The 96257-nt window shown below is 60.8% G+C and carries 86 protein-coding genes, 3 tRNA genes and 1 riboswitch; of the genes, 57 read left to right on the top strand and 32 right to left on the bottom strand.

The features are described 5' to 3' along the window. The 4 genes from ACVW0R_RS04770 to ACVW0R_RS04755 form a co-directional block, all read right to left on the bottom strand. Positions 1-143: transposase (locus ACVW0R_RS04770; protein WP_457501733.1), on the bottom strand; the 143-nt coding region annotated here is incomplete at its 3' end. Positions 144-476: 333 nt separating this feature from the next. Next, positions 477-590, bottom strand: a complete 114-nt coding sequence (locus tag ACVW0R_RS04765) for a photosystem I reaction center subunit VIII (RefSeq protein ID WP_011428960.1) — start codon at positions 588-590, stop codon at positions 477-479. A gap of 49 nt (positions 591-639) precedes the next feature. Next, a complete protein-coding gene (locus tag ACVW0R_RS04760; RefSeq protein ID WP_099812636.1) occupies positions 640-1110 on the bottom strand; it encodes a photosystem I reaction center protein subunit XI in 471 nt (156 codons plus the stop codon). Between the two features lie 369 nt (positions 1111-1479). Continuing rightward, positions 1480-2133 (bottom strand): TMEM165/GDT1 family protein, encoded by a 654-nt coding sequence (locus tag ACVW0R_RS04755; protein WP_099812637.1) that lies wholly within the window; start codon positions 2131-2133, stop codon positions 1480-1482. A 108-nt stretch (positions 2134-2241) separates the two neighbouring features. Here ACVW0R_RS04755 and ACVW0R_RS04750 point away from each other — a divergent pair. After that, positions 2242-2314, top strand: a tRNA-Ile gene (locus ACVW0R_RS04750). A gap of 196 nt (positions 2315-2510) precedes the next feature. Here ACVW0R_RS04750 and ACVW0R_RS04745 read toward each other — a convergent pair. Both ACVW0R_RS04745 and ACVW0R_RS04740 read right to left on the bottom strand, forming a co-directional pair. After that, positions 2511-3785, bottom strand: coding sequence for a D-alanyl-D-alanine carboxypeptidase (locus ACVW0R_RS04745; RefSeq protein ID WP_457501732.1), 1275 nt, complete (start codon positions 3783-3785; stop codon positions 2511-2513). A gap of 46 nt (positions 3786-3831) precedes the next feature. Then, complete coding sequence (locus tag ACVW0R_RS04740) at positions 3832-4212, bottom strand: hypothetical protein (RefSeq protein WP_011428956.1); 381 nt, start codon at positions 4210-4212, stop codon at positions 3832-3834. A gap of 326 nt (positions 4213-4538) precedes the next feature. Between ACVW0R_RS04740 and ACVW0R_RS04735 the strand changes: the two genes are divergently transcribed. Together ACVW0R_RS04735 and ACVW0R_RS04730 are read left to right on the top strand one after the other, a co-directional pair. Next, on the top strand, positions 4539-4985 hold the full coding sequence (locus tag ACVW0R_RS04735; protein WP_011428955.1) for a Fur family transcriptional regulator: 447 nt from the start codon (positions 4539-4541) through the stop codon (positions 4983-4985). A 180-nt stretch (positions 4986-5165) separates the two neighbouring features. Beyond that, positions 5166-7547, top strand: a complete 2382-nt coding sequence (locus ACVW0R_RS04730) for a M48 family metalloprotease (RefSeq protein WP_457501731.1) — start codon at positions 5166-5168, stop codon at positions 7545-7547. A gap of 7 nt (positions 7548-7554) precedes the next feature. On the opposite strand, the gene ACVW0R_RS04725 is transcribed toward ACVW0R_RS04730, so the two are convergent. Next, entirely contained in the window at positions 7555-8007 is a 453-nt protein-coding gene (locus tag ACVW0R_RS04725) for a phosphomannose isomerase type II C-terminal cupin domain (RefSeq protein WP_457501730.1), read from the bottom strand. A gap of 125 nt (positions 8008-8132) precedes the next feature. On the opposite strand from ACVW0R_RS04725, the gene ACVW0R_RS04720 reads away from it, so the two are divergent. The 7 genes from ACVW0R_RS04720 to folK all read left to right on the top strand — a co-directional run bounded on the left by ACVW0R_RS04720 (position 8133) and on the right by folK (position 14994). Continuing rightward, positions 8133-8498: a 2Fe-2S iron-sulfur cluster-binding protein gene (locus tag ACVW0R_RS04720; protein ID WP_011428952.1), complete on the top strand. Its 366-nt coding sequence runs from the start codon at positions 8133-8135 to the stop codon at positions 8496-8498. Next, the gene (locus ACVW0R_RS04715) at positions 8491-9789 is read left to right on the top strand and encodes an O-antigen ligase family protein (protein ID WP_071813484.1); all 1299 of its coding nucleotides are present in this window, start codon (positions 8491-8493) and stop codon (positions 9787-9789) included. The genes ACVW0R_RS04720 and ACVW0R_RS04715 overlap by 8 nt, the downstream gene beginning before the upstream one ends. A 187-nt stretch (positions 9790-9976) precedes the next feature. Further along, the gene (gene rlmD / locus ACVW0R_RS04710; protein WP_457501729.1) at positions 9977-11371 is read left to right on the top strand and encodes a 23S rRNA (uracil(1939)-C(5))-methyltransferase RlmD; all 1395 of its coding nucleotides are present in this window, start codon (positions 9977-9979) and stop codon (positions 11369-11371) included. A 153-nt stretch (positions 11372-11524) separates the two neighbouring features. After that, positions 11525-12616: a redox-regulated ATPase YchF gene (ychF, locus tag ACVW0R_RS04705; RefSeq protein WP_099812641.1), complete on the top strand. Its 1092-nt coding sequence runs from the start codon at positions 11525-11527 to the stop codon at positions 12614-12616. Positions 12617-13253: 637 nt separating this feature from the next. Then, positions 13254-14123, top strand: coding sequence for a dihydropteroate synthase (gene folP / locus ACVW0R_RS04700; protein WP_457501728.1), 870 nt, complete (start codon positions 13254-13256; stop codon positions 14121-14123). After that, positions 14110-14481, top strand: coding sequence for a dihydroneopterin aldolase (gene folB / locus ACVW0R_RS04695; RefSeq protein WP_457501727.1), 372 nt, complete (start codon positions 14110-14112; stop codon positions 14479-14481). The genes folP and folB overlap by 14 nt, the downstream gene beginning before the upstream one ends. A 6-nt stretch (positions 14482-14487) precedes the next feature. Beyond that, entirely contained in the window at positions 14488-14994 is a 507-nt protein-coding gene (gene folK, locus ACVW0R_RS04690; RefSeq protein ID WP_011428945.1) for a 2-amino-4-hydroxy-6-hydroxymethyldihydropteridine diphosphokinase, read from the top strand. On the opposite strand, the gene gap is transcribed toward folK, so the two are convergent. Further along, complete coding sequence (gap, locus tag ACVW0R_RS04685) at positions 14980-16011, bottom strand: type I glyceraldehyde-3-phosphate dehydrogenase (RefSeq protein ID WP_099884412.1); 1032 nt, start codon at positions 16009-16011, stop codon at positions 14980-14982. The genes folK and gap overlap by 15 nt on opposite strands. A 188-nt stretch (positions 16012-16199) precedes the next feature. Between gap and surE the strand changes: the two genes are divergently transcribed. Then, on the top strand, positions 16200-16931 hold the full coding sequence (gene surE / locus ACVW0R_RS04680; protein ID WP_011428943.1) for a 5'/3'-nucleotidase SurE: 732 nt from the start codon (positions 16200-16202) through the stop codon (positions 16929-16931). Here surE and ACVW0R_RS04675 read toward each other — a convergent pair. After that, on the bottom strand, positions 16914-17534 hold the full coding sequence (locus tag ACVW0R_RS04675; protein ID WP_011428942.1) for a DUF3318 domain-containing protein: 621 nt from the start codon (positions 17532-17534) through the stop codon (positions 16914-16916). The genes surE and ACVW0R_RS04675 overlap by 18 nt on opposite strands. 201 nt (positions 17535-17735) lie before the next feature. Between ACVW0R_RS04675 and ACVW0R_RS04670 the strand changes: the two genes are divergently transcribed. The 7 genes from ACVW0R_RS04670 (at position 17736) to ACVW0R_RS04640 (ending at position 23442) form a co-directional block, all read left to right on the top strand. Continuing rightward, positions 17736-18500 carry a GvpL/GvpF family gas vesicle protein gene (locus ACVW0R_RS04670; protein WP_099812645.1) on the top strand — a complete coding sequence of 255 codons (765 nt, stop codon included), beginning with the start codon at positions 17736-17738 and terminating at the stop codon, positions 18498-18500. 160 nt (positions 18501-18660) lie between these two features. Next, on the top strand, positions 18661-19188 hold the full coding sequence (locus tag ACVW0R_RS04665; protein WP_011428940.1) for a hypothetical protein: 528 nt from the start codon (positions 18661-18663) through the stop codon (positions 19186-19188). 50 nt (positions 19189-19238) lie between these two features. Further along, positions 19239-19703 carry a GUN4 domain-containing protein gene (locus ACVW0R_RS04660; protein WP_011428939.1) on the top strand — a complete coding sequence of 155 codons (465 nt, stop codon included), beginning with the start codon at positions 19239-19241 and terminating at the stop codon, positions 19701-19703. Between the two features lie 49 nt (positions 19704-19752). Beyond that, positions 19753-20493, top strand: a complete 741-nt coding sequence (locus ACVW0R_RS04655) for a DUF1995 family protein (RefSeq protein WP_011428938.1) — start codon at positions 19753-19755, stop codon at positions 20491-20493. Continuing rightward, positions 20457-21224 (top strand): hypothetical protein, encoded by a 768-nt coding sequence (locus tag ACVW0R_RS04650; protein ID WP_041438007.1) that lies wholly within the window; start codon positions 20457-20459, stop codon positions 21222-21224. Before ACVW0R_RS04655 ends, ACVW0R_RS04650 begins: the two co-directional genes overlap by 37 nt. A gap of 202 nt (positions 21225-21426) precedes the next feature. Continuing rightward, a riboswitch (TPP riboswitch) is annotated at positions 21427-21527 on the top strand. A 5-nt stretch (positions 21528-21532) separates the two neighbouring features. Next, complete coding sequence (gene thiC / locus ACVW0R_RS04645; RefSeq protein WP_011428936.1) at positions 21533-22900, top strand: phosphomethylpyrimidine synthase ThiC; 1368 nt, start codon at positions 21533-21535, stop codon at positions 22898-22900. 149 nt (positions 22901-23049) lie between these two features. Continuing rightward, the gene (locus tag ACVW0R_RS04640) at positions 23050-23442 is read left to right on the top strand and encodes a VOC family protein (RefSeq protein ID WP_011428935.1); all 393 of its coding nucleotides are present in this window, start codon (positions 23050-23052) and stop codon (positions 23440-23442) included. A gap of 58 nt (positions 23443-23500) precedes the next feature. Here the strand turns inward: ACVW0R_RS04640 and ACVW0R_RS04635 are convergent, their stop codons facing one another. Next, a complete protein-coding gene (locus ACVW0R_RS04635) occupies positions 23501-24904 on the bottom strand; it encodes a phosphoglucomutase/phosphomannomutase family protein (RefSeq protein WP_099812648.1) in 1404 nt (467 codons plus the stop codon). A gap of 451 nt (positions 24905-25355) precedes the next feature. Here ACVW0R_RS04635 and ACVW0R_RS04630 point away from each other — a divergent pair, with 451 nt between their 5' ends. Next, positions 25356-27905 (top strand): DNA gyrase/topoisomerase IV subunit A, encoded by a 2550-nt coding sequence (locus ACVW0R_RS04630; RefSeq protein ID WP_011428933.1) that lies wholly within the window; start codon positions 25356-25358, stop codon positions 27903-27905. Between the two features lie 37 nt (positions 27906-27942). On the opposite strand, the gene ACVW0R_RS04625 is transcribed toward ACVW0R_RS04630, so the two are convergent. Next, entirely contained in the window at positions 27943-28428 is a 486-nt protein-coding gene (locus ACVW0R_RS04625) for a hypothetical protein (protein WP_240527883.1), read from the bottom strand. Between the two features lie 390 nt (positions 28429-28818). Between ACVW0R_RS04625 and ACVW0R_RS04620 the strand changes: the two genes are divergently transcribed. The 3 genes from ACVW0R_RS04620 (at position 28819) to ACVW0R_RS04610 (ending at position 32631) form a co-directional block, all read left to right on the top strand. Beyond that, on the top strand, positions 28819-29694 hold the full coding sequence (locus ACVW0R_RS04620; RefSeq protein ID WP_011428930.1) for an SDR family NAD(P)-dependent oxidoreductase: 876 nt from the start codon (positions 28819-28821) through the stop codon (positions 29692-29694). Between the two features lie 125 nt (positions 29695-29819). Further along, positions 29820-31706: an ATP-dependent zinc metalloprotease FtsH gene (ftsH, locus tag ACVW0R_RS04615; RefSeq protein ID WP_011428929.1), complete on the top strand. Its 1887-nt coding sequence runs from the start codon at positions 29820-29822 to the stop codon at positions 31704-31706. 103 nt (positions 31707-31809) lie between these two features. Beyond that, entirely contained in the window at positions 31810-32631 is an 822-nt protein-coding gene (locus tag ACVW0R_RS04610; RefSeq protein ID WP_099812651.1) for a class I SAM-dependent methyltransferase, read from the top strand. Here the strand turns inward: ACVW0R_RS04610 and ACVW0R_RS04605 are convergent. Together ACVW0R_RS04605 and dnaA are read right to left on the bottom strand one after the other, a co-directional pair. After that, positions 32628-33293: a hypothetical protein gene (locus ACVW0R_RS04605; RefSeq protein WP_457501726.1), complete on the bottom strand. Its 666-nt coding sequence runs from the start codon at positions 33291-33293 to the stop codon at positions 32628-32630. The genes ACVW0R_RS04610 and ACVW0R_RS04605 overlap by 4 nt on opposite strands. A gap of 194 nt (positions 33294-33487) precedes the next feature. Further along, entirely contained in the window at positions 33488-34891 is a 1404-nt protein-coding gene (gene dnaA / locus ACVW0R_RS04600; protein ID WP_011428926.1) for a chromosomal replication initiator protein DnaA, read from the bottom strand. A gap of 241 nt (positions 34892-35132) precedes the next feature. On the opposite strand from dnaA, the gene rpmH reads away from it, so the two are divergent. From rpmH to miaB, 8 genes are all read left to right on the top strand, one after another. Continuing rightward, positions 35133-35273: a 50S ribosomal protein L34 gene (rpmH, locus tag ACVW0R_RS04595; RefSeq protein WP_011431673.1), complete on the top strand. Its 141-nt coding sequence runs from the start codon at positions 35133-35135 to the stop codon at positions 35271-35273. Between the two features lie 90 nt (positions 35274-35363). Continuing rightward, on the top strand, positions 35364-35744 hold the full coding sequence (gene rnpA, locus ACVW0R_RS04590; protein ID WP_011431672.1) for a ribonuclease P protein component: 381 nt from the start codon (positions 35364-35366) through the stop codon (positions 35742-35744). A 75-nt stretch (positions 35745-35819) separates the two neighbouring features. Next, positions 35820-39362, top strand: coding sequence for a chromosome segregation protein SMC (gene smc / locus ACVW0R_RS04585; protein WP_457501725.1), 3543 nt, complete (start codon positions 35820-35822; stop codon positions 39360-39362). 106 nt (positions 39363-39468) lie between these two features. Next, positions 39469-40686, top strand: coding sequence for an SH3 domain-containing protein (locus tag ACVW0R_RS04580; RefSeq protein ID WP_457501724.1), 1218 nt, complete (start codon positions 39469-39471; stop codon positions 40684-40686). Positions 40687-40773: 87 nt separating this feature from the next. Then, the gene (locus ACVW0R_RS04575; RefSeq protein WP_457501723.1) at positions 40774-41361 is read left to right on the top strand and encodes a Uma2 family endonuclease; all 588 of its coding nucleotides are present in this window, start codon (positions 40774-40776) and stop codon (positions 41359-41361) included. Positions 41362-41540: 179 nt separating this feature from the next. After that, the gene (locus ACVW0R_RS04570) at positions 41541-43061 is read left to right on the top strand and encodes a S41 family peptidase (protein ID WP_457501722.1); all 1521 of its coding nucleotides are present in this window, start codon (positions 41541-41543) and stop codon (positions 43059-43061) included. Positions 43062-43218: 157 nt separating this feature from the next. Further along, a complete protein-coding gene (locus ACVW0R_RS04565) occupies positions 43219-44568 on the top strand; it encodes an adenylosuccinate synthase (protein ID WP_011431667.1) in 1350 nt (449 codons plus the stop codon). A 182-nt stretch (positions 44569-44750) separates the two neighbouring features. After that, the gene (gene miaB / locus ACVW0R_RS04560) at positions 44751-46112 is read left to right on the top strand and encodes a tRNA (N6-isopentenyl adenosine(37)-C2)-methylthiotransferase MiaB (RefSeq protein ID WP_011431666.1); all 1362 of its coding nucleotides are present in this window, start codon (positions 44751-44753) and stop codon (positions 46110-46112) included. Here miaB and ACVW0R_RS04555 read toward each other — a convergent pair. Together ACVW0R_RS04555 and ACVW0R_RS04550 are read right to left on the bottom strand one after the other, a co-directional pair. After that, positions 46112-46183 (bottom strand) — tRNA-Thr (locus ACVW0R_RS04555). The genes miaB and ACVW0R_RS04555 overlap by 1 nt on opposite strands. A 4-nt stretch (positions 46184-46187) precedes the next feature. Further along, a tRNA-Tyr gene (locus ACVW0R_RS04550) sits at positions 46188-46273 on the bottom strand. A 218-nt stretch (positions 46274-46491) separates the two neighbouring features. On the opposite strand from ACVW0R_RS04550, the gene lysA reads away from it, so the two are divergent. The 3 genes from lysA (at position 46492) to ACVW0R_RS04535 (ending at position 49779) form a co-directional block, all read left to right on the top strand. Next, positions 46492-47868 (top strand): diaminopimelate decarboxylase, encoded by a 1377-nt coding sequence (gene lysA, locus ACVW0R_RS04545; RefSeq protein WP_457501721.1) that lies wholly within the window; start codon positions 46492-46494, stop codon positions 47866-47868. A gap of 235 nt (positions 47869-48103) precedes the next feature. Next, positions 48104-49027, top strand: a complete 924-nt coding sequence (gene cdaA / locus ACVW0R_RS04540; protein ID WP_011431664.1) for a diadenylate cyclase CdaA — start codon at positions 48104-48106, stop codon at positions 49025-49027. 5 nt (positions 49028-49032) lie between these two features. Beyond that, complete coding sequence (locus tag ACVW0R_RS04535; RefSeq protein ID WP_011431663.1) at positions 49033-49779, top strand: isoprenyl transferase; 747 nt, start codon at positions 49033-49035, stop codon at positions 49777-49779. Between the two features lie 159 nt (positions 49780-49938). Here the strand turns inward: ACVW0R_RS04535 and ACVW0R_RS04530 are convergent, their stop codons facing one another. The 6 genes from ACVW0R_RS04530 to ACVW0R_RS04505 all read right to left on the bottom strand — a co-directional run bounded on the left by ACVW0R_RS04530 (position 49939) and on the right by ACVW0R_RS04505 (position 55334). Further along, positions 49939-50538, bottom strand: coding sequence for a CPP1-like family protein (locus tag ACVW0R_RS04530; RefSeq protein WP_099813293.1), 600 nt, complete (start codon positions 50536-50538; stop codon positions 49939-49941). Between the two features lie 33 nt (positions 50539-50571). Then, a complete protein-coding gene (locus ACVW0R_RS04525; RefSeq protein ID WP_011431661.1) occupies positions 50572-51798 on the bottom strand; it encodes a cysteine desulfurase family protein in 1227 nt (408 codons plus the stop codon). 349 nt (positions 51799-52147) lie between these two features. Further along, entirely contained in the window at positions 52148-53467 is a 1320-nt protein-coding gene (rodA, locus tag ACVW0R_RS04520; protein ID WP_414346054.1) for a rod shape-determining protein RodA, read from the bottom strand. 100 nt (positions 53468-53567) lie between these two features. After that, positions 53568-53750, bottom strand: a complete 183-nt coding sequence (locus tag ACVW0R_RS04515; protein WP_457501720.1) for a hypothetical protein — start codon at positions 53748-53750, stop codon at positions 53568-53570. A 400-nt stretch (positions 53751-54150) separates the two neighbouring features. After that, complete coding sequence (locus ACVW0R_RS04510) at positions 54151-54987, bottom strand: hypothetical protein (protein ID WP_457501719.1); 837 nt, start codon at positions 54985-54987, stop codon at positions 54151-54153. Between the two features lie 14 nt (positions 54988-55001). Then, the gene (locus tag ACVW0R_RS04505; RefSeq protein WP_240531036.1) at positions 55002-55334 is read right to left on the bottom strand and encodes an NINE protein; all 333 of its coding nucleotides are present in this window, start codon (positions 55332-55334) and stop codon (positions 55002-55004) included. A gap of 120 nt (positions 55335-55454) precedes the next feature. Here ACVW0R_RS04505 and ACVW0R_RS04500 point away from each other — a divergent pair, with 120 nt between their 5' ends. The 3 genes from ACVW0R_RS04500 to ACVW0R_RS04490 all read left to right on the top strand — a co-directional run bounded on the left by ACVW0R_RS04500 (position 55455) and on the right by ACVW0R_RS04490 (position 60715). Beyond that, positions 55455-56453, top strand: coding sequence for a ribose-phosphate pyrophosphokinase (locus ACVW0R_RS04500; RefSeq protein ID WP_099884625.1), 999 nt, complete (start codon positions 55455-55457; stop codon positions 56451-56453). 195 nt (positions 56454-56648) lie between these two features. After that, the gene (locus ACVW0R_RS04495; RefSeq protein ID WP_240527771.1) at positions 56649-59681 is read left to right on the top strand and encodes a PAS domain S-box protein; all 3033 of its coding nucleotides are present in this window, start codon (positions 56649-56651) and stop codon (positions 59679-59681) included. 11 nt (positions 59682-59692) lie between these two features. After that, positions 59693-60715 (top strand): response regulator, encoded by a 1023-nt coding sequence (locus ACVW0R_RS04490; RefSeq protein WP_011431655.1) that lies wholly within the window; start codon positions 59693-59695, stop codon positions 60713-60715. Here ACVW0R_RS04490 and ACVW0R_RS04485 read toward each other — a convergent pair whose 3' ends face one another. Next, the gene (locus ACVW0R_RS04485) at positions 60716-61819 is read right to left on the bottom strand and encodes a septal ring lytic transglycosylase RlpA family protein (protein WP_099812662.1); all 1104 of its coding nucleotides are present in this window, start codon (positions 61817-61819) and stop codon (positions 60716-60718) included. 145 nt (positions 61820-61964) lie between these two features. Between ACVW0R_RS04485 and purM the strand changes: the two genes are divergently transcribed. The 5 genes from purM (at position 61965) to ACVW0R_RS04460 (ending at position 68047) form a co-directional block, all read left to right on the top strand. After that, complete coding sequence (gene purM / locus ACVW0R_RS04480; protein WP_011431653.1) at positions 61965-63020, top strand: phosphoribosylformylglycinamidine cyclo-ligase; 1056 nt, start codon at positions 61965-61967, stop codon at positions 63018-63020. Between the two features lie 202 nt (positions 63021-63222). Next, complete coding sequence (locus ACVW0R_RS04475) at positions 63223-64233, top strand: ABC transporter ATP-binding protein (protein WP_099812663.1); 1011 nt, start codon at positions 63223-63225, stop codon at positions 64231-64233. After that, entirely contained in the window at positions 64230-65015 is a 786-nt protein-coding gene (locus ACVW0R_RS04470) for an ABC transporter permease (RefSeq protein WP_011431651.1), read from the top strand. The genes ACVW0R_RS04475 and ACVW0R_RS04470 overlap by 4 nt, the downstream gene beginning before the upstream one ends. A 24-nt stretch (positions 65016-65039) precedes the next feature. Continuing rightward, positions 65040-66608 (top strand): GldG family protein, encoded by a 1569-nt coding sequence (locus ACVW0R_RS04465; protein WP_011431650.1) that lies wholly within the window; start codon positions 65040-65042, stop codon positions 66606-66608. Positions 66609-66625: 17 nt separating this feature from the next. Next, a complete protein-coding gene (locus ACVW0R_RS04460) occupies positions 66626-68047 on the top strand; it encodes a DUF4340 domain-containing protein (RefSeq protein WP_457501718.1) in 1422 nt (473 codons plus the stop codon). Between the two features lie 20 nt (positions 68048-68067). Here ACVW0R_RS04460 and ACVW0R_RS04455 read toward each other — a convergent pair whose 3' ends face one another. The 4 genes from ACVW0R_RS04455 to rpsF form a co-directional block, all read right to left on the bottom strand. Then, entirely contained in the window at positions 68068-68601 is a 534-nt protein-coding gene (locus ACVW0R_RS04455; RefSeq protein WP_041438695.1) for a universal stress protein, read from the bottom strand. Positions 68602-68813: 212 nt separating this feature from the next. After that, positions 68814-69443, bottom strand: a complete 630-nt coding sequence (locus tag ACVW0R_RS04450; RefSeq protein WP_457501717.1) for a M14 family zinc carboxypeptidase — start codon at positions 69441-69443, stop codon at positions 68814-68816. Positions 69444-69469: 26 nt separating this feature from the next. After that, complete coding sequence (locus ACVW0R_RS04445) at positions 69470-69868, bottom strand: single-stranded DNA-binding protein (protein WP_099812668.1); 399 nt, start codon at positions 69866-69868, stop codon at positions 69470-69472. 87 nt (positions 69869-69955) lie between these two features. Continuing rightward, entirely contained in the window at positions 69956-70246 is a 291-nt protein-coding gene (gene rpsF / locus ACVW0R_RS04440; RefSeq protein ID WP_011431645.1) for a 30S ribosomal protein S6, read from the bottom strand. A 231-nt stretch (positions 70247-70477) separates the two neighbouring features. Here rpsF and ACVW0R_RS04435 point away from each other — a divergent pair, with 231 nt between their 5' ends. The 11 genes from ACVW0R_RS04435 (at position 70478) to ACVW0R_RS04385 (ending at position 80498) form a co-directional block, all read left to right on the top strand. After that, a complete protein-coding gene (locus tag ACVW0R_RS04435; protein ID WP_011431644.1) occupies positions 70478-70723 on the top strand; it encodes an acyl carrier protein in 246 nt (81 codons plus the stop codon). 97 nt (positions 70724-70820) lie between these two features. After that, on the top strand, positions 70821-72086 hold the full coding sequence (fabF, locus tag ACVW0R_RS04430) for a beta-ketoacyl-ACP synthase II (protein WP_457501716.1): 1266 nt from the start codon (positions 70821-70823) through the stop codon (positions 72084-72086). 12 nt (positions 72087-72098) lie between these two features. Continuing rightward, positions 72099-72368 (top strand): hypothetical protein, encoded by a 270-nt coding sequence (locus tag ACVW0R_RS04425; RefSeq protein ID WP_011431642.1) that lies wholly within the window; start codon positions 72099-72101, stop codon positions 72366-72368. A 92-nt stretch (positions 72369-72460) separates the two neighbouring features. Further along, positions 72461-74968 carry a heavy metal translocating P-type ATPase gene (locus ACVW0R_RS04420; RefSeq protein WP_457501715.1) on the top strand — a complete coding sequence of 836 codons (2508 nt, stop codon included), beginning with the start codon at positions 72461-72463 and terminating at the stop codon, positions 74966-74968. Between the two features lie 287 nt (positions 74969-75255). Beyond that, positions 75256-76089, top strand: a complete 834-nt coding sequence (locus ACVW0R_RS04415; RefSeq protein WP_099812672.1) for a DUF4388 domain-containing protein — start codon at positions 75256-75258, stop codon at positions 76087-76089. A 334-nt stretch (positions 76090-76423) separates the two neighbouring features. Then, complete coding sequence (locus tag ACVW0R_RS04410) at positions 76424-77305, top strand: DUF4388 domain-containing protein (protein ID WP_011431638.1); 882 nt, start codon at positions 76424-76426, stop codon at positions 77303-77305. Positions 77306-77429: 124 nt separating this feature from the next. Next, positions 77430-77798, top strand: coding sequence for a roadblock/LC7 domain-containing protein (locus ACVW0R_RS04405; RefSeq protein ID WP_011431637.1), 369 nt, complete (start codon positions 77430-77432; stop codon positions 77796-77798). Between the two features lie 53 nt (positions 77799-77851). Next, positions 77852-78406 carry a protoglobin domain-containing protein gene (locus ACVW0R_RS04400; RefSeq protein WP_011431636.1) on the top strand — a complete coding sequence of 185 codons (555 nt, stop codon included), beginning with the start codon at positions 77852-77854 and terminating at the stop codon, positions 78404-78406. A gap of 56 nt (positions 78407-78462) precedes the next feature. After that, on the top strand, positions 78463-79002 hold the full coding sequence (locus ACVW0R_RS04395) for a GTP-binding protein (RefSeq protein WP_011431635.1): 540 nt from the start codon (positions 78463-78465) through the stop codon (positions 79000-79002). Positions 79003-79114: 112 nt separating this feature from the next. Next, complete coding sequence (locus tag ACVW0R_RS04390; RefSeq protein WP_011431634.1) at positions 79115-79567, top strand: hypothetical protein; 453 nt, start codon at positions 79115-79117, stop codon at positions 79565-79567. 7 nt (positions 79568-79574) lie between these two features. Then, complete coding sequence (locus ACVW0R_RS04385) at positions 79575-80498, top strand: fructosamine kinase family protein (RefSeq protein WP_457501714.1); 924 nt, start codon at positions 79575-79577, stop codon at positions 80496-80498. 42 nt (positions 80499-80540) lie between these two features. Here the strand turns inward: ACVW0R_RS04385 and glyS are convergent, their stop codons facing one another. Continuing rightward, positions 80541-82733, bottom strand: a complete 2193-nt coding sequence (gene glyS / locus ACVW0R_RS04380; RefSeq protein ID WP_457501713.1) for a glycine--tRNA ligase subunit beta — start codon at positions 82731-82733, stop codon at positions 80541-80543. Positions 82734-83215: 482 nt separating this feature from the next. Next, positions 83216-85294 (bottom strand): cation:proton antiporter domain-containing protein, encoded by a 2079-nt coding sequence (locus tag ACVW0R_RS04375; protein ID WP_457501712.1) that lies wholly within the window; start codon positions 85292-85294, stop codon positions 83216-83218. A gap of 261 nt (positions 85295-85555) precedes the next feature. On the opposite strand from ACVW0R_RS04375, the gene ACVW0R_RS04370 reads away from it, so the two are divergent. After that, positions 85556-87148 (top strand): serine/threonine protein kinase, encoded by a 1593-nt coding sequence (locus tag ACVW0R_RS04370; RefSeq protein WP_457501711.1) that lies wholly within the window; start codon positions 85556-85558, stop codon positions 87146-87148. A 99-nt stretch (positions 87149-87247) separates the two neighbouring features. Here ACVW0R_RS04370 and ACVW0R_RS04365 read toward each other — a convergent pair whose 3' ends face one another. From ACVW0R_RS04365 to ACVW0R_RS04355, 3 genes are all read right to left on the bottom strand, one after another. Further along, positions 87248-87847 (bottom strand): superoxide dismutase, encoded by a 600-nt coding sequence (locus ACVW0R_RS04365; RefSeq protein WP_011431628.1) that lies wholly within the window; start codon positions 87845-87847, stop codon positions 87248-87250. 263 nt (positions 87848-88110) lie between these two features. Then, the gene (locus ACVW0R_RS04360) at positions 88111-88491 is read right to left on the bottom strand and encodes a hypothetical protein (protein WP_099812675.1); all 381 of its coding nucleotides are present in this window, start codon (positions 88489-88491) and stop codon (positions 88111-88113) included. Then, the gene (locus tag ACVW0R_RS04355; protein WP_457501710.1) at positions 88488-90470 is read right to left on the bottom strand and encodes a transglycosylase domain-containing protein; all 1983 of its coding nucleotides are present in this window, start codon (positions 90468-90470) and stop codon (positions 88488-88490) included. Before ACVW0R_RS04355 ends, ACVW0R_RS04360 begins: the two co-directional genes overlap by 4 nt. A gap of 842 nt (positions 90471-91312) precedes the next feature. On the opposite strand from ACVW0R_RS04355, the gene csaB reads away from it, so the two are divergent. From csaB to ACVW0R_RS04335, 4 genes are all read left to right on the top strand, one after another. Continuing rightward, positions 91313-92410 carry a polysaccharide pyruvyl transferase CsaB gene (gene csaB / locus ACVW0R_RS04350; protein ID WP_099812677.1) on the top strand — a complete coding sequence of 366 codons (1098 nt, stop codon included), beginning with the start codon at positions 91313-91315 and terminating at the stop codon, positions 92408-92410. Positions 92411-92561: 151 nt separating this feature from the next. Beyond that, positions 92562-93146 (top strand): CPBP family glutamic-type intramembrane protease, encoded by a 585-nt coding sequence (locus ACVW0R_RS04345; RefSeq protein ID WP_457501709.1) that lies wholly within the window; start codon positions 92562-92564, stop codon positions 93144-93146. A gap of 146 nt (positions 93147-93292) precedes the next feature. Then, positions 93293-94162, top strand: a complete 870-nt coding sequence (locus tag ACVW0R_RS04340; RefSeq protein ID WP_457501708.1) for an alpha/beta hydrolase — start codon at positions 93293-93295, stop codon at positions 94160-94162. Between the two features lie 154 nt (positions 94163-94316). Further along, positions 94317-95399: a mechanosensitive ion channel family protein gene (locus ACVW0R_RS04335; RefSeq protein WP_457501707.1), complete on the top strand. Its 1083-nt coding sequence runs from the start codon at positions 94317-94319 to the stop codon at positions 95397-95399. 49 nt (positions 95400-95448) lie between these two features. On the opposite strand, the gene ACVW0R_RS04330 is transcribed toward ACVW0R_RS04335, so the two are convergent. Then, on the bottom strand, positions 95449-96168 hold the full coding sequence (locus ACVW0R_RS04330; RefSeq protein WP_457501706.1) for a hypothetical protein: 720 nt from the start codon (positions 96166-96168) through the stop codon (positions 95449-95451). Positions 96169-96257: the final 89 nt, after the last annotated feature.

Below are 96257 nucleotides of genomic sequence, written 5' to 3'. Positions count from 1 at the left end.
TGAGTTTGTTGGTACTGACGCACCCAGCGGTGTACTGTTCTTTTGGTCACCATGAAGCGTTTAGCTACCTGGCGGATGGAGGTGTTACCTGCCTGATAGGCTGCTACAACTCTTTGCCGCAAATCCAAAGAATGAGTTGGCATTCCTTTCTCTCCTTCCTCTTGAATACCTGTACCCTATTTTAAATTAAAAGGCTGTAAGGCTGGCCATCGACTTCTTCTTCTCGTTAAAAGTTGAAAGGGGGTTGCGCAAGCTGCCCTTTTCCTTGTTGGTATGGGATCAGCTCGCCGGATCCTGCTCCACTCTAAAGTCCTTTGGAAGTTCCCCTTTCCCAAAAGCAAGAAGACCCAACCTTGGTCGGGTACTGCCCCAGGCAAGACGGCAGCGCGTCCAGAAACAGCCGCTGTGCCAAAAAGGGAGGGATCCCTTGTCTAGCTAGGGATCCCTCTTCCGAAACCCACTGAGATGAGAACCAGTTAGTCGCGCTCAATGTACAAAAAGAGCACAGCCATGGTTACTGCCGGCAGCAGCCAACCGACAATGGGGACGAAAATCCAAGGAAGATAAGCAGCAGCGTAAGAACCGGTCATGATCTTGCTCCTCTCCAGTGCCTTGACAAGTTTGACAACTCAATTAACCTTAATTCACCAACCCTCGAAAGATGGCGTCGATCCCGGCAAAGTTCTCCAACAAGAAGTAGGCAGCAAACACGCCACCCATACCTCCCAAGAAAAATCCTGCTGTCAGATCCCCCCAGCCACGGGCCGTAGATAGAGGATTGGCGCCCGGCGTTTCCGGCTTGTTTCCAAAGGTAACGCTGCCATAGGCGGACATACAGGCGGTTCCCAGCAGCACAATCGCCATCGCCGTGACCAGCCCGCCCAAATTGGCTGCCTCAGGATAGTCGCGCAGCGGGCCCACCACGATTTCTGGCCCCACCAAAAAATAGCCATGCGCCAACCCAATCTCCAGCCCTCGCAACAGCGGCGATAGGCCAGGCCGGTTAATGGGGAGGTTGTTGATAAACAGACGGGTGAGAGGAGAGTCACTGATGGGCGTTGAAAGATGGCCCTCGCAGGGATCGTCGTTAAAGGTGCGAATGTAATCCATGTCCGAAGATCCTGGCTGGAATTTTGGGATTCATTCTACGGGGCCTCAGTTCTCCTCTCAGCAGCCGCTATCCGGATCGTTAAAAAAGTTCATGCTTGCTTAACAGAGATACAGACCCTCGCGCTTTGGTTCAACGACGCCGTGCCACCCCAGAAGATAGAATGCAACTGCGAGCCGCGCTACACAAAAGGATAGCTTGGTAGCCCCGTACTTTAGTACGCGGCGGAAAAGCCCTTGAGCAACTTTAGTTGCTTCTTTGTTATAGTTAGTACAGAGCTTCTCCAGGAAAACAACCTACTGCGGTGCAAAACCCGCGCGGCAATAACTAACCTGGAGGAACTTAAGTCCGAAGTAAGCAGAACTTTGAGGTTATGCCTCAAAGGACTGTCTAGGGGCGTCTTGACAGCGCCTTCGCGAGTCCATTTTGGGCTGCGTAAGAATCCCCTGGGTGGGAGTGTCAATTTTCCCTGGCAGGCCATCCTCGGTTCCTCCAGAGGGCTCACGCTTCCCTTGCCATTCTCGCCAGAGAACATAGCTCCCGATTGCCAGGAAGCCGAGGCCAGCCAACCATTCTAGCCAGGCTGCCGGGATCACCTGCCCCAGGGATCCCCCTAAGGCTACGCTGAGCAAACTGGCGGTCACCAGGGCGCTGGCAGAGCCGAAAAAGATCGCCCAGGGAGACTTGGACTGGGCGCTTATGAGCAAGGTGGCCAACTGAGTCTTATCGCCCATCTCCGCCACAAACACGGTTAAAAAGGTAACAAGCCAGAGCTGTAGCGGGGATCCCTCTGGCGGGTTGTTGACGGCGGAAGGCGCTTCAGGGGGGGACGGCACCGTCTGCGCTTCCAGGGCAGGAGACAGAGCCAGGTTCTGGCCGGTGGGTTGCCAGTCCACAGAGGCGGCTTCGTTCCAGGGGAGATAGTGCTGCCCAACGGCCCAAAAAACCAAACCGAGAACCAAGGATAAGGCAGTCAGCCCCAAGCCTAAAGCCAGTTGCCTCTGCCAGGAACGCGCTGATGCCATGGTCTCTGCTGTCCGCTAACCACCGACATGCAGCTTATCCTGTAGCGGGGCTCTTTTTCACCGGTTCTGGAAAGAACAAGGGCGCTAGAGTAAAAAGTAGAAGAAGAAGGGGCGTTGGCCGAGCGGTTTAGGCAGCAAACTCATAATTTGCCTTACACAGGTTCGATTCCTGTACGCCCCATCGCCGCAACCCTCTCCGGAGAAGGGCTGTAAACTACCCGACTCCGACTGCCCCCTCAATCCCCCCTATATCCCCCCGTACACGGGGGGACTGGGGGGCGCGGCTCCTGCGGCTTCTGGCTGAATTGAAACCGGCTTGCGAGGGTTTGCCATCCCCAGGCGCTTTGCTGCTGAGGCGACCCCTCCCAGGCAAACCGTCAAAGGCGAGGGCTCGACTCCCTGCGGGATCTCGTATCTAAGGGACGAGGCAGCCAGCGCTCGGGCAAGGCGGCGGGGGATCCCCAGCGGGACTGGAGCCGGCTGAGAAACTCTCCCTGCCAGGTGCGCAAGTCGGCCAAGTTGGCCCCGCCGTTCATGACGGCAAACCAGATATCGCCCCGCTCAGTTGGCAACACGCCCGCCAAGGTGCTGAGGCCGCTCAGGGTGCCCGACTTGGCGATCAAGATCCCCGGCAGAAGCCGCCGCTCCAGCACGCCCACATCCTGGCCGACGACGGCAAAGGCATCCGCCAGCGACAAGCCGCGCTCTTCCAGCAACGCCTGGGTTGCCCGCAACATGGCTACATTGGCCCGCGGGGAGATGCGGTTTTCCACCCCCAATCCCGAGCCGTTGATCAGGTGCAGCTCTTCTGCCGGGATCCCTGCTGCAGCGCGGGCTATTTGGGCAACCTGGGCCGCTCCTCCCACCGCCTCTGCCAGCATCTCGGCCATGGCATTGTTGCTGTAGAGGTTCATCAGCTTGAGCAGGTGAATGAGGGGAGGCGACTCATGCCTGAGCAAGACCTGGGCCTCCGAAGGGATCTGCTGGGCAACTCGCACCGACCCCAAAATCTCCACCTGCGGCCTGGGGGTGCCGGGGGGCAAGGTCTGGAATTGCGCCTGGGCTTCCGGGGGCCAGAGGCGGGCATCCAGCCCCTGGCGCAGCAGGGATCCCGAACGGGCCCCATCCCGGGAAAAGTTCATGTAGAAGCGGCCCACCACCACCAGATCCCCGCGCACCTGGCGGATCCCCTGGGCGTTGAGGGCGTTCCCCACCGCGAAGGCTTCCTCCCAGACAAAGAAGGGATCCTCCCCCCCCAGCACCCAGAGATCGCCCTGCAAAACTCCGTCCGTTCCCAGCGAACCGGTTGCCAAGTAGGTGGTCACAAAGCGGTGGTGCGGGCCAAACTGCTGCAGAGCAGCCAGGGTGGTGGCCACCTTGGTCAGGGAGGCCGCCGGCAAAGCCTTGGATCCCTGATGTTGCCCCAAAACCTCGTCGCCCCTCTGCAGCCAAACCCCCTGGGCCGTGGAAGCAAAGCCGCGGCCGCTCAACTGGGCCAGGTAGGTCTCCACCTGAGGTTGCAGGGATCCCTGCGCCGTCACCTGAGCTGAGCTCAGCAGAAGGAACGCCGCCGAGAGCGTCCCCCCCCAGATCGCAACCAGCCGCCAGCCCGGCCGCTGTCGTTGGCAATAGCGTTGCGGAGCACTTTTCACCCAAAATGCCCTCTAAAAACGCCAACCCACCCCCAGAGCGGAGCCCTCAGCTTGGCAACTCCCAGCCGCTTTCTTCTAGCGGCTCCACGTCGATGGTGCCGGGGGGCGTTTGCCGATAAAAATGGCCATCGGCAACAAACAGCGGCTCGCCACAACTGGGGCAAAAGAAGCGGCTGCCCTCGATGGCCTGAGACTCGGACCCACACACCGGGCAGCGATCCGTGGCGATCCAGCGGCGCGCCCACCAGCGAAAGGCCAGCAGCACCAGCACCGGCAGAGAGAGCAAGAACAGCAACAGAGCCACCAACCCGGCGACCAGCCACCCCAGCCCGACACGGGTCAGCAAAGCTGCCAAGGCCAGGGATCCCAGCCAGAAGCCCCAGCCGGTTAGAGAAATGGAATAGGTTTTGGGCTGCTCAAACCGCATCTTTGTTTTCCCTTCCCGTATTGACTACGCTTAGCAACGCCGCCGGGATGCCGCGGGCCTTTTCCCGAGTTATGTTAGCCCAGACTCACTCGAACTATAAGGCCACCTGGGCATACCCTGTAGGCTAGCTCATTTCCAATAGACGCGGGATCCGGTTTCCCGCACCCCTTCTTCTGCCGGCCCAGGCGCTGCCGTTGCTTCTCAAGAAGGCAACAGGATCCCTTTGGCAGCCGAAAGTCAGTGGCGCTATCTTAAATGAGGCTATTATCAATTACAGAACTTATTGACTGTTACGGCGACGTTGCCCAACAGCGGAGGGGGGCATCATGGTCTACACGGAAGAAGCCTTCAAAGCGGAGCTAAATGCCAAAGGCTGGCGAGCCACTCGGCAGCGGGAAATCATCCTCCAGACCTTTCAAAACTTGCCTGAGGGGACTCACCTGAGCGCCGAGGAGCTGCACAAAAAGCTGCGGGAAGAAGGCCACAACATCAGCCTTTCCACCATCTATCGCACCGTCAAGCTGATGGCGCGCATGGGCATTTTGCGCGAGCTGGAACTGACCGAAGGCCACAAGCATTACGAGATCAACCAGCCGGCCCCCCACCACCACCACCATTTGGTGTGCATCAAGACCAACAAGGTCATTGAGTTCAAAAACAACGCCATCCTGAATATCAGCCAGAAGGTGGCTGAAAAGTACGGCTTTAAAGTGCTGGATTGCCAGCTCACCATCATCGGCATCAGCCCGGAGGGACAGCGCTCGATCTTGTAGCCAAACAATTTCTGCAGCTCAGCTCCTGGATAAATGCTTGCCCTGGGCGTTCTGTACTGGGTTTGGGGGGAGATGGGGATCCCTTGGTAGAGAAAATGCCAGAATAGCCGCTGTAAAGTCGAAAGCCATTGGCAATTGAAGCAATAGCTCAGCTTACCCTACCCCCTCCGGGAGACGGCCATGAACGAGCAGGAATTGGCGCAGTGGCTAGAGCAAGCTCTGGCAGACCTGCGTCTGAGAGTTCAGGTGAAGGCCCAGCCCCTCCAAAGCAGTCCTGGGGATTACGCTTTGGTGATCATGATCAACCACCCTGCTCACGTTGCTCTCGACCATGAGAGGCTGACGGCCTGGTTCCAGAAGGCAATTCCCAGCCGCTATCCCCAAGTCAAGCGCTTGGCTCTCTACAGCCGCCCCATCGGCCAACAGCAGGCCAACTGGAAAACTCAGGTGAGGCTGGCTCCGGAAGCGGCGACGGGCAGGGGTGATCCCGCCGACAGTCCAGATCTCAGCCGCTATTGCTTTGTCCAAGACCGCCAGTTGCTCACCGCTGACCTGCCTCAACCCTCCAGCGTGGTGCGCCAGGCGGTCTTGGGTTTTCATAACCTCACCGCTGGGCAAAAGGAAGAAGTGCTGCCCCTGTTGCCCACCTTGTTCCGCAACCCCGGTGCTGTCTCGACGGCAATGCTGTCGGTGGATGCGGCCCTGTGGCTAGAGCCCTTGAAAAGCCTCAATCCCCACGAGCTGCGCCTGTTGAGCGTTTGGCTGAGCCGCTATTGCTTCAACCCCAGCCGCGCCTTGGCCGACTTGGATCCCGCCACCTCCAATCTCAGAACCGGTCAGACCCGACGCCGGTACCGCGCTCCTCAGACAGGGGTCTCGCTGGTTTTGGCCAGCTTTGCTGGCAACCTCACTCTGGCCGCCGGCGTGACCCTGAGCCTGTTGTTCGGCATGGTGTTTGTGTTGGCCCTGGCCGTTTTCGGCACCTTGGAAGGGGGGTTCTCTTTTGGCTCTTTTCTTTCCGCCGTTCTGCTCACCCTGGCCTTCAACGCCCTCATTTTCTTTTTGTCTCCCTGGTTGATGGACTGGATCCAGCACAGCCTCTACAGCACCCAGTGGGTGAGCTTGGCGGAAATTGGGCGTCGCAGCCCAGAGAGCGCGGAGGTGATCGCCCGCGTCTGTCGCCAGTACAAGCTGAAGCAGCCGAAGCTGGGCTTGATCCGCGACCAAAACCCTACTGCTTTTACCTATGGCAGCCTGCCGGATACGGCCCGCATCGTCGTCAGCGAAGGGTTGTTCACCTACTTGGAAGATGAGGAGGTGGCCACGGTCTATGCCCACGAGCTGGGGCATGTGATCCACTGGGATTTTGCTGTCATGACCCTGGCTTCCACGTTGGTGCAGATTCTCTACCTCCTCTACGTCTACCTGCGCGACACGCGCCGAGACCGCAGAGGGGGCAAAAACATAGGTTCCTTGGCTCTGGTCGCCTACTTTTTCTACGTGGCCGGCTCCTACTTGGTGCTGTACCTGTCGCGGGTGCGGGAGTACTTTGCCGATCACTTTGCCGCCGAAATCACCGGCAACCCCAATGCCCTCTCGCGGGCTCTGGTGAAAATAGCCTTTGGCATTGTGCAAGAAGGGGAGCGGCAACAGGATGAGGAAACCCGACAGCGCAGCGCTCGCCTGCTGGAAGGCACACGGGCCTTGGGGATCTACGATGCCAAGGCGGCGGTGATGGCGGGGACAGCCTACCGGGTGGCCGCGGATCCCAGCCAGGTGGGCAGGGTGTTTTTGTGGGATCTGTTTAACCCTTGGGCCGGGTGGATGGAGCTGAACTCCACCCATCCCCTCACCGGCAAGCGGGTGCGGGCGCTGGGCACCTATGCCGAACAACTGGATCTGCCGGTGGAGTTCGACATGGCCAGCGTGGTGGCCCAGGGCAAGCAGCTCAACCGCCAGCAGCTCTACGGCAATTTTCTTCTGGACGTGGTTTTGTTAAACGCCGAGTGGCTGGGGGCGATCTTGGGGATGGTGCTTGGGATCCCAGCTCTACAGGCAGGATCTTACGGCATGTTTGCCGGCCTGGTCCTGGCGGGAGCCAGCTTGGGCCTGCTGCTGAAGATGCCAGTGATGTACCCCAGCTTGGAGAACCCGCCGGCGTTGACGGTGTTGAAGGCGCTGAGCAACCCCTACACCAGCCCCTTGCGCGGCTTGCCGATGCAGCTAGAGGGGCGGGTGATCGGGCGGGGGGATGCGGGCTATCGCTTCGGCTCCGATCTCAAGTTCCAGGATGAGACGGGGATGATTTTCTTGCGCTATGTTTCTCGGTTTGGGCCGCTGGGCAACTTCCTGTTTGGGGCCAGCCGGGCAGGCAGGCTGGTGGGTCAAGAAGGGACGGTGGTGGGATGGTTCCGGCGGGGGATAGCTCCCTACTTGGATCTGTCCCGCTTCCAGAGCCGCTATGGCGAAGTGGTGACCAGCCATCCGGCCTTTGGACAGGCGGTGCAGGTGGCGCTGGGCTTGATGGCCGCCTTGCTGCTGATGACCGTTTTCCCCTTCTAGGACGGGCTCAGGATGAGGTCGACTGCCCGCTGTCGGCGCGGGCGTAGTCGTCGCTGAAGCGGATAATGTCGTCTTCGCCCAGGTACTGGCCGTTTTGCACTTCGATGATCACCAGGGGGATGACGCCGGGGTTTTCCAGGCGGTGCTTGGTGCAGGGGGGCACGTAGGTGGACTGGTTGGTGGTGATCAGCCGCTCTTCATCGCCGCAGGTCACTTTGGCGGTGCCGGCCACGACGATCCAGTGTTCGCTGCGGTGGTAGTGCATCTGCAGGCTGAGGCGATGCTTGGGCAGCACCACAATCCGCTTGATTTTGTAGCCAGGGCCCTCGTCCAGCACCGTAAAGCTGCCCCAGGGACGAGTTTCAGTATTGCTCTCGATGAGCTTGTGAAAAACTTCAGCCGAGAAGGTAGCTGGCAGTTTTTCCACTGAGGGCATGGGGGAATTGGGAGTTTCTAGCATAGGCTGCTCTCCTGGGGGCCCTGCCTTCAGCTTATCCTATGGAGCTGGGCAGTAGCCCAACTCCACTCAAATCTTGTGGGATCATGGAGAAGTCTCCTCATCGGGGGAAAAGGCCCTTCTTCTCCATGCATTCCTACCCGGTTCACATCCACGACCGCCAGAAAGACGCCCACTACTTCATCCAGGTGCCTGCCGACCAATACATCCTGGAGGCTGCCGAAGCCCAAGGGATCCAGCTTCCCTTTGCCTGTCGCAACGGCGCCTGCACCACCTGTGCGGTGCGGATCCGGCAGGGATCCCTCTACCAGCCGGAGGCAATGGGGATCTCGCGGGAGCTGAAGGAGCAGGGCTACGGGCTGCTGTGCGTGGGCTATGCCCGCTCCGAGCTGTGGGTGGAAACGCAAGATGAAGATGAGGTGTACGAGCTGCAGTTTGGCCGCTACTTTGGCCAGGGGCGGGTACGAGCGGGGATCCCCCTCGACGATGAGTAATTTTTCTGCCTCAGTTGCCTCTAAAGACCTGCCGCCGTCCCCCCGGCCTTGGCAGCTCCAGGGCTGGCTGTTGGGCTCGGCGGCGCTGATCCCGGTCAACCTGGCCCCTAGTCTGTTGCTGGCGGTGGTGGGGACGGTGCAAAGCTATGGCCGCTACTGGCAGCAAATCCGGCGGGATCCCGGCTTTTGGCTGGCGGGCCTGCTGAGCCTGGCGGTGGTGGTGACAGCGCTGCTGGGGGAGGACTGGCGGCTGAGCTTGCCGGGGATGTTCAACTACTGGCCTTTTCTCCTGATGCTGCCGGCCTTTGCTGCAGCGCTGAGGGATCCCCTCAGCCGCCGCTGCCTGGCGCAGGTGTTGGTGCTGGGCAGTGGCCTGATGCTGCTCTTGGGCTGGGGAGAAGTGCTGTGGGGGTGGCAGGGGCATCTCTTCTTGGGGCCGCTCTGGATTACGGGCGTGGCCGGTGGGGAGCGCCCGGCGGCAGCCTTCACCTCCCCCAATCTCCTGGCCATTTATCTTGTGATCCATCTGGGCTTGGCGGCGGGGCTGTGGGGGGCAACTCAATCTCACCCCACCAGAGCAGGGCTGGCGGCGCTGCTGGGGTTAGGATCCCTGCTGTTGCTGCTGACAGCCTCCCGCAACGGCTGGGGGGCAGGGGGGCTGGCGCTACTGATTGGGCTGGCCCTGCGGCGCTGCTGGTGGGGGCTCGCCTTCCTGGCCGGCTTGGGATTAGCCGGCTTGGCCGCTGCTTTGGACTGGCCCGGCTGGCGGGCGGTTGTCCCTTCCTTGATCTGGAGCCGGTTGGCAGACACCTTTGACCCCCAGGCCCCCTATTTCAGCTCGACGGCCAACCGCCTCGATGCCTGGCGCTTTGCCCTGCAGATGGTGTGGGAGCGGCCCCTGACCGGCTGGGGCTGGCAGAGCTTTCCTGCCCTCTACAATGCCCAGGATCCGCCAGAGCTGCTGGGCCACTGCCACAACTTGTACCTCCATCTGGCGGCAGAAGGCGGGATCCCTCTGCTGCTGGGCTACTTGGCCCTTTGGGGTTGGATCTTGGCGCGGGGCTGGCGAGCCTGGCGTTGCTCCCAAGACGAGATCCTCTTGGGAGTTTTACTGGCCTTGACGGCGTTTTTTGCTGCGGGGCTTTTGGATGTGGTGATCTTGGATGGCCGCCTTCACCTGTTGATCACCTTGCTCTTGGGCGCAGCTTGGGGGGCCAGCCTCGAGCTCCGCTGCAGCCAGGCAAAGAGGGTTCCGGCGGATCCCCAGGCACCCCGGTCAATGCCACAATAGAGTTCCTCCCTTGGGTTTTCTGGGATTACTCTGTTTCGGTTGCCGGATTTTCTTACGTATCGAGTTTAGCTTTGGATGGTCTCACCCGATTTCGATTGACCAAAACTTTGGCGGCGCAGGCCCCGCCCTGAGGACTCTGTCCCGCTTGCGCGAATAGGGCTGGGGAGAACGTCAACCACCTTTTTCCATGGAGCAGCCAATCCCTTCTCTGGCCCCTGATCCCATCAAGCCGGGGGATCTCCTATCCCTGGAGATCACCGACCTAACCCCTGAGGGCGATGGCATTGCCCATACGCTTGGCCACGGGCGGGGTCGGGTGGTGTTTGTCGCCCAAGCGGTGCCAGGGGATCGCGTGGTGGCTCAGATAACTGAGATCAAGCGCAACTATCTGGTCGGGCGAATTCGCTCCCTCATAGCTCCCTCGCCGCAGCGGGTGCGGCCAGCCTGCATTGTGGCGGACAAGTGCGGTGGCTGTCAGTGGCAGCACGTCAGCTACGCTCAGCAATTGGTTACCAAGCAGCAGATCCTCAGGGATGCGCTGGAACGAATTGGCGGTCTTACTCTGCCGGAGCCTGTCCCGATTTTGGGATCCCCGCAGCCGCTGCGCTACCGCAATAAGGTCACCTACCCCATTGCCAAAGCAGAGGGCCAGCCGCTGCGCATGGGCTACTACCGACGGGGCAGCCACCGCTTGGTAAACCTCAACCAGTGCCCTGTCCAGGACGAGCGACTGGATGTGTTCTTACGGGAAATTAAGCGGGATCTGCAGGAGGCCGGCTGGAGCGTCTACGACGAAAGCCGCCACCAGGGCCATCTGCGTCACTTGGGCTTGCGCATTGGTCGCCGCACCCGCGAGGTGCTCCTCACCTTGGTCAGTTGCAGCCGCGACCTGCCCCACCTAGAAAGGTGGGCCAAGCGCTGGATGCAGCGCTACCCCGACCTGGTGGGGGTTTGTCTCAACCTCAACCCGGCCCGCACCAACGTCATCTTTGGCCCGCAAACGGAGGTGATTGCCGGACGGGGATCCCTGCGGGAAGAACTGGCCGGTCTTTCCTTTTGGATTGATAGCACCTCCTTCTTCCAGGTCAACACAGAGCAGGCGGAGGCCTTTTTTACCTGGATAGTGGATCAGCTCCAGCTGCGCGGCGAGGAGATCGTCCTGGACGCCTACTGCGGCATCGGCACCCTAACCCTGCTCTTGGCCCGGCGGGCCAAACGGGCGATAGGGGTGGAAGTCCTGCCGGCGGCGGTGACCCAGGCCCGCTACAATGCCCAGTTCAACGGCATCCCCTCGGCCCAATTTTTCCAGGGCGCAGTGGAAACGGTTTTGCCAACTCTGCCTCCTGCCGATATTGTGGTGTTGGATCCGCCGCGGCGCGGCTGCGAGCGGCAGGTACTCGAGATCCTAAAGCAGCGACAACCCCAGCGCCTTGTCTACATTAGCTGTCACCCTGCCACCTTGGCGCGCGACCTGCAAATTCTCATGGCCGAGGGATCCTACCGCCTAACCCAATGGCGAGCGGCCGACTTCTTTCCCCAAACAGGCCATGTAGAGGGGGTGGCCTTTTTGGAGCGGGTCTGAGGGCAACTCCAAAAACCTTGCCCAGCTTGCCGCAGAGCCGCCCTCTTGGTAAACGCAGCAGCCAGAGGCGACAAATGCTAACGTCAAAATAGTGACCTTAAAGTTTCGCAACGGATCCCTTTCCATTACCCTAGTTTTTCTTCCGCGATCTCGATGCTCAGAGCTGGAATTGTTGGCCTGCCCAATGTGGGCAAATCGACCCTATTTAACGCCCTCTGCGAAAATGCCAAGGCCGAGGCGGCCAACTTCCCTTTTTGCACCATTGAGCCCAACATAGGACGGGTGGCAGTGCCGGATGAACGCCTGCAGGTGCTGGCCAAGATCAGCGGCTCGGCGGCAATCGTCCCCGCCCAGATTGAGTTTGTTGACATTGCTGGCCTGGTGGCCGGCGCCAGCAAAGGCGAGGGGCTGGGCAACCAATTTCTCTCCCACATCCGCCAGGTGGACGCCATCGTACATGTGGTGCGCTGCTTCAAAGATGAGAACATCGTGCATGTGGCCGGCTCCGTGGATCCGGTGCGAGACATGGGCGTGATTAACCTGGAGCTGGCCCTGGCGGATCTGGCCCAGATCGAGCGGCGCTTAGAACGGGTGCGCAAACAGGCCAAGTCCGACAAAACGGCTCAAGTAGAGCTGCAGGCCCTGGAGAAGCTGCAGGCCGCTTTGGACGAGGGCAAGCCGGCCCGCCTGGTGCCCCTCAGCCCAGAAGAGGAGGCCTCCATCAAAGGGCTAGGGCTGCTCACCCGCAAGAAGGTGATCTATGCCGCCAACGTAGCGGAAACGGAGCTGGCCACTGGCAACGCGTGGGTGGAGCAGGTGCGGCAAGTGGCCCAGGCAGAAGGGGCGCGTGTGGTGGTGGTCTCAGCCCAGGTGGAGGCGGAATTGGTGGAGCTGCCGCCTGCAGAGCGACAGGCTTATCTAGACTCGCTGGGGGTGAAAGAAGGGGGGCTGAAATCTTTGATCCGCGCCACCTACGAGCTGCTGGGCCTGCGCACCTACTTTACTTCCGGCCCCAAAGAAACCCGCGCCTGGACAATCCCTGCCGGTGCCACTGCTCCTCAGGCAGCGGGGGTTATTCACTCGGATTTTGAGCGGGGCTTTATCCGGGCGGAAACGATAGCATATGAGGACCTAGTGGCAGCGGGATCCCTGAGTGCCGCCCGAGAGAAGGGCCTAGTGCGCAGCGAGGGCAAAGACTACGTGGTTCAGGAAGGAGATGTGATGCTCTTCCGTTTCCATGTCTAGGACTCCCTAGCCTATTCAGCCAAGCCGTGGTTTCTCAGCAGTGCCTCTAGGCAAAACGACTTATCTAGCCAGGGATCCCTGCTTCCAAGGGGTCTGCTTGACGCAACCGTTTTCCTGAGAAAACTGTTGACGCTGTAACGAAACATCACAATAATTGGACTAGATAAACAAGTACTTTAAGGGATGTATTGATGGATCTGCTGCAATACGGGCCGATGGCCTGGGTTTACCTAGCAATTTTTGCCTCCATCATCTGGTGCATCTGGGGTCGTTCGGAAGACGACATCATGTTTTAGCTCAAGCGGGAGGGGTTCCTCTGCGAGCTAAGGCTACTCCTTGGCCTTAGGCTGGCAGGGGATCCCTCCTAGGTATGGCTTTTTGCCGACCTCAGGTGACGTTTCCCCTCACTCACTCAACCAACTGAGGGTCATACCAAGGCAGATACACAACCGCGGCCCGCGCCACGCAGCCACTCCTCCCCTTCACGGGAGACACCTAGCAATACCCCAAAACAAACGGAGCGAGGGATCTGTATAGATTACTGCCCCCTGCGCTTCCCTACTTCTAGAATTCAGCTAGGCACGCGCTGGTCCTATCTGGGGCGGCTGCTCTGACAGCGAATTAGCTTGCAGGAGTTATGGGCGTTACCAGCTTGCTCTCTCGCCGTCCCCTGCCTGGGGCAGAACAAACACCGGAGGGGTACTGCCTTTCCTGGCGGGGTGTGGCGGTGATGGGGGTACTCAATGTAACCCCCGACAGCTTTAGCGACGGCGGCCAGTGGGGATCCGTGGAAGCTGCCGTGCAGGCAGCCAGAGCCATGGCAGCGGCGGGGGCCTTGATTGTGGATATCGGCGGCGAGTCCACCCGTCCGGGGGCAGAGCCGGTACCGGTGGAGGTGGAATGCGACCGGGTTTTGCCCGTGATTCGGGCTCTAGAGGGATCCGGCATTCTCATCAGCGTCGATACACGGCGAACAGAGGTGGCTGCTGCTGCTCTGGCAGCGGGGGCACACATCATCAACGATGTCACCGGGCTGCGGGATCCACAGATGATGCAGGTGTGTGCCGAGAAGGGGGTGCCAGCGGTCATCATGCACATGCGGGGAGAGCCGCGCACCATGCAGCAGCTCACCGACTACGACGACCTTGAGGGAGAAGTTTTTGGTTTTCTCAAGGACCAAGCGGAGCGGGCTCTGGCAGCCGGTGTGCCCAGTGTCATTTTGGATCCTGGCCTGGGCTTTGCCAAAACCGCCGAGCAGAACATTGCCCTCCTCAGAGCCCTGCCGCGGCTAGTGGCCTATGGCTACCCCGTTTTGGTGGGAGCCTCGCGCAAAAGTTTTGTCGGCCAGCTTGCCGGCATTGCTGTGCCCAAAGAGCGGGATAGCGCCAGCGTAGCCGTGCACCTCTTTGCCGCCAGCCGGGGCGCTACCCTGGTGCGGGCGCACAACGTCCCTGCTCATGTCTCCGCTCTAGCGGCTTGGGAAGGGCTGCACTGTGGGCCAAACTAGGCTGGTGCTGCGGGGTCTTAGCTTCCATGCCCACCACGGCTATCGTCCTGAGGAGGCCGTGTTGGGAGGGCGCTTTGTGGTGGATGTGGAGCTGCAGCTTGCCTTGGTTCCCCAAGAGGATGACTTGGCCCACACCGTGGACTACGCCCAGGTGTACGAGGCGGTGCGGGAAGAGGTGACCCAGCAGCGCTACCGGTTGATTGAGACGTTGGCAGACCGGATTGCCGAGCGGCTGTGGCAGAGCTATCCCCAGGTGGAAGCCCTGACGGTGCGGGTGCACAAGCCACAGGCCCCCCTGCCCGGTTTGTTCGACGATGTCTACGTGGAGATTGTCCGCCACCGTTCTCCCAATAGCTAACCCTCGATGCAGCCCGACCTAGCCTACATTGCCCTGGGCAGCAACCTAGGGGATCCGCTGCAGCAATTGCGCTCGGCTGGGCAGAAGTTGCTCAGGTTGGGCCAGGTGGTGGCTCGCTCCAGCCTCTACCGCAGCCCCGCCCAAGGGGGGCCACCCGGCCAGCCCGACTACCTCAATGCTGTGGTGGCGTTGGATCCCTTTCCCCCTTACCAATCGCCCCTGGAGTTGCTGAGGGCGCTGCTGGCCATCGAGCAGGAGGCAGGGCGAGTGCGGCGCATCCGCTGGGAGGCCAGGACCCTGGACTTGGATCTGCTGGCAATGGGCAACCGGATCCTGAAGAGCCCTGAGCTAACCCTGCCCCACCCTCGCATGATGGAGCGCCCTTTTGTCCTGGCCCCGCTGTGCGAGATTGCTCCCCATTGGCGCCACCCCGAAACCGGCATAGCCGCAGCTGAGGCGCTGGCTGCCCTGGATAGCTCCTGGCTGGAGCGCACTGACCTAGGCTGGGATTGAGCTCTTTAGCGCAGCCGCCATTTTCGCCGCCAGATCCACCAGCCGCGAGGCATAGCCGTACTCGTTGTCGTACCAGGAGAGCACCTTCACCGTGCGATCCCCCAGCGTCATCGTCGACTCCAGATCCACAATCGAAGAATGGGGATCGCCGATGATATCGGCCGAGACAATGTGCGGCGGGGCAATGGCCAGGATACCGCGCATCGGCCCTTCTGCTGCCTCCACAAAGGCTTGGTTGACCGCCTCTTTGGTGATAGGCTGCTCGGTGCGCACGACAAAGTCCACAATCGAGCCGGTTAGGGTGGGCACCCGCAGCGCCAGGCCGTCCATCTTCCCTTTCAGGGCAGGCAAAACCTCGGCAACTGCCGTGGCTGCCCCAGTGGTGGAAGGCACAATCGACACCGCCGCCGAGCGGCCCCGGCGATAGTCCTTGGGATCCGGGCGATCCACAATGGCCTGGGTGGCGGTGTAAGCGTGGCAGGTGGTGAGAAAGCCCGTCTCGATGCCGAAGCGATCCAGCAAGACCTTGGCCAGCGGCGCCAGACAGTTGGTGGTACAGGAGGCGTTGGAGACGATATGGTGCCGCTCTGGGTCGTACTGGTCGTCGTTAACCCCCATCACCACCGTCAGGTCGGCGCCTTTGGCAGGGGCGGAGATGATCACTTTCTTGGCGCCGGCTTCTAGGTGTTTGGCCGCCCCCTCCCGCTTGGTAAACAGGCCGGTGGACTCTATCACCAGGTCAACCCCGAGGTCTTTCCAGGGCAGTTGCGCCGGATCCCGTTCTGCCAGAACCCGGATCTTGTGGCTGCCGACTTGCAGGTGGCCATCCACAACGCTCACCGTCTGGGGCAGGCGCCCGTAGGCGGAGTCAAATTGCAGCAAGTAGGCCAAGTTCTCCGGCTCGGTGAGATCATTAACCGCCACCACCTCCAGCCCTCGCCCCGGCTGGGAGAGCAGCGCCCGCAAAAACGACCGGCCAATGCGGCCAAATCCGTTGATGGCTACCCGTGTGGTCATGGCAATCCTCCGGTATCAGTTCATGGTCATGGGTCGAGGGCTGCGGCGCAGGAGACGCCAACCCCTTAGGGATAGGTTAGAAGAAGAACGGGATCCGCCTTGCCTTTGCACTTCAGATCTCCAGATTTGGATCCCAACGGAGATTTGCGATTTAGGCTAACCCAGGAATTGCCGGTAGAGGAATTCAGATGAAGGTATTGCTGACCAACGATGATGGCATCGAGGCGGCGGGGCTGGCACACCTCAGACTGGCCCTCAGCGCTCTCGTTGCCGAGGAAAACTGCTGGATTGTGGCCCCCCACCAGCCGATTTCCGGCTGTAGCCACCAGGTAACGACGGGGCGGCCCTTTCGCGCCTGGGCCCGCGGCGAGCGCACCTTTGCCGTCGAGGGATCCCCTGCCGACTGTGTGCGGGTGGCCCTGTTTAAGCTCGCCCCTGCCGTGGATTGGGTGCTTTCTGGCATCAACGAGGGAGGGAATCTGGGATCGGATGTGTACTTGTCCGGCACGGTGGCGGCGGTGCGGGAGGCGGCGCTGCGTGGGATCGGAGGGATCGCCATTTCCCAGTATCGGGCAGGGAGCCAACCCATCGATTGGGAGCAGGCCCAGCGGTGGACGCGGGAGATCCTGGCCGAGCTGATGGAACAACCCCTGCCAGCCGGCTCCTTCTGGAATGTCAACTTGCCCCACCTGCCACCGGGATCCCCTTTGCCGGAGCGAGTTTACTGCCCCCTCTGCACGCAGCCGCTGCCACTCGATTACGCCGTAGAAGCAGAGGGGGAAGGCTTGGCATCGCTGTGGTTTCGCTACCAGGGGCGCTACGCAGAGCGAGCCCGCGATCCCCAGACCGATACCGATATCTGCTTCTCCGGTCGGATCGCCATCACCCAGGTGCACCTGTGCTCAGGAGCTCCCAGGTGAGGGGGTGAGGTTGCGGGCGATGGTTCTCAGCCGCTGCAGCCGCAGTGCCGTCAGGATATCGGTGGGATCCAGCTTGAGAACCTGCTCCAGGGCATCTGCTAGGTGTTGGGCTGCCTCTTGGCGGGTGTAGCCGCGGAACTGGGCGCGGCGCAAGGCAAACTCGTCGGCATCGAAATGGGCGCTCTCCCGATTCAGGTTTTGCCAGATCTGCCGCACCGAGAGCGCCGTGATGCCCCCCGCCAACAGGGCAGAAAACGGGTGCTGCAAAGAGAGCTCTGCCACGGTGGTGATGCCACCAAGCAAGGCCAGCGACTGGTAAAACCCCGGCTGTAGCCAGTTGCGGTTGTCGAACCAGCCCACCTCCCGCAAAAACAGCAGATCCCGCTGCGGCTGCGGGATCCCTTGCCAGCGGCGAAAATCGATGGCAATGATGCCCTGCGGCTGCCAAGGGGCCTTGCGGCGGGAGAACAACAGGGCCTCACCTCCCGAGTGGGGGACAACGCGGATCAAGGCCCGGAGAGAAGCGGGAAGCAGATCCCGCAAGCGTTCGATCTCTTCTTTTTGAAAGGTTTCCAAGGGTTTGAAGTCTGAGCGGCTGGTCATAGTTTTACCTGTAGAGGCACGGAGAGAGAGGATCCCACCTACCCCCCGGCAGCCTTGCGGCCCTGAACACCCCAGACCTGAAAAACCCTGCCAGGATTAGTCTACCGCATCTTCAGGTCGCCAGTAGCAGCCCCCCAGGGCAAAAAGCGCCAGCAAGTTTGCTTAGACTGAGAGGAAAAGTCTACGCCTCGATCCGAGCCAATGCCAGTTTTACCGGAACCCAGCGAACAGAGCGCCGGCAGCCCCCTTTACACCTATGCCTTCTTGCCGATGCCAGACGCGCCGCTTTGGCATTTCATTCAACAAACTCAAGGGATCCGCGGGCCGCTGCAGGTGTTTTCTCCCACAGGAGGCCGAATTGCCGCTGCTGTGGAGCCGATGCCGGATCCTGCGTCGCTGCAGGCTTCGGATGAGGTGCTGCTGCGTTCTGCCCTGCGCCACGACCAGGTGATCTGCCGGCTGTTTGCCCAGATGCCGCTGCTGCCCCTGCGCTTTGGCACCTGCTTTCTCTCAGCCGAAAAGCTGGGATCCCACCTATTGGCCCAGCAGGCGGAGTACGAACAGGCCCTCGCGGCCATCGGGGGAAGAGCCGAGTACTGCCTGAAAGGAAAACTGTCGCCCCAGCCCCCCCCGGATCCCCAACCCGCTCCCAGCGGCACAGCCTATCTGTTGGCCCGCAAACAAGCCTATCTCCAGCAACGACAGGCCCAAGAGCGGCAAGAACAGGAGCTGGCGGCCCTGCAGCAGCTTTGGCCTTCTACCTGGCCAGTGCAAAGAGGGGATCCGCAGCCGGGAGAAGTCCTGCGGCTTTACTTCTTGCTCACCCCTGCCGAACGGGAAACGGCAGCCCAGCTCGCCCAAACCTGGGTAGCAGCACACCCCCACTGGCAATTGGACTGGAGCGAGTCCCTGCCCCCCTATCACTTTGTGGGTGCCCTGCGGGATCCCTCCAGATGTACTCAGTAGTGCCCTAGCAAAAGGATCCCGTTTCGCGCGCCCGGAAACCCTGACCCAGCGAGGATGCAATGTTTTGGCTGTAATTTTTCAGGGTATTACTTACGGATTCTGGTGAGGGATTGGACTACACTACTGTTTTTGAAAGTGACCTCCCGTCCCCTCAGCCGTCATGACCCTGGAAACATTTTTTACCCAGCTCAACGCCAACGGCTTAACGATTGCCATCCTGCTCTTTGCAGCTCCTTGGTTGGTTTGGGTTCTCTGCCACTGGATCCCAGGGCAGTGGGAAGAGCCTTTTTTGCTCAGCTTGAACATTGGCTTAGCAGCGGCAAGCCTTGTCCTCTGGGCCGGTTACTTGGCCTATGCCACCAACACGGCCGGCTGGCAGGCGGTGGTCAAGCAGGCGGATATGTTCTTGTTGCTGGTGCCTCCCTACTATTTCCTTAGCTCCATCTGGGTGGCACGGCAGCGCATGCCCCTCTCGCGGGTGCCGGCTTTCCGCACCTTGCAAGGGATCAGCATTTTGGCGGCGGTCTATCTCATCCTCTCTTGGCTCAGCCGCCGGGTCTATGTTGTCTTTTTCTCTTACCTACCCTTTTCGGCCTTTCTGTGGATCCTGGCGGGGTTGTTGGGGGTGGCCTATATTGGCTATCGCATCCTCTTTGGGAATCCGCCCCAGTACCCGCCCGAAAGCTGAGGGGCTGGCCGACAGGGACTAGAATTCGAAAGAAACCCTTTGCAACGGCAATGGTGACAGTCCCTCTGATTTCAGCCCTGAACATCGACTACCGGCCTTTGCAGGAGTTGTTAGCGGCGGGAGCTTGGCTGGAAGCGGATCGGCTGAGCCTGCAACTGCTGTGCCGGGCGGCGGGGGAGGGGGCGGCGCGGCGGGGCTGGCTGTACTTTTCCGAGGTGAGCCGGATCCCGGCAGAGGATCTGCGCACCATCGATGGCCTGTGGCGGGCGGCCTCCGGGGATCGCTTCGGCTACTCGGTGCAGCGGCAACTCTGGCTGGGGGTCAACCGCAACTGGGAGCGCCTCTGGCCGCTGATTGGCTGGAAGCAAGGCTACCACTGGACTCGCTATCCCGACGAGTTCACCTGGGATCTGTCCGCTCCCAAGGGCCACCTGCCCCTTTCCAACCAACTGCGGGGGGTGCGGGTGCTGGAGGAGCTGCTTACCCACAGAGCTTGGGAAGACCTATCCGGCTGAGCGTCTTTTGAATCTTATTGAATTTATTGAATCTAAGTTGGATTGGACTGTGGCCGAGCAACTGCAACTGACCCAATTTCCCCACCTGCCCGGCGATCTGGCCCAAGCCTGCGAGCAGGCCATCCAGGCCACACGCCTGGCCCTGCAAGCGGGATACCGCCGCTTGCTCATCGAGATCCTGGCCCCCGACATCAAGCCGGAAGTCTTGGCTCGTCCATTTTTGGAGTTGGTGCCGCCACCGGCTTTGGTGTTGTTCAGCGATGCCGGCGGAGCGGCCCTGGCCCAGCGGGAATGGGGATCCCTCCCCGACGGGATCCAACTGCAGAGCCTGACTGCCCGCACCCAACCTACGCCAGAACAAAGTGTCCTGTTCGTGATGCCGGCGGTTTACAGCCTGGATCAGGTGGAGCGGGTTTGCCAGTTGGTGAGCGGCGGCGATCCCTCTGGGCTGGCGGCCAAAGGCCGGGATCCCAAGCCCGTCGTTCTCCTCAACCCGCAACTTCAGGATGCCGCCGCAGTGGGGGTGGGGTTGGCCGGGCGCCGGCTGCGGCAACGCTTCCTGAGCACCTTTGAGACCAGCTACTACCTGCGCTCGCTGGTAGAAGGAGCCCTGTTTCGCGCCTACCCGGATCCCTGGAGCGTGTGGCAGCAGGAAGAGCCCGGCCTCTACAGCGTCCTCAAAACCTTTAGGGCTCGGCCCAGCGGCGAAGAAGTGGCCGAGCTGTTCAGGGCCAGCAAGAGAGGGGATCCCTGGTGGAGCTGGCGGCGCTGGCTGGGCGGGATCCCATGATCGACCTGCAGCTTCAAGACTGGTGGTCGCGGCAACGGCTCACCCAGCTTAGCTACCCCAACCTATCTCTCAGCGGCGCAAGTGTGTCTTTGCGAGTCATTTTAGAGCCATTTAAAAACGTCGGCGCGATCTGGTATTCAAAGATTTATGGAGAGTATCAGGATAATGTTTTATTGCTGGCCTGCTCTCCAGATTTAGAAGGACTATCGGATCGTGTAAGATGCCTAGAACAGTCTCCTATTCAGAAACTTTGCCGAGAAAATTTTTCCAAACATTTTACTGAATATTTGCTAACTGATGCCGTCGCCTATGAATTAGAAATCCGATTTGAAGGCAAAGACTTTCTTGTTGTCGACCAAGAGAGGCTTGGAAATAGAGTTGTCCACCAAATCTACATTCACGACAACTGCTTTTTCAAACCCGTAGAGGACGATCTCCTAAGCAAGATTATCGGTTGCGTTCTTGAGCAACATAGCTTCTACTTAGGGCAGGAAATCGACTGGTCAGAGATCTCGGCGAGATTAACTGATCACTTGCTCACTTCGAGCAAAATCGAGATCCAAAGCGATCCCAAGAGGCAACATGTGTGGATCCCACAGCTAGAAGAAAAAAGTATCCTCTCGGATCCCTTTTTCAAAAAGCTTTCGGCCAGGGCACAGTGGTTATTGAAGGCAGATAAGCCCGTTTTAGAAAGAAAAAAGCCACTGCCTGAAGGGTTCGCCAGCATCTAATGCTTCTGATGATATTTTTGCCCCCTAGCTGCAGCACCTTCCCCAGGGCAGACTGCTCGTATCGCTGCTCCTATCGGAAAGGGACTGGGGGTGAGGGGAGAGACTGGAAGGGTCAGCGGCGCGACGCGCCAGGGCATTGTCTCAAACTACTCTGATATCGATCCCAAAGTTCCAATCCAGTTCCAATTTCGGTGATAGAATCACAACACGCTAGGAGTGTCTGGGGGCTGCCCCCAGGCTGAGATTACATCCTCAGAACCTGATCTGGGTCATACCAGCGTAGGAAAGCGAGTACCGGAGTTGACACCATGCGCAGCGAATGGGTTGCCCGCCGTCGTGGGCAAGCAAATGTTACGCAAATGCACTTTGCCCGGCAGGGCGTGATTACCGAAGAGATGGACTACGTGGCTCGGCGAGAGAACCTACCGCCGGAGCTGATCCGCTCAGAAGTGGCGCGGGGCCGCATGATCATCCCTGCCAATATCAATCACACCAACCTAGAGCCCATGTGCATCGGGATCGCCTCCCGCTGCAAAGTCAATGCTAATATTGGCGCCTCCCCCAGCTCCTCTGGATTAGCCGAAGAGCTGGAAAAGCTGAAATTGGCCATTAAATACGGCGCCGATACCGTTATGGATCTGTCCACCGGCGGCGGCGACTTGGACGAAATTCGCACGGCTATTATCCAAGCTTCTCCGGTGCCCATCGGCACGGTGCCCATCTACCAAGCTCTAGAAAGTGTCCATGGCAATGTCGAAAAACTCTCGGCAGAAGATATCTTGCACATCATCGAAAAGCAGGCCCAGCAAGGGGTGGACTACATGACCATCCATGCCGGGATCCTCATCGAATATCTGCCATTGGTGCGCAACCGTCTCACAGGAATTGTCTCTCGCGGAGGTGGGATCCTGGCCCGTTGGATGTTGGCCCACCACAAGCAAAACCCGCTCTACACCCACTTCCGCGACATCATCGAGATCTTCAAGAAATACGATGTTTCTTTTAGCCTGGGCGATGCTTTGCGGCCCGGATGTCTGCACGATGCTTCTGACGAGGCCCAGATGGCGGAGTTGAAAACCCTGGGGCAGTTGACCCGCATGGCCTGGGAGCACGATGTGCAGGTGATGGTGGAAGGGCCAGGGCACGTGCCGATGGATCAAATTGAGTTTAACGTGCGCAAGCAAATGGAGGAATGCGACGAGGCTCCTTTCTACGTTTTGGGGCCGCTGGTAACCGATATTGCCGCTGGCTACGACCACATCAGCTCTGCCATTGGGGCGGCCTTGGCCGGCTGGTACGGGGCGGCGATGCTCTGCTACGTAACTCCCAAAGAACACCTGGGCTTGCCCAATGCCGAGGATGTGCGCAACGGCCTCATTGCCTACAAAATTGCCGCCCACGCTGCCGATATTGCCCGCCACCGTCCTGGGGCCAGGGATCGAGATGACGAGATGTCCAGAGCCCGCTACAACTTTGATTGGAACCGACAATTTGAGTTGTCTTTAGACCCAGAGCGGGCGCGAGAATATCACGACGAGACCTTGCCGGCAGATATCTACAAAACGGCGGAGTTTTGCTCGATGTGTGGACCGAAGTTCTGCCCCATGCAGACCAAAATGGACGCAGAAGCGTTGAGCGAGCTGGAGCGATTCTTGGCCAAGCAGCCAACAGCTTAGGCATTAGCTTGCCCTGGGCCTCGAACGAAGTTGGAATCGACCTTGGTTCCATCCCTGCTCTCGGGGGAGTGGGGAGGGGCTCTCTCTGCAAGCTATGCTGGGTTATAGAGAAACCCTTGCGGTTGTCTCTGTGGAGGAGAGAGAAGAGCATGGCACTGAAGCAACTTGGACATGTTGCCGTCCGCGTAGAAGACATCTCTAAGGCAGTAGAGTTCTACGAAAAGTTGGGGATGGTCAACGTCTGGAAGGATCCCGACTGGGCCTATATGAAAGCCGGAGACGATGGGCTGGCACTCTTGGGGCCGGGCTACCGGGCGGCAGGGCCCCACTTTGGCTTTGTCTTCAGCAGCAGGGAGGAGCTGGAGGAGCAGCATCGGCGCTTGCAAGCCGCAGGGATCCCGGTAGGGGCCATTCACAGCCATCGGGATGGCACTGCCTCCTTCTATGGCAAGGATCCCGATGGCAACCTGTTTGAGTTTCTGTACGAGCCGCCAGGCACTTTTGACCAAGCCAAGGCCAAGACAGCCGAGGCAAGTGCTTGAGCTCTGAACTGCTATCGCGCACAAGCAAGCTAGGGGCCGTGGGCGTCCTTCTGTAGCCCTAAGCAATCTTGCTGAGCAGCCCAGCTGCCCAATCGAGAAGACGGTTCACTTCTTCTGAGGTTCTGGCTTCCGAGTAGAGCCTCAGCAGAGGTTCGGTGCCGCTGCCCCGGATCATCACCCAACTGCCGTCGGCAAGGCTAAACTTGTGGCCGTCGCGATCGAAATGCTTGATTACCTTTTGCCCCAGGATCTCAAGGGGGGGATCCGTCTGTAGCTGCTGGAAGAGCCGGGTTTGTTGACCTTGATCCGCCAGGTGCAGGTCGCGGCGTAGGTAAACTGAGGTGAACCCTTCCCGTTCTTGCAAAGCTCGGTAAAGGGCGCTCAGATCTTGCCCGGTTTCGGTGACGGCTTCGATCAAGTACAGGGCAGAGAGGAGGGCATCCCGCTCGGGGATGTGGCCCAGATAGCCGATGCCGCCCGATTCTTCTCCCCCCAGCAACACCGGTGTGCTCAGCATGCGCTCGGCGATGTACTTAAAGCCCACCGGCGTTTCCGTAACTGGCAGGCCATAGCGCTCGGCCACCTTCACGAATAGCTCCGAGCCGCTGATGGTTTTGACGATCTCGCCCCGCAGGCCGCGCCGCCCCGCCAAGTGGTCGATCAAGATGGGAATGAGGATCTGCGGGCTGAGAAAATGGCCTTGCCCATCGAGGGCAGCAATGCGGTCGGCATCGCCATCGAAGACCAGACCCATCTTTAACGGGGCGGGATCCGCTGCGATGATCTGGGCAGAGGTCTGCAGGTTTTGCGGCAGCGGCTCCGGTGGGAACCCGCCAAACAAGGGATCCCGACGTGCCTGCAATTCGATCACCTTCTCCCCCAACAGGCGGCTGAGGCCCCCGGCGCCAGAGCCAAACATGACATCCACCCAGATTTTGGCCGGGGATCCTTTGAGCTTCTCCAGATCCACAAAGCGGCTGAGCTGAGCCAGGTAGCCGGGCCAGGGATCCCAGGTTTCGATGGGGGCTGGGTTGGATGCGAGAGGTTGCAGGTGGTGCAGCTCCTGCTCGATGGCGGCGGTAACCTCCGGCGGCACGGAGCCGCCAAATCCGCCTTTGACCTTGAGGCCGGAATAGTGGGGCGGGTTGTGGCTGGCGGTGATCACCAAGGCGCCGTGGCAGCCGCGCTCTTTGGCCGCCCAGCTAAAGGCCGGTGTCGGGGCCACACAGGCAGAGAGATAAACCGGGATCCCCAGCCGCGCCACCACCTCGGCAGCGTGGGCAGCAAATTTTTCTGAGAGAAAGCGGTTGTCGTAGCCGATCAGGATCCCTGCCCCAGGATAGGTGCGGGCCAGCACCTGGGCGCTGGCCTGGGCGGCAATGCCCAAGTTCTGGAAGGTAAAGCCATCGGCGATCACGGCTCGCCAGCCGTCAGTGCCAAAACGAATGGAGTTCCCGGCCATGATTGCACCCAGATCCACCCCGACTACAGAGAAGGATAGCTTGGTAGCCCTGCACTTGAGGGCAGGGCGGAAAAGCCCGTAAGCAACTTTAGTGGCTCGCCAAGAGTTGCCACCAAGGCGTACCGTTCCCAGGCGAGCACCGACCGGTGGCAAGCGTCCGAACGTCTCAGCCAACCTGCAAAGACTTCGTCCCGCTGACGCCATCAGAAGAGTAAGCAGAACCTTGGGGCTTTGCCTCGAGGAACTGTCTGGGGGCGTCTTGACAGCGCCTTTACGAGGTCGTTGTTGAACTGCGTAAGAATCCCCTGCCTTTAGGCGGTGGGAGTGTCAAATAGCACGGCGGAGCCGCCACCCCACTCCCCCGTTTCAAAAACGGCAGCGGCTGGGTGGGGTCGCAAAAGCTGCGGAAACGGCTACAGTAACCTGGAAAGCGTTCCGCTCCTAATGAGCCATGACTCAGCAACTGACTCTCGACGGACTGGGATCTGGATCGGGTGGGGGATCCCGTCTAGGGCGAGTAATCGTAACCGATTTGCAGGGGGAGATGCAGCGCTCCTACCTGGAATATGCCATGAGCGTGATCGTGGGGCGGGCCTTGCCGGATGTGCGGGATGGCCTCAAGCCGGTGCATCGCCGCATCCTCTACGCCATGCACGAGCTGGGCCTGACGCCGGATCGCCCCTACCGCAAGTGCGCGCGCGTCGTGGGGGACGTGCTGGGGAAATATCACCCCCACGGGGATCAGGCGGTCTATGACGCGCTGGTGCGCATGGCACAAGACTTTTCCAGCCGCTACCCCCTGGTGGCGGGGCACGGCAACTTCGGCTCGGTGGACGACGACCCGCCGGCGGCCATGCGCTACACGGAGTGTCGGCTGGCGGAGCTGAGCCACACAGCCCTTCTGCAGGGGATCTCCGAAGCAATTGTGGACTTTATGCCCAATTTCGACGGCTCCCAGGCGGAGCCCACCGTCCTGCCGGCCCGCCTGCCCATCTTGCTGCTCAACGGCTCTGCTGGCATTGCCGTGGGCATGGCCACCAACATCCCGCCCCACAACCTGGGGGAAGTGGTGGACGGCCTGCTGGCTTTGATCGACGAGCCCGATCTCAGCCCTGAGGAGCTGTTGCGCTGGATCCCGGGGCCGGACTTTCCCACCGGCGGCCAAATTGTCGATGGCCAGGGGATCCGCGAGGCCTACCTCACCGGCCGCGGCTCCATCACCCTGCGGGGAGTGGCCCGCTTTGAGGAGATCCAGCCGGGCAGAGGACGCCACCGCCGGCCCGCCCTGATCATCAGCGAGTTTCCCTATCAGGTGAACAAGGCTGCCTGGCTCGAGAAGGTGGCCGAGCTGGTCGCCCAAGACCGTCTCAGCGGCATCGCAGATTTGCGGGATGAGTCGGATCGCAGCGGCATGCGCGTGGTGGTGGAGCTGAAGCGGGAGGCCAACCCGCAGGCGGTTTTGCAGCAGTTGTACAAGCTCACCCCCTTGCAGAGCACCTTTGGGGTGATCCTGTTGGCCTTGGTGGAGGGAAAACCCCAGCAGCTCAGCTTGAAGCAGATTTTGCAGCACTTTTTGCAATTTCGCGAGGCCACTCTCAAGCGGATGTTTCGCGCCGAACTGCAGCAGGTACAGCGCAAAGCCGAAGAGGTGGCGGGGATGGTGCTGGCCCTGGCCGATCTGGAAGGGGTAATCGACCTGCTGCGGCAAGCGCCCGATAGCGCCACGGCCAAAGCCCAGCTGCAAACCCGCTTGGGCTGCACCTCCCAGCAGGCGGAGACGATCTTGGCCATGCCCCTGCGCCGCCTGACAACCTTGGAGCGGGAGCGCCTCTATCAAGAGCAAGCCGAGCTGCAGGCCCGCATCGCCGAGCTGCAGGGACTGCTGCAAGATCGCCGCAAGCTCTTGAATTACCTGAAAAAAGAGCTGCGACACTTGAAAAAAACCTTTGCGGATCCCCGGCGCACCCAGATTCTCTCGGCCTCGGAACTGGAAGCGGAGGCGGCCCAGATCCCCGGCGGCGAAGCCGGCGAAGACAGCCGCTTTCTGCTGCAACTCACCCGCAAAGGCTACGTGCGCCGCCTGCCTCTGCCTGGGCCTCGCTCCCGCAGCAACCCGGCGCAGCGGGAATTGGGAGAAGATACCCTGGTCAGCCTGGAATGCGTGACCCCAGAGCAGGCAATCTTGGTGCTCACCGCCAGCGGCAGGGCTTTCACCGTGCCCATCGAAGGGATCCCCCTCAGCACCGGCTCCTCGCGGGGGGTGCCTCTGGTCACCCTTCTCCCCAACCCCGAGCCGATTGTTGCCGCCTTCCCGTTGGATCCCGTTCGCGTCAGCGGTGCGGAGCACTCTCCCGGCGAGGCCAGCTTGGTGGTGCTCAGCCGGCAGGGGCGGATCAAGCGGGTGGCCTTGGCGGAGCTGGTGGGCCTCAGCCAACGGGGAGCCGCCGTCTTGAAGCTCAAAGAAGGAGACGAGCTGGGCTGGGCGGCCCTTTGGCATCCCGGCCACCAAGGCTACAGCGTTGTCCTGGCCACCTCCGGCGGGCGGGTGCTGCGGCTGGACGCCGAACAGATCCCCTTGATGGGTCGGGCAGCTATGGGATCCCCAGCTCTACGTTTGGGGCGCACAGAACAGATCGTCGGTATGGCGCTGCTGCCCCCGCAAGGGATCTTAGTTTTGGCCAGCCGGTCGGGGTATTTGAAGCGGCTACCCCTGGGCGAGATCCCCATCCTGGAGCAGGGTAAAGTGGGCGTGTCGGCCTTTCACTTCTCCAACAAAGGGGATGGCTTGGTGGGCTTGGTGGGTTTTCCCCCCGATCTGGCGGCGCACCCCCATCTGCAAGTGGATGTGATCGCGGAGTCCGAGCGGGTACACTCCTTCTCTCCTGAGGAAATTCCCCTGCAAGGCCGGTCCGGCGGCGGATCCCTGTTGGTCAAGGGGGAGCAGGTTAGGGAGTTGCGCCTGTTTTGGCCGCAGTGGCTGCCGGAGGGCGGGATTGGATAGCTCTGGAGCTTTTGGGGGAAAGCAGAAGTCTGGATCGCTAGGACAGAGAGCCATCCCCAGGCGAGGCAGAATCAGGCGGCTGGGAGCCGGGATCCGGCGCTTCGGGATGGCGGACAGGCTTAGGGAGAGTGCCACCTGACTTAAGAACCAGGCAGCGCACAGTTTGGTGCAGTTCCTCCAGCAAAATGCCGATGGCGGAGCGGAAGTCCCGGTGGTCATCCCGCATTTGCTCCAAAATGGCGCGGATGACTTCCTTACAGTCCTTCAGGATGTGCTGCTGCTGGGCGATGATCTGCACCAGCTCGCTCTGTTCCTTGAGCAACTCTCGCAAACAGGTACGCAGCTCGTCCACCTGGTTTTGCCAAAGGGCTTGCCCCTCTCGCAACTCCATGACGCTGGTGCGCAAATCGGCGGTGGCATCGCGCAGGGCTTCGCTGTGGCGCCGCTCGGCCTCCAGTTGGCGTTGCTGCTCCTGCTGCTGTTGGCGCAGCTCGGAATTGGCCCTTAGGTTGGCTTCCGCCACTCTGAGCAATCGATCCAAGCAGGCCTCGGCGAGAGCCCAGCGCTCCTCCGGCAAGGAAGATCGGCCTCGGCTAGCCCGCCTGCGGAAATATCTTACGGTCACTGCACCTCGTACCTGTGGCAAGGACATTAGACTAGGCGTACACTCGAGCGAGGGAGTTTGTCCCAGCAAGTTGTCCATCGATCATACCGCTTTTCCCAACCCCCCCTGCAATTTGGGCGCGAAAAACCGTCTGAGCAGCTTCTGGGCCGCAGGGATCCATCCATCTGGCAGAGCACCCCTTGAGTTAGAAACAGCGGCCCAGCACCGCAGCCCAAGGAGCGAGGCTGCCTCTTTCCAGGGATCCCGGAAGTCCCTCTAGGATGAAGAAAGTTTGCAGAGAGGAAAGCCATGCTTTCACTAGCCAATCAGGTGGTGCTGATTACCGGCGCTTCTGCCGGCATTGGCAAGGCCGTCGCCCTGGAAGCGGCCAAACGCGGGGCCCGCTTGGTGCTGGCGGCCCGCCGGGAGGAGCTGCTACAAAACGTCAAGGACTTGGTGGAGAAGCAGGGGACAGAAGCGCTGGTGGTGCCCACCGACATGGCCGATACAGCCCAGGTGGAGGCGCTGGCCCAAAAGGCCCTGGATCGCTTTGGCCGGGTGGACATCCTGGTGAACAACGCCGGCTACGGCCAAATGGGACCGGTGGAAGAGGTGGATGTGGCGGCGATGCGGCGGCAGTTCGAGGTGAATGTGTTTGGTCTGCACGCCCTCACCCGCGCCCTCTTGCCCCAAATGCGGGAGCGGGGCAGCGGCCGCATCCTCAACCTCAGCTCCGTGGCCGGCCAGATGTCGATGCCTTTCAGTGGGGTTTACAGCGCCACCAAGTTCGCCGTGGAGGCCCTCAGCGACGCCCTGCGGGTGGAAGTGGCCCCTTTTGGCATCAAGGTTATCGTGATCGAGCCAGGGCCGGTGGCCACCGAGTTTGGCCGCGTGGCCGAAGAGACCTTTGCTGCTGTTGTCAATCCCAACGGCCCCTACAAAGCGATCTTGGACAAGGCTGCCGAGCTGGCCAGCTCGTTCCACAAAATGGCCTGGCCGGTGGAGAAGGTGGTGGAGCCGATCCTGAGAGCCATGACGGATCCCCACCCTTCCGACCGCTACACCGCTTTTACGGGCGGCAAGCTGGCGCTGGGGCTGATGCGGTTGCTGCCCGCCGCTCTGGCCGACCAAATGTGGCGGCGCGTCTACGGCCTGGATGCCCTGGGATCCCCCAAATCGGCCTAGTCGCCGATTGCAGGGATCCCTTCCCAGCGCAATTCCGGGCATTTCGTGCGGCAGGGTTGTATCTTGGGGGAGCGACAGGTTAAGTTTGTTGAAGGACTTTTAATAACCAGGTGTTCCCCTTCCCCATGAACAAACCTCTATCTCCCCAGCGCTGGCTAATTGCCCTCATGCTGGGCTTTTGTCTCTGGCAGGGATCCGGCCTAGCTCCTGCCCACGCCGCTCTGGCCTCTGCCCTCACCTATGACCGCTTCTTGCGCTATGTCGAGGAGGGTCGCGTTACCGATGTGCGCCTCCTCGATAACAACCTGGTAGCCGAAGTGACGGCTGTTGACCCACAAACGCAGCATTCCACCCGCTACCGGGTCAACCTGCTGCCCAACACCGTGCCGCAACTGGTGGATCGCCTCACCGAGCAGGGGATCGAGGTGGCTGTAGTGCCCACCCGCGATGGCAGCGCCTTCTGGGCGATCTTGGGCAACCTGGTCATCCCGGTGCTGCTGCTGGGGGGGTTGTTCTTGTTCCTGCGCCGCGCTGGCGGAGGAGCAGGCGGTCCTGGACAGGCGATGAACTTCGGCAAGTCGCGGGCCCGCTTCCAGATGGAAGCCAAAACCGGCGTCAAGTTTGACGATGTAGCCGGGATCGAGGAGGCCAAAGAAGAGCTGCAAGAGGTGGTTACCTTCCTGAAGAAGCCGGAGCGCTTCACTGCCGTAGGGGCCAAGATCCCCAAAGGCGTGCTGTTGGTGGGGCCGCCGGGGACGGGTAAGACCCTCTTGGCCAAAGCCATTGCTGGCGAGGCGGGAGTGCCTTTTTTCAGCCTCTCTGGCTCCGAGTTCGTGGAGATGTTCGTCGGCGTGGGGGCCTCGCGGGTGCGGGATCTCTTTAAGAAGGCCAAGGAGAATGCTCCCTGCATCGTCTTCATCGACGAGATCGACGCGGTGGGCCGGCAGCGGGGAGCGGGCATTGGCGGCGGCAACGACGAGCGCGAGCAAACCCTGAACCAGTTGCTTACGGAAATGGATGGGTTTGAGGGCAACTCAGGGGTAATTGTTATTGCCGCAACCAACCGCCCGGATGTGCTGGATGCGGCGCTCCTACGGCCTGGACGCTTCGACCGCCAGATCACCGTGGATCGGCCCAGCTTCAAGGGGCGCTACGAGATCTTGCGCGTGCATGCCCGCAACAAGAAGCTGGCAGAAGAGGTCAGCCTGGAGGCCATTGCCCGCCGCACCCCTGGCTTTGCCGGCGCCGATCTGGCCAACCTGCTCAACGAGGCGGCCATCCTGGCGGCCCGCCGTCAGCACAAAGCCATCACCAACCAGGACATCGACGACGCCATCGACCGCATCACCATTGGCCTGACCAAGCCGCCGCTATTAGACGGCAAAAGCAAGCGCCTCATCGCCTACCACGAGTGCGGCCATGCTCTGTTGATGACCCTCTTGCCCCATGCGGATCCCTTGAACAAGGTAACGATCATCCCCCGTTCCGGAGGTGCCGGCGGCTTTGCCCAGCAACTGCCCAACGAGGAGCAGATCGACTCCGGCATGTACAGCCGCGCCTGGCTGTTGGATCGGGTGGTGGTCGGTTTTGGCGGTCGGGCGGCGGAGGAGATCGTCTTTGGCTACTCGGAAGTGACGACGGGGGCCAGCAACGACCTGCAGCAAAACACCAACCTGGTGCGGCAAATGGTGACCCGCTTTGGCATGTCCGAGCTGGGGCCCCTGATGTGGGATCCGCCCAACAACGAAATCTTTTTGGGCGGCGGCTGGATGAACCGCGTCGAGTACTCCGAAGATGTGGCCGCCAAGATCGACCGGCAGGTGCGGCAAATCCTGGAGAGCTGCTACCAAAGAGCGAAGCAAATCCTGCTGGAGCACCGGGCGCTGCTGGATCGCCTGGCCGACACCCTGGTGGAACGGGAAACCCTAGATGGGGACGAGTTTCGGGCCATTGTGGCAGAATACGTGCCCATCCCCGAGAAGATCGGCTTGCCCAGCCCGAAGACGGCTTGAGGGATCCCCTCTCGCTGCGGGATTGATTAACCTGGGAGGGTGGTTGTTGGGGCCGGCGCCCGGCAACTGCCCTTTTGTTTTGCGGCTGTCGTCAGGTTGTGTCATGCTCTCTTCTCTCTCTGCCTTGCCGGTTCACCTCTACCGCTGCCTGAGCTGTGGTCAGGAAGGGCTGAACCTGCCACCGGGACGTGAGCCGGGAGCCGCGGCGGATCGGGTTTACTGTCCCCGTTGCGGCCAGATCTACCCCATCACCGCCTTTGGAGCGGTGGATTTTTTGGCCGCCGCGCGGGACTTGCCGCTCACTCCCGCTCAGGCCATTGCCCATCTGCCCGGGTTTGCCTGGGGCTACGATCGCCTCTGGCGGCCTTGGGCGCTGTCGCTGTTGTCGGGGGAGCGTTTCGGCAGCGAGCGGGAAGGCCAATTGCTGGCGGAACTGGTGGGGGAGGCAGATCCCGTCTTGGATTTGGGCACGGCAGGGGGGTACTGGAGCCGCCTCCTCTTGGCCAGGGATCCGCAGCGGACGGTGATCGGCCTAGACAACGCGACGGGAGTGCTGGCGGAGGCGGCCCAGCAGGCCCAGCCCCACTGGCAGCGCTACAGCCTGGTGCGAGCCCGGGCGGAGCAGCTTCCCCTGGCCTCTGGAGCCTTTGGGGCGGTGATCAGCGGCGCCACCCTGAACGAGGTGCCGTTGGATCCCTGTCTGCGGGAAGTGGCCCGTGTTTTGAAACCGGGAGGGGTGTTTGTCTCGATGCACAGCCAGCAGGTGCAGGGATGGGGGCAGAGGGTGCAGCAGTTGCTGGAGGCGACCGGCCTTCGCTTTTTCTCCGCAGACCAGTTGCGCTGGCACTTTGCCCAGGTGGGGTTGCGCTTGGAGCGCTATCTCAGCTTCGGCTGGGTGGCTTTTGTGCAGGCAGTGCGCCTCTAGGGGATCCACTCCAGGCCAACGCCAAAGCTGGATTCCCGCGCCAAGGTGGAGTGGCGCAGGCTGTAGCGGGCAGCAAGACGAAGGGAAGGGCTAATGGCGTAGGCGGCGGTGATCTCCGCTAGGGTGGCCTGTCCTTCTTCCGGCTCCTGCGGGGCCACCCAAGTGTAGCTGCCAGTCAAGTCGGCGGCTCCGGGAGCCAGGGCCAAAACAACACAGGCCCCATAGCTCACCCCGCTGAGGCGGCGGTTTTTTTCTTCCAAGGCTCGATAGCCCAGTTGGGGGGCCAGGTTCAAGCGGGAGCCCATAGGGGCGAGAAAGTAGCGCACCTCTGACCCGTACTGGCGGATTTCTGGGTTCTCAGAAGATTGGCGATAGTCGCCGCTGAGGGTGAGGCGATCTCCCAGGCGCAAGTCCTGCAGGCTGATTCGCCACTCAGAAGCCGACTCGAAACCCGCCTGCAAACGGGTGGGCAAGACGGGAGTATTGCGGATTTCTTCCAGGAGATTGGGCGGACTTTGCAGCCAGCGGCGCAACACGGGGCTATCCTCCACAATTTGGCTATCCAGCCCCAGATCTAAAACGCCTGAGAGCGCGGTTGGCCGCGGATCTGCTTCCTTGCGGCCCGCTTGGGTCGAATGGGCCCAGGCCGGCCATGCTGGCATCAGCCCAGCCCCAAGGAGCAGCATACCCAAGCAAAGTCCTTTGCCAGATTGCCCTACCACCTGCAACCCCCGCCCCTCCCGTCCTTAACTGTAGCTGCTTCCAATAGGAGCTTTCACGCCAGCTCGCGGGCGCCGCGGCTCTCAGCAGCGTAGGATGACACCCCAAGGACGGTTCAACAATGGCAAGGCAAAGACTAGCGGTTTCGGCTGTTGGCCATGACTCGCAGCCGCTGGGCCAGGTTTTGCAGTTGCCGCTCAAATTGCAGATTTTCCCGCTGCAACTGGCTAACTTTTTCACAGCTATAGAGAACGGTGGTGTGATCTTTCCCGCCAAAGTAATCGCCAATTTTGGGCAAGCTAAGATTGGTATGGTGACGCATCAAAAACATGGCAATTTGCCGCGCCTGGCTGATGTCCCGCTTGCGAGAGGATCCCAATAAGCTTTCTCGGTCGACGCCGAATTCTTCACAGACCACGTCAATAATCATGTCGGGCGTGATCTCCTTGGGCTCGCTGGGGGGGTTGAGAATGGGCTGAATCGTCTCCACACTCATCGGCAGGCCAGAAATGGAGACGTAGGCAACGGCACGGATGAGGGCGCCCTCCAGCTCGCGAATGTTGCTGGTGTAGGTGGTAGCAATGTATTCGATCACCTCAGGCGGTAGGATCATCCCCTCGTACTCGGCTTTTTTCTTGAGAATGGCCATGCGGGTCTCGATGTCCGGCGGCTGAATTTCCGCAATCAAGCCCATCGAAAACCGAGAACAGAGCCGCTCCTGCAGCCGAGGGATGAGGTGAGGGGAGCGGTCGGCAGCTAGCACGATCTGTTTGCCCGACTCGTGCAACGTATTAAAGGTGTGGAAAAACTCCTCTTGGGTGTACTCTTTGCCTTCGATAAATTGAATGTCGTCCACCAATAAAATATCCACATCTCGATAGTGCTCCCGGAAAGACTGCATGCTGTCTCGCCGGATGGCATCGATTAAATCGTTGGTAAAGCGCTCGGTGGACACGTAAAAGACCTTGGCCCGCGGATTCGCCTCCAGTTGGTAGTGGCCGATGGCCTGCATCAGGTGGGTTTTGCCCAGCCCTACCCCGCCGCAGAGAAACAAGGGATTGTAGGCCCGCCCAGGCTTGTCGGCCACGGCCAGAGCCGCTGCATGGGCCATGCGGTTGTTGGGGCCGACCACAAACCGCGAGAAGGAATACTTGGGGTTGAGATCCGGGGCTCGCATGGGCAGGCTGCCGCTCACCTCCAGCCCCAAGGGGGCGGAAGCAGGAAAACTGCCGGCCTTGCGGGAGGTTGAGGCCACAGCCGTTGAAGGAGCTTCTTCCTCGACCAAAGCCTGGGGAGCGACGGAAAACTCCACTTGCAAAGGGATTCCGGCCACCCGCTGCACCACCTCGGTGATGGTGGAGGCGTAGTGCTTTTGCAGCCAGCCCCGCGCCCATTCGCTAGGAGTGGAGATGGTGAGGCGGTTGTCCACCAAGGATTCAGCTCGCGCCGTCTTGATCCAAGCCTCAAAAGTTGGACGGCTGAGCTGCACCTGTAGATGCCCCAAAGCTTCGTCCCAGAGTCGATCTAGGGAGATGTCCACACCACACACCCAAAGCGACACAGCCAAAGCCCAGCAAAGACAGGGGCGCCAACCCGGTGCCTCTGCTCTCTCGACTGGGATTGTAGGATCCCCAATTTAGCTGCTCGGCGTGAGGCGGCCAATCTAGCGATTTTCCGTCGAGTCTGCTACGATAAAGCTTTGCTAATTGTCTGCCGGTGAACTGGGCTTCTCCCTCGCCAGTCGCAGCAGGCCTTGTTGACAGGATGAGTTGGTCTCCACCATGACTCAGCGTACCCTTCGTGGCACCAATCGCAGACGCATTCGCGTCTCTGGGTTTCGGGCCAGGATGCGCACGGCAAGCGGGCGGCAGGTCTTGCGGCGGCGGCGGGCCAAGGGGCGTTATCGCCTGGCGGTTTCTTAAGGGTTAGCAGAGCCGATCCCATCTCAAACTCTTGGGGTGTCGGCGTCCAAGACGGGTTGACTCCTGCCTGGGATTCCCTTTCAGTGCCCAATGCTGCCTGCTCCTTATCGCTTGCGAGATCGGCGAGCTTTCCAGGCGCTTTACCAGGCGGGGCAGCGCCGTTCCGGTGCAGGCTTGATCCTTTTGTTTCAGCCGATGCCGGCGGGGTGCGAAGGGATCCCCAGCCAGGTGGGGCTGGTGATCGGGAAAAAGGTGAGCAAATCTGCTGTCAAGCGGAATCGGCTGCGACGCCGGTTGCGAGAAATCTTGCGGCCCCTGTGCCCAAACCTGAAACCCGGATACCGGCTACTGCTCATCTCCAAGCCCAACCTGCTCACCTATAAGTGGCCAGAGCTACAGGCAGAGGTGCATCGTCTTTTGCAAAAGGCCGATCTGCTCGTCAGCCCGAGCCCAGATCCTGAGCCTTCTTAGAAGCTGGGCAGGCTGCGCTACCCGTGCTAGCCTGGTGCCATCATCTGCTGCTGGCTGCGCTAGATATGGGGCGGGATGTACATCAAGCGGATCGAGCTGACCCGATTTAAGTCCTTTGGCAGCACGACCTCGCTGCCCCTGTTGCCGGGTTTTACGGTCATCTCCGGCCCCAACGGCTCCGGCAAGTCCAACATCCTGGATGGGATCCTGTTCGCGCTGGGGCTATCGTCCTCGCGGGGGATGCGGGCAGAGAGGCTTTCGGATCTGGTGCATTCTGGCAGCCTCAGCAGCAACCGGCGGGTAGAGACCCACGTCGCCGTCACCTTCGATCTGGGGCCGGGAGAAGACGGCCAGCCGAGAGAATGGAAAGTCAGCCGTCGGCTGCGGGTCAGCCCCGGCAAGGAAGAGGATCCCGATTCCCTGCCCTACACCAGCACCTTCTACATCAACGATGTGCCCTGCACCTTGAGCGAGCTGCACGAGCAACTGGAGGCGATGCACATCTACCCCAACGGCTACAACGTGGTCCTGCAGGGGGATGTTACCAGCATCATCTCCATGAACTCCAAGGAGCGGCGGCAGATCCTCGACGAATTGGCGGGGGTGGCCACCTTCGACCGCAAGATCGCCCAGGCCAACGCCAAGCTGGAGGTGGTGCGCGAACAAATTGAGCGCTTCCGGCTCATCGAGCAGGAATGGCAAGCCCAAGGAGAGCGGCTGCTCAGGGAAAGCGAAAAGGCGCAGCAGTACCAGCAGTTGCGGCTGCAGTGGCAAACGCTGGAGCGACAGCAACGGGTGTTGCTTTGGCGGCATTTGCAAGCCCAAGTGGAAGCAACCCAGGCAGCCATTCGGCAGCTTCTGGAGGCTCAGGAGCAAGCCACTGCTCAGGTGCAGACCTTGAGCGAGCAGTTACAGCAGGCGGAAGCCGCCCTGAGCGAGCTGCAAAGCCGCATCCACGCCCTCGGAGAGGAAGAATACCTGCACCTGCAAGCCCAGATCGCTGCCGCCGAAGTGCAACGGCAACAGCTCAGCCAACAGATCGCCGCCTGGCAGCAGGAAATCGAGCAAACGCAGCGCCTGCAGCAGGAGCGCCAAACCCAACAGCAGCACCTGCAGGCAGAGCTGGAACGCCTGCAAAGCCAACAGGAGCAACTGGCCCAGGCCCAGGGATCCCTGCAAGCCCAGGTGCAGAAAGCCCAAATCAGCCTAGAACAAAGCCGCGAACAACTGCGGGCCCTGGCCCAATCTGCCGAGGCCTGGGTCAAGCAGCAGCGCTACCTCACCCGCCACCTGGAAGAGATCCGCGCCGAACAAGAGCCTTTGCAACAGGAGCAAATTCGCCTGCAAGAGCGCCAACGGCAACTGGCGCGACAAGTCCAAGACACCCAAACTGAGATCGCCCAGATTGAAGAATGGCTGGGATCCCACCTGGCCCTCACCGCCGAGCTGGAACAGGCCTGCCGACAGTCGGAAGCCCAGGTGCAGGCCCTGGCGCAAGAGCTGGCGCAACTGCAAGCCAACCTGGAGCTGGATCGCGCCACCCACGAGCGGCTGGCCGCCGAGTTCCACGCCAAGCAGCGGCAACTGGACAAGTGGGAGACCCGCCGCCAACTGCTGCAAGAATCCCAGGGATCCCGCGCCACCCAGGCCATCCTGAGCGCCCGCCTGCCGGGGGTTTTGGGATTGGTGGCCCAGTTGGGGCAGGTGGATCCCCAGTATCAACTGGCGCTGGAGATTGCGGCAGGCAACCGACTGCACTTTGTGGTGGTGGAAGATGAAAGCGTCGCCGTCAGCGCGATCAACCTCTTAAAGCGGGAAAAACTGGGGCGCGCCACCTTTTTGCCCCTCAACAAATTGCAGCCCGCCCGCCCGCCCGCCCCCCTCAACTTAAACGGTCTGATCGACTACGCCATCCGCCTGGTGCACTTTGAAGAGCGCTACCGAGATGTTTTTGGCTTTGTGTTCGGCTCCACCCTGGTTTTCCAGAGCCTGGAGCTGGCCCGGCCCTACATCGGCCAGCACCGCATGGTCACCCTGGAAGGGGAGCTGCTGGAAACCTCGGGAGCCATCACTGGCGGCACCGGCCCCCAACGAGCTGGGATCCATTTTTCTGCGGGCGAACACTCGGAAGGGGAAGCCCTGCGCGCCCGCCTGGCCGATCTGGAAGCGCTGCTGGCCGCCCTCGCCCCTCGCCTCCAAGCCGCCCAAGCCCGCGAAAAACAATTGGCCCAGGCCCTGCTCCTGGCCCGCCAGGACGCCCTGCAAGCCCAGCAATACCTGGAGCGGCACCAGGCCGACTGCCAAAACCAGCAGGCCCGCCTGCAACACCTGCAGGGATCCCTGGCGCAATGGCAAAGCGAAAGCCAGCAGATCCAAGAGCGGCTGCACCAGATTCAACTCCGCTGGGATCCCTTGCAACAGCGCCTGGCCGATCTCGCCCGCAAGCTCAGCCAACTGGAGGGATCCCCGGTCAACCAGCACTGGCAGCAACTGCAGCAGGCGGTACAGCAGCAGGAGAGCCACCTGGCGGAGCTGCAACACCACCTGGCCCACCTGGAGCGACAGCAGCAGGAGAACCTCAGCCAGCAACACCTGAAGCAGGCCCAGATCCAGCACCACCAGGAGCGCCTGCAAGAGGGCGAACGGCGTCAGGCCCAACTTCAAGAGCAAATCGCCCAGGCCCAGGCCACTCTCGCCCACATCCAGCAGCACATTGCCGAGCAACGGCAACAGATGGGCCAGATCGAAGCCCGCCTCGCCCACCTGCGCCAAGAGCGGGAGCGGCAAGAATTTCAACTGCGCGCCCAACAGCAGCAGCTCCAACGCCTGGAATGGGAACGCTACCACGCCCTCACCCAACAGCAGGAAAAAGAGGCCATCCTTGCCCAACTGCAAGCCCAACTGCAAGCCGCGGCCCAAGAGCTGCCGGATCCCCTTCCCCCCCTGCCCCCCCACCTGACCCTGGACGAGCTGCAACGGCAAAAACGCAAAATCGAAGAGCAATTGCGATTCCTGGAGCCGGTGAACATGTTGGCCATCGCCGAATACGAACAGATCCAGGCCCGCCTAGGGGATCTCAGCGCCAAACTGGAAACCCTGCACCAAGAGCGCACCGAATTGTTGCTGCGCATCGAGAACTTTTCCACCCTGCGCCGCCAAGCGTTTTTGGATGCCTTCCATGCCATCAACGGCCATTTCCAGACCATCTTTGCCCAGCTTTCCGAGGGAGAGGGCTATTTAGAATTGGAGAACCCAGAGGATCCGTTGGCCGGGGGTTTGACCCTGGTGGCCCGCCCCAAAGGCAAGCCAGTGCGTCGTCTCAGCGCCATGTCGGGCGGAGAAAAATCCTTGACGGCCCTCAGCTTTATTTTTGCGTTGCAGCGCTATCGCCCCTCTAGCTTTTATGCCTTTGACGAGGTGGACATGTTTTTGGATGGGGCCAATGTAGAAAAATTGGCCGACATGATCTGGCAGCAATCCCGCCAGGCGCAATTCTTGGTGGTCAGCCTGCGCCGTCCCATGCTTGAAAAAGCGGAGCGCACCATTGGAGTGACCCAAGCTCGCGGCGCCTACACTCAAGTGATCGGCCTAGTCAACCCCACCGCTCACGTCGGCTAAAGCACCCAGCAGGCGGCAATCGCGGCGGGATCCCATCTCGCTTGCTATCTAGAGAAGAGCGTAGATTCCAAAAACTCCGCAGGGCAAACCATTTCAGCAGATGTTGATGAAAATGCAAGCTCTTCTATCCCAAAGCTGCCGATCGATATTGAGCTTGAGGAAAATCCCATCAGCATTGTCGATAGCACCAACGCTACTACTTTTGGGCGGCAATGTCTTTTCTCCAACAGCGCAATTCCTGGACAAGGGTGGATCCAAGGCAGAAGCTCCTACAGCTTCCCTTCAAGTTTTGTCGGCTTTGCCAGCTGCCACAGCGAGAACTTGGGTCGCGCAAACCTTGCCGAACCCCGGCAGCTCTGGTGATCGCACTGCCATAAGGCAAGCTGTGCTCACCGACCCATTGATCAACGAGTATCTCCGACAAGCAGCAGCTCGATCTCCCGGTGTGCCGGTTCATCCTCTGGAAACCGGAGCAATCGCCATTGCCGAAAACTATGCTCTGGTTGAAGTCTCTGCCGGAGTTGGCGACCTTCCGGTAATTGATGGCTGCTATTTGCTTAAAAAACACAGTGGTCAGTGGGTAGTGGTGGCTCAGGCGGGCTGGGAGCCAGGGCTAAGCATTAATCCAAGTTGGCTCTCGACAGTGCTAGATGTGCCCAAAGATGTTGTCAGTCGGCTAATTGATACACTTCGCAGTGCCGGCAAGGAGGTTGAGATCGACGACACCTTGTACACAGATGTCCCCCTGCCCTGCATTACTCAGATAGAGGATCCCAATCCGCCGACTAATGTACGGTCGACACCCGCTGTAGCCGCAGGCAATGTTATCGGTCAACTGCCCAATGGAACCGAAGTGCGGGTCATGGAAGTACTCAACGGCTGGCTCAAGATTCGGCAGCCATTGGTGGGCTGGGTATCGATGGGTCTGACACGGGTATCCTGTGGCAACTCCCTGGCAGAAGTGGAAAAGAATCTAGAAGCTCTGCATTCTCTGGAAGGGGAACTGGCCATAGAAGCCGCCGATACCTTGGTGCGATACCTCTATCGGGGTGCAGAGGGATCCCTTGCCGAAGCAGCGCTGGCCCACTTCAACAAGCTTGCCATCAACCGGTTTTATGCTCTGAAAATGGTGCTTGACAGGCACACTGAAGAGGTGCGTCGTCAGGTATTGCAGCAAGCCATCGCAGCAGGGATCCATCCTCAAGCCCGGACACACTTCGAGCAGGAAATTGCCCAGAGCAAGACTCTCTCCCCTACTCTCAAGACCTGGAAAACGTTGAATCAGAGCCAAACCAGACTGAGACTTTATAAACTAGAGCCCTAGAGCCAGGGCTCCCAATTGCTTCCTATTGCCCTTCAGCAGGGGGTTATTCTGGAATCCAGTTTTGCATGGGAATGTCCAGTTCATGCCATGACGGCCTTGACGCTCAATCTCAGCCCCTTGATGACTCTGACGCGAGAGGATTTTATCCGGCTATGTGCGGCCAATCCTGAGCTAAAGCTAGAGCGCACTGCCCGAGGAGAGCTGGTGATCATGTCCCCCACTGGCGGTGAAGTTGGCCACTGGAATGCAGAGATCACCACAGAGCTAACCCTCTGGAATCGCCAATCAGGCCGAGGCAAAACCTTTGATTCTTCCACGGGGTTTTCTCTGCCTTCAGGCAGCGACCGCTCTCCTGACCTGGCCTGGATCCCGCTGGAAAAGTGGGAGGCTCTGGATCCCCAGACCCGCCGGGGATTCTTGCCCCTGTGTCCTGACTTTGTGGTGGAGATCCTCTCGCCCACTGATTCTTGGGTTCAAGCCCAGGCCAAGATGCAGGAGTACTTGGACAACGGCTGCCGCTTGGGGTGGCTTTTGGATGCCAAGGCCAAGCGGGTGATGATCTACCGAGCAGGACAGGCGCCGGAACTGTTGGAAGACCCAGAAACCTTGTCGGGAGAAGACGTGCTGCCCGGCTTCACCCTGCCTATCCGCACAATCTGGTCTGCCGAGAGCTAGGGCACACCCGCGCTGCTTCGGGATCCGAACCGGGAAACGCCCAGACAGAGGCAAGAGGGCAAGACAACCAGTAGTGTCTCATGATTTAAAAAACAAGTATTTGGCCCTGCCGACAGTGGTAGAGGAGATTGCCCAGAGTTTATCCTATTCACAGCATCTGCAAACAAGGGCAGGCCACCATGAAGGGATTTGCGCGGGCAGTTCAGGTGTGGGGCACAGTCGGGGCGCTCAGCGGAGTCCTTTCTGGCAGAGTGATGGGGCAAGCGGCCTTGCCCCCTGTGCCGGTCATGCCCTCAGTTGAGGATCCGATTGCGAATCGGATTTCTCCCTTCCAGGGTGCGTCGCCCGATCTGGGCATCCCGGCAGCTCCTCCTTTGCCAGCAATGGGCCAGGATTTGCGCTATCTGGTGGAGTTGTTCATCAACGAGTCTTGGCAGGCGGGCAAGCAAGCCGCTGCGGTTAACTACAACGACCTCTACACCCGCCTGTTGGCCCGCACCTACAGCGATCCCCGTCCGCCCATCGAAGTCGAGTACGAGCTGATTCGAGAGGTTCTGCGCGAATACGGGGATCCCGCCGATCGCTTCTGGGATCCCCAAAGCTTCAGGGACTTGCTCAACCGCCCTCGTCCACCCCTGCAGGCGCGTCAGATTGGGCCGCGCCAGGTTTACCTGGCAGTGCCGGAGCTCACCCCTGCCACAGCCCAGCAGATCCGCCAAGCCCTCTACACCCAGGATTACAGCCAAGGCATTGTCCTCGACCTGCGCAGCTCGGTGGGCTATGACCCGCAAGTGATAGCGGATGTGGCACGCCTATTCTTGCCCCGCTCCGTGCAGCCGCTGCTGGTTACCGAAGACCGCTTTGGCCAGCCTACCCCCTGGAACAGCGAAAACCTGCCACTGGCTGCTGGGATCCCATCGGCCGTCCTGGTCGACGGCAACACCCGCCAGGGGGCCACCCTCCTGGCGGCCCAGTTGGGAGCCAGCGGCAGCACCGTTATAGTAGGGCAACCCACTCAAGGCAGCGAACGCCAGACCCGCTTCTTTGCCCTTCCTTCTGGCGCGGCGGTGGAACTGGCCGTGGCCACCTGGAAGACAGGCGATGGACGCTCCCTAGCCCAGGGTTTGGTGCCCCTGCAAAAGGTGGAGGGGGATGAGAACGCCTGGCTAAAGGCCGCCCTAGAAGCGCTGGCCCTGCCCCGCCGCCCCAGCCCTCCCCCCCGCCCCACCGTCCTGGTGCAAGAGGGCCGTGTTGGTCGCTTTGTCCTGGGCATGGATACCCGCAACGTCGATACCCACCTCTTGGGCAACGTGGATTTGATCCCGGCCGAATCGCGGGCAAATGTATTTCAGCCCAACAGCGACCTGAAGATCTTCTACTTGCAGGACTACATCCTCTTTGCCTACCGCCGTCCGGGCGTTCTCAATAGCTTTTTTGCCGACCGCATCTACACCACCCAACCCGAAGCCATGACTGGCGAAGGGATCCGTATCGGCTCCACCTACTCGGAAGTGATCGCCATTTACGGCGGGCCTGGCGAGAACGGCTACAACGAGGTGGTGCCCTACCCCAAGGGGAGCCGAGAATATCTGCGCGACGATCGCTACTATGTCAACTACGACGCCCTTGGCCTGTCCTTTGCCTTTGCGGCGGGATCCAACCAGGTCACCGCCATTGGCCTGTTCAAGCCGGGGAGCTAAAGGGAGCGGGCTGCTGCCCTAGCGAGGGGTCGAAATTAATCGATTGTTAACGTTTTTGTCCGAAGCCCTCAACACTGCCTGGAGCAATGCGGTAAATTAGTGCAGCGACCCCGCAAAGGGGATTTTTTGTGCCGTTCAGAGACTGTAGGAGAAGCCCTTGGCAAACGTTGTGGTTGTCGGTGCCCAGTGGGGCGACGAAGGAAAAGGTAAGATCACCGACCTCCTCAGTGAAAAGGCGCATGTGGTCGTCCGCTACCAAGGCGGGGTTAACGCAGGACATACCGTGGTGGTGGGGGGCCAAATCTTTAAGCTGCACCTGATCCCCTCCGGCATCCTCTACCCCGACAAGCGCTGCATCATCGCCAGCGGCACGGTGATCGACCCTGAGGTGTTGCTGGCCGAGATCGACCAACTGCACCAACTGGGGATCTCCACCCACAACCTCTACATCGCCGAGACAGCCCACGTAACCTTGCCCTACCACCGCGTCATCGACGTGGCCGAGGAAGAGCGACGCGGCATCTACCGGCTGGGCACCACCGGGCGAGGCATTGGCCCTACCTACGCCGACAAGGCCGAGCGCATGGGCATCCGCGTCGTGGACTTGATGTACCCCGACCAACTGCGGGAGCGCCTCAGTTGGGCCATTCCCTACAAGAACGTTTTGCTGGAAAAAATCTACAACCTACCCCCTCTGGATCCCGAGCCGATCATCGAGCAATACCTGGCCTACGCGGAGCGGCTGCGCCCCTACGTCACCGACGCTGCCCTACTCCTCACCCAGGCCATCGAGGAGCGGCAGAACATCCTCTTTGAGGGGGCCCAGGGCACGCTGTTGGATCTCGACTACGGCACCTACCCTTACGTCACTTCCTCCCATCCCATCGCCGGCGGCGCCTGCGTGGGGGCCGGGATCGGCCCCACCAGCATTGACCGGGTGATTGGGGTAGCCAAGGCCTACACCACCCGCGTCGGCGAAGGCCCCTTCCCCACCGAGCTCAAGGACGAGATTGGCGCTTACCTGGGGGCGGCGGGAGCCGAATTTGGCACCACCACCGGGCGGCAGCGGCGCTGCGGCTGGTTCGACGGCGTAATCGGGCGCTACGCCGTGCGGATCAACGGCCTGGATTGCTTGGCCATCACCAAGTTGGATGTGCTGGACGGCCTAGACGAGATCAAGGTGTGCGTGGCCTATGAGTACCAGGGGCGCGAGATCCGTCACTTTCCCAGCGATGCCCGCGTCTTTGCCCAGTGCAAGCCCATTTATGAAACCCTGCCCGGCTGGAAGTGCTCCACCAAAGACTGCCGCTCCCTTGAGGACTTGCCTCCCGAAGCCTACGACTACCTGAAGTTTTTGGCCCAGTTGATGCAGGTGCCGATTGCCATCGTCTCCCTGGGAGCCAGCCGCGACCAAACCATTATCGTGGAGGATCCCATCCACGGCCCCAAGCGCGCCTTGCTCTACCCCAACGGCCGCAAGCAAGTTCACGCCCTCATGCCCGACTGACGCGCCCTAGCTCAGTGGCTACTCTGCTGAGGGACACTGCTTAGCAAACCAGCCTGGGCCGCGCAGAGGGAGCCAAGGGAGAGGGATCTGCCCCCCAACCCTTACGTTGCCGCTACCGCCCCATAAGGATCCGCTAAGCTCAAAAAAGGTAGAGATTGCTGACCCTGTCTTCTGGTCTTGCGATGGCTGCTCCCACCTATTACACCATCACCTTCGGCTGTCAAATGAACCGGGCCGATAGCGAGCGCATGGCCGGGATCCTCGAGTCGCTGGGGTATGTGCCCGCCGAAGACGAGCTGCAGGCAGACTTAGTTCTCTTCAATACCTGCACCATCCGCGATAACGCTGAGCAAAAGGTGTATTCCTACCTGGGCATCCAGGCGCAGCGCAAGCGGAAAAACCCAGCCATCAAGCTCATCGTGGCCGGCTGCGTGGCCCAGCAGGAGGGGGAAAGGTTGCTGCGCCGCGTCCCCGAGTTGGATCTGGTCATGGGCCCCCAGTACGTCAACCGCCTTGGGGATCTGCTGGCCCAGGTGGAGGCGGGCAACCAGGTGGTGGCCACCGAGCCTGTCGAGATCCCGGAAGACATCACCAAGCCCCGCCGGGATAGCCGGGTGACAGCCTGGATCAACGTCATCTACGGCTGCAACGAGCGCTGCACCTACTGCATTGTGCCGTTGGTGCGGGGACGGGAGCAGTCGCGCCAGCCGCAGGCCATCCGCGCCGAGATTGAGGACGTGGCCCGGGCCGGCTACCGCGAGGTCACCTTGCTAGGGCAAAACATCGACGCCTACGGGCGGGATCTGGATCCCAAGACCAACCTGGCCAGCCTGCTGCGCTTTGTCCACTCGGTGGAAGGGATCGAGCGGATTCGCTTTGCCACCAGCCACCCGCGCTACTTTACTGAAGAGCTGATCGCCACCTGTGCCGAGCTGCCCAAGGTGTGCGAGCACTTCCACATCCCCTTCCAGGCGGGCAGCGACGCCGTCCTCAAGCGGATGCGGCGGGGCTACACCCAGGAGCGCTACCGCCAGCTCATCCAGCTCATCCGCCAGTACATGCCCGAGGCCACCATCAGCGCCGATGCCATCGTCGGCTTCCCCGGCGAAACGGAAGCCCAGTTTCAGGAAACCCTGCAACTGGTTCAGGATATCGGCTTTGATTTCCTCAATACTGCCGCCTACTCTCCCCGCCCTGGCACGCCGGCAGCCGAGTGGCCTGACCAGGTGCCGGAAGAGGAAAAAAGCGACCGCCTGCAACGGCTCAACCGCTTGGTCGCGGAGGTGGCTGCCGCCCGCAGCGCCCGGCTGCTGGGCCAGGTGCAGGAGGTGCTGGTGGAAGGCCCCAATCCCAAAAACCCCCGCCAGGCCATGGGGCGCACCCGCGGCAATCGCATCGTCTTCTTCGACGGCGATCCCGAGCAATTGCAGGGATCCCTGGTGCCAGTGCGCATCACTGCCACACGGGCCTTTTCCCTCAGCGGCGAGATCGTCAAGCCAGGGGAAGAGAAACCTCAAGCGGCGGAACTTGGAGCCTGCACGTAAGCCCACGACGAGGATTGAACTCGTGACCTCCCCCTTACCAAGGGGGTGCTCTGCCACTGAGCTACGTGGGCGGCATGGTGGGCCGAGTTGGATTCGAACCAACGTAGGCATAAGCCAGCGGATTTACAGTCCGCCCCCTTTAACCACTCGGGCATCGACCCTTGGACACTGGCTTCCTATATTAGCAGAAAGTGCTGCCCAAGATCGAATCCAGGCGAGAAGAGCTGTCTTGGGGACGGGAGCTAAACAGGGAGGGAGTTCCCGGCAAGACATCATGCCCTACCTTGCGGGGGCTGCTGGCAACAAGGGGCTTGAGGGCATTTGGCCAAACTGGAGAGAAAACTTGATAGGGTGGAGGACAGTCCCTTCACTTGTCCCTATGGTTTCAACCCTCGGCACTTCCACCTCCGTCGAACAAGTTTCTCCCAACCAGTCGCTATTGCCCCTGACCAGCCGCACCAACAGCCAGGGCCACCTGGAAATCGGCGGCTGCGACGTGGTAGAGCTGGTGCGCCAGTTTGGCTCTCCCCTCTACATCCTGGACGAGTGGACGTTGCGACACGCCTGCCGGCTCTACCGCGACACCTGGGCCCGCTGCTACCCTGGGGGATCCCAGGTCTTGTATGCTACGAAAGCCTGGAACTGCTTGGCCATCTGCGCTTTGGCCTTACAAGAAGGGCTGGGGCTGGACGTGGCCTCCGGCGGGGAGCTCTATACCGCTATTCAAGCAGGAGCCAGGGGTGAGGAGCTCTACCTGCACGGCAACGCCAAGTCGGCGGAGGAGCTGGCCATGGCCCTGGAGGTGGGCTGCACCCTGGTGGCCGATAGCCTCTACGAGCTACAGCAACTGGCCGCTCTGGCTACCCCTGCACGACCGGCCCGCTTGTTGGTGCGGGTCAACCCCGGCATTGACGTCCACACCCACGAGTACATCCGCACTGGCCAAACCGACAGCAAATTTGGCATCGGCCAGTGGCAACTGCCGGAGGTATTTGATTTTTTGGCAGCCCATCCCCAATTGCAATGCGTCGGGCTCCACGCCCACATCGGATCCCAGATCTTCGACCTACAAGGCCACCGGGATCTGGCAGGGGTACTGGCCCAGGTCTGGCGCCAAGGGCTGGAGAAGGGGCTGCCCTTGCAGGAGCTGAATGTGGGCGGCGGACTAGGGATCCGCTACGTCGAATCCGACGATCCCCCCTCCATTCCGGAGTGGGTGGAAGCCGTGGCCACTGCAGTGCAGCAGAGCTTCACCGCCGCCGGGATCCCGCTGCCCAAGGTGCTCTGCGAGCCTGGACGGTCTGTGGTTGGGCCAGCGGCTGTAACCGCCTACACTTTGGGGGGCAAGAAGTGGATCCCGCCCAGCGAAGACCTTCCCGAAGGGCGTCTCTACGTCACCATCGACGGCGGCATGTCCGATAACCCCCGCCCTATCACCTACGGGGCCCGCTACACCGCCCTCTTGGCCAACCGCCCCGAGGCCGAGGCCACCCAGCGGGTGACAGTGGCCGGCAAACACTGCGAGTCGGGGGATGTGCTCTTGAAAGATGTGCTTTTGCCCAACCCAGCGCCCGGCGAAGTCCTAGTTGTGTTGGCCACTGGGGCCTACAACTACAGCATGGCCTCCAACTACAACCGCTTTCCTCGGCCCGCGGCAGTGCTGGTCAACCAAGGGAAGGCCCAGTTGATCCTGCGGCGGGAAACTTATGCAGATCTGATCCGTCAGGACATCTTACCGGAGCGGTTGCAGCGGTGAAGGGCAGAGACGGCTGCCTGTAACCGTTGCCGTTGAGGGCGGGGCCCGGCTTTCTCTGCAGCGGCGACCCCGCTGGCTCTGGGGCAGGAAAGACTGGAAGACAGGTAGGAGGTGAGTGGTAGGCTGGTCAGGGGGCCGCAGTCCAACAGGGGTTCCGGAGCCAAAAGGTTCTGGGGCGCAGGATGGCGTAGGCAAAGGGTCCGCAACGAGGGGAGCGTGAACGGGGTTTTTCGGCATGCTGGCGGCCTTATGGGCTTGGCTACAGCAATTTAATGTTCTCAGCCTGTTGGACTGGGCTCTGGCCGTCTTGCTATTGGCTTTGGCCCTCTATTACACCCGCGAGAGCCGGGCCGGGGTGCTGGTGCGGGGGTTTATGGTGCTGCTGGTCCTGTATCTGGCCACCGCCTCGCTGCCGCTGGTGCACCTGATTTTGGATCGCTTGCTCCTGGCCGCGGCTGTGGCGATGGGGGTACTCTTTCAGCCGGAGTTTCGGCGGCTCCTGGAGCAACTGGCGAGGGCCATCTGCGTTGAGTGGCCGAACAGCACAGACGATGACGAGGATGACCCTAAGGAGGATTTGGTGGAGGAGGTGGTGCAGGCGGTGCGAGAACTCTCCCAAAATCGGACAGGGGCGCTGATTGTCATCGAGCCAGATCAGCCCATTGACTCGCGGGTGTTCACCGATAAAGGGGTTCCTCTCCAGGCGCGGGTGTCCCGGGAGCTCTTACAGACGATCTTCCAGACCTCGACGCTCCTGCACGATGGGGCTGTAATTATCCATCGGGATCGGATTCGCGCGGCAGGGGTGATCCTGCCGGTTTCGGAGCGAACTGCCTCTCGCCAACTGGGCACGAGGCACCGGGCGGCGATGGGGATCACAGAACAGGCCAATTGCTTGTGTATTGTGGTCTCAGAGGAGACGGGATCCATCTCACTGGCAGAAGGCGGACGCCTCGAGCGACCTCTGACCAGTGCCAAGCTCCACGAACTGCTGGTGCAGCGGTTGCGCCATCCGCGCGAAGCCAAAAAACGGGATGCTCCTCTGCAGGGATTGTGGGCCCACCCGTGGATTCACAATGGGCTGTTGCGCTGGTGGGGATCCCTGCCAGATCTAGCCAAACTCCTTCGCAAACCTGAGAAAACCCTTCCTAAAGACTGATCCGCATGACCCTTTCTCCTGTCCATCTTCTGCAGTTGCCTGCCGACCTAGATCCGCAGTTATTGCCCCGCCATGTGGCAGTGGTCATGGATGGTAACGGGCGGTGGGCGCAAAAACGAGGCTTGCCCCGCAGTGTCGGGCATCAGCGCGGGGTAGCGGCTTTGAAGGAGTTGCTCCGCTGCTGTCACGATTGGGGGATCCCCCTCCTCACCGCCTACGCCTTCTCCACGGAGAACTGGGGCCGCGCCCGCGAGGAGGTGGATTTCCTCATGACCTTGTTCGAGCAGGTGCTGTGGCAGGAACTGGCGGAAATGGTGCAGCAGGGGGTGCGCATCCAGTTTGCCGGCCAGTTGTCGGCCCTGCCCCGATCTTTGCAGGACACGATCCTGCATGCGGTGGAACGCACCCAGCACAACGAGGGCATTTGCCTGACGGTGGCCCTCAACTACGGCGGCAGACAGGAGATCGTGCAGGCTTGCCGCTCGATTGCCACCCTGGTGCAGCAGGGGCTTTTGCAACCGGATCAGATCGACGAGGCCCTCTTTTCCCAATTTCTCTACACCACTGGCTTGTCGGATCCCGACCTGTTGATCCGCACCAGCGGCGAGATGCGCATCAGCAACTTCCTGCTCTGGCAGATGGCCTACACCGAGCAGTACTTCACCCCCATCCTCTGGCCGGATTTCGACCGCGCCGCCTTTCACCAAGCCCTGCTCAGCTATCAGTCGCGGCAGCGGCGCTTCGGCAGATAAGACCTTGACGGATCCCCGCCTGGTCAAATCCAACTAGGGGCCGACCCAAGCGCTCCTGCCCTCACCCCCAACCCCTCTCCCTCAGGGAGAGGGGAGTTAGGGAACGACTTAGATGGACAGGCAGCACATATGTAGGAATGTGTACCTGAAGCCCCCCAGCTAGCGCAGAAAGCTGGTGACCAGCCACATCACCGCAAACGTGATCCCCACCAACAGGGCGCCGGGGGCATCGCCGCCGGTGAGGGGAAGGGCAATGGCGTAGGCCAACATCAGTCCCAGGCTCAGTCCTGCCAGCGCCAAGAGAAAAGCGCGAAGGAAGCGGCGCTCTTTGCGGTACAGGAAATAGATACAGGCCATCAGCCCCAGCGCCAGTTGCAGGGAGGGATACTCATCGGGAGCCAAGACAACCCAACCCACCAGTCCTCCCAGCAACACGGCGGGCCAGAGCATATCCGGGGCAGAGGGGCTATCCAGCCAGCGGCTGATCCAGGGGGGATTTTGGGCAGCGGGACGGGGCAAACTCGGTTCTGTCTCTGGACGGGCAGCCCGCTGTTCAGCGTAGCGAATGCGGTCGGGGACGGCGATCTTGCCCTCCTTGCGCAGGCGCAGGCGCTGCATCAGGATGGCGTCGTAGGCTTGTTCCACCCGCTCCTGCTGCTGTTCATCCGCACCCAAGCTGGCCAGGAGCCGTGCCCGCGCCGATTGGATCTCCTCAAAGGAGGCTTCTTCGCTGACTCCCAACACTTGATAGGGACTCATCTCAGCCATAACGACCAGCCCTGTAACTCTCTATCACCTTAGCCCAGCCGCCAACTCAGCGGCAGGAGCCGCTGGCAGGGGTTGGGTTGCCTTCTCCTCAAGGGATCCAGCGCCCGCAGCCGAGAGGAGAAGAGCCCGCAGCGACTGCGCCACCTGTTCAACTGCGGCTTGGGTGGTGGCCTTGCCCAGGCTGAGGCGGATGGATCCCAGGGCCTCGGCCTCGGAATAGCCCATGGCCAAAAGGATGCGGCTGGGGATCCGTTGGCCGCTGCTACAGGCAGAGCCGGCGCTGATGGCGATCCCCTGGCGGCTCATCTCCCTCACCAGCACATTCCCCGGCATGGCGGCAGTGCAGTAGCTGAGGTGGTGGGGCAGGCGTTGCTCCAGATCCGAGGGGCCAGTTAGCCGCAAACCTGGCACAGAGGCCAGCAACTGGGCCAGCTGCCGTTGCAACTGCCGCAGGCGGGCCGTCTCCTGCTGCAGCTCTTGGGCTGCCAAGGCCGCTGCCACCCCTAGACCGACAATGGCAGGGATCCCCTGGGTGCCAGCTCGCAGCCGCCGTTCTTGCCCGCCCCCCCGCAGCAGCGGTTGCAGCTCCACCCCCGGGCGTACGTAGAGCGCCCCCACCCCCTGCGGCCCGTAAAGCTTATGCCCAGACAGGGAGAGCAGGTCCACCGGCAGTTGCGCCAGATCCAAGGGGATCCGCCCCACCGTCTGCACCGCGTCGGTGTGGAAGAGAACTCCCGCCTGGCGACAGAGGCGGCCCAGCTCGGCAATGGGCTGCAGGGATCCCACCTCATTCTGGCCGTGGACGATGGAGACCAGCACGGTGGTGGGCTGCAGCGCCCGGAGCAGGGTTTGGGGATCCACCTGGCCGGCGGCGTTCACCGGCAGGCGGGTTACCTTCCAGCCTTGGGCCTGCAAGCGGCGGGCGGCATTCTCCACCGAGGCGTGCTCGACGCTGGAGATGATCAGGTGCTGGGGAGTGGAGTAGCGCTGCGCCACCCCAAACAGGGCCAGGTTGTTGGACTCCGTCCCGCCGGAGGTAAACAGCAGCGTCTCCGGCTCACAGTTGAGCAGCTCGGCCACCTGCTGCCGCGCCCGTTCCATGGCCATGGCCGCCCGTTCGCCCCAAGCGTGCAAGCTGGAGGGGTTGCCCCAACTTTCCTGCATCGCCAGCCGCATGGCCTCGATCACCTCCGGCCGAGGCGGAGTGGTGGCGCTGTGGTCAAAGTAAAGCGCGGGATCGAGAGGCGACATGGGAGCTTGACAACCCAGGACTCGATGTCCCCATCTTAGTGCTGGCGCGTTGGCAATTTACACCCCTTGCCGCAGGCGTTGCAGTCGTGCCAGCTCTTTAGGCGGGAGGGGGTTTTGGGCAGCGTCTGACTACCCCACCGCATAGGCAAGTGGGGTAGGTGCATCGAGATCTCAACCGCGCCAGGGCCCTCCAGGAGAGAGGACGAAAAGACTAGGAGGGAGTAGAAGCAGGGGTCGATCCCTGGCTCGTCAGCAGCGTTGCGCGCGGATAGGAGAGCGCTGCGGAGCGGCATGGCTACCGACCTGAGCCAGCGTCGCCAGAAAAGGAGGGAGAAGAAAACTCTTGAAATTACCTGAATAAGGTGGTGCGTTGGCGGTGCATGACCACCGATTCCACCAGGCCAATGGCCAGAAAGTTGGTCAGCAGAGCCGAGCGGCCATAGCTCAAAAAAGGCAGGGGCAGGCCGGTGATGGGGGCCAGGCCGATGGTCATGCCGATATTGACAACTGCCTGAAAGAGGATCATGGCCAGCACCCCGATGGCAATTAGGGAGCCAAAATTGTCCTTGGCCCCCTGGGCAATCCAGATGAGCCGTGCACAGAGAATCCAAAACAGAATCAGCACCGTCAGGGTGCCGACAAAGCCCATCTCTTCCCCAATGGCCGAGAAAATGAAGTCGGTGTGCTGCTCGGGGATGAAGTCCAGTTGGGTTTGGGTGCCCTGCTGGATGCCACGGCCCCAGAGCCCGCCGGCCCCGATGGCGATGCGGGACTGAATCAGGTGGTAGCCAGATCCCCAGGGCTCTTGCATGGGATCGATGAAGATCTCCAGCCGCCGCCGCTGGTAGGGCTTGAGGATGTGCCAGGCCACCTGGCCCAGATGCCCAGAGAGCAGGTTGAGCACTCCAAAGGTCATCGCTCCTGTCCACCGCCAAGGCAGCCGCCAAGCCGCCAGGCTCGCCATGCCCAAGCACCAGATCAGCCAGACCCAGAGCATCCAGCTCAGCTCGGGGCGGGTGTGCAGGCCGTAGAGGATGGCCCCCACCCCCGGCGACAGCAGCAAAAGGATCCAACTGCCCTTGGCCCCGGCCCAGTAGAGCATGGCCAGCAAGATGGCCACAAACACCAGGGCCGTGCCCAAGTTGGGCTGTAGGAAGATCAAAACCCAAGGAGGGGCGATGACGGCAACGGCCACCCAAATTTGGCTGAAGTATTTGATCGGCCAGTGGTGCAAAATGGCCGCCAGGGTAATAATGACCCCCAACTTGGCAAACTCGGAAGGCTGCACCTGGACGCCGGCAATGGAGATCCACCGCTCCGCCCCCCCTCCTGCCGTGCCGAAAAAGAGCACTGCAACCAAGCCCGCCAAGGTCAGGCCATAGGTAAACCAGTGCCAGCGCAGCAGCCGCTCATAGGGGATCCGCGCCACCATCGCCAAAAACACCAGGCTGATCCCGGCCATGATCAACTGCTGCAGCCAGTAGTGGCTGATGGGGCGCTCCCAGACAGCGCTGCGGATGGCAACAATGCCGATGCCCGTCAAGGCCAGCACCGTGGCCAGCAAGATGCCGTCGAACTCCCGCCAAAGCGACAAGATCTGCTGCAGGAGCCGTTTCCACCTTGACTGGGGGGGCACTTTTGGATCGGCGCTGTGCAGGAAGAGGGCCATATCTGATGGAGCGACGCCGGCACCAGTTTATCTCTATTCCCAGCTCTGCAGTTGCTCTATCCAGGCAGAGGGCCGGGATCCCACCTGTTCTCGGCGCCGCTCAAAATTGGCTGCCGTCCAAATCAGAAGCAGGCCCAGCAGGATGCCCATGCCCCACAGCAGCAGCGGGGTAAGTCGTTATCAACAGCCATCCCTGCCGCAAGACGCCCAGGCCAAAGCCTAGGGTGCCCGCCCACAGGTAGGCCCGCACCCGCAGCGCCAGACCCAGTACTCCCAAAGCCAAGCCCAGCCCCACCAGCCAAAACCCTGCCCACAGTTGCCCGTGGGTTCAAAACCAAGGGCACCGCCAGCCACAGCCAGCCAATGGACTCCGCGCCCTGCGCCAAAAACACGAGGTAGCTGGATCCCAGCAGCACCAGCCCCATGCCAAAGGACTCCGTCCCGCTACCGCGAACGGCACTCTGCTGCCACAGCCGCAATCTCTGTCCTGCCGGTGCCGACAACCGCCCGCCCAGCGCCACCCGTCCCGCCCATTGCAGCAAGCCCAGCAGCAGCAGGATACCCCCCCAAGCAGACAGGCTTGAGTCAGGCCCAAGCCAGAGGATCCCGGCCAGAAGCGCCCCCAGCCAGTAGGCATGGGTCAGGAACACCCACCCATTGCCAACCCCGGACTTCTGCTGTAGCTACCAGGCCAGGATGCCAGTACTCAACAGCAAATGCCAAAAGCGAATTGCCGGATGGGGAAAGCTCAAAAGCAAGAGGGATCCGCCCAACCCCAACTGCGACACCTGCACCTGCCCCGAGAGCAACCCCCGCCAGATCAACAGGGATCCAGCCGCCCCGATTGGCCACAGCCTCGCTCCCCGCCATTGCAGCAAGCGGCGGCTCCAGGTGTAGGCCACCGCGCCGACAACCCCCAGATAGAGGATCCCGAGAACAACAGTAGGACGAAACTCCGACGGCCCCAGGCTCCAGAAGAGGTGCAGGCTGGAGAGAGCCAAAAAATGGGCCAATGTCTCGTAGAAAGCGGAACCCACCCCCAGCAAGCGAGCCCGTCGCCAAACCGCCAAGGGGATCCCTATGAGTAACCCCAAGGCAACAACCCGGATCCCCCACGGGATCCCCAGCCCGTCCAGCGCCCACATGTTGATCGGCAGCAGCAGCAGGGCAATAGCCTCCAGGGTTTGGCCTGTCAGACGCAGCCCTTCCTGCCGCCCCGCCCCCACCCCAAACGCCGCCGTATAGGCCAAGAGCACCCCGTACTGAGCTGTCGGGGAAAACTCTTCCCAGAGGCTGGCCGCCAGCACCCCCGAAGACACCACCACCAAAAACAGGCCCAAAAGCAGCAGCCAAGCCACGCTCAGCTCAGACAGCAAGTTGCGCAACAATACAGCCATCTCCGGGGGAGAGGAGGGCTCGCCGGTCAAGGACTCCGTCCCGCCAGCGCGAACAGGTTGGGGCTCTTCTCCCGGCGCGACAACCCCAGAGCCGGCCAAGCGAGCGTTTCTTTCCCGCACCATCTGCGGGATCCAAATCAAGTCAAGAGCTGACCGATCCCCAACAGCCCAAAAGTCAGCAGCCAGAGCAGCCCTGTGCGCCAGCGGCGCAGGTAAAAACGGTGCAGGCCGCAAAGGCCGAACAAACCCAAGATCCAGAGCACGTAGGCCGAGCCCAGGCTGGCCGGGATCCCGTTGCCGGGAGAGACTGCTGCTGCCTTCCGCTCTTCCTCCTCCGCTTGGCGCTCCAGCCGATACTGCTCCACCAGATGGCGAAATTGCTCTGGCGTCAGCAAACCCAGCTCCAGCCAGGCTTGCAACCCCCGCAAGACCTGCTGCCGGGATCCCGAAACGGTATCTTGGGAGCCCATCGCTGCATTCCCTGGGGATTAGTATGAAGAAATACCCAGTTGCTGAGGTGGGAAAAGCTAATGCTACGATAACGGAGCGTGCCTTTGGGCGCTAGCTACGGACGAGTTCAATACCGATCTGTGGTTCGCTCTGCCCCTTTTCTTCGCCCCTCCCCCCTGCCGCCTGTTTCTGAGAGCAACCGGCTTAAGATATTTTCCGGCAGTGCCAATCCCGCCCTGGCCCAGGAGGTAGCTCGATATTTGGGCTTGGATCTGGGCCCGATACTGCGCAAGCGCTTTGCCGATGGGGAACTGTACATCCAAATCCAGGAGTCGATCCGGGGTGCCGATGTCTACTTGGTGCAGCCCACCTGCCGCCCGGTCAACGATCACCTGATGGAGCTGTTGGTGATCATCGACGCCTGCCGCCGCGCCTCGGCCCGCCAGATCACCGCCGTCTTGCCCTACTACGGCTACGCCCGCGCCGACCGCAAAACCGCCGGACGGGAAGCCATCACCGCCAAGCTGGTGGCCAACATGATCACCCAGGCGGGAGCCCACCGGGTGCTGGCCATGGATCTCCACTCGGCCCAGATCCAGGGCTACTTCGACATCCCCCTCGACCACGTCTATGCCCAGCCGGTTCTGCAGGCCTACCTCAAAGAAAAAGGCCTGCTCGACGAGGATATTGTGGTCGTCTCTCCCGATGTAGGGGGAGTAGCGCGGGCTCGCGCCTTTGCCAAAAAACTCAAGGAAGCCCCGCTGGCGATTATCGACAAGCGCCGCCAGGCCCACAACGACGTGGAAGTCATGAACCTCATTGGCGATGTGCGCGGTAAAATCGCCATCCTTGTGGATGACATGATCGATACGGCGGGCACCATTTCCGAAGGGGCAAAGTTGCTGCGCAAGTCGGGAGCCAAGGCGGTTTACGCTTGCGCCATTCACCCGGTCTTTTCCGATCCCGCCATCGAACGCCTGCAGGGCGGGCTGTTTGAAGAGGTGATCGTCACCAACACCATCCCCATCCCTCCAGAGCGGCATTTTCCAGGCTTAACCGTCCTCTCGGTGGCGAGCGTGCTGGGAGAAGCGATCTGGCGCATTCACGAAGACAGCTCCGTCAGCAGCATGTTTCACTAAAGTTTCTCCAGAGCATCGCTAAAGTATAGATAGGGGGTGCAGAACGGGCGTACCTGGAGGGGATCCCTTGCTTTTTGCCCTGTGAAGACCAACTCAACAGGTACCCCCCATCTATCCTGATGGACTGGGTAGAGCTAGCTTCCCAGCCGAGTTTTTCCCATGTCGCCTCCCATTTCTAGGTCACCAAGATCCGTTGTGAACGGTTGTGTTGCCGGGCAGGCCGCCGCCAGGGAAGAGCTGTCCCTTCCAACTGAACTGAAGACAGAGTCCGCTGCGGCGCTGTACCCGCTGTTGCAATTGCTGGGGCAACTGCTGAACGTACCCTGGGTCTATCTAGAACTGGTCCAGCCGGGATCCCATTCCGACTCGCCTGCAAAAGGGATCCTCTACCCCAACCCCCAGCAGATCCCCGGCAACGAGCCGCCCAACCCCATCGGCGGATCTTGGCCCTTTCAGGAAGCCTTTCCCCTGCTGGATGAGGGAGGGAGGCGGCTGGCAACACTTTACCTGCTGGGGGAGCGCCCCCGCCAACTGAGCCTCCCCGAACGGGGACAGATCGACCTCATCGCCCTTAGCCTGCGACACATCCTGCTCCAGGCCCAGGAGCAGCGACAAGCCCTCGAGCAGCTCCAGACGCAACTGCAGCACAGCCGCAGCACCGCCGCCCGCTACCAGCCGATCTTCGAGAACGCCGTCGAAGGGATTTTTCAAACCACTCCAGAAGGGAAATATCTGGTGGCCAACCCGGCTCTGGCCCATATTTTCGGCTACGAATCCCCGGAAGATTTGATGCGCCACGTCTCCGATATCGGCACTCAGATCTACGGCGATCCAGAGCAGCGATCTGAGTTCGTACAGCGCATGCTGAAGGAAGGCCAGGTCGTGCACGCGGAGCAGCAGGTCTGCCGCAAGGACGGCAAAAAAATCTGGATTTCTTTAAACGCCCGCGCCCTGTACAACGAGCAGGGGGAGCCCCTCTATTTTGAAGGGTTTGTTACCGATATTACAGCCTCCCGCCAGCTTAAAGAACGGCAACAGCAACTGGAAGAAGCCCGCAGAGAGAGCGAACATCGTTTTTTGCAACTGGCTGAGAACAGCCAGCAACTGTTTTGGATTTCAACGCTCTGCGGCAAAGAGCTGATTTACGTCAGCCCCGCCTGTGAAGCCATTTGGGGCCTTTCCCCTGCAGAGGCCTACGCCAATCCCCAGGCCTGGATGCGCCGCATTCACCCTGACGATCGCTGGCTGTTCCCCGCCATTTTTCAAGCCCAACTTCAGGGCCAACCCACCGATGTGGTTTTTCGCCTCTGCCGCCCCGATGGCCGCCTCCTCTGGCTGCGAGAACGCACCTTTCCCATCCTCGACAAAGAGGGCAAGGTCTACCGGGTGGCAGGGATCGCCGAAGACATCACCGAGTCCAAGCAACTGGAAGCCGAACGTCGTCGTATAGAGCAAGCCTGGCAACAGAGCGCCAATCATTTCCGGCAGATCTTTGAGCTGGCTCCCAACGGCATTGCTCTGGTGGATCTGCAGGGGCGATTTATCCAGGTCAACGAGGCCTTTGCCCAGATCGTCGGCTACACCCCCGAAGAGTTGCAGCGTCGGCAACAACTGGACATCCTCCACCCCGACGATGTCAACCAACTGCTGGCGGCTAACGAGGCTCTCTTGACACGCAAAGTCTCCATCAGCCAGCGGCAGATTCGCTACATCCACCGTTCCGGCCAAGTTGTCCATGTGCTGTTCCAGGCCGCCCTGCTTACCGATGGAGCCGGCCAGCCCACCCAGTTTCTCAACCAGGTGATCGACATCAGCGCCCGCGTCGAGGCAGAAGTGGCCCTCAAAGAAAGCGAAGAACGCTTCCGCCAATCCTTTGAGTGGTCCCCCATCGCCAAGGCCATGACCCACCTGGATGGCACCTATTTTCAAATCAACGCCGCCTTTACCGAAACCCTGGGCTACACCCTAGAAGATCTCGAGGGGAAAACTGTCCTCGACATCACCCATCCCGACGACATCGCCGTCACCTTGGAGAGCACCAACCGCCTGCTGGCCGGCGAGGTGCACCACTGCGAACAGGAGCAACGCTACATTCACAAGAACGGGCAAATTGTCTATGCCCTTCTCCGCATCACCCTGGTGCGCACCGCCCAAGGGGATCCCAGCTACTTTCTCAGCCAAATTTTGGACATTACCGAGCGCAAGCAAGCCGAGGCAGCCCTTCGCCAAAGCGAGCTGAGTTTGCGGGGCATCTTTGAGCAGTCGGCCCTGGGCATTTCCATCGTCGATAGGCAGGGCCGTTACCTCAAGGTGAACCCCGCCCTGGAAGAGATCCTTGGCTACAGCGGCGCCGAATTGGTCAACAAGAGCTTCTGCGACCTCACCCACCCGGACGACCTCGAGGAAGATTGGCGACTCTTCCAGGAAGTTTTGAACGGCCAACGGGATCGCTACCACCTGGAAAAACGCTATATCCACCGCAGCGGCAAGGTGGTTTGGTGTCGCCTGGCAGTCTCAGCAGTGCGGGATCCCGAAGGCAAAAACCTCTTCATCATCGGCATCTCTGAAGACATTACCGAAGAAAAACGGGCGGAGCTGCAGATTCAGGCGGCCCTGCAGGAAAAAGAGATTCTGCTGCGGGAGATCCACCACCGCGTCAAAAATAACCTGCAAATCATCTCCAGCCTGCTGCGGCTCCAGGCGGATCAAATCAAAAGCCACAAGTATGCCCGCGTTTTTAAGGACGCCGGCAGCCGCATTCAGGCGATGTCTTTGATCCACGAGGGCCTGTACCAGTCCAACAACCTGGCTGCTGTGGATTTGAGGCAGTACCTCCACAATTTAATTTCTAATCTTTTCCACTCCTACGGCGTGAACCCCGAGATCATTCGCGCCAGCATCCGCGCCGAAGGGATCCGCCTCAACCTCGATGAGGCAGTTTTGTGTGGCCTGATCATCAACGAGCTGGTCACCAACAGCCTCAAATACGCCTTTCCCAAAGGCCGCAGCGGCCAGATCGACGTCCACTTTAAGCAAACCCGTACTTATACTCAGTTGCGCGTCTCTGACAACGGCATTGGCCTGCCCAGCAACTTCGATTTCAAGGAAACTCAATCTTTGGGTTTACAACTGGTTGCAACTCTCACCGATCAGCTCCAGGGCAAGATAGAATTGAGAAACAAGTCGGGTACCACTTTCATCATTACCTTTCCGAGGAGCCAGCCTTGAAGAAAGTTCCCATGCTTGCCAAAGGCAGCATTCTGGTTGTCGAAGACGAGAAGATCATCGCCAAGGATATCGCCAACGTCCTGAAAAAATTTGGCTATGCGGTGCCGGCCATCGCGTCCTCTGGCGAAGAAGCGATCCGATGGCTGGAGGAAATGTCGGTGGACTTGGTCTTGATGGACATCGTTTTGAAAGGGGATCTCGACGGTATTGAAGCCGCCAAGCGGATCGCCGAGCGCTTCAACATTCCGGTGGTGCACCTGACGGCCTACGCTGATGAGGACACTCTCTCTCGCGTTAAGGAGACACAGCCTTTTGGCTACATCATCAAACCTTTCAAAGAGCGGGAGCTCTACACCGCCATCGAAATTGCCTTGCACAACCACCGGCAGAGCCTAGAAAGCCGCAGGCTGGAGGAGAAAAGGCTGGAGGAGCTGCGACAGAAGCTGCAGCAGTTGCAGCAGTTTGCAGAGGTCAAGGGCACTTTGTTCAAGAAGTTCTTGCAAGATCTGAGTGAGCCCCTCTCGAACCTCAAGTTCGCCCTAGGATTGCTCAAGGAGGCAGAGTCGGAGCAGAAGCGGCAGCACTACCTACGGGTGCTGGAGGAAGAGTTTCACCGCGAGCTGGAACTGATTCATCAGACTTCTAACCTGGAAGATTTGCTAAACCTGGAAAATGTCGGCCTGCTGAGCCAGTTTAGCTTGTTGCGGGCCCAGGAGCCCAGCCGGAGTCGCCTGCTAGAAGGGGAGAAGCCGCCAGCCACAGCTACGGCTACCCTCTCCGAGCCCCCCGCAGCGGCGGCCTGTCCTGCCCCGCCGCCCAGCCCTGCCGCTGCCGAAGAGGCGATTACAGTGCCGCGGGCGACGCTGCGCCCCCTCAACCAAACTCAGTTGGCAGAGCGGCTGGGGGTGGTGGTCTCCGCCATCACCTACTGGAAGTTCAAGAGTGGGTTTCCCGAGTGGAGCCGCAGCCGGGATCCGGACGGCATTGCTTGGCACTACTCGCCCGATTCCAAGCGCTTTTCGCCCGTGCCTTAGCTAGCGCTGCACGACTTCCAGGCGCACCGGCGCCAGCCCCGAGCGCACCATCCCCAGGGCCTCCGCCGCCCGCAGGGAAAGGTCGATGATCCGACCGGGGATGAAGGGGCCGCGATCGTTGATGCGCACGACAGCCTGGCGCCCGTTGTCCAGGTTGGTTACCCGCACCTCGGTGCCGAAGGGGAGGGTGGGATGGGCAGCTGTCATCTCGTGGCGGGTGGGGTGCAGGTCATACCAGGAGGCGATCCCTTCTTGCACAGGCCCGACCACTCGGACAGAGTCCGGTTGCGCCTGGGCCTGAGTTTCTGATCGGCGGGCAGCGGTGGCTTTGGCGGCAGTCAGGGTGGCCGGCTGGGGCAGGGCCGAAGGGGCAAGAGGAGGGGCATCCAGCAGCAGACGGCGCAGACGATTGGCAGCCAAAACCGCTGTATCCACCGGGCGTTGGTTATCCAGCAGCAGCACTCCTTCGTCGATGCGCAGCAATTCCTCGTCGTTTACCCGAACCGCGTAGAGGGGATCCCCGGATTGGGGCTCTGCCCAAGCCAGAGTAATGGTCGTGTCCTTCAGGGATCCCTGGGCCATTTGGTTGAGCCGGGCCACGAGGGAGCTGGCCCGCAGCAGCGGCGACTCCAACCCGGGCTGCTCGACAAAGCTGACAACGGGGAGATCCCGAACGTAGACGGTGACCACCTGCCGCCCGTCCATCTGGTAGTCGTAGAGGGTGGAGACAGGCTGGCTGGACGACTGCTGCTGTTCGCCGATCTTGAGGATGGGCTCTTCCATTGGCCGAGAAGGGATTGCCCGGCGAGCCAGGGAAAGAGACTGCGAGTGTTGGGGGTTCAAGGTGCCGAGTTTGGCTGGCGGGGGAGCGTTGGGTTGGGGGGGAGAGACAAGGTCAGTTGCCGGGGAGAGGGAGTGGGTTTTGGGGGATAGCTGGGTTGCTCTGGCACTAGGGGAGCCGCTGCGAGTTGAGGCTTGCGCCCGCGAGGTTGGGCTGCCCAACATACCTGCCGGCAAGCTGAAGGCCGTAACACAGAGACAGCCGACCAAGCCCACTTGGCGGGCGGGAGCCAGTCCCTGTCCAAGCCGCTTCCAATTTCGCATGAGGCCGCGCTCCTCTCGAAACTCCTGTACAACGTCCAATGCGACAGTAAAACAGAAGTTAATGTACCATAGGTTTCGAAGTTGACAAGCTTGCCCGGCCAAGGGCAAAAGCCCAAGTCCCGTCAGCATAAGGATTTTCGGCATCTTGGACTACCGCTCAGCAGGGGTTGACATTGAACTCGGACGCGCTTTTGTCAAGGGGATCCGGGAGCGCGTTGAAGGCTCTCAAGCTCAGTCTTCAGGTTCTTCAGGAACCTTGGGCGGCATTGGCGGCTTTGCCGGCTTGTTGGAGCTACCGGCGGGCTACCGGGCCCCGGTTCTGGTTGCCGGCACTGATGGAGTGGGCACCAAGCTGGAGATCGCCCAGCAGTGGGGGCAGCACCGCGGCGTGGGCATCGACCTGGTGGCCATGTGTGTCAACGATGTGCTGACGGTGGGGGCCAGGCCGCTGTTTTTCCTGGACTACATTGCCACCGGCAAGCTGGAGCCGGAAGCGCTTTGGCAGGTGATCGACGGCATCTTGGAGGGCTGCCAGGAGGCCGGCTGCCAACTCCTGGGGGGGGAGACGGCAGAGATGCCGGGGTTTTACCCGCCCGGCAAGTACGACCTGGCGGGTTTTTGCGTCGGGATCGTCGAGAGGGCAGACGTTCTCGACAGCTCGCGGGTGCAGCTTGGGGATCGGTTGTGGGCCTTGCCCAGCAGCGGGTTGCACAGCAACGGCTTTAGCCTGGTGCGGCGCATTGTGGCCGAGCGGGGCTGGCCTTGGGATCACCAACCCCCTGGCTGGGATCGGCCTTTGGCGGAGGTCTTTCTCACTCCCACCCGCATCTATGTCCAGGCAGTGCAGCGGCTGCAGGCAGCAGGGATCCCCCTCCACGGCATGGCCCACATCACCGGCGGCGGCATCCCAGAAAACTTGCCCCGCTGTTTGGCTCCGGAGCAGGCGGCGCGGCTAGAGCCCCACAGTTGGCCCATCCCACCGGAGTTTCTCTGGCTGCAGGAGCAAGGCCAAGTGGAGACCTTGGAGATGTTCAACACCTTCAACCTGGGGGTAGGCTATGTGCTGGTGATCCCTCCTGAGGCGGAAAATCGGCTGAGATCCCTGCTCCCCGAAGCCTTTCCCATTGGCGAGGTGGTGCCGGCCCGCCCAGGGGAGAGCCGGGTCTTGGGGCTGGAGGAGTGGGGATCCTTGGTACCTTGAGTCCCCACCAAAGGGGGGAAGGAGCTGGCTGTGTTTGCGGATCCCTGCCGCTGCTGTGCTAAGTTTGCTGATGGCCTCGGCGCTGCTGCCTCTGTTGCTCTCAACCTCCGCCTATTTCACAAGAGAAGGGCTGCGCGCTTTCCCATCTCCGGACTTGGGCTGTTGGCCAACTCCCGCTGACCCTCTAGGTTAGGAGCCGCCGATGACAGGTTTATCCACTGCTCCTGCAACCAAGGCTGCCATCGAAGTGGAACATCTGAGCAAAACCTACGGCAGCTTTACGGCCATCCGCGACATCTCTTTCCAGGTCAACGCCGGCGAGATCATGGGGTTTCTGGGGCCCAACGGCGCCGGCAAAACCACTTCTATGCGCATTTTGGCTGGCTATTTGCCTGCCAGCGAGGGGACGGCGCGGGTGGCCGGGTTCGATGTGCATGAAAACCCTATGGCGGTGCGGCAGCGCATCGGCTACCTGCCAGAAAACCCGCCCCTCTACCCGGACATGACGGTGGAGAGCTACCTGGACTTTGTCGCCCAGATCAAACGGGTCAGCGCCGGGGATCGGCCGCGACGGGTGGACGAGGTGATCCGCCGCTGCAGCCTGGAAGACAAGCGCCACACCTTGATCCGCAAGCTCTCCAAGGGGTACAAGCAGCGGGTGGGCCTGGCCCAGGCCCTGGTGCACGACCCGCCGGTGATCATCCTGGACGAGCCCACGATTGGTCTGGATCCCAAGCAAATTATCGAGGTGCGCAACCTCATCAAGAGCCTGGCAGGAGAGCACACCATCATCCTCTCCACCCACATCCTGCCGGAGGTGAGCATGACCTGCGACCGGGTGGTGATCATCAACCGCGGCCAGGTGGCGGCCATTGGCACGCCCGCCGAGCTGACGGCCCAGCTTCAGGATCGGCAGCAGGCGAAGCTGGTGGTGGGCGCTCCTGAGGAAACGGCCATCCGAGCGGCCCTGCAGAACCTGCCCCAGGTGGAGGTGGTGAGCTTGCAGGCCCTGGGATCCGATCCCCCTCGCTGGCAGGTACACCTGAAGAGCCATGTTTCTGCAGAAGGCTGGATCCCGGAGGTGGCCAGGGCCCTGGTACAGGCGGGGATCGACCTCTACGAGATCGGCCGTCCCCAGGCTTCTTTGGAGGAGATTTTCCTGCAGCTCACTACCCAAGAGGGATCCGAAGGCGCGTTGGAGGAAGCGGCATGAACGGCGTGGTTGCCATTTTTCGCAAAGAGCTGCGCGGCTACTTCACCTCCCCCATTGCCTACGTGGTGGCGGCGGTGTTCTGGGGACTGGCGGGCTTTTTCTTCGTCAACATCTTGGTGCGGGTGATCAACTTCTCGCAGCAGGTGGATCTCTTTGCCCAGTTTGGCCAAGAGAACCCTTTTGATGCCGCCACCATCCTGTCGCAGCAGTTTCTCAATCTGCTGGGCACGCTTTCCTTATTTTTATTGCCCATCTTTACCATGAGCTCCTACGCTGAGGAGCGGCGGCGGGGCACCATGGAGCTGCTGGCCACTTCCCCCATCACCAACCTAGAGGTGGCCCTGGGCAAGTGGCTGGCGGTCTGGGTGTTTTTCATCACGCTGCTGCTGCCGCCGCTGGTCTACCACGTGCTGGTGCTGAGTAGCGCCAACCCAGCAGTGGACTACCGCCTGACCCTGATGGGCTATGTGGGGCTTGCTCTGCTGGCCGGCAGCGTCATGGCCCTGGGGTTGTTCATCTCTTCCCTGACCGACAGCACCCTTATTGCGGCGGTGGCTACCTTTGGGCTGATCCTGCTGCTCTGGGTCATCGACGCGGCAGCCGGCCAGGAGAGCAACTGGATTGCCGCCACTCTGAGGCATGTCTCGCTGCTGCAGCAGTACAGCAACTGGGTGCAAGGGATCCTCAGCAGCAGCAGTGTTGTCCTTTTCCTCAGCATCATCGTGCTGGGGCTGTTTGCCACGGTGCAATCGGTGGAAAGCCTGCGCTGGCAGCAGAGCTAGGGTTGCGTTGGGAGGAGTGCGGTGATGAAAGCTTGGCAGGCATTGGCAGATTGGACGGGGATCGTCGGCCTTGGCGTCGTGGCCATCGGCCTGCTGGTGGGAGCTGCCCTCACCGGCTGGACGGCGGTGCCCCTGAGCCTGATGGCCACGGGCTTGGCCCTGGTGGTGGTTTGGGGCCTCACCCACCGGAAGGAAGTGAGCCTGTTCCTGGGCCTGCGCTCCACCCAGACCAACGCCAACATCCTGGTGGCGGCGGCGGCGATGGCCGTGATCTTGGTGTTGCTCAACGTCGTGGCGGTGCGCTACGACCTGCGCCTGGATCTCACGGAAGAGGGGCTGTTTACCCTCTCCCCCCAGACGCGGCAATTGGTGCAAGGGCTGGCCCAGCCAATGAAAGTCTGGGTGGTCACCACCGCCCCCGATCCCAACCTGCGGGAACAGCTGGAGCGCTACCGCCGCCTCAACCCCGAGCGCTTCCAGTTTGAGTTTGTGGATCCCAACCGCGATCCCCTCACTGTCCAGCGGCTGCAGGTTACCCAAAATAACACTCTGGTGGTCGAATCGGGCAATAACCGCCAACAACTGCCCCAGCCGCCCGCCCCTGAGCTGGAGAGTAAGCTCACCCCTGTGCTGGCCAAGGTGGTTAACCGCGGCGAAGTGGTGGCCTATTTTGTACAGGGGCATGGGGAGGTGAGCCTGGAAGCTCGCGAGGGCACCCCAACCCTGGCCCAGGCGGTGGCAGCCCTCGGCCAGGAGGGCTACCGGGTGGAGCCGCTGAACCTGGTGCAGTCGCAGATCCCAGAGGAGGCGGATGTGTTGGTCTTGGCAGGGCCGCAGCGGGCTCTCTTCCCCGGCGAGGTGGAGAAGCTGCAGGACTACCTGGCCAAAGGGGGGCGGCTGCTGCTCTTGATTGGGCCACGGGTGGATGCCGGCCTGGATCCCTTGCTGGAGGAGTGGGGCGTGGTTTTGGGGGATGACTTCATCATTGAGGTGAGCAGCGTCAGCCAGCTTTTGGGCACGGGGCCGGCGGTGGCCCTGGTTACCACCTACGGGGATCACCCCATCACCGCTCCCCTGGCAGAACAGCGGCTGATGACCCTCTTCCCCCTGGCCCGTTCTGTAGACACTGAGGTCCGCGAAGGGATCCAGGCCACGCCTCTGCTGCGCACCAGCCCGCAGAGCTGGGGAGAGACCAGCCCCAACCTAGAGGCCGGCCCGCTGCAATTTGACCCGGATCAAGACAAGCCCGGCCCCCTGACCCTGGGCGTAGCCCTGACCCGCCAGGTGAAAGGCGATCAGAAGACCTCAGAATCCCAGGAGGGGCCGACCGAGGCTCGGCTGGTGGTGATCGGCAACGTCAACTTCGCCCTCGACGGCAACCTGAGGCAGCAGGGGAACCGCGATCTCTTCCTCAACACCCTCAACTGGCTCACTGAGCGAACCGAACAGATCTCCATTCGCCCCAAATCCATCACCGACCGCCGTCTTGCCGTGACCGGCCAGAACTTCCGCTGGCTGGTGCTGGGATCGACGGTGCTCCTGCCGCTGGTGGCGTTGGGATCGGGGGCCGTGCTCTGGTGGCAAAGACGATAGGGCCAAGGAGGACGAGCATGTTCAAGCGCAGCACCTGGATTCTCTTGGGCTTGGCAGTGGCTGCTCTGCTGGGGTATTTCCTCTTTGACAACTTCCAGCAACTGCGCCAGCAGCAGCAAGCGGAGCGGGCGCGGCTTTTCCACTTTGCCCCCGACACCATTGCCCACATCGAGATTCGCCAGCAGCAAGAGGGGGAACCGGAGGAAATCCTTTTGGAGCGCACTCCTGAGGCAGAAGAGGGATCCCGTTGGCGCATTATCCGTCCCATCCAGTCGGCGGCGCTGGACTTCCCGGTGGAGCAGTTGCTCAACAGCTTCTCCCGCCTCACGCCTCAAATCACGCTGGAAGGGGCTGAGGATTTGGCGGCCTTCGGCCTAGATAAGCCGCGCCACCAGATCGCCCTCTTCCCCCAAGAGGGGGATCCCTACCGCCTGGACATTGGCAACGACAACTTCGACGGCTCCGGCTTCTACGCCAGGCCAGAAGGGGGAGAGGTGGTGCTCTTGGCCAGCACCCAGAAGGGATCCCTCTTGCCTTCTCTGCTGGCTTTGCGGGACAAAACTCTGCTGCGCTTTGACACAGCGGCGGTGAAGTCTCTGCAGGTGCAGTTGGCCGAGGCAGAGCCAGAGGTCGTTCGCTTGGAGCGACAAGAAAATACGTGGCAGATCGTCGAGCCCCGCGAGCTGCCTGCCGATGACCTGAACGTCGACCGTCTGCTCAATACGTTGTCTCGCCTGCAAGCGGTGGAGTTTCCGGCTGAAACCAAAGCGGAGCTGGCTCCTTATGGTCTGGAGAAGCCTTCTGCCCAGCTAACCGTTGAGCTCAAGGATGGCAAGACCCTGACTGTGGCCTTGGGAGCGGAAAAAGAGGGCCAGGTGTACGTCATCACCTCCGAGCACCCGGCGGTGGCCACCCTCCTCACCAGCACCGCCGACATTCTCCGCTCCGACTTCGAGGAGCTGCGGGATCACCGCATCGCCCGCCTCAACCCCAACCAGGTGGGCCCAGTTACCCTGGAATCCCAAGGGGAGCGGGTTACCCTCAATCCTCTGCCCCAGGAGAAGGGATCCCTGGATCTGCGCTGGGAAAATCCGGAGCAACCGGGCCAGCCGGTCAACCTCAGCTCCCTCTTCTCCAGCCTCAATGCCGCCCGCGCCAAGGAGTTCCTGCCGGAGACGGATCCAGACGCCCAAAAAGCCTTGGCCGAGCCAGATCTGAAGCTGACCTTTGAGGCCAAGGGCGAGGACGGTCGGGATCCCTTGAGGTTGAGCTTGACGTTTGCCGGCCTGCGTGCCTATGTACAAAGCAGCTATCAGCCGGATATTGCCGTCATCGACCTCAGCACCTTCAACAGCGTGGAAACCGAAGTGAACCGCTTGCTGGAGGGCAAAGCGGAGGAGACAAGGGACCAACGGGGAGGGTCTTCCTCAGGCTCCTAGCGGTGGCCGGCGGGCTTTTCTTAGCTGGCAGAGGCGGTGGTTGTCTCTTCTTTGGCTGAGGCTGCTTTTTTCAGAGCCTCGCCCTGGATCGTCAACACCGAGCAGGGGGCCCGGTGGAGCACGTAGTTGCTGACGCTGCCCAAAAATAGCTCGCTCAGGCCGGAGTGGCCGCGGCGGCCCACCACAATCAAGTCCGCCTTCCAAGAGCGGGCCAAGTCGCAGATGACCCGACCGGGGTTGCCGTAGTTGAGGCGGTACTCGGCGCGAACTCCCTGCTCAGCGGCTTTCTCCACCAGCGAGCGCAGGTAGTCCATCTGGTTTTGCTCGAAGATGGCACACTGCTCCCGATAAGACTGCCACAGCTCAGCGCTGATGGTGGAGCTGTAATCCACCCCCAAGATCATGGGCGGCTCTGGGGCACCGGGCTCTTCCTGGGACAAAACATGGAGGATCATCATCTCGGCCTGCATGGCCTTGGCCAGTTGGACGGCCTTTTGAAACACTCCCTGGCTCAGCTCCGACCGATCCACCGCCACCAAAATCCTGCTGAACATACCGACTTCCTCCAAATGGCTAACAGATGGGCAAAAGACAAGGCTTGACTTCGGTTTCGACTCCAAGTTCCTTTTTTCTTTGCCCTCATCTATCTGTGTTGTAAAAGAACTGGGCGAGAAAACCGCGGGCATCTCGGATGACCTGTCGGATTGGCAATGAAAGTTCAGAGATCTTGACACAGGTCAGAACTCATCCTCCTGGGCTGTCCACTCTAACACCGCCTGCGCAGCAGTTCCAGCGTCAGGGTGGGGATCCGCGGTTCCTGCCCCGCCCAGGTGCCCAAAGAGCCAGGGGTGGGATAGCCGATGTCGTCGGTTACCGGCAGGCCGTTGCGAGCAGCCATCACCTGAGCCAGCTCAAGGGCAGGGCCATTGTAGTTCACGTAGGGATCGTTCTGGCAGGAGTGGGTAGAAAGGACAAATCGGGGTCGAATCTGGGCCAAACTCGCCAACAACGCTTGTGTCTCCGGCTCGGAGCCTGGGGCCGCTCCCGGCGGATAGCGAGCTTCCAAAGAAGCCGCGATCCAATCTTGCGTGGGCAGATTGCGGTTGAGATCCACGCCGTTGGCGTTGAGCCGTTGCCCTAGGGCACAGCCATCCGGGTTCAGGCATGGGATCGCCCAAAGCGCAGCCCTGCCCTCCAAGGATCTCCATTTCCCAGAAGCCACGTAGCGCTCGATCAGGGCATAGCCTTCCACCTCATCGCCATGTACGCCGCCGACCAGCAGCAAGGGGCGGATCCCCTGGGTGAGCTGCCAAAGGTAAATGGGACGCCCCTGCACCGAGTGGCCGATCACTTGCAGAGATGCCAAGGGCTCACCGGCGCCCAGTCTTGGCAACATAGGGGATCCCAGCAAAACTTGCACCGCTAGAACGGAATATCGTCCGGCTCCGCTGGGGAAGCCCCCCCTCCTTCAGAGGAGTCCACAGTTGCAGACTCACCCATCCCCGTCAGAGAGAGAACCCGCGCCGATCCCAGTTGGTGGACGCGACGCGCGGTGATCTCGGCCAACTTTTCCTTACGCCCATCCCGCTCCACCACATTCATGTGCAGTTGGCCCTCCACCGTGATCTGATCCCCCACGCGGCAGGTGTCCACCACCCGCTGGGCCAGCTCTCCAAAAAAGGCAACCCGCACTTGGTACGGTGGCTCCTCCGGGCGCAAGCTGGGAAAGCGCAGCACCAGTGAGGTAACGGCCAGGTTGTCGGGAGTGTAGCGCAGCTCCGGCTCGCTGGCCACTTCCCCCATCAAGACAATCGAGTTCATGACAGAGCCACTGTAAAGTCTATTGGGGCGTTAAAAGAAGGCAGCTCAACTACCTTTACCATGCCTCCAGACCCGGATCCCGTCAACCTAGTTCACGCGCAGAGTCATGTAGCGCAGGATGCTCTCGTTGATGCGCAGATTTTTCTCCCAGGTGGCCACTGTCCTTGGCTCGGCCTCGTAGTTGAACTGGATGTAGAGGCCTTCCTTGAACTTCTTCATCTCAAACCCGGCAAAGCGGCGCTTGCCTCTGTTGGTAATTTCCAGGCCAGTTGCCCCGTTTTCTCGTAGGAGCGATTCCTGCTCGGTGAGGAGTTGTTGCAAGGGTTCGTCCGAGAGGTCGGGGCGCACGATCAGCATTGTCTCATAGGCGCGGGGCATGGAAGCCAGTTCTCCTTGGGAATCCAAATCAAAAGGTGCAGTAGGCTATCCTAGCTTCTCTTTGCGACAATCGAAAAGGGCCACAGCTCAATTCTCCACCCCTCTGCAGCGACAAAAGCAAGCCTCTTCACAAGAGGGGATCCGTTGTCCGATACAATAGGGGATACTTCGATAGCTGCCGGTTGGCTTAGCCAAGACACTCTCAGTCGATCGATATCTAGGGTTCCAAGCATGAGCGCAGATGAAGTTTACAGCCGTGTTCGCAAGATCGTGTCCGATCAACTAGGCGTAGAGGACGACAAAGTAACCCTGGAAGCTAATTTCCAGAACGACCTAGGAGCCGACAGCCTCGATACGGTGGAGCTGGTCATGGCCTTCGAGGAGGAGTTCGATCTGGAAATCCCCGATGAAGATGCGGAGGGCATTGCCACTGTGCAGGATGCCGTCAACTACATCCTCTCTAAGAAAGCTGCCTAGCCTGGGAGAGGGCAATTCTGCCGGCTTGCCTTCCTTCTAACCGGAGGGTACCGGGTCGAAACTGCTCATGGTTGTCGTGGATCCTGCCGCCGCTCCTATGTCCATCCGATCCAACTTCCATCGCCGTGTTGTCATCACGGGGCTAGGGGCGATAACCCCCCTTGGCAATTCTCCTGGCGAGTTCTGGCAGAGCTTGCTGGCAGGCCGCTCTGGTATTGGGCCAATTACCCACTTCGATGCCTCTCGCCACGAGTGCCGCATTGCCGGGGAGGTGAAGGGGTTTGATCCCCTCGACTACCTGGATCGCAAGGACGTCAAGCGCACCGATCGCTTTGTCCATCTGGCCCTGGCCGCCACCCAACAGGCGCTGGAGGATGCCCAATTTCGCATTACCGATCTCAACGCTGAGCAGGTGGGGGTGATCTTGGGCACCGGCATCGGCGGCATCCGGGTTTTGGAAGAGCAGCAGACCATCTACCTGCAAAAGGGGCCGGATCGCTGTAGCCCCTTCATGGTGCCGATGATGATCGCCAACATGGCAGCAGGCCACGTGGCCATTCGCTTTGGCGCCAAGGGGCCTAACTCCTGTACGGTGACGGCCTGTGCTTCTGGCTCCAACGCCATCGGCGATGCCTTCCGGCTCATCCAGCGGGGGGAAGTGCAGGTGGCCATTACGGGGGGCACAGAAGCGGCAGTGACTCCCCTCTCGGTGGCGGGGTTCAGCGCCATGAAGGCTCTTTCCACCCGCAACGACGCCCCCGAACAGGCCTGTCGGCCCTTTGACCGGGATCGGGATGGCTTTGTCATGGGGGAAGGGGCGGGGATCCTGCTGCTGGAGGAGTTGGAACACGCCCGATCTCGCGGCGCCAAGATCTATGCCGAGATCGTCGGCTACGGCCTCACCTGCGACGCCCACCACATCACCAATCCCGCCCCCGCGGGCGAAGGTGCTGCCCGCGCGATGCGGCTAGCCCTTAAAGATGCCGGGATCCAGCCTGACCAGGTGCAGCACATCAATGCCCATGCCACCGGCACGCCTGTGGGGGATGTTGCCGAGGTGCAAGCCATCAGGGCGGTTTTCGGGGAGCACGCCCCTCGCCTGGCCATCAGCGCCACCAAGTCCATGACGGGCCATTTGTTGGGGGGAGCAGGCGGCGTTGCCACCGTGGCGACGGCCCTGGCCATCCACCACGGCTGGGTTCCCCCTACCCTCAACCTGGACAACCTCGACCCCGAGTGCGAGGGGCTGGACTTTGTCCCCCACAGGGCACGGCAGATGGCCGTTGACGTGGCCCTGGTCAATGCCTTCGGGTTTGGGGGGCATAACGTGACCCTGGCCCTGCGCCGCTACTCTTCCAACTAAGGGATCCTGCCCATGTCCACTTCTGAAGGCTCCGCCCCCTCTGTTCGCCAGCAGGCCCTGGCCGCCTTGACGGCGGAGCTGACGCAGCAGGGCCATCCCCCTGAATACGCCCAGCACATGGCGGCGGCAGTGATTTTTCAGGCCGATCTGGATCTCTGCGCCGCCCAGTTGGCGCGGCTGCTGAGTTGGCTAAAGCAAAACCACCCCAATCTCTATCCAGAGGCAGTGCAACTGGTGGATGCCACCCGCGAGGAGTTTGAGCGGCGAGTTCAAAGGGGGTAGTGGCGGGGATCCCAGCGTTAGGATGGGGAGAGTACCCCTCATTCCTGATTTTGCCGATGGCGCCAAAAAGCGAGGTCGAGGGAGTCCCTGTGATGGCCCCTGCAGAGGCGCCGCACCCTGGGGAAGAAACCCAGCCAGCCAAGCCCGCTGTGGAGGATAGGCCCTCAGAATTGGCTGGGAACGGATCCCTGCTGCTCCATGTTGGGGGCATGAGCTGCGCCGGCTGTGTTCGGGTCGTCGAGCAGACCCTGCTGAATCAGCCGGGGGTGGTCAAAGCCAGCGTTAACCTGGTTACCGAATCAGCTCTTGTGGAACTTGCCCCTGGGATCCAGCCTGATCCCGAGCATTTGGCCCGGATCTTGACGGATGCAGGGTTTCCCAGCTCTTGCGCCGCCGGCAGGGGCGATTTTCCCCAAGCTCAGGCTCCTTCCCCCGACGGATGGGACAATGCCCTGGACGCGCCTGCGGATCCCCTCGCGCGGCAACGGCGGCAAGCCCAAGACCACCTTCGCCAGGCCCTCACCGCCGTTTTTTTGCTGCTCATTTCTGCCGCTGGACACCTGGATCTTTTTGCCCGCCTGGGCCTGCCCGTCCTCAACGACGTCTGGCTGCACTGGGGGTTGGCGACGCTGACCTTTGTCGGCCCGGCCCGCGGCCTTGTCCTGGACGGCTGGCGGGCGGCGCGGCGGCTGGCCCCCAACATGAACACGCTAGTCACCCTGGGATCCGGATCCGCCTACCTGGCCAGTCTGGTGGGGTTGCTGGCCCCGCAGGTGGGCTGGGAGTGCTTCTTTGAAGAGCCGGTGATGCTGCTCAGCTTCATCCTGCTGGGGCGGGCCCTGGAACAGCAGAGCCGTCTGCGGGCGGCCAGCAGTTTGCAATCGCTGCTCAGCCTGCGCCCCAGCGTTGCTTGGCGAGTCCGACCCTCTCAACGGTCAGGATCCCCAGCCGAAGACCTGAGCAAAGGCGAGCTGGCGGCAGAGCAGTGCCCCGTGGAACAGGTGCAGGTGGGAGACTGGCTGCAGGTGCGGGCTGGCGAGCAGATCCCGGTGGATGGGGAAGTAATTGCCGGCCAGGCCACGGTGGACGAGGGCATGCTCACCGGGGAATCCCTACCCGTGCTCAAACAGCCAGGGGATCCGGTCGTGGCCGGGACGGTCAACCAATCGGGGCTGCTGCTGTGCCAAGCTACGCGCACCGGCAAAGACACCACCCTGGCCCAGATCATCCGCTTGGTGGAAGAAGCCCAGGCCCGCAAGGCCCCCATCCAGGGCCTGGCCGACCGGGTGGCCGGCTACTTCACCTACGGGGTGGTGGTGCTGGCCCTTCTCACCTTCGCCTTCTGGTACTGGGTTGGGATCCCCTTGTGGGGCAGCGAGCTCCTGAGGGGGGTCGGCCTTCACTCCCCTCTGCACCTGGCGGATCACCCGCCCCACCCCACCCCTCTGCTCCTCAGCCTTAAGCTGGCCATCTCGGTGCTGGTGGTGGCCTGCCCCTGTGCCCTCGGATTGGCGACGCCGACGGCCATTCTGGTGGGCACCGGCCTGGGCGCGGAGCGGGGGCTGCTCATCCGCGGCGGCGATGTCCTGGAGAAAACCCACCGCCTGCAAACGGTTGTCTTCGACAAAACCGGCACCCTCACCCAGGGGGATCCGCACCTAACAGATTGCCTGGCCCTCGACCCCTCTCTGGATCCGGCTCGGCTGCTGCAACTGGCGGCCACGGTGGAAAGCGGCACCCGCCATCCCCTGGCCCAGGCCATTTTGGGGGCCCTCCGCGAGCGAGGACTACCCCTGCTCTCTGCCGACGAGTTTTACACTCAGCCAGGCCTGGGGGCCTCGGCGCGGGTGGAAGGGCAAGAGGTCATCTTGGCCTCCTTAGAGGGGCTGGCCGCCCTAGGGATCCCGATTTCCCCGCAAGCGCAGGCCCAAGCCCAGGCGCTGCTACAAGCTGGCAAAACGGTGGTGGGGGTGGCCGTGGCGGGATCCCTGGTGGGGCTGTTGGCGGCCCAGGATCCCTTGCGGCCCGACGCCCGGGCAACGCTGCAACGGCTTCGGCAAATGGGCCTGCAGGTAGTCCTGCTAACCGGCGACCGAACCGAGGTGGCCCAGCAGGTGGCCCAGGCCTTGCAGGTGCCAGGGATCCGCGTCATCGCCGAGGTGCAGCCGGCAGACAAAGCTCAGGTTATCCGAGATCTGCAGGCCCAGGGTCAAAGAGTCGCCATGGTGGGTGATGGCATCAACGACACCCCCGCCCTGGCCCAAGCTGACGTGGGCATGGCTCTGCACTCTGCCACCGCTGCCGCCCTCGAGACTGCCGATATCATCCTCATGCGCAACCGCCTCTGGGACGTCGTGGAAGCCATCCGTCTCAGCCGCGCCACCTTCCGCAAGATCCAGCAAAACCTCCTCTGGGCCTTCGCCTACAACTGGGTCGGGATCCCGGTGGCTGCCGGTGCGCTCCTGCCCAGCTTCGGCATCGGCCTCAGCCCCGCCCTGGCCGGCGGCCTCATGGCCTTCAGCTCCCTCAGTGTAATCTTCAATTCACTCCTTCTCAGGAGAACTTTTATAAGTGGTGGATCCCCTGACGAGCAAAATTAAAAAGTGTTAAAGACAACCAATATTCCGCCTACTATCTGTTTCTATTTCCGAAGTTTTACTGACTTCTGCCACAACTTTTGCCCTGCTCAGGCCTAGGAAGCAGCGATCTCGATTAAGTTCAATCAAGGAAATTAATTAGCTTTGACTTTTGAAAAGCCAAATGTAAAATTGTAAAAATGAGGCTTGCGCTGGCCCAAAGCTGCCTCGTTTTGTACCTTGCGTAGCAAGGGAAAAACCGTGAAAATACTGAAAAAGTCAGATCCGAAAGTTGGAGAGAGGGCAGAGACATGGCAATGCTTGGAGATCTTCAGGAATTTTCCCTAGCCGAGCTGTTGCATTTGATGGAAAAAGGAAAGAAAACAGGCCAACTCTCCATTTGGGGGCCCAATGGCATTTATCGAGTTTGGCTGTATCAGGGGCGAGTGGTGGCGGCCTTGTCTCCCCAAGAAGAGCATCAGTTGGAGCGCTTGCTGGTGCGCTTAAACCTGGTCAGCCAGCAAGTCGTGGCAGATTTGGCCTCCCTCTGCAGCTTGCAGGAGCCTCTGGGCCTTTGCTTGCAGCGGCAGGGGTTTATTTCCCCTGCAGCTTTGGCCAAGCTCTTTCGCTATCAACTGCAGGTGGGGCTTTACAGCCTCTTTGCCCTGGAAGCGGGACAGTTTAGCTTCTTGCCCAACGTGCCCCTGCCCTACCGCGAGATGACCGGCCTGAGCAAAGGAGCCAGTGCCGTGGCTTTGGAAGCGCTGCAGCAGCTTCGGTTGGATCAGCGCCCGGAAGAAAATCTGCCCCAGCCGGACAGCTACTTCTGGCGTACCAGCACCGAGTTGCCCTTGTACAAACTCTCGCCCCTGGAGTGGGCAATCTTGGAGCAGGTTTCGCCCGCTCGCAACCTGGTTGAGTTGGCCCAAGCCCTAAAGGCAGATCTCTTAGAAGTCCGCTATGCCTGCGCCCGCCTGGCCAAGCTGGGGTTGCTCAGCCCCTGCGACAGCTCGGCCGCTTCACCCCAGCCTGCGCTTGCGGCGGCTTCTAAGCTTCTCCCCAACCTTCGGGAAGAGAAGGAGCCGGTCAAGCCTTCCTTGGTCAGCCGCCTATCTACTCTCCTCAAAACCATGCGCGAAAAATAAGCCGGTAGAGTAAAATTCTATTGCATGCTCCTACGCCGGCTTTACGAAGTTAATTTAGGTAAAGATGAACTGGATGGCTGTAACAGATCTGGACCAAAGCAACACAAAAGTAATAGGAATTGATGCCAAAATCTTACGCAGCTCAACGCTTAGACTTTATCTCTCCAAAAAGATCGTTCATCAGTAGAATTGCTGCCAGGTTGAGTACTTGAGCGAAGATGGCTTTGCCGTCGCTACACGGTTGTTGACAGGGAATCAGGGAATGAGAATGGTGGTGTCCGTGAGGATCCCTGAAAGCGCCAATATTCAACTTAATGGAGGCTAAAGAATTGCCATGGCTATCGTTGGAGACCTCCAAGAATTTTCCCTTCCCGATCTGTTGCAGCTCATCGAAAAAGGCAGCAAAACAGGTCAACTTTCCGTCTGGGCCCCAAACGGCATCTACAAAATCTGGTTTTACCAAGGTCGGGTGATTGCAGCTCTGCCCCCCGAAGAGGAACATCGCTTGGAGGGTTTGCTGGCCCGCTCCGGCCTGGTTAGCGAGCGGGTGGTGGAAAAGCTGGCCTCTTTCTGTGGCCCGGAAGAGCCGCTGGGGCGGTGTCTGCAGCGGCAGGGGTTAATTTCGCCTGTGGCTTTGGCCAAGCTCTTTCGCCACCAACTGCAGGTAGGTCTCTACAGCTTGTTTGCCCTGGAAGCGGGCCAGTTCAGCTTCTTGCCTAGTGTGCGCCTGCCCTATCGCGAGATGACCGGCCTGAGCAAGGGTGCCAGTGCCGTGGTTTTGGAAGCGCTGCAGCAGCTCAAGCTGGACCAGCGTCCTGAAGAAAGTCTGCCGCAGCCGGACAGCTACTTCTGGCGCACCAGCAGCGAGCTGCCCTTGTACAGGCTTTCGCCTTTGGAGTGGGGAGTCTTGGAGGGAGTTTCCCCCTCTCGCAACCTGGCTGAGTTGGCCCGGGCGTTGGGGGCAGATCTTCTGGAAGTGCGCTATGCCTGCGCCCGCCTGGCCAAGCTGGGGCTCATCAGCCCCTGTGATGGCCCAACGGCCATTGTTCCCTCTTTGCTGGTTTCGGACAAGTTGACGGCGGTGGCAGAAAGCTTGGAAGCTGCGAAGGAAAAGCCGAGCACCAAACTACCCTCTTTCTCACAGGGAAGCGACCGGGTTAAGCCCTCCCTCGTCTCGCGGCTGGCTACTTTGCTGAGGGGGGTTCGGGATAAGTGAGAGATTTTTGAGCGAGGAGATCTTCTGGCAGATCTTTGCAGTACTATTTCTACAGCAGATAGAAGTATCAGCAAATAGATACGAGAAAAAATGACAAAAAGTCTTGAAAGCAGGGAGAGAAAGGATGGCTAATTTATCCTCTTTGCAAGCAATTCTCCAGAATTACGTTTCCAGCACGCCGGAAGTTCAAGGAGCAGCAGTGGTCACGCCAGATGGCTTGCCTCTGGCCTCTGCATTGCCGGCAGGCATGGACGAAGAAAGGGCATCGGCCATGTCGGCGGCTATGCTTTCTCTGGGGGAACGAATTGGGAAAGAGCTGAGCCGCGGAGCCATAGAGAGAATTTTTGTGCAGGGAGAAAAAGGGTACGGCGTTTTAACCAGTTGCGGACCTGACGCCGTTTTGCTGACGCTAGCCAGCCATGAAGTTAAGCAAGGCTTGCTCTTTTTGGAAATGAAGCGAGTGGCCGCAAGCATTGCAGAAGCGATGAAGTAGGCAAGCTAAGCAGGGAAGCTGGGTTTTGATTTTCGCTTGATTTTGAGGGAACTATGACTATCAAACCTTTGGAGCTGCTGCAAGTCTTGATCTCGCGCACCGAATTTACAGACGAAGACAGGAAGATTTTGCAGCAAAGTGCCGACTGGGGCAGCAGCATCGCCACAGAAATGTCGGATGCCTTTTACGGCTATTTGGATCGCGATGCTGAGATGGCAGCTGTTATTGCTAAGCACAACCGGCAACGGCTGGGCCAGACCTTTACGGACTGGTTTAAGGAAATGTTTACAGGCATGGACAACTGGGGCCCCCAGTACGCCGAGCGCCGCTGGAAAATTGGCCTAGTTCATGTGCGCGTTGGCATTGGCCCTCAACACGTGGTGCCGGCCATGGCCACGGTTGTGCAGGAGGTGAGCCGCCGGCTGGTCAAAGAGGGCAAGCCCGAGCAACTGCGGATGAGCCTGAGCAAGGTCTGCATGATCGATCTCTCCTTTATCGAGCAAGCCTATCTGGAGGTGGCTTACAACGCTGTGCAGCAGGAAACGGGCATGAGCGAGGCGTTGTTTAAGCGTCTTATTGCCACCGGCGCCAGCAACTTAGCTTCTTAATTCGGCAAGGGCTCTAGGGGCAGATTTAGGCTAGGGGTTTAGGGCAGGGGCTGACTATGGACAACATTCTCCGCATCGTCGTAACCGGGCCGGTGGGGGCTGGAAAGTCCACTTTTATCCGCACCATTAGTGAGATCGAAGTGGTCGATACAGATCGCAAGGCCACCGATGAGGTGGCAGAGCTGAAGCAGAGCACAACGGTCAGCATGGACTTTGGCCGCCTGAGGATCGGAGAAGAGGAAGAAGAGATGTGGCTGCATCTCTACGGCACCCCCGGCCAGGCCCGCTTCAGCTTTATGTGGGATATTTTGATCCGGCGCGCCCATGGGTACATCCTTTTGGTGCCCGCCCACCTGCCCGGTCAGTTTCGCAACGCTCAGGCTATTCAAGCTTTCATGAAGGCGAGGACAGATGTTCCCTCGGTTATTGGGATCACCCATGTCGATCACCCCAATGCCTGGGATCCAGAAGACATTTTGCTGATCTTGAACAACCAATCGATTCCCCACACGACCCTAAATGCCCAAGAGCCGGCCTCTGTGGCCAATACTCTGCTCCTATTGGTTGAGCAACTGATGCCCCAGGTGGTTGTCTGAGAGGGGGTAGCTGAGACGGCTCGACCTGCTCCGATTTCTCTTAGATGCTGACTCCGCAGCAGAAGATGCTAAGAAATGTTAAGCTAAGGAGGACTGGGATCAGGTAAGCTTCATGGAGTCTCTTTACGCTGGCGGCGAGTTTTCCCGTAGCTTTGTCAACCCCCCTATCTACTCGGCCATTGCCCTGCTCAGCTTCTTCGCGGTTATTTTCGGCATCATCTTTAAAGATAAGTTGGAGTACCAGGTAGCTCTTTGGCAGCAGAACCGAGAGAGCCAGGGGCAGATTCGCTACCGCACGCCGGGGGTGATCCTCACCTATACTCTCTGCTGTGTGTTTACCTTCGGCTTTGTGGCTGCCTGTTTGAACGTGTTTGGCCTATCTTTGGGCTTGGCTGCTCTGGTGGGCGGGATCCTTGTCTTCAGCACAGCAGGATTGATCTGGTGGCGGCTGGGATCCCTGATGGAGCTGTTGGCGGTGGGGGGATCCCAAGCGGTTGACATCGACTCCTACGGGGCAGGAGCTGTTTTAGATCCTGAGGCAGCGACGCCCACGGAAGGAAAATAGGGTACTGATGCAGAACTTTTGGCAGGCCGTCGCTCAGCACCTTTCTGAAATCACAGGGAATCCCTTGCGTCCTCTACACTACCGTCCTGTGGGCGGGGGCAGCATCAACGCTGCCTACCGGCTCTCCTGTGCGCTCCAAGCTTTTTCTGCCCAGGAAACTAGGGACTACTTTGTTAAAGTGGCACGGGGAGGAGAGGGAGCGCTGGAGATGTTTGCGGCGGAAGCGGCAGGCCTGCAAACTTTGGCGGCAGCCAAGGCTGTGCGGGTGCCGCAGCCGATGGCCTGGGGATCCGTCGGTGGGCAAGCCTACCTGGTGTTGGAATATCTGGAGCTGACCTCGCCCCGCCCCCAAACGGGGAGTCTGCTGGGATCCCAGTTGGCCCAGTTGCACCGCACGCTCTCCCCCAACGGCCACTACGGCTGGGATCGCAACAACACCATCGGCTCGACGCCGCAGATCAACAGTTGGCGACAGAACTGGCTGGACTTCTACCGGGAACAGCGACTGCTCTACCAGGTCAAGCTGGCTTGTCAGCGGGGTTACCGCGGCGCGTGGGTGGCGCAAGCCGAGCGGGTAATGGCGGAGCTAGAGACTTTCTTTCTGGACTACCGACCCGTCCCGTCTCTGCTGCACGGGGATCTCTGGGGCGGCAACTACGGCGCCTTGCCCGACGGCTCGCCGGTGATTTTTGACCCAGCCACCTACTACGGGGATCGGGAGACGGATTTGGCGATGACCGAGCTTTTTGGCGGCTTCCCGGCAGAGTTCTACCGGGCTTATCAAGAGGCCTATCCCCTGGACGAGGGGTATTGCCAGCGCAAGCCCCTCTACCAGCTCTACCACTGGCTCAACCATCTCAACTTGTTTGGAGAGGGCTACCTGGGCTCAGTGCAGCGGGCCTTGCAGCAATGCTTAAGCTTTCTTGGATGAATCTCCCGCCCCCAAGGATGATTGCGCCCAGTTACTGGTTCCTTAGTGGCTCTTTGCTGGCGCAGCCTCTCCTGCCATGACCACAGCTCCCATATCTCCCAGCAAACGGGACTGGTTGCGCAATACCCCCAACAGGTTCAGCCGGTTGGCCCGCAGCCTGGGATCCGGATCCATGACCAAAACCGCCTCGAAAAAACGATCCACTGCGGGGGCTGCTGCCTGCAGGCCCTCCACCAGTGGGGTAAAGTCTCCTTGGAGGGCTGGCTCCACCCCCAGGCGGTAAACCCTCTGGCAAGCCTCGTACAGCTCCCGTTCTGCCGCCTCCTGCAACAGGTCGGCATCCACAGCCGCTGCCGGATCCAGCACGGCGCTGTCCAAGTCTCCCTGGGCGGCCAGGCGGGCACAGCGATTGAGGGTGGGGTAGAGATCCGCCAATTCCCCGGTGGCTCGCAGGTGTTGCAGGTACTCAGCCCGCAGCAGAGTGAGGGGCAGGTTGCCCAGGGCCCGCAAGGTGAGTTCGGCCTTCTGGGGATCCTCGGTTTTGACGGACTCTGGATCCCCCACCACAGCCCTGACCAAGTCGTAATCAATCCGTTTTTCCTCCTGCAAAAGGGTCTGTATCCGTTGGGCCAAAAACTCCTGCAAGGCTCGCAAGGTGTGGACATCGCCAAAGGCATAGTCCTGCACCACGCTCTGCAACAGCAAGTTGAAGTCAAAGGTCCAGCCGGCATCCCAGGCAATCAACACCAGGCTGTTGGCGGCCCGCCGCAGGGCAAAGCGATCCGAAGAACCAGTAGGGATCTGCCCCAAGCGAAACATGCCCACCAGGGTATCGAGGCGATCCGCCCAGCCCACCACCCGTCCGGTTAAAGAGGCGGGCAAGGCCTCCCCTGCCCCCAGGGGCCAGTAGTGTTGTTCGATCCCCTCCGCCACCGCCTCCGGTTCCCCATCCTGCCGGGCGTACTCGGCGCCCATGATCCCCTGCAGCTCGGGAAACTCGTACACCATCTGGGTCACCAGATCCGCCTTGCACAGGTAAGCGGTGCGATCCACCAGCGCCTGCTCCTGAGGATCCAAGTTCAGGGCAGCGGCAATGAGGCGGCTGATGTGGCGGATGCGCTCCACCTTGTCCCGCATGGATCCCAGCTCTTCGGCAAAGGTAACTGCCTGCAGGCGTTCCACCCGCTGGGCCAACGGGATCCGCCGATCCTCCTCGTAGAAAAAGCGAGCATCGGCCAGGCGTGCCCGCACCACCCGGCTGTTGCCTGCTGCAATCCGCTCTGCTTGCCGGGGGTCGCCGTTGGAGATGGTGATGAAGTAGGGCAGCAGTTTCTGGGGATCCCGGCCATCCCGTACTGGGAAATAGCGTTGGTGGATGATCATCACCGTCTCGATCACCGCAGGGGGCAAGCGCAAAAATTCCGGCTCAAAACGCCCCAAAACCGCCGTCGGCCACTCCACCAACTGCACCACCTCCCGCAGCAAAGGAGCAGGGATCTGCGCTTCCCCATTCACTTGCCTGGCCAGCTTGGTCACCTCAGCCTGAATGTATGCCTCTCGCGCTGTTGGATCGGGGCTGACCCCCGCCTCTTGCATTTGCTGAACGTAGCTCTCGGCCCGCTCCAGGACAACCTGCTGGGATCCCAAAACGCGGTGCCCCCGGCTCACCCGCCCCGCCACCAAGCCCGGCAAAGGATTTCCCTCGGAGGTAGGCCAGAGCAAAGGCAACACCTGATCCTCCCAAAGGGAAACCAGCCAGCGGATGGGACGGGGAAACTTCAGGTCTCCATAGCCCCAGCGCATCAGCCGTTCGCCGCTCAAGCTGGTGATCCAGGTGGGCGCCAATTCCTGGAGCACCGCCGCCGTCGGTCGGCCCCGCACCCGCTGCACGGCAAAGACAAAGGATCCCTTGCCCACTTGCCGGATTTCCAGGCCGCCGGGATCCACCCCTTGTTTTTGGGCAAATTTTTCCCCGGCAGGAGTGAGCTGGCCATCTTGGTAGGCGACCTGAACCGGTGGCCCCTTCACCTCTAGGGTGCGATCCGGCTGCTGGGTGGGCAACCCCTGCAACAGAACCGCCAGGCGGCGCGGCGTACCGAAAAGCTGCATCTGCTCCGCTTGCAGATGAGCCTCCGCCAAAGAGGCCGGGATCCCGGTTCGCCACTGCTCCAGAGCCGAATCCACAAAACTGGCTGGGAGCTCTTCACAGCCGACTTCCAGCAAATAGGCAACCATACTGATACATTTACGCTGAACACTGCTGAACATCACTGTTCAACTATGCAGCGATAGCATTCTGTTTGTTTCCATTCGCGTCAGCGGGACGGAGTCCAAACAGAATGGCGGTATCCCGCAAAGCTTTGAGTAGAATACCCAAAGCGCAGTTTCCGTGTCGTCTTACTACCAATTTTCTGCTTTGCTTTGGCTACCATGTTGGCAGACTCGAAAGTAAACAGAAAGATCAACTGGTAGTAATCCGTACTGAACATATCATACATCATTTTCAGTATAGTTGAGCTTATTATTGACTAGAGTCATGCTCCTGTGCTCCGTAGGGTACCATCCCCACTTCCTCAATCAACATAGTCTATGGCTCTGGGCCTCCCTTCTGGCTCACGACTGCTCCGAACCTGGGGTATCCCAGTTTACCAGGGGAGCCGGGGCGGAGTTGAGACAAGAGCTCCAGTCCGCCAGACAACACCCCAATGCCATCCCTGTCAAGTGGGCTCTGCGGCCGCCAGAACCCCATCTCCTTGGCGCAAGGGATGAGCTGAATCCCGTGGCAAATGCACCACGATGATGGGAAGGCTGGGTCGGTTGCGGGCGATGGTCTCCGGCTCTCGGCCCAGACGCGACCGGTTGCCGGTTTCGCTGGGAACCAATACCAACACATCTCCTGGCTGCAGCGCTTTGAAGGCTTCCGCCACCACCCCCCCCTGCACCCGCTGAACCGGCAAGTGGGCATAGCTTTCTGCCGGCAAGGCTGGGGAGCTTTTCCGCCCAGGTCGGGTTTGCACCAGCAGGATCTGCAAACCTGCTTTCAATTCGCCGGCCAGCGTTTGCGCCAGCCCAAGGGTCTGCTGCAGGGATCCGGGAGAGACCTCCAGCTCCGGTGCAACCAAGAGGATGCGGCGCGCCGTCTCGATGGGTACCGGAAACCGCGTGATCAAGACTGGGATCCCCACCTGCCGCACCACCGCGTCGATGATGCTGCCGAAAAAGTTCTCCGCATAGGTGGAGTAGCCCTTCCAGCCCAGGATCACCAAGGTTGCCTGCCGTTCCGCCGCCGAGCGAATGATCCCTTTTTCCACCGAGTCATCCACCCGCCGGATCGGCTCCACTCGGGCCACGGCGCTGTGGGCCAGAGCTTCTGCGAAAGTCAGCAACTGCTCCTGCCGGGCCAGGGCTGCCGGCGAGATCCCGGCACGGTCAGACAAAACATGCAGCGGCAGCAGCGTTCCCCCATCTTTTTTGGCCAAAATCAAAGCCAACTGTAACAGGTTCCTCTCAGTATCCGGGTTGGCCACCGGCACCAAGACGCGAGCTCCCCAATCCGGCTTGGGCAATTCGGTGGACTCTGCCGCCACTTCGGCTGGCTGCATTTGCTCTCCCCAGCGGGCCACAATCCAAGGCGAGGCAACACAGGTCACCAGGATCATGGCAATGGTGCCGTTCACCGTCAGCTCATCCACCAACTCCACCTGAAAGGCCACCGTGATCGCCGCCAGGGTAGCCGCCGCCTGAGCCATCGACAAACCGAACATGATCATCGTGCTGGCAAAGCGCCAGCCAAACAGTTGGGCCGGGATCCAAGCGGCCAGAAACTTGCTCACCACCTCCGTTGCAATCATCACTCCGCCCACCAGCAGCGTGCGCGGCTCTCCCAAGAGAATGCCGGGATTGATCAGCATCCCCACCGAGATCAAGAAAAAAGGCACAAACAGGGTGTTGCCGATAAACTGGATCCGGTTCATCAGGGGGCTGAGCTGGGGGATGATGGGAGTAATGGCCGTCCCGGCCAAAAAGGCGCCCACCACCGGCTCAATGCCGATCAACCCCGCTCCGTAGGCCACCACGAACAAGGTGGCAATCACAAAGGTAAACTCTGCCCCCTCGTCGTGGCCAAAGCGCCGGAAAAACCAACCGCCCAGCTTGGGCACCCCCCAGAGGGTGGCCAAGGTGTAGAGGGCAATCGAGGGGATCAGCGTCAGCCAAAATTGCAGCGTCAGCTCGCCTTGGTGGGCGCGCACCACCACCGCCAGCACCAACAACGCCAAGACATTGGTAATTAGCGTCGCCCCCAAGGTGGCCGTCACCGTCTGCAAGCGCATCAGGCCCAACTTGGAGACGATCGGCAGGGCGATGAGGGTATGGGAGGCAAAACACGAGGCCACCAGCACCGCCGCCAGAAAGCCATACCCAATGGCCAACATGGCTGCTGTGCCGATGAGCATGGGCAACAGAAAGGTGAGCGCTCCGAAGAGGGTGGCCTTCCCGGCATTGAGCTTCAAATCTTCCAGACTGGTCTCCAGCCCCGCCATGAACATGAGAAACAACAGCCCCACCGTGCCCAGCAGGATGATGGTCTCGTCCCGCCGCAAGATGCCCAAGCCGTAGGGCCCCACCACCAGCCCAGCCAAGATTAACCCGATGATCCCCGGCAGGCGCAGCCGCTCAAATAGCAAGGGAGCCACCAGCATGATGGTCAGGATGATCAAAAACACCAGCACCGGATTCTCAACAGGGCCAATCATGGCTAGAGGGATCCCCGACATTTGGAGCCAGTGAGCCAGCATAAATACCCGACAGACAGCTAATGAACAGACCCGGCAAAGCGCCCGCATGAGTCTATCAGATCCCTCCAGATCCAAGTAGCTCTCGATGCCCCACAGACTTTGTCCGGCCTTCAATCGCTGGCAGGGCGTTTAACAAGTACTTAAAAGCACATCAAATACATTGGGAATGAAGACTGCTGGGCAGGGATGGCCGGAGAAAGGCAAGAGAAACTCCCGAGAAACACGCATTAGAATCAGAGGGTACATGCTCTTGGGCTGCCCATGAACCAGCTTGCTCCTGGAAAAGTGATCGGCCAGCGCTATCAACTGGTTCACAGCATTGCAGCGGGCGGCATGGGGCAGGTGTTCAAGGCAGTCGATACGCGCCTGTTCAACCGTCCGGTAGCGGTCAAGCTGTTGCACCAAAACTTGGCAAGCGATGACAACACCCGACGCCAGTTGCACAAACGTTTTCAGCAGGAAATTCGCATCAGCACGCTGCTGGGGGAGCACCCTGCCATTGTCAAGGTATTGGACTATGGCCTAGAGAACGACCAACCTTACCTGGTGATGGAATACCTAACGGGGCGCAGTTTGGGGGAGCTAATGCTCAAGCAGCCGGTGCTGCCGCCTCAACAGGTGGTGAGGATGGCCCGCCAAGTATGCGCCGGTCTCTATTACGCCCACAACCTAGAGACCGAGCAGGATGGCCATCTCATCAAGGGGGTGATCCATCGCGACATCAAACCCAGCAACCTCTTCGTCCTAAAAGATGAAACGTTGGGGGAGACCGTCAAAATCTTGGATTTCGGCATTGCCAAGCTCCTCAGCGACGTTTCCCTTGCCCTCGGCACCCAGACCACCGGCTTTTTGGGTACGGTGCGCTATGCCTCTCCCGAACAGCTGCGCGGGGAAGCCCTGGATGCCCGCTCGGATATCTACTCGTTTGGCGTGGTGCTCTACCGCATGTTGACCGGGCAACACCCCCTCCAGCCGAAGAGCGATTCTTTCCCCGGCTGGTACGAGGCCCACAATTACCAGCAGCCTCAGCCCTTCAATCGCGCAAATTTGCCCTATGAAATTCCGCTGCAGCTGGAACAGGTGGTGCTCTCCTGTCTGGCCAAAGATCCCGACCGGCGGCCCCAAGATATGAAGGTTCTCAGCGCCCAATTGGAGGGATCCCTGCAATCTGACAGCAGCGCCGGCTCTGCCCTCACCCCCCCTCCAACAACCTCGCCCTTTTCCGAGCGCACCCTGGCAGCCCTCGATGGTCAGGAAGGCGCCCATCGGCTCAGCGCCCAGCCGGAGCCCAAAGGTAGGCCGCTCCCCCTCTGGGGAGGGATAGCCCTTTTGGCCGCCATTGCCGGGAGCACTTTTTGGGGCCTGCGTCTGCTCTTGGATCCGGGCACAGGCATGGAGAGACCGCCTGCCGTTCCGCTGCCCCCTGCCACCGATGGGCAGCAAGCCATCCCGGAGCCGCTGCTGGACTGGCTGCTGCGGGATCCAGCGGGTGAGCCAGCGTTTGAAGATGATCCGGATCCGGCTCGGGACAACCCTCAAGACCCTCCTCAACCCGAACCCACGCCCACACCGGCAACCGCCCCAGCACCCCCGCCCACTTCGCCGCCCCCCCCACCCACCCCTGTCCCCGCTGCGCCCCCGCCCCGACCGGTTGCAGTGCCCACACCCGCTGCTCCACCTTCTCCAGCTCGTGTCCCAGCCAAGCCTCTCCCCCCACAGCCCATCAACCAACCCTTGTTTCCCCCCATCAATCGGGCCGCTCCTCCTGCTGCCTCCCCCACCCCTGCCCAAAACCCCACGCCCAGTTTCCTGGAACGCCTGCGCGAAGAGCGGGAACGCTTGGGGAAGGACTAGGCCGAAAAAAAAGGGATCCCTGAGGATCCCCTAGCAAAGAGCTGGGCAAGGCTAGTCCTCGATGGGATCCCCCGTCAGAGGATCCCAGAAGAGAGTCAGTCAGGCAGCAGCCAGCCGGGCATTGGCGGCATCCCAGTTCACCAGGTGCTCCAGGTAGGCGCTGATGAAGTCGGGCCGCCGGTTTTGGTAGTCCAGGTAGTAGGCGTGCTCCCAGACATCCAAAGTGAGCAGGGGCACTTGGCCGTGCACCAGCGGGTTTTCGGCGTTGGGGGTTTTGGTAACCTTGAGGGTGCCGTTGTCCAGCACCAGCCAGGCCCAGCCGCTGCCAAACTGGGTGGCCGCCGCCGTTTTGAAGGCCTCGACAAACTTGTCGTAGCCGCCAAAATCGGCGTTGATCTTGTCGGCGATGGGCCCCGTCGGCGCGCCGCCCCCACCTGGCTTCATGGATTCCCAGAAAAAGGTGTGGTTCCAGACCTGGGCGGCATTGTTGAAGATGCCCACTTTGTCGGGATCCCCAAACGTGGTCTTGATAATTTCTTCTAGCGACTTATTGGCCAGCTCGGTGCCTTCGATCAGCTTGTTTAGGTTGGCCACGTAGGCGGCGTGGTGCTTGCCGTGGTGGTAGGAGAAGGTTTCCGCCGACATATAGGGCTTGAGGGCGTCGGCAGGGTAGGGCAGAGCCGGGAGTTCAAAAGCCATAATCGTCTGTCCTCTGTGTCTTGTGCAAGGAATGCAAGAAAGAACGCGGCGAAGGGTCAGGATAACCAGAAAAAGGCGTTACCTTTCTTTGCAGTTTTAGTGTAACTCAGAATCAGTACGCGCTGGGATCCCTTGGACACCTCGATTCCGGTTGGAACCCTGCTCGACCCCAGAGAGGTGGAATCGCGGCTGTCTCAGCGCAATTGCCGATAACCACTTGTTGGCCAGCGGTTGGAAAAGCGAGATGTCCCAGCTACAGAGGGCTAACGGGATCCCTCCCGCAGCAGCTCGATCAGCAGGGGAGCGACATCCCTGAGCAGGGGGATCAAAACAGCCGTGATGGCGGCGATGGTCACTACATTGCGGGTGAAGTTGAGGGTATCGCGGCTGAGCTGGAAAAACCGCTCGTCCCAGCGTTTGACCTCGGCCTCCAGACGTTCTTCGGCGCCAGCAATGCGTTCCTCGGCTTTGGCAATGCGTTCCTCGGCTCTGGCAATGCGTTCCTCGGCTCTGGCAATGCGCTCCTCGGTGCCGGCAATGGTTTGCATCAGCTCTTGGTTTTGCCGGGCCAGTTGGGCGATGGCCTGAGCGTTGGCCTCGACGGCGCGCTCGATGCGCGCCAGCCGCTCCTCGCTATTGCTCATGGCCGGGGGGGAAGAAATTGCTGGGGGCTGGGGAAGTCTTGGGGTGGGATCCCTTGCAGGGCCTCGCTCATGAAGCGCTTCCAGGTGGGGGCGACAAAGGCGCCTCCTGCCGTGCCCGGCAACATAGGGGAGTTGTTGTCGTTGCCGATCCAAATGGCGGTGGACAGTTGCGGCACATAGCCGATGAACCAGGCGTCGCGAAAATCGGAAGTGGTGCCGGTTTTGCCGGCCACCGGGCGCCCATCGTCCAGACGGGCCGCCGTCCCCGTGCCCTGGGTCACCACCCCCTTGAGGATCTGGTTGAGGGTGGCCACCGCCCAGGGATCCAAAACCCGCTGCGGCTGGGGCTTGGCCTCGAAGAGAATCTGACCGTTGCGATCCACCACCTGAGCCAAGAGAGTTGGCTCCACCCGGTAGCCGCCATTGGCAAACACCGCATAGCTGGCGGCCATTTCCAGGGGGCTGACGCTGGCCGAGCCCAGGGCCGTGGCCAAGTTGGGAAACATCTCGGCACTGATGCCCGTGGCCTGGGCTGCCGCAATGACGTTGCGGATCCCGACTTCATCTGCCAGCTTGACGGTGGGCACGTTGCGGGAGAGCTCCAAGGCGCGGGCAAAGGTGAGGGGGCCGTAGAAGGTGTTGTCGTAGTTTTTCGGGCTGTAGGGAGGCGAGCCAGGATAGGTGATGGGAGTGTCGTAGAGGATGCTGTTGGGCCCGTAGCGGCCGGTAGCCAGAGCCGCGTAGTACACATAGGGCTTAAAGGTGGATCCCGTTTGGCGAAAGGCTTGGGTGGCGCGGTTAAATTGGCCCCGTTGGGCGTTGATGCCGCCCACCAGGGCCTTGACATAGCCGGTGCGGGGATCCACCGCCGCCAGGGCCATCTGGTCGGCCCGGCGAGCAGCTCCGATGCGGGGCCCATCTTCGTTGACAATGCGCTCTGCCAGGCGTTGCAGCCGCAGGTCGATGGTGGCCTGCACCCGCAGCCCTCCCTGCAGTAGGGCTTGTTCGCCGTAGCGGCGCCGCAGCTCCGCCTCGATGGAGTCGGTAACCGCCGGGGCGTTGCTCTGGAAGGAGGTGATGCGGCCCAAGGTCAATTCTTGCTCCCGTGCCGCCTGGGCCTCTTCCGGGGTAACCCAGTTCAGCTCCACCAGGCGATCCAGCACCAGCCGCTGCCGTCGCTTGGCCCCTTCCAGGTTGCGAAAGGGGCTGAGGATTTCCGGGGCCGGCAGGATCCCGGCCAACATCGCTGCTTCCGCCAAGTTCAGTTCCGCCGCATCCTTGTTGAAGTAGCTGCGGGCCGCCGCCTGGATGCCGTAGAGGTTGTGCCCCCAGTACACCTGGTTGAGGTACATCTCCAGGATCTCGTCTTTGGTAAAGACTTGCTCCAGCCGCACCGCCAGCACAATCTCGGCCACCTTGCGGCTGAGGGTGCGCTCCGGCCTCAAAAACAGGTTCTTCACCAGTTGCATCGTCAGGGTGGAGCCGCCTCCTGCCGAGCCCAACCCCCCTTCAACACTGCCCAGCAGCGCCCGGCCCAAACTGACCGGGTTGATGCCGGGGTGGGTGTAGAAGTGGCTGTCTTCAATGGCCAGCAGGGCTTTTTTCATCTCCGGCGAGACCTCTTCCAGGGAGATCACTTCCCGGTTGGCTTCCCCGTGCAAGCTGGCAATCGGCTCGCCGCGAATATCGACAATGTGGGTGGTGGCCACCGGCACGTAGTCCCGCAATTGATGCACATCGGGCAGGTTGCGGAAGCTGATGGCCAACCCCATCAAGCCGGCAGCCGTCGCTGTAGATCCCAAGAGCAGGGATCCCAGCAACAGGTTGCCCACCGTGGCGGCGGCCTGAGCTCTCCAGGAGGGGCGAGCGGGTCGGGCGGCGTCGGCATACTCGTCATACCCCGGAAAGGGGCGGCTGTAAGGATGCTGCGAAGCCGAATTCCTAGCCCAGCGGGCCGATGGTCTGCGACCGTAGGTCACCTCAAAAACCCCGTCACTTCAGCGTTGCGGAGCGACCGCAAGTCTGACCCATTATAGGGCGGCGCTTCTTAGGCCGGCAGGGGATCCTTTCCCTCTCTGAGTGGGCCAAATCCGGGTGAGCGTGGGGGGTTTCCGAGTGCTTTGTCTGCTGGCTGCTGGGATCCCCAGTTCCCTACCAGCCCGGATCTCGACATGCTGTTTCGCAGGGCAGGCGGCTGCCTCGCCGCTATCTCGCCCCAGAAGGGCGGCAAGATTGTTATCGACGTGCGAAAAACTCAGTTAGAATTGCTTAGCAAACTTTTCTGCAAAAGGGATCCCTGTCCCACCGCGTTGAGATCTTGCGCCTGGAAGCGCTATCTCGATATCCAGGACTCTTGTCATTGGCAGTGTTGGCAGGGCCAGAAGATCCAGGGCAGCGTCTTGCCAGGTGGCTAGAGCAATAGCCGAGATACGAAACTGCGGCAAGAAGAGGAAGTATCTGGGGTGTTTCCACATCCCTTCCCGCAAGCGGGCCATAGGTCTGGGAGTTGGGGTTACGGCGTCCCCTGCGATGCAAACCGCATGCTCTGGGCAGCTCGGCAAGTGGGAGCCATCCCACAAGCTGAGAAAGACCCCCCTGGCAGAGCGCTGCGCGGAAGCAAGCTATAGCCGTGGGGAGAACATCAAGGAAGACCTGTCTGAGACCTTCCGCTGCAAGGGAGATGTCTGCGCCGGCAGCGCTCTGGATCCCGGAAGGAAGCTGTAGGCTGGATTAGGTTCTCGATGCAACGGGCCGAGTTCGACCAACCTTGACTGCTACTGATTGGGGATCCCGGCGCAACTTGCCTGAGCAAATCGGCTCGATGCAGGGGCCACGGGTTTTGATCTGTGGCTACCACGGCTACGGCAATGCCGGCGACGAAGCGTTGTTGCTGGCCCTACTGCGGCAACTCCAGCAGTTGTCCGGCCCTGTACAGCCGGTGGTGCTCTCTCCTCGCCCCGCGGAAACGGCTGCCACCTATGGGGTACTGGCCTGCCCGCGCTTCGATGGCTGGGCTTTGCGGCGCTATCTGAGGCAGTCTCAAGCTTTTATCTGGGGTGGGGGCAGCCTGCTGCAGGATCGCACCAGTTGGCGCAGCCCCCTCTACTACCTGGGACTGATGCTCTGGGCCCAGCGGCGGGGGCTGAAAACCTTGGCCTGGGCCCAGGGGATCGGGCCGTTGCAGCGGGGCTGGATCCGCGAGCTGGCCCGCCGCGCTCTAGCAGGTTGTACAGCCATCAGCGTGCGCGACGCCGTTGCTTCTCAATGGCTGCGAGCCTGGGGGATCCCCCATCAGGTGGCCCCGGATCCGGTTTGGGGCCTGCCCTCCAAAACCCTGCCGGAGTGGGAAAGATGGCCTCAGCCCCGCATTGCCGTGGTCTTGCGGCAGCATCCCCAGCTCACTCCAGCGCGATTGGAGATTTTGGCTGAGGGCCTGAGACGCCTCCAGGCTGCCACCGGAGCTTATCTGCTTTTGCTGCCCTTCCAACTGGCTCCGCCTGGATCCCCCGACCTGGGGCCAGACTACCGCTTGGCGCAACGGCTGCAACAGCGCTTGCCCGGCCACAGCCAGGTGTTGGAAATTCGGGATCCCTATCTTTTAAAGGGGGTCTTTCGGGGGGTGAAATTGGCAATTGTGATGCGCTACCACGGCCTGGTGATGGCGGCAGCCGAGGGCTGTGCCTGCTTTGGCCTCAGCTACGATCCCAAGGTGACAACGCTGCTTGAGGAATTGGGCATGCCCGGCTGGGATCTCGAGGCGATCCCAGAGGATCCGGAAGCTTTGCACCGGGCTTGGTTGGCCTGCTATGCCGATGGGCCGGCCCTCGGCCCTGACCAAGTGGCCGTTTGGGTGGAGCGATCGGCCCAGCACGCCCAGTTGTTGAGGCAGCACCTCCACTGGCAAGCAGCGGGGAGTTGAGAGCTCCTACCCTGTTGACCGAGACAATGGCGGCCTAGGCCCCGCCCTTCAGGGCTTGGAGTGTTCCCCGCTGCCAGTGTGGATTCAGGCAGCCGTCCTTGTCGAGATTCGCTCTACCCTGGGAATAGGGTGCCAAGCCAAATCCCCTCCCATGAGTGCCGAGATTCAACCCTGTACGCGCCAACAGATCCTGATCGGGATGGGCCTGACCAGCCTGATCGCGGCGGTGATCGCCGGCCTCTGGATCTGGCTGGGATCCCTGCGCGTGCCCTTCCGTTGGGATCCGCTGGCCGTTGCCTGGGGAACGGCGCTGGGGCTGGGGGTGGCGCTGCTCAGCTGCGGGGCTTACTGGCTTTGGCCGGCCTATCGCCGGGCGGCTTCCGCCTACTTGCACCTGGTGGCGGATCCCCTGCAGTGGTCAGATATCTTCTGGGTGGGGGTGCTGCCGGGCTGGAGCGAGGAATGGCTGTTTCGCGGCGTGCTGATGGGATCCCTGGTGGCCAGTCCCTTGGGGTGGACGGGCGGGATCCTCTTGAGCGGCCTCTTGTTTGGGGTTTTGCATTGGCTGGGATGGCAGGGTTGGCCCTATGCCGTCTGGGCCAGCGCCGTGGGCGTCCTCCTGGGGCTGGGCGTGTGGCTGTCGGGAAACCTGCTGGTGACCATCGTCGCCCATACTCTGGTTAACTGGATTGGGGTTTGCCTTTGGAAATGTTCCGCCTTGACAGCCGAATCCTGATCGCGTCAGCGGGCCGTAGGCCTTTCGCGTCAGCGGGCCGTAGGCCTTTCGCGTGAGCGGGCCGTAGGCCTTAGTTGCCGACGTCGCCGCCACCAATTCCCCCTCTCCCTCTGGGGGAGGGGCCGGGGGTGAGGAGAATTATCTCGATGCCAAGCCGAGGGATGTTAAAGCCTTTGAATTGGATTTTGGGATCCTTCCCGGGGCTGCAGGTGGGGCGATCCTTGCTGCTTATTGGCCTGGGGGTGTACGGCTACCTGCTCTGGCTGGGCTGGTTTCAATCGGAGCGGCTGATCTTTTTGCCTCGCCCCGCCAGCTACCAGGATGGGGATGCCATTTTCAAGCTCACCACCGCCGATGGCCTGCAGATTTCGGCGGTGTATCTGCCCAACCCCGAAGCCACCTATACCCTCCTCTACAGCCACGGCAACGCCGAGGACTTGGGAGATATCTTGCCGCGCCTGGCTGGCCTGCAGCAGGGGGGGTTTGCCGTCTTGGCCTACGACTACCGCGGCTACGGCACCAGCGAAGGGATCCCTTCCGAAGCCGCTGCCTACAAGGACATTGAGGCCGCCTACGCCTATCTGGTGGAGCAGGGGATCCCGCCGGAGCGGATTTTGGTTTACGGACGCTCGGTGGGGGGCGGGCCCTCGGTTTACTTGGCAGCCCAAAAGCCGGTGGGGGGTCTGATCCTGGAATCGACCTTTGTAACTGCTTTTCGCGTCTTGACCCGCATCCCGCTGCTGCCTTTTGATCGCTTCGACAACCTCAGCCGCATCGCCCAGATCAACTGCCCACTGCTGATTTTGCACGGCACCCAGGATCGCTTGATCCCCTTCTGGCATGCCGAAGCCCTTTACCAAGCGGCACGGGATCCCAAGCGTTTGGTGCCCATCGAGGGAGCCGATCACAACAATTTGCTACAAGTGGCCGGGGAGCGCTACCTGCCCATCCTGCACCAATTTGTGGCCGAGCTGGTGGATCCCGAGCATCCTTTCTCCAAGCAGCCGGCTAAGTAGCGATAAACACAGTGTTATGATGTCCCTGTTTTGTTAGCTAAGACCCAGAGGGTACTGGTTACAGAAGCAGCAAATCCAGGCGACTCTTTTGCCCTGGGCTTTCCCGCTGCTTCTATTCGCTGTTGGTTGACCGAAGAAGGCGGTTTTCAAGGCCATGCTTCAGGAGATTCTCAGCTTCCAACTGCTGGGCAACCCCCTTTGGAACTACCTGCTGGTATTTTTCATCTTTGTAGTCGGGATCTTCGCCATCCGCACTGTGTTGCGGGGCTTGGTTCTCCGAACCTTGGCAGGTTGGTTCTCTAAACTCAGCGGGATCCCCGGCAATACTCCTATTCAACTAGTAGAGCGCTACCTGATCCCTTTGCTCTACCTGGCTCTGATTTACGTCTGTTTGAGCAGCCTAAATTTGGCCACCGTCCTGCGGCAAACTCTGGACATCCTGGCCACTGTCGTTGGCACCTACTTGGGCATCAATCTCCTCAGCGCCAGTGTAGAGTATGCTCTGCGCATTTACCTGATGCGCAAAAAAGGCGATGCCACCACCGAGCAAAGCTTGCTGTTGCTCTCCCCTCTGATCCGGGTGGTGTTTACCCTTATCGGTATCTTGTTTCTGCTGGAAAATCTGGGTTTTGATGTGGCAGCACTGGTGGCCAGCTTGGGCATTGGCGGTATAGCCATTGCTTTGGCGGCGCAAGGAGTCTTACAGGATCTGTTTGCCTATATCTCTATTTTGATGGATCGGCCTTTCGAGATTGGGGATTTTATAATTTTGGGCGATTTTATGGGATCCGTAGAGTACATCGGCATCAAAACCACGCGCCTACGCAGCTTGGGCGGAGAGCAGATCGTGATGGCCAATACCGATATCACCAGATCCCGAATTCGCAACTACAAACGTATGCAGCGGCGGCGGGTGGTTTTTGGCTTTGGCGTTGTTTACGAAACTCCCCCCGAAAAGCTGCAGGCCATTCCAACCTTGGTGAGACAAATTATCGAAGCCGAGCCCAACGCCCAATTTGACCGCGCCCACTTCGCCGCCTACGGAGATTTCAGCCTCAATTACGAAGTGGTTTACTACGTGCTCAGCCCAGACTACAACCTCTACATGGATGTGCAGGAGCGCATCAACTTGGCTCTGAAGCGAACTTTTCAGGAACAGGGAATCGAATTTGCCTACCCAACGCAGTTGCTCTACCTGAGCTCGAAGCAGCAGGGTGCCCTCACCAACCTCTCTTAGTCCTCTCTTAGTAAAGAAGTGGGATGGGAATGGGGCTGCCGGCGGGTTTTCAGATAGCTCCTTGACCCATCAGTTCTTGCAACAGGTTCTGCGCCGTTCCCATAAAGCGCATCACGTCAGGATGATGGCTCCAGATGGGGTCGCTTTCGGGGAAAACCTCCCGCGAGAACATGCTCTGCACGGCTCGCAGATAAGGCAGCAGGACGGTGTAGCTGGCCGGGGTGAGCTGAAAGCGCAGCGCCTCATCCAAAAGCTCCAGCATCTGCCGCACCAGCTTCCACTCCACCTTCAAAGGAGGGTAGAGCATCACACACAGGGGAAACAGCTCTTGTTGGACAGCCGCCACACTGCCTTCCAGGACGCAGAGGCCCAAGTACACCTGGAACATCTCCACATCGCGGATGCTGGAAATCCGCACCTCCAGATCCGTCAAGGGGCCGCTTTCGCAGCGATAGCCTGGGAAACGCTGCGCCACCTCAGCACAGATGGACTCTGCCACGCTGGTAACCAGAGGCAAGAGCTCTTGCACGGCAGCCAGGGGGGCGGAAAAGGTATCGCCTGCATGGGCGGCGGCACCCTCGTACATCCTCTGGAGGGGCATGTAGAGGTGGTCGTCCATGACCTTCAAGTAGGGGTGGAAGAGGCCGCGCTCTTGAGGGGATAGGGCTTGCAAGACCATTTGCCCCGTGTAGTGGAATTGCATACTTAAAAAGCCCAGCACCCGCGGATCCCGTTCGCTGTAGCGGGCCCTCAGCCGGCCACAGAGCATGACTCTAGTCAATGATATACTGGACTATACTGAAAATAATGTACAGTATGTTCAGTATAGCTGCTTGGTATGGCTAGGTATGTAAAACC

The sequence above is a fragment of the Thermostichus sp. MS-CIW-15 genome, assembly GCF_054060575.1.
The sequence above is the reverse complement of the archived record's forward strand: the minus strand, read 5'-3'. Positions and strand labels throughout refer to the sequence as shown.

What these genes read in the sequence shown, in the direction of transcription:
- ACVW0R_RS04330 (WP_457501706.1), bottom strand. Translation starts at nt 96,168, where the DNA reads ATGCTCTGTGGCCGGCTGAGGGCCCGCTACAGCGAACGGGATCCGCGG.
- ACVW0R_RS04660 (WP_011428939.1), top strand. Translation starts at nt 19,239, where the DNA reads ATGGTGACAGTCCCTCTGATTTCAGCCCTGAACATCGACTACCGGCCT.
- lysA (WP_457501721.1), top strand. Translation starts at nt 46,492, where the DNA reads ATGGTTTCAACCCTCGGCACTTCCACCTCCGTCGAACAAGTTTCTCCC.
- rlmD (WP_457501729.1), top strand. Translation starts at nt 9,977, where the DNA reads ATGGAGCAGCCAATCCCTTCTCTGGCCCCTGATCCCATCAAGCCGGGG.
- ACVW0R_RS04365 (WP_011431628.1), bottom strand. Translation starts at nt 87,847, where the DNA reads ATGGCTTTTGAACTCCCGGCTCTGCCCTACCCTGCCGACGCCCTCAAG.
- ACVW0R_RS04605 (WP_457501726.1), bottom strand. Translation starts at nt 33,293, where the DNA reads ATGCCAGCATGGCCGGCCTGGGCCCATTCGACCCAAGCGGGCCGCAAG.
- ACVW0R_RS04465 (WP_011431650.1), top strand. Translation starts at nt 65,040, where the DNA reads ATGAAAGCTTGGCAGGCATTGGCAGATTGGACGGGGATCGTCGGCCTT.
- ACVW0R_RS04575 (WP_457501723.1), top strand. Translation starts at nt 40,774, where the DNA reads ATGACGGCCTTGACGCTCAATCTCAGCCCCTTGATGACTCTGACGCGA.
- ychF (WP_099812641.1), top strand. Translation starts at nt 11,525, where the DNA reads ATGCTCAGAGCTGGAATTGTTGGCCTGCCCAATGTGGGCAAATCGACC.
- ACVW0R_RS04400 (WP_011431636.1), top strand. Translation starts at nt 77,852, where the DNA reads ATGACTATCAAACCTTTGGAGCTGCTGCAAGTCTTGATCTCGCGCACC.
- ACVW0R_RS04675 (WP_011428942.1), bottom strand. Translation starts at nt 17,534, where the DNA reads ATGACCAGCCGCTCAGACTTCAAACCCTTGGAAACCTTTCAAAAAGAA.
- ACVW0R_RS04410 (WP_011431638.1), top strand. Translation starts at nt 76,424, where the DNA reads ATGGCTATCGTTGGAGACCTCCAAGAATTTTCCCTTCCCGATCTGTTG.
- miaB (WP_011431666.1), top strand. Translation starts at nt 44,751, where the DNA reads ATGGCTGCTCCCACCTATTACACCATCACCTTCGGCTGTCAAATGAAC.
- rpsF (WP_011431645.1), bottom strand. Translation starts at nt 70,246, where the DNA reads ATGCCCCGCGCCTATGAGACAATGCTGATCGTGCGCCCCGACCTCTCG.
- ACVW0R_RS04445 (WP_099812668.1), bottom strand. Translation starts at nt 69,868, where the DNA reads ATGAACTCGATTGTCTTGATGGGGGAAGTGGCCAGCGAGCCGGAGCTG.
- ACVW0R_RS04395 (WP_011431635.1), top strand. Translation starts at nt 78,463, where the DNA reads ATGGACAACATTCTCCGCATCGTCGTAACCGGGCCGGTGGGGGCTGGA.
- ACVW0R_RS04580 (WP_457501724.1), top strand. Translation starts at nt 39,469, where the DNA reads ATGAAAATGCAAGCTCTTCTATCCCAAAGCTGCCGATCGATATTGAGC.
- rnpA (WP_011431672.1), top strand. Translation starts at nt 35,364, where the DNA reads ATGCTGCCTGCTCCTTATCGCTTGCGAGATCGGCGAGCTTTCCAGGCG.
- ACVW0R_RS04375 (WP_457501712.1), bottom strand. Translation starts at nt 85,294, where the DNA reads ATGCTGGCTCACTGGCTCCAAATGTCGGGGATCCCTCTAGCCATGATT.
- ACVW0R_RS04725 (WP_457501730.1), bottom strand. Translation starts at nt 8,007, where the DNA reads ATGCTAGAAACTCCCAATTCCCCCATGCCCTCAGTGGAAAAACTGCCA.
- ACVW0R_RS04340 (WP_457501708.1), top strand. Translation starts at nt 93,293, where the DNA reads ATGCCAAGCCGAGGGATGTTAAAGCCTTTGAATTGGATTTTGGGATCC.
- ACVW0R_RS04630 (WP_011428933.1), top strand. Translation starts at nt 25,356, where the DNA reads ATGACTCAGCAACTGACTCTCGACGGACTGGGATCTGGATCGGGTGGG.
- ACVW0R_RS04760 (WP_099812636.1), bottom strand. Translation starts at nt 1,110, where the DNA reads ATGGATTACATTCGCACCTTTAACGACGATCCCTGCGAGGGCCATCTT.
- ACVW0R_RS04670 (WP_099812645.1), top strand. Translation starts at nt 17,736, where the DNA reads ATGCCAGTTTTACCGGAACCCAGCGAACAGAGCGCCGGCAGCCCCCTT.
- ACVW0R_RS04435 (WP_011431644.1), top strand. Translation starts at nt 70,478, where the DNA reads ATGAGCGCAGATGAAGTTTACAGCCGTGTTCGCAAGATCGTGTCCGAT.
- ACVW0R_RS04665 (WP_011428940.1), top strand. Translation starts at nt 18,661, where the DNA reads ATGACCCTGGAAACATTTTTTACCCAGCTCAACGCCAACGGCTTAACG.
- ACVW0R_RS04610 (WP_099812651.1), top strand. Translation starts at nt 31,810, where the DNA reads ATGCTCTCTTCTCTCTCTGCCTTGCCGGTTCACCTCTACCGCTGCCTG.
- rpmH (WP_011431673.1), top strand. Translation starts at nt 35,133, where the DNA reads ATGACTCAGCGTACCCTTCGTGGCACCAATCGCAGACGCATTCGCGTC.
- thiC (WP_011428936.1), top strand. Translation starts at nt 21,533, where the DNA reads ATGCGCAGCGAATGGGTTGCCCGCCGTCGTGGGCAAGCAAATGTTACG.
- ACVW0R_RS04485 (WP_099812662.1), bottom strand. Translation starts at nt 61,819, where the DNA reads ATGCGAAATTGGAAGCGGCTTGGACAGGGACTGGCTCCCGCCCGCCAA.
- ACVW0R_RS04640 (WP_011428935.1), top strand. Translation starts at nt 23,050, where the DNA reads ATGGCACTGAAGCAACTTGGACATGTTGCCGTCCGCGTAGAAGACATC.
- ACVW0R_RS04425 (WP_011431642.1), top strand. Translation starts at nt 72,099, where the DNA reads ATGTCCACTTCTGAAGGCTCCGCCCCCTCTGTTCGCCAGCAGGCCCTG.
- ACVW0R_RS04530 (WP_099813293.1), bottom strand. Translation starts at nt 50,538, where the DNA reads ATGAGTCCCTATCAAGTGTTGGGAGTCAGCGAAGAAGCCTCCTTTGAG.
- ACVW0R_RS04720 (WP_011428952.1), top strand. Translation starts at nt 8,133, where the DNA reads ATGCATTCCTACCCGGTTCACATCCACGACCGCCAGAAAGACGCCCAC.
- ACVW0R_RS04730 (WP_457501731.1), top strand. Translation starts at nt 5,166, where the DNA reads ATGAACGAGCAGGAATTGGCGCAGTGGCTAGAGCAAGCTCTGGCAGAC.
- ACVW0R_RS04525 (WP_011431661.1), bottom strand. Translation starts at nt 51,798, where the DNA reads ATGTCGCCTCTCGATCCCGCGCTTTACTTTGACCACAGCGCCACCACT.
- ACVW0R_RS04715 (WP_071813484.1), top strand. Translation starts at nt 8,491, where the DNA reads ATGAGTAATTTTTCTGCCTCAGTTGCCTCTAAAGACCTGCCGCCGTCC.
- ACVW0R_RS04390 (WP_011431634.1), top strand. Translation starts at nt 79,115, where the DNA reads ATGGAGTCTCTTTACGCTGGCGGCGAGTTTTCCCGTAGCTTTGTCAAC.
- cdaA (WP_011431664.1), top strand. Translation starts at nt 48,104, where the DNA reads ATGCTGGCGGCCTTATGGGCTTGGCTACAGCAATTTAATGTTCTCAGC.
- ACVW0R_RS04405 (WP_011431637.1), top strand. Translation starts at nt 77,430, where the DNA reads ATGGCTAATTTATCCTCTTTGCAAGCAATTCTCCAGAATTACGTTTCC.
- smc (WP_457501725.1), top strand. Translation starts at nt 35,820, where the DNA reads ATGTACATCAAGCGGATCGAGCTGACCCGATTTAAGTCCTTTGGCAGC.
- ACVW0R_RS04420 (WP_457501715.1), top strand. Translation starts at nt 72,461, where the DNA reads ATGGCCCCTGCAGAGGCGCCGCACCCTGGGGAAGAAACCCAGCCAGCC.
- ACVW0R_RS04360 (WP_099812675.1), bottom strand. Translation starts at nt 88,491, where the DNA reads ATGAGCAATAGCGAGGAGCGGCTGGCGCGCATCGAGCGCGCCGTCGAG.
- glyS (WP_457501713.1), bottom strand. Translation starts at nt 82,733, where the DNA reads ATGGTTGCCTATTTGCTGGAAGTCGGCTGTGAAGAGCTCCCAGCCAGT.
- ACVW0R_RS04505 (WP_240531036.1), bottom strand. Translation starts at nt 55,334, where the DNA reads ATGGGCTCCCAAGATACCGTTTCGGGATCCCGGCAGCAGGTCTTGCGG.
- csaB (WP_099812677.1), top strand. Translation starts at nt 91,313, where the DNA reads ATGCAGGGGCCACGGGTTTTGATCTGTGGCTACCACGGCTACGGCAAT.
- ACVW0R_RS04535 (WP_011431663.1), top strand. Translation starts at nt 49,033, where the DNA reads ATGACCCTTTCTCCTGTCCATCTTCTGCAGTTGCCTGCCGACCTAGAT.
- ACVW0R_RS04620 (WP_011428930.1), top strand. Translation starts at nt 28,819, where the DNA reads ATGCTTTCACTAGCCAATCAGGTGGTGCTGATTACCGGCGCTTCTGCC.
- fabF (WP_457501716.1), top strand. Translation starts at nt 70,821, where the DNA reads ATGTCCATCCGATCCAACTTCCATCGCCGTGTTGTCATCACGGGGCTA.
- folK (WP_011428945.1), top strand. Translation starts at nt 14,488, where the DNA reads ATGCAGCCCGACCTAGCCTACATTGCCCTGGGCAGCAACCTAGGGGAT.
- ACVW0R_RS04735 (WP_011428955.1), top strand. Translation starts at nt 4,539, where the DNA reads ATGGTCTACACGGAAGAAGCCTTCAAAGCGGAGCTAAATGCCAAAGGC.
- rodA (WP_414346054.1), bottom strand. Translation starts at nt 53,467, where the DNA reads ATGGCCCTCTTCCTGCACAGCGCCGATCCAAAAGTGCCCCCCCAGTCA.
- ACVW0R_RS04635 (WP_099812648.1), bottom strand. Translation starts at nt 24,904, where the DNA reads ATGGCCGGGAACTCCATTCGTTTTGGCACTGACGGCTGGCGAGCCGTG.
- ACVW0R_RS04345 (WP_457501709.1), top strand. Translation starts at nt 92,562, where the DNA reads ATGAGTGCCGAGATTCAACCCTGTACGCGCCAACAGATCCTGATCGGG.
- ACVW0R_RS04455 (WP_041438695.1), bottom strand. Translation starts at nt 68,601, where the DNA reads ATGTTCAGCAGGATTTTGGTGGCGGTGGATCGGTCGGAGCTGAGCCAG.
- ftsH (WP_011428929.1), top strand. Translation starts at nt 29,820, where the DNA reads ATGAACAAACCTCTATCTCCCCAGCGCTGGCTAATTGCCCTCATGCTG.
- ACVW0R_RS04755 (WP_099812637.1), bottom strand. Translation starts at nt 2,133, where the DNA reads ATGGCATCAGCGCGTTCCTGGCAGAGGCAACTGGCTTTAGGCTTGGGG.
- ACVW0R_RS04370 (WP_457501711.1), top strand. Translation starts at nt 85,556, where the DNA reads ATGAACCAGCTTGCTCCTGGAAAAGTGATCGGCCAGCGCTATCAACTG.
- ACVW0R_RS04385 (WP_457501714.1), top strand. Translation starts at nt 79,575, where the DNA reads ATGCAGAACTTTTGGCAGGCCGTCGCTCAGCACCTTTCTGAAATCACA.
- ACVW0R_RS04470 (WP_011431651.1), top strand. Translation starts at nt 64,230, where the DNA reads ATGAACGGCGTGGTTGCCATTTTTCGCAAAGAGCTGCGCGGCTACTTC.
- ACVW0R_RS04570 (WP_457501722.1), top strand. Translation starts at nt 41,541, where the DNA reads ATGAAGGGATTTGCGCGGGCAGTTCAGGTGTGGGGCACAGTCGGGGCG.
- ACVW0R_RS04765 (WP_011428960.1), bottom strand. Translation starts at nt 590, where the DNA reads ATGACCGGTTCTTACGCTGCTGCTTATCTTCCTTGGATTTTCGTCCCC.
- ACVW0R_RS04475 (WP_099812663.1), top strand. Translation starts at nt 63,223, where the DNA reads ATGACAGGTTTATCCACTGCTCCTGCAACCAAGGCTGCCATCGAAGTG.
- ACVW0R_RS04450 (WP_457501717.1), bottom strand. Translation starts at nt 69,443, where the DNA reads ATGTTGCCAAGACTGGGCGCCGGTGAGCCCTTGGCATCTCTGCAAGTG.
- surE (WP_011428943.1), top strand. Translation starts at nt 16,200, where the DNA reads ATGAAGGTATTGCTGACCAACGATGATGGCATCGAGGCGGCGGGGCTG.
- ACVW0R_RS04335 (WP_457501707.1), top strand. Translation starts at nt 94,317, where the DNA reads ATGCTTCAGGAGATTCTCAGCTTCCAACTGCTGGGCAACCCCCTTTGG.
- ACVW0R_RS04740 (WP_011428956.1), bottom strand. Translation starts at nt 4,212, where the DNA reads ATGCGGTTTGAGCAGCCCAAAACCTATTCCATTTCTCTAACCGGCTGG.
- gap (WP_099884412.1), bottom strand. Translation starts at nt 16,011, where the DNA reads ATGACCACACGGGTAGCCATCAACGGATTTGGCCGCATTGGCCGGTCG.
- ACVW0R_RS04510 (WP_457501719.1), bottom strand. Translation starts at nt 54,987, where the DNA reads ATGGTGCGGGAAAGAAACGCTCGCTTGGCCGGCTCTGGGGTTGTCGCG.
- folP (WP_457501728.1), top strand. Translation starts at nt 13,254, where the DNA reads ATGGGCGTTACCAGCTTGCTCTCTCGCCGTCCCCTGCCTGGGGCAGAA.
- ACVW0R_RS04490 (WP_011431655.1), top strand. Translation starts at nt 59,693, where the DNA reads ATGCTTGCCAAAGGCAGCATTCTGGTTGTCGAAGACGAGAAGATCATC.
- ACVW0R_RS04460 (WP_457501718.1), top strand. Translation starts at nt 66,626, where the DNA reads ATGTTCAAGCGCAGCACCTGGATTCTCTTGGGCTTGGCAGTGGCTGCT.
- ACVW0R_RS04415 (WP_099812672.1), top strand. Translation starts at nt 75,256, where the DNA reads ATGGCAATGCTTGGAGATCTTCAGGAATTTTCCCTAGCCGAGCTGTTG.